This is a genomic window from Sorangium sp. So ce204 (assembly GCF_051526795.1).
Lineage (GTDB): Bacteria > Myxococcota_A > Polyangia > Polyangiales > Polyangiaceae > Sorangium > Sorangium cellulosum_B.
In genome coordinates this window covers 11,089,743-11,203,939 of record NZ_CP150317.1, presented here as the reverse complement: position 1 = coordinate 11,203,939, position 114,197 = coordinate 11,089,743, and the positions used below count along the sequence as shown (strand labels likewise).

The window sequence follows — 114,197 nt, the reverse complement described above, 5'->3', positions numbered from 1 at the left end:
GCGTAGCGGTCGAACCCGCGCTTCTCGACCAGGTCGGCGCTCAGCTGGCCGAACCGGTAGCCGTCGCGATGCGAGGCGAAGCGCGGCCCGATCACGCTGGGGAGCAGCGAGAAGGCCAGCGCCGAGCCGTCGGTGTTGCCGTGCTCGAGGCTGAGCAGGACGATGTGGAGGATGAGCAGCGCGTAGAGGTTCTTGTCGACGAAGTACGCCGGCGTCGCGAGCAGCGACAGCACGTCGATCGCGGCCCGGCGCCGCGGGTCGGTCATCCGCGGCAGGTCGAGCAGCGACTCGATCGAGCGCTCGCCCATCCGCGCGCGCATGTCCTGGTACTGCGCGCGCACCTCGTCGTCGGTCGGCGCGGCCGGCAGCGCGATGCCGACGCCGCGCAGGTAGTCGCGGCCGATCGGCACCACGCGATCGAACCGATCGGTGGTCGTGTACAGGTGGATCTGCACGCACACGATCGCCGCGAGGTCGACCGGGTCGGTCACGCGCGACGAGAGCCGCGACAGCCGCGCCTCGGCCGAGTCGCTCGCGCCGCTCAGCCACTCGCACTCGGCGACGGCCAGCTCGATCGGGAACGCCAGCGCCGGGCAGCGCTGCCAGCTGTCGGCAGGCAGCAGCGCGCGCGCCTGCGTCAGGTACCTGAGCGCCTGGGCGTACGCGCTCGCGGCCTTGGCCCGCCCGCCCGCGAGCAGGTTGAGCTCCGAGAGCAGCAGCCGCTCATCGTCCTCCACGACCAGCGACGAGCCGCCGTTGTACTGGTTGACGATGTCGAACACCGCCTCCTCGCGCCGCTCGCCCGGCGTGCTGGCCAGGAGCCTCCGCGCGATCCGCCGGTGGGCCGCCGGGCGCTCCGCCTCGCTGAGCAGCGCGTACGAGGCCTCGCGCACGCGGTCGTGGAGGAACGAGTAGGCGCCGTCGAGCTGGTACACAAGGCCCGCGCGGATCGCCTCCGCCAGCGCCGCGTGGATGTGCTCGCCGTGGACGTCCTCGAGCGTCCGCGCCGGGGCCGTGCGCCCGAGGCAGGCGAGGTCCTTCAGCGCCTCGCGCGTGGCCGGGGGCAGGCCGCCGAAGCGCGTCATCATCAGCTCGATGACGTTGTCGGTGAAGTTCTGGGCCTGGATCCGCGCGACGTCCCACGTCCAGCTGCCGCTCGCCGGGTCGACGCCGATCAGCGCGTCATCGTAGAGCGCGGAGGCGAACTGGATGGCGAAGAACGGATTGCCGCTGGTCTTCTCGTAGACGAGCCGCGCCAGCGGGCGCACGTGCTCGCGGCTGCAGCCGAGCGCCCCGCCGAGGATCTTCTCGACGTCCTGCACCTGGAGCGGCGGCACCGCGATCTCGCGCAGCGTCGCGCCGGCCGCGGTCATCCGCTCGAGCGCCCGCGAAAGCGGGTGCCCGGCGCCGACGTCCTTGTCGCGGTAGGCGCCGACGACCAGCAGATGCTTCACGTCGTCCTGGCGGATCACGTGCTCGAGCAGGGCGAGGGTCGCCTCGTCGGCCCACTGCAGGTCGTCGAGGAACAGCACGAGCGGGCGCTCGGCGGTCGCGAAGATCCCGAGGAAGCGGCGGAACACCGCGCAGAAGCGGTTGTTCGCCTCCTCCGGCGGCAGCTCGGCGACGGGGGCCTGTTCACCGATGACGAGGGCCAGCTCGGGCACCAGGTCGACGACCAGCTTGCCGTTCGGTCCCAGCGCGCGCTGCAGGGACTCGCGCCAGCGCGCGACCTCGTCCTCGCTCTGCGCCAGGATCGCGCGCACCGCCGTGCGGAGGCCCTGCGCGACCGACGCGTACGGGACATCGCGCGTCGACTCGTCGGCCTTCCCGCAGGCGAACAGCGCCCGCGCCGGCAACAGCGCGCGCCGGAGCTCGTTCACGAGCGACGACTTGCCGGCCCCGGGATATCCGGTGACGAGCACGAGCTCCTTTTCGCCGGCGGACACGACCCGGCCGAAGGTCGCCAGCAACTCGTGGATCTCGCGCTCGCGGCCGTAGAGCTTCTCGGGTACGCGAAGCCGCCGCGAGACGTCCTGCGCGCCGAGCCGGAATGGTTCGACGCGCCCGAACGACTCCCACTCGGCGAGGCAGCGCCGCAGGTCGGTGAGCACCCCGCGCGCCGACTGGTAGCGGTCCTCCGGGGCCTTCGCCAGCAGCTTCGTCACGATCGCCGAGATCGGCGGCGGGATCGCCGGCGCGAGCTCGTGCGGCGGCCTGGGCTCCCGCGCCAGGTGCCCGTGCAGCAGCTCCGCCGGCTCGGTGGTGCTGAACGGGAGCACGCCGGTGAGCAGCTGGTAGAGCGTGACGCCGAACGAATAGAGGTCGCTGCGCGCGTCGACCGGGCGGTTCATGCGCCCGGTCTGCTCCGGCGCCACGTACGCCAGCGTCCCCGCGGGCACCGGCGCGCCGGCGTTCTGCTGCTCGCGCAGCGACAGCGACGCGATGCCGAAGCCGGTGAGCCATACGGCGCCGGCCCGGACGTCGACGAGGATATTGGCCGGCTTGAGGTCCCTGTGGGTGATGCCGCGGTCGTGGACGCGGTCGAGGGCGATGCCGAGGCCGATCGCCACGCGCAAGAAGGCCGTCGTCTCCCACGGGCGACCCACGAGGCGCGCCAGGATCTCGCCGCCCGGATCGCTGAGGACGAGCGCGAGCCGTCCCACCGCGCGCGCGAGCCCCAGCGGCCGTGCGCCCCACGACGGCTCGATCGCGTGGCGGAGCGCGAGCTCGTGCTCGAGGCGGGCGATCAGGCCGATCGCGGTGAGGATCCGCGCGCCGTCGCTGCGACGGAGCCCTCGCGACAGGCCGACCTCGCCGTCCTCCCAGAGCGGCTCCAGATGAACCACGTCGACCGGCATCGGCTCGCCGGAGCCGTCTCCACCGGAATTTTCGGGCGTCATTGCTGCCATGGTCATCGAGCGTGAAAGGTCGAGCGTCCTGCTGCGGGACGGTCCGAGTCTACCCGACCACCACGGATGCCCGGCGCGGACCGACACCCGACCTTGGTCGGGTAGCGAGCGCCCGCGCGACGCTGTTTCCGGCGACGGCTCGTTATCGGCCGGCTTTTCTGGCAGGACCTCTGGCAGGACCTCGGGCCGTCGCTCCGCGGCGAGAGAATTGTCTTGTATAACGTCGTAGTTTCCGTTATAACGGACGTATGTTTCCTTGCCTCGTCGCCATGCGGGCGTTCGGTGCTCGCTCGGGGGCGTGCTGCCGGACGAGCACTTGTCGTTCTTGCTGTAGTTAGCCGCATGCGCCGCGGCGCGCGCTGCGGCGAGGAGAACAGCGACGCAGCGCCTCCGCGTCCCCGGTGACGTGCGGCGCCGTCGTTCGTCGTGACGGCCGAGCCACGCGGCTCATCACCGTCAGAGCCCGCCCTTTCTCGTGGCGCGCCCGGCCGAGCTTTTGCCGGTGCGCGAACCGAGGTGTCCCTCCTGGATGACGGCGGAACCTCGCTCACGACGACGTTCGACTCCGGCATGCGGCGCTTCCGGCACTTCCAAGGAGACAGGTATGAAGCGGTTCTTCGAACGCCATCGATGGATTGGCTCGGCGCTCGCGATCGGGCCCTGGTTGCTCGCCACGCTGCTCGGCCCGATCGGCTGCGGAGGCGATGACGACTCGGGCAGCGGCGGCAGCGCCGCTCAGACGGGCAGCGCGAGCGGCGGGTCGGGCGGTTCGGGCGGCGCCGGCAGCGCCACGGGCGGTGCCGGCGGCGGTGGCAACTCGGGTGAAGCTGGCGCGACGGGCTCGGGCGGCGGCGGTGCAGCGGGCTCGGGCGGCGGCGGCACGATCGTCGAGCTGCCCAACATCGTCACGATCGTGGCCGACGATCTCGGCTTCTCGGACCTCGGCGCGTTCGGCGGCGAGATCACCACACCGAACCTCGATACGCTCGCCGCCGAAGGCCGCATCCTCACCGGGCACCGCTCCGGATCGCTGTGCGCGCCGACCCGCGCGATGCTGGTCTCCGGCACCGACAGCCACGCCGTCTCGTCTCGGACGGCCATGAGCTCCTTCACCCCCAAGCGGTCACTACCGTGAACGGGGTCGTGAACGTGAACGTGGTCGTGGTCGTCGACGGCAAGATCGTAGACGTGAACGTTCCTCCGGTATCTTGGCCGATTGTCGCTACCTCCGTTTAGTTCCGCGGAACGTTCACGTTTACGACCGAGCCGTTGACGATCACGACCACGACCACGACCACGTTCACGACCGCGTTGGTGACTGTTGGGGGGCGGGCGCTGGCGCCGCGCTCGTGCCTGTGTTCGCATGGCATGTCCCCTGCAATCGAGCTTCGCCCTGAAAAGGAGCATTGCCCTGTCATGACGAAGCGACCTTCTCGGCGGACCTTCCTCCACGCTGCGGGCGCCAGCCTCGCGCTCGGCGCGTGTGCGGGGAGCGCGCAGCTGCGGCAAAACGCTACATCCCCGGGCGCGGGCGCTCCGGAGCCTCCCGAGGGGCCTTCCTCCGGGGCGCCAGAGGAAGAGGACGTCGCGCTGCCGGCGGGCGGCGTGATGCCGACGAGGGCTCTCGGGCGGACCGGCGTGAAGGTCAGCCTCCTCGGCCTCGGCGGCTACCACATGGCGGTCCCCGGCGACGAGCAGGAGAGCATCCGGCTCGTTCGCTTCGCGATCGATCACGGGGTCACCTTCCTCGACAACTGCTGGGATTACCACGACGGCAAGAGCGAGGAGCGCATGGGCAAGGCGCTCCAGGACGGATACCGCGGCAAGGTCTTCCTGATGACCAAGCTCGACGGCCGCACCCGGGCGACGGCCGAGGCGCAGCTCGAGCAGTCGCTCCGGCGGCTGCGCACCGACGTCATCGATCTCGTGCAGATGCACGAGATCATCCGGAGGAGCGATCCCGAGCAGATCTACGGGTCCGGCGGCGCGATGGAGGCGCTCGTGGCCGCGAAGAAGGCCGGCAAGATCCGGTTCATCGGCTTCACGGGGCACAAGGACCCGGACATCCACCTCGCCATGCTGAAGATGGCCGAGCGGCAGGGCGTCCCCCTCGACACCGTGCAGATGCCCCTCAACGTCCTGGATCCCCATTACCGGAGCTTCGAGAAGGCGGTGCTCCCGGTGCTGACACAGCAGGGCATCGGCGTGCTGGGGATGAAGCCGTTCGCCGGCGGGGAGATCGCGAAGGCGGGCGTTGTCTCGCCGAGTACCTGCCTGCACTACCCCATGAGCTTGCCGACGTCGGTGGTCATCACCGGCTGCGACAGCCTGGGTGTCCTCAAGCAGGCGCTCAAGGCGGCTTACACGTTCCAGCCGCTCGGCGGCGAGCACGTCGCGGCGATCCTGGCGCGCACAGCCGAGCTCGGGGCCAGAGGAGAACACGAGCAGTTCAAGACCACGGAGCGCTTCGACGGCACGACGAAGAACCCCCACTGGCTGACGACCGCGAACCTTTGAGCGGGAGCCCGGGGGCTCCCAACGCAAGGGGGGCAAGCCTCGCCACGGGTGAGCGTCGAGCCCGTCGCCGAGCGCGGCGAGGCCCGCCTGGCCCGGGTCAGCAGGACAGATCGGAGGGGTCGCGTCGACTCGTCGCTACGGTGTCCTCGCGCACCGGGTTCCGATGTTGTTGGCGCGGACCGACGGGTCATAGTCGTAGCGGCGGGAATAGTGCAAGTCTGACGCACTGCTGTTCCAGCTCCCGCCCCGGATCACCCGGCTCGAAGCAGGAGAAGCAGTAGACGTGATGGCGCAATCGTTGCAGCTGACTGGGTAGTCTGCGTACCAGTCCAAAACCCACTCCGACATATTCCCGGCCAGATCCGAGTGCCCCCACCGCCCGTCTCCGCGCGGCTTCGACCCGACCGGCAGGATGTCGCGTAGCTCGCAACGCCCCGCGACGCTCCCAGCCCCGGTGCAGTTGTAGACGGCGCGATCGCCGTCGATCCCGGAGCCCCACGGATATTCCCGCTGCTCGTCTCCGCCCGCTGCCGCGTAGTTCCACTCCGCCTCCGTCGCCAGCCTCCCCCCGTCCCACGCGCAGAACGCGAACGCGACGTACCAGTCCAGGCAGTGCATCGGAAGGTGCTCGTTCGCGCCGGCCTCGTCCGTCCATGTCTGGTAGGCCCCACTGCATTTCGCGGCCTGCCTCAAATCCGCCGCGTTTTCTGGGAGAGCCCACTCCGCATTCCAACCGCTCCCATCGATTAGCGGATGCGCCCCCGCTCCTTCCGCAGGCTTGCTCCCGGGATACGCCTCCACGAACTTCCGGAACCGCCCTACCGTCACCTCGAACCGATCCAGCGCGAACCTGCTCACCGTCGCCGGATACGCTGCGTCGTTGCTCCGGTTGAACGTGCCCCCGGGCACCGCTTCCGCCGTCGCGCAGCAGCTTTCGTTGCCACTCGGCCCGCACGCCTCAACCAGTCCGACACAGCTTGGTGGGACGCATTTTCCTGCGTCGCACACGGGCGCTGCCGCGCGACACGGCTCCGCATCTTTCAACGCTCCGCGCCCATCGCATCGCTGCGGCTGATTGTCCGCGCAGCGCACGTCGTCCGGACCGCACTCCCCGATGCACTCCCCCTCGACGCAGGTCTGCCTGACGCATGGGTCGCCGTACTCCCACCGCCCATCGACACATCGCCGCGGCGTGTTCTCCGAGCACTTCGCATCGCTGGCAAAGCACTCCGGGTCGCCCCCCAGCGCCCCCAGCGCCCCCAGCGCCCCCACGGCCTCCACCTCCGCCGGCGCCGCCGTTGCCGTGCGCCGAACCGCCGGTTCCCCCCGCCCCAGTCCCGGAACCATCGCTGCTGCCGGCGCTGCCGGCCGCTCCGCCCGACCCTCCGCCTGGTACGTAGCTGGACCAGTCCGCGCCGATGAGCCACCCGCAGCCGCCGGAAGCGCATGCCACAACCCCGACCACGGCGATCGTTGCCCACGCGCCCGCGAACCTGTTGCTCGCCATGCCGTAGAGAGCGCCGCCTCCGCCTCGTCCGCATAGGGCGCGCGCAGCACGTCGGCCGTGCTCGGACCGAACAGCCCGGAGGTGGCGAACGGAGGGCCGGCTGCTGGCGTGGTGGCGGGGCGGGCCTCCGAAGGGCTGGAGTTTCGAGGGGCTGAAGCGCCGCCCCCAACCATCACCGGGCGTGTCGAGCCCGGGGTAGCTCGCTCGTCGTGCAGCCCGGAGCGCGCCGGTTCAGAGGATCCGGCGCGCTCCCCGCGGGGCTTCCGTGGTGGAGGAGCCACCGGGCGAGCGGCGCCCAGGCCTGGTCGACGGCGTCCGTGGCGTGGGAGGTCGCCGTGCCCGAAGTCCTCGTCCTCGCGCGCGGGCGCGAGGTGCCTGACGACAGGAGCGGCGACGTCCGTGGAGGCGATGAGCGCGGTCCACCCGAGTCGGTCTCGCTCCGCCACGCGGCGATTCGACCCTGGCCAGGTCGTCGAATAGGATTGTGATTTCAATGAGAAGATCTGGAGAGGCAGGCGGTCATGGACGTCTATGAGGCAGTCAGGAGCCGGCGGGCGGTGCGCGGATTCACCGACCAGCCCGTCTCGAGGGAGGTGCTGGAGCGCGTGTTATCCGCAGCGGCTTGGTCGCCCTCCGGGTCGAACCTCCAGCCGTGGAACACGTACGTGGTGACCGGCGCGCCGCTGGCTGAGCTCAAGAGGCTCGCCGTTGAGCGCGTGGCTGCAGGCGACCCCTGGGACGAGCGGGAGTACGAAATGTACCCGCCGGGAATGAAGTCCCCGTACAGAGAGCGCCGATCCGCCTTCGGCAGGGAGCGCTACGCCTCGCTCGGCATTGCTCGCGAGGACTGGGAGGCGCGGCAGAGGGCCGCGATCGCCAACTGGGACTGTTTCGGCGCGCCCGCCGCCCTGTTCTGCTACATCGACCGTGACCTGGGCCCGGCCCAGTGGGCCGACACAGGGATGTATCTGCAGACCGTCATGCTGCTGCTGCGCGCCGAAGCGCTGCACAGTTGCCCGCAGATGGCGTGGTCGCAGGTTCGCAAGACCGTCGCGCAGGTCCTGTCACCCCCGGACGGGCTCATCCTCTTCTGCGGCATGTCGATCGGCTACGAGGACCCCACGGTCGGTTACACCCGTACGGGCCGGGCGCCGCTCGACGAGACGGTCAAGTTCATCGACGGTCTCAGTCCGCGCTCTTCAGCGACGGGATACTAGAAGCCGAAGGTCGGATCCTTCTCGGAAGCGCCCTTGCTGGAGGGCGCCCCCTGAGAGGGCCGCCTGGCCGGGGGAGGCGCCTGCGGGCGCGCAGGCCTTGGCGTGGCCTTTGCGGCGCCAGGTGGGGGGGCGGCCGACGGGGGGGGCGCCGAGGCGGAGGCCGCGCTGGTCGGGGCCGACGAAGCCGGCGTGGCGGGGACGGCGCTCGCGCTTGGGGGAGGCAGGGCAGGCGCCTCCTCCACCCGTGTCGGCGGTGCAGCGGACGCCGGAGCGTCCGGCGGAGACGTCGCCGCCGGGGCAGCGGTGACCTCGGGAGCAGGCGAGCGAAGCAGGACGACGGCGGCGATCCCCAGGCCGACCACGAGCACGCTGGCAGCCACGGCGAGCACCGCCCGCGACGGGGCGCGACGATCCACGGGCGGGGGCAGCGCGCCTCCCACGGCCTCGAGCGTGCCGCTGGCGGTGAGCGTGCCGCCAGCGGCCAGCGTGTCGCTCGCGCCCACCACGCCACCCGGGACACGCGTGCGGTCCTCGACGACCGTCCCGCCCGCCGCCAGCGTGCCGCCGGCGGTCACCGCGTCGTCCAGGGCCACGGTGCCACCCCCGGCCGGCGCGACGCCGTGAGCGTGCGCGACGCCGTGAGCCGGCGGGATGCCGAGAGCCAGGGCGATGCCGTGAGCTGGCGCGACGCCGTGAGCCGGCGCGACGCCGTGAGCTGGCGCGCTGCCGAGAGCCGGCGCGACGCCGTGAGCCAGCGCCTCGGTCGAGTCCAGCGAGTCGCGCGAGTCCGGGACCGCCGTGCGCTGCACCGCCGCGGCGAACGCGCGGGCGAGCTCGCTCGCGCTCTGGAACCGCTCCGCGGGCTCGCGCTTGAGCGCGCGCTCCAGGAAGCGGTCCAGCTCGGGCCAGAGATTCGGCGCGAGCTGCGAGGCGACCGGGATGTCGCCCGTGCAGATCTCCACGAGCACGTCGCCGAGCTCTTCGCCGGGGAAGGGCAGCTGGCCCGTGAGGCACTGGAAGATGATCACGCCGAGCGACCAGAGATCGCTGCGGAAGTCGATCGTCTTGCTCCGGCGCACCTGCTCGGGGCTCATGTAGTGCGGCGAGCCGATGAGCGTGCCGGTCTTCGTCGCGTCGGCGGCCAGCCCGGTGCCGATCGCCTTGGCGACCCCGAAGTCGAGGATCTTGACGATCTCCTCGCCCTGCCGCGCGAGGAAGATGTTCGCCGGCTTGAGGTCGCGGTGGATGAGCCCCACCTCGTGCGCGCGGCGGAGCGCCTTGGACACCTGGCTCACGATGCCGAGCAGCTCCTCCGGCTCGAGGCGCCCGTGGCGCGCGAGGTACGCCGCGAGGTCCTCTCCCTCGAGCAGCTCCATCGCGAGGTAGGGCGTGTCGCCCTCGAGGCCGTAGTCGTAGACGTGGACCACGTTGGGGGTCCGGAGCTGGGCCGAGGCCTTCGCCTCCCGCTCGAACCGCGCGCGCGCGACGGGGGAGTCGACGTGCTGCGGCATCATGAACTTGAGCGCGACCTCGACGTCCAGCTGGAGGTGCCGGGCCACCCAGAGAAAGCCCATGGCGCCGCCCGCCAGCGGCCGCTCCAGGCGATACTTCCCACCGACGACGCTCCCCGCTTCAAGCGACAGCATGCGATCGAGCCTTCCGCGTCCCAGCGTCCTTCCGTTCGGGCCCCCGCGGTCTAGCAGAGGCCGGGCCCCATGTCGCGCTCCTTACAGCGGCCGGCATCTCGCCTCATCATGCCACGGGCGCGGCGACGCGACGAAGGCCGAGCGCGCGCGGGCTGCTGTCGCATCTTCTCCTTCCCCGCACCGGCAGGCCGCTCCCAGGCCCTCCGGGCGCTCCGCGGCATCGAGGCCAGGGGCGATGTCGCTGAAGAGGGAGAAGCTGCTCCCGCCCAGGTGGCCCAGGGATCTGCTCCCGTGCATGCAATGTTGGTGAAATTTTCCGGCTATTCAGGCGTTCGGGGCCCGCCGAGCGCCGACGTCGATGCAGCCCAGAGGTAAAGGCGAGCTGCCGTGCTCGTCCGTGACACGGGCCAGCGCGCTGCGTGCGCGGGAGCCCGATCCCCAGCTTCAAGGCCCACGTCTTCGACCGCCGCGTCCTTCACGCTCTCCGGCGGTGCGCTCACGCACACCCCGAACCTCCGCGCGACGAACGACCACTCTCCTATCCATCGATTCGCGCCCCCCAACGCGGTGGCGGTACAGCGCTGAAGACACGATTTCTGAACGCATCGATGTGGCGCATGTAATGGCCATATTCTTCTCCTCCCCATGCGCGATGTCGCTCTCCATCATTTCGCAAAAACAGCACGCCTCGCGCGAAAATTGGCTTGCTGGCGCGTCCGATGAATCCCATTCTCGTCACCACATCGATGCGCAGCAAATTCGACGCCTTAGAGCGGCTTTCAGTCGAGTCTGCTACAGCCCGAGCTCGACCGCACCGGATCGTGGCACAGGACCTGCCCAAGGTCTGCCCCATGAGCCCGTACAGTCTCGATCTGCGCCGGCGAATCGTCGATGCCTACGTCAACGGCGAGGGGAGCATTCGGGAAATAGCGGAGCGTTTCTCGGTCGCGCCGAACACTGTGCAGAATTACCTCACCCAGGTGCGCGCGACAGGCAGCCTTGCGCCCTTGCCGCACGGTGGTGGAGTGGGGCCGAAGATCGACCGGGCGGGGCTGGATGAGGTGCGCAAGCTGGTCGAGGAAAAGAACGACCGGACGCTGGCCGAGTTGGCTGAGCAGTTCGAGCAGCGGCAGGAGGTGCGTGTCAGCATCCCGACGATGCATCGGGCGCTGCAGCGGCTGGGCATCACGAGAAAAAAAAACGCTTCGAGCGAGCGAGCAGTATCGGCCCGCCGTCCGCAAGCGCCGCGCTCAGTTCCGGCGGCGAGCACGAAGAGTAGGCGCACGCCACATCACCTTCTTCGACGAGTTCGGTCTGCATCGCGGGATGGCGCGGCGGTACGGTCGTGCGCGTCGCGGGCGTCGGGCGCACGGCAGGGTGCCGTGTAACACCGACCCGAAGATCACGCTCATCGTCGGGCTGAATCTCGGCGGCGCTGTAGAACCGATGGCCTTCGAGGGGTCCATGAACGGCGCCATCTTCGAGGCGTACATCCGCGACCGGATCGCTCCTCGAGTGCAGCCCGGCGATGTGATCGTTGTCGACGGGCTGGGTGCACACCGTGCTCCCGGTGCTCGCGCTGCCGTCGAGGAGCGCGGGGCAAAGTTCTGGATTTTGCCGCCTTATTCGCCTGACCTGTCGCCGGTGGAAGGCTGCGGCAGCAAAGTCAAGGAGCTCACCCGCGCCGCCGCCCCGCGCTCGGTTCCGCAGGTATACCGAGCCATGGGCCGAGCCATCGGTCTGGTAACTGATCGCGACGCCAAAGGTTGGTTTCAGCACGCCGGCTACATCCGTCCACCGCGTCGCCCACCTCCCTCGCGTGCCGGCGCAACCCGGAGGATGGCGCCGCCCGGCGAGCGCTCTCGCGCTCCGCCAGCGGGGATGCCCTGCAGCATAGGGAATCAGTGAGCCCGAGCAGCAGCTTTTGTACCAGACCCAGCTGAAAACCGCTCTAGGCAAGAGCGTCCTGCGCGAGACCCTCGGTCTCGTCGGCGGCGCCGACACTCAGGTCGAGGTCATCGCAACATCCCAGACCATGGACATATGGTACGTGCCCGATCCCGCCCGCGCCCCGTTGCGCGCAGAGCTCGGCCTGCTCGGCGAGCTCGCGGCAGAGCCCTGCCAGTTCGAGCCCTTCCACGACACCCCCGGTCCGGCCGAGCTGCGCGGCTGCGTCCGCAAGCAGCTCCACTGGCACCATGAGCTCGAGCGCCGCGCCGGCGGCGCCGTGCCCTTCCCGCGGCTGTGCGTCCTCAGCAGCGGCCGGCCCACCACCGTGCTCGACGCGTTCGGCTTCGACCCGGTGCCCGGGCGCCCCGGCCTCTACCGGGCCGCGCCGGGATGGCGGATCGACCTCGTTGTCATCGCCGAGCTGCCGCGCACCCGAGACACCCTGCTGCTGCGCCTGCTCGGCGCCCGCACCGTGCTCCGGGATGCCATCCGTGAGCTCGTCGCCCTGCCCGACGACGCCTGGGAGAGGGGCATCGCCCTGCCCTGGCTGTTACGATTGCGCTTCGAGACCCCGGCAGAGCCCTCGGCGCGCACCGCAGAAGACGCGGAAGAGGAGGAGATCGTGACGGAAGTTCAGCAATGGTTCGAGCAGCTCAAGCAGTCGCTACGCGACGAGGCGCGCAAGGAGGGCCTTCAGGAGGGGCGCAAGGAGGGCCTCCAGGAGGGGCGCAAGGAGGGCCTTCAGGAGGGGCGCAAGGAGGGGCAGCTCCGGGTGCTGGCGAGCCAGTTCGAGAAGAAGCTGGGCCGACCGCTGACCGAGATGGAGCACTCCCTGTTGGCTGAACGGTTCGAGCGCTTCGGCGCCGATCGCCTCGACGATGCCAGGCTGGCGCTCCCGCCCGAGGCGCTCGCCGCCTGGCTCGCGGACCCGACGGCGCGCTAGGACCACCGCCCTCGGCGCGTCGCGCAGGGGCGTAACCGCGGCGTCCGGTACTAAGCTGCGTGCGCCATGGTCGACGCTTCCCCCATCACCGCCGTCCTGGGCCCGACCAACACCGGCAAGACCCACCGCGCCATCGAGCGCATGCTCTCGCACGACTCGGGCATGATCGGCCTGCCGCTGCGGCTGCTCGCGCGCGAGGTCTACGACCGGGTGAGCACCCAGGTCGGCGAGGCCCGCGTCGCGCTCGTGACCGGCGAGGAGAAGCGCGTCCCCAGGCGGCCGGACTACTGGGTGTGCACCGTCGAGGCGATGCCCGTCGATCTGGAGGTCGACTTCCTGGCCATCGACGAGATCCAGCTCGCCGCGCACGACCAGCGCGGCCACGTGTTCACCGAGCGCCTGCTCCTCTCGCGCGGCCGGCGCGAGACATGGTTCCTCGGCGCCGACACGATGCGGCCGCTCGTTGCCGAGCTCGTGCCGACCGCAAGCATCGTCCAGCACCCGCGCCTCTCGCGGCTCGCGAGCGCCGGCGCCGGCAAGCTCTCGCGCCTGCCGCCGCGCAGCGCCGTCGTCGCGTTCTCGACCCCGCAGGTCTACGAGATCGCCGAGCGGCTGCGCGCGCAGCGGGGCGGCGCGGCCGTGGTGCTCGGCGCGCTCTCGCCGCGCACGCGCAACGCGCAGGTCGCCCTCTTCCAGTCGGGCGAGGTCGACTACCTCGTCGCCACCGACGCGATCGGCATGGGGCTCAACCTCGACGTGCGCCACGTCGCGTTCGCGGCGCTCCGCAAGTTCGACGGGCGCGCCGTGCGCGACCTCGACCCCGCCGAGCTCGCGCAGATCGCCGGCCGCGCGGGCCGGCACCTCGCGGACGGGACCTTCGGCACCGTCGCGCCGCTCTCGCTCCCCGACGGCGTGGCCGCCGCGATCGAGGCGCACCGGTTCCCCCCGGTGCGGCGGCTGCTCTGGCGGAGCAGCGCGCTCGACATGAGCTCGATCGACGCGCTCCTCGCGTCGCTCAGGGCGCGGCCGCGCGCCCGCTCGCTCCGGCTCGTCGACGACGCGGAGGACACGGCCGCGCTGGCGAGGCTCGCCGAGGACCCGGAGGTGCGAGCGCGCGCGCGGGGTGAAGAGGCGGTGGGGCTCCTCTGGGAGGTCTGCCGCATCCCCGACTTCCGCAAGCTCCTGTTCGAGTCGCACGTCGCGCTCCTCGCCGAGATCTACGGGCAGCTCTCGGGCCCGAGCGAGGCGCTCGACGCCGGCTGGATGGCCGCCCGGGTGGCCGAGATCGACGAGGTGGGCGGCGACATCGACACGCTGATCACGCGGATCGCGTCGATCAGGACGTGGACGTACATCTCGAACCACGCGCGCTGGGTCCGCGACGCGGCGGCGTGGCAGGAGCGCACGCGGGCGATCGAGGATCGCCTGAGCGACGCGCTCCATGAGCGGCTTGTGCAGCGCTTCGTCGAGCGGGGCGGCGGGGCGGGGCGCCGCTTGCGGGCGGCGTCGGGCGCGCGGGCGGCGTCGAGCGCGCGGTCGTCGCCGGGCGCGCGCCGGGACGAGGCCGAGCCGCCGGTGGTGCCGGAGGGGCACCCGTTCGCGCGGATCGCGGCGCTCCGGGCCCGGCTCGCGCCGGGGCCCGCGGCGCCCGCGCCCGAGGACGACCGGGCGCGCTGGGTCGAGGAGCTCGTGGGGGCGCCGCACGAGCGGTTCTCGGTCGACGTGGGCGGGCGGATCTTCGACGGCGAGCGGCTGCTCGGCCAGCTCGCGCGCGGCCCGACGCTGCTCCTGCCCGACGTGCGGCTCGCCGCGCTCGAGGATCTCGGCGCGGGGGCGCGGTCGCGCGTGCTCCGGCGGCTCGTGGCGTTCGCGCGCGATCTCGTCGAGGCGCTGCTCGCGCCGCTGCGCTCGCCCGAGGTCCGCGCGCTCCCGGCCGCGGCGCGCGGGATCGTCTACCAGCTGGAGCAGGGGCTCGGGACGGCGGCGGCGCGCGACGCGGAGGAGCAGGTCGCGGAGCTCGCGCCGGAGGGCAGGGCGCTGCTCGCGGCGCACGGCATCGAGGTGGGCGAGCGCGTGCTCTACGTGCAGCCGCTGCTCCGGCGCGGCGCGCTCGAGCGCCGCCTCGCGCTGTGCGCCGCCTGGTTCGACAGCGGCCAGGTGCCCGCGTGCCCGGCGCCCGGCGCGGTGTCGATGGCGGTCGCGCGGGGCGTGGATCCGAAGGCGTACGCGGCGATCGGCTACCCGGTGTTCGGGACGCGGGCGCTCCGCGCGGACGTGGCGGAGCGGGTGCTCCGGGCGCTCGCGAGCGGCGAGCCGGCGGAGCGGCTCTCGGGCTGGATGGGGTGCTCCGCGCGGGAGGCGCCGAGGGTGGCGGCGTCGCTGCTGGGGTAGGGGAGAGGAGAGCGGGCCGGCAACGTCCGACGTCGAGGTCGAGCGCAGAGGGCCGCGGATCCTCGGCGACGTGCCGCCCAGCGCGCCGAGGACGCCAAGAAAAACACGAAGATCCTGGCGTCTCGTGGCGGCTTGGCGGTTTCATCATTCCGGCGACGTGGGGGAGCTCCCCCACCACCAGAGGGTCGCCTGCCTCTCGTCGGCCGCACGAGGCACCCGGAGGTCGAGCCGGGCCGTGTGCTCACCGAACGGCGACGATCCGGCGACAGCCTCGCGAAACGACGCGCGCGTTGCGACAAGCATTCATCCTTGAGTCCCTCCTCCCCTCACCAGCTGATTTCACAGGTAAGCTCGGGGGTGCCTCTCGACTCGCCGTGCGCAATAGCCCACTTGACGTCGTTCGACATGGCGCGTCGCACGATCTCCTCCATGACCCCAACAATCCACCAACGAAGCAGCACCGAAGGGGGGCCGAGAGCGCCGATGGTCAGCACCACCTTCCTGGTAAATCCGGTGTCGACACGCCAAGATCCGGACGTGAAGAGGCACGACAGGATGCGGGTCGTACGGTGCAGGACGGGCACGACGTCCACCGTCGGCACCGCGTAAACCGAGCGCACGAGCTGGTGCAGGTCGCCGCTGACCGCCAGTCGACCGAAGTCACGCCAGCGCTCGGGATCCCGCAGGACCAGCGACGTGGCGAGATCCATGTAGGTCGTGAGGGTCTCGAGATCGTATCTCGCGAGCAGATCGATCGACTCATGGCGGAGGTCGTCGCGGCAGTGTTCGGGCATCTGCGCCACGACCTGGTCGCGTGCGCTCCTGCCGCGCTCGTCGATGAGCGTCCGATCGATGCTGCGCAGGACAACACCGCTGACTCGAACCTGTCCTGCGGCGCTCGCCCGGCGCGGCTGTCCCGGGGTGACGCTCGGCCGCGTGAGGCGCGTCACGACGACGGCTTGCTCGATGCGCGCCGCGACGTCGGCCCAGGCGATCTCGGGGTCAGGGGAGCTTGCCAGCGGCTCGCCGCCCGCGGGGAGGGGCGTCAGGAACGCGAGCGCCGCAGCGCTCCAGTCGCACGGGCGCAAGATGATCGGAATCACCCGCGCGCCGCCGCCGGTCAGCAGCCGCCGACGCGCCTGCTCGACGTCGGCGCCGCATTCGTCGTCCGCCAGGAAATCGGCGCTTACCAGCAGCAAGATGATACGGGCCTGCGCGAGCCGGGTGGCGGCCGTCGCGCTCCGTTCCTCGTTGGCCCCGAGCAGCCCTCTGTGCCAGGGACGGATGAGCCCCTGCCGGACGAGCGGGCCCAGATGGCTATCGAGGCGACACCTCAGCGCCTCGTCCTCATGCGCATAGGAGATGAAGATGTCGATCGCCAGATCGGCCACGCTCGCGAGCATACCAGGATCGACGACGAACGCGCAGGAGTTCGTGGCGTCCGCAAGGTCGATCCTGCTGGCCCCCGCGCCTGCCGACCGTGGCCGCGCGAGCACGGAAACGGGTGCGCCACGCAGCGAGCCTCGCCGGGGTCGTCGTTGATTCTTTGTCCTCGCCGCCGGCGGCCATCTAGGCTCGCGGCGCCGTGCGATCGATCCACCCGGGCTCAAGACTGCGGCGGCCCCCGAACCTGCCTTGAAACGAGGCGATTCTCATGTCCGAATTGTCGTCCAGGAGCGCGAGCCAAGATCTGACGAGCGCCATCAGGCCGGCGGCCATCATCGTCATCTCGTTCTATATCGCGGCGCAGCTCATCAGTCAGATCGCAAGCCTCAAGATCGGCGTCGTCTTCTCGCTGGCCGTGGATATGGGGACCTTCATCTATCCCCTCACCTTCACCTTGCGGGACATGGTCCACAAGACCATCGGCAAGCGCGGCGCCCAGACGCTGATCTTTTGCGCCGGCGGGGCCAATCTCCTGATGGCCCTCTATCTCCTCTGGGCCGCGCAAGTGCCGTCCGACCCGTCCTGGGGGCTCGGCGAACAGTTCTCGGCGATCCTGAGCCCGGTGTGGCGAATCGTGTTCGCGAGCATCGTCGCGGAGGTCGTGAGCGAGCTGCTGGACACCGAGGTCTTCCATCGGGTCCGCGAGGCCTATCTGAGAAAAGCGGGCCCCAGGCGCCAGTGGCTCGCGGTCCTCGCGAGCAACGCGGTCAGCGTCCCGGTCGACAACCTGCTGTTTTGCTTCGGTGCCTTTGCCTTTGTGCTGCCGTTCGACGTGATCCGGCAGATCTTCGCCATCAACCTGGCGACCAAATTCGCCATGACCCTGATAAGCCTGCCGGGCATCTATCTCGTGCCCGACAAGACAGGCAAGGACGCCCCCGGGCCGCAGGCATAGCCCGCTGCTCAGGGCTTGCAGTAATCTTTGGCCGTCTGGACGGCGGCGACGGTGAGCTTCACCGCCTTCGCGCCGCCGGAGATGACGTACTCGGACGCCCCGTAGATGTCCGCGCCCGGCGCCCAGTTGTACGAATATCCGAGCCTGGTCCACGGAAAGCCCGTGGGCGTCTGGCCCTTCGCCGGCACTTGCCACGACGACATCGCATGGTTCGTGAACCACCTGTAGTAATCGGCCGGCGCCAGTGAAGGCTGCTTTTCAGGCAGCTTCGTCCCGTCGCAGGAGTCGGTGTCGACGCGGGCGTCCGTGCAGGGGCGGAAGATGCTCGCGGCAGGCACCCCCGAGAAGGTGACGAACTGCCGCTCCGTCGTGTCCGCGGGGAGCGGCGGCTGCGGGGCTGACAGGCCGAGGACCTGGTGGATCTGGAGCACCACATCGCCTGTCCACGTCTTGCACTTGTTCTGGAGCTCGCCGTTGCTCGTGACCCACACGTCCCACTTCACGTTCACGGGCTGCTGCGCCACGTAGGCGCCGCACTTGTTCGGTCCGCCGTCGCCCCGGCAGCCGGCCCAGGTGGTCACGGTGTAGGTGCCGTTCGCGTCGGGCTTGAGCGGCACGAGCTTGCGCGCGGCAGCGGGCGTGACGACGGCGGACTTGAAGATCGCCTCGCTGTAGAGCGCATCGAGATCCACCGCCGCGGGGGCCGCCGGGCCGGGCGTGGCTGTCGCCGGCGCGGTGGCGGCCGCCGCCGGCGCGGTCGCGGCCGGAGCGGGGCTCGTCGCAGGGGCCGCGGGCTCCGGGCTGGGTGACGGGGCGGTGGCCGCGGCGGGAGGCTGGGCCCCCGACGCCGCGACGCACGCTCCGAGCGGGAGCAGGAACAGGCTTGTCATGGCCGCCGTCGCGGCGCGTGAGGATCGGATCATCTTCGCGGCTTCTCCTTGGTTGCCGGACAACACTATCCGACCCGCGGCGCCGGCTACAGCTTCACGCTCATCAGGACCGATGGTCGAGGGCGGGCGGGGGTCGGAGGCTCTCGACGCGTGCAAAGCCGGCACGGCCGTGCCACGTTAGGCGCCCGCCACGCAGAGATCGATGCTGAGGCCCCCGCGCACAACAGGCTACGTCCTCACCCTGGCGCTCCTCCTCGTTGTCGCGCCGGCCGAGGTCGAGGCGGGTGATGGCGCGCCAATCTCCCCGGCCACCGCCGCGCCAGGCGGGGGGCCAGCGACCGCGGCGCCGCCGACGAAGGATGTCTCCGCCGGGCGCCGCGCCGTCGCCGCGGCCGGCGCGGTGTTCCCAGGGGTCATCGCGCACGGCACCGGGCACCTGATCCTGGGTGAGCCGGGCACGGGCTGGACCCTCCTGGCCCTCGAGGGCGCGGGCGCCGGCCTCGCCGTGGGCGGGCTCGCGGGCGCGGCGGCCTCAGGGGCCTCGCGGCGCGTCATCGCGCCGATCGTGCTCACCACCGTGACGGGTGTGGGCCTGTTCGGGATCTCCCTTCTGGCGGACCTCTATGGCGTGCTCGCCCCGGAGGGCGGCACCGGCAGCCCTCCTTCGTCGCTGCCCTGGGTCGAGACGCAGCTCGGGTTCGCCTACGTCCACGACCCCACGTTCGCGTACCGCACGTTCCTCGTGCCAGGCATGGATCTGCGCCTGAGCTCCCTCCGCCTCTCGGGCTCCGGCTGGTTTGCCTTGAACGACGACAATGCGCGCCTCCGCGTCGAGGCCGCGCATCGCTTCATCGGCCCCGGCACGCCGGACGGCCCGCGCGCGGCGGACGGCTCGTTCCTCGAGATCGAGGGCGCGCTCACCCATCACCGCTACACCTCCGACGACTTCTCGATCACCACCGGCGAGGTCAGCCTCGAGGGCCGGCTCGATCTCGCCCACCTCGGGCGCACGCTGCGGGGCTCGTTCGCGGAGATGGGCTGGGGGATCGCGGTCGAGGGCTACCGCCACGGCCGCCGCCCGCTCGAGGGGAACGAGCTCTTGATTCCCCGCTTCGCCTTCGGCGCGTACCTCGGGCACGCGGGGTATCCGCGCGGCGAGGCCAAGGTGGTTTACGACCACCGGCACGACGGGTATGTCGGCGGCGCGAAGCTCCCCGGCCTTGGCAGCGGCGTCCCGGGCCATTTCGGCCTGGAGGGCCGGATCCATGCCTCGCCCCGCTGGGGCCTGCTCGCCGACGTGAAGGCGGGCTCCGCGTACGTCGGGCGCCTCGCGCTGCTCTTCCGCCCTGGAGACTCGCCATGATCCTGAGAGACGCCCTCCTCGCGCTCATCGCCCTCACCGCGCCGCTCGCCCTCTCCTGCCTGGACGTGGCCGAGGGCCGCGCGCGCCGCGACCTGGAGGTGGGAATGGCCTCACGGGGAGAGGCGCGCGTCACCGTGGACGAGGGGCTCGCGGCGGTCCGCCGCCTCGACTCGGGCGAGCTCGCGCTCTGGGCGAGCGCGCCCGCGCTCTCGATCCGCCTCACCGACGAGGCGGGCGGGCCGTGGAAGATCACGATCGAGAACATGCTCGCGGACGCCGAGCTCTCGGCGCGCGTCGGGGACAAGCGGGTGCCCGTGGAGCTCGTCGAGGCGCCGTTTCCGACCCAGCGCACCTTCCGCCTCTCCCTGCCGCCCGGCGCCGAGGCGGCCCTCTCGCTGCGCCCGCCGGACGAGGCGCGGCGCGAGCCGTGGAGGTTCGCCGTCTTCGCCGACGTCCAGGAGGACATCGACCGCGTTCAGGACATCTACGCGAAGATGAACGAGGCGGAGGGCGTCCGCTTCGCGCTCATCAGCGGCGATCTCACGTCGCGGGGCTCGCCCGAGCAGCTCGAGCGATTCCAGCGCGAGATGAAGACGCTCCGTTTTCCCTGCTACGCGACGCTCGGCAACCACGAGCTCGGCACGCGGGACGACCTCTACCACGAGTGGTTTGGCCGCGGGAATTACCGCTTCGCGTTCCGAGGTGTGCAGTTCACGATGCTCGACTCGGCGAGCGCGACGATCGATCCGCTCGCCTACGGGTGGCTCGACGGCTGGCTCACCGAGGGGCAGGATCTCCTGCACGTGGTCACGATGCACCTCGCGCCCCTCGACCCGGTGGGCTCCCGCAACGGCGCCTTCGCGAGCCGCGCCGAGGCCAACAAGCTCCTCACGATGCTCGCGGGCGGGCGCGTGGATCTCACGTTCTACGGCCACATCCACTCGTTCTATGCGTTCGAGAACGCGGGGATCCCCGCGTACATCTCGGGCGGCGGCGGCGCGATCCCCGAGCGGCTCGACGGCATCGGGCGCCATTTCGTCACGGTCGACGTCGAGCCCCCCGGCAAGATCGCGCAGGTCGCCGTGGTTCGCGTGGATTGAACTGGATCGCTTCGCTGTCCGAGCCGAGCGTCATCGCAGGCGATCTTCGCGCTGGCTCTCCGGGCCGTCCGCCCTCGCCGCGCCGCGGTCGTAGCCCTCGTCCGTCAGCCCCTTGCGGTAGCCGAGATCGATGAGCCATCGCATGAGCCTCGGGAACGCGCCGGCGCCGCTGCCGAGGAGGCGAATCATCGCCGCCTTCGCGCCGCCGTCCTCGTTGAGCGCGAGGTGCTGAGTCGCCAGCGCCATCAGATCGGGGACGGCGCCCGCGTCGACGTCGGCGGAGCGTTGCCAGATCTTCGATCGCTGCAGGGCCTCGTTCGCCAGGAGCTCCGCGCGCGCCACGCGGATGACGAGCGCTGCCTGCGGTGGCTTTCCCGCGAGCGCCATGGTCGACAGGAGCGCCGGCTCGTCGGTGACGTACGCCGTGCCGCCGACGTGGAGGACGTCGTCGCGCCCTGGAACCACGGCTGCGAGGGAGACCTTGTCGCACGTCACGACGTTGTGGAACGTATCGGTCCGCCGGTTTCCCCGGCGATCGGGGATGACGAGCGTCTCGTCGTCGAGGATCCGCAAGAAGCCCGGGAAATCGCCTCGCGGGCTCGTATCGCCCGAGCCCGCGGCGTCCCACGACGAGAGGACGGCGAAGGGGCTCGACGCGAGGAAGCGAGCGACGCTCGGATCGCCGAGGGGTCCGCCTTCCCTCTCGTGGCGCGCGCCATCAGGCGGCGACGGCGGCTCGACGGTGCCGGCGGCGCGAGCGCGCGGCCCCTCCCAGAGGCGGGATCGGAGGATGCTCCTCGCGCAGTGAACGAAGGCCTCCTCGACGGTGACGACGATCCGGCCGCCGCGTCGCTCGGCGACAGAGCCGTTGAGCCGAAGGGTCTCGCCGATCCCCGGCACGAGGAAGACGAACGAGGCGCCGCTGCCGGACTCCGGCGTCGGGTGCCTCGCCGGTAGCTCGAAACGAACGCGCTTCGGCGATTCCACGTGCGCGAAGCCGCGGGCGCCTCCGACGAAGGTGCTGCGCCAGCCTCCCTGTTCGTCACGAAAACCGAAGCCGGCGACAGGAGCACTGGCGAGGACGCGCCGACATCCCTCGTCCAGGGCGCCGATCTGCTTCATGCGCACGGCCGGGATCGGGGCGCCGACGATCGCCTCGATCTGCTGCGCGGTCATCCACTTCCGCATCGAAGAGCCTCCGCGTTCGTGTCCGCCGAAGAGCGGTCTCGCGGGCTCCGGCACGGCCGCCGGAGCGCGCAGAGGAACCATCGCAGCCGGCGAGCTTGACCGCATTCCGAGATGAGGACATTTTGTTTTGCAATCCGGCCATGGGTTCGAAGCGAAGGAAGCGTCCCGCGTCGCCCGTGTCATCCGCGGCATCGCCGGCATCGGGATTGGCCTTGTCCTCCGCCGGCTCCACCACGAAAGGCTCGCCGGCCCCGCCCGCGTCGCCGTCGATCGGCTCCCCCGGGTGGACCTTTCATGGCGACGTCCAGGTCGCGAACGAGCCGCGCGCATCGGCGGCCGAGGCGATGGAGTCGCTCTCGCGTCGCTTCGCGCGCGAGGATCGTGGCGAGTGGCGAAGCACGCTCGCGCGGCCCGCCAGCGCCGTCGGCCTGAGCATGGTCACCGGCGGGCTGGAGAGCGAGTTCCACAGCCATCGCGAGTCACAGCTGTTCTTCCTCGAGCGCGGCGAGGTCACGTGCGAGGCGTCGAACGCGCTGTGGATCGTCCCGCCGCGCTCGGCGCTGTGGATCCCCGCCGGCGTGCTGCACAAGATACGAGGGCGCGCGCCGCTCGAGGGCTACGGCGTCTTCATGGAGCCGGACGTGGCTCCCAATCTGCCGGCCGAGTGCTGCGCCGTCTCGGTCACGCCGCTCTTTCGCGAGCTGCTCGTCCGCCTCGCGGCGCGCCCCGCGCTGTACGACCTCGACGGGCCGGATGCGCGGCTCGTGGCCGTCCTGTTCGACGAGCTGGCGGCGGCGACGATCGAGAAACATCGCCTGCCGATGCCGGCCGACCCGCGCCTCCGAAAGCTGGTCGATGCGATGGCGGAGAACCCCGCCGACGGCGCGACGATGGGCACGTGGGCCCGCCGGATCGGCGTCGGCGAGCGGACCCTCAACCGGCTGCTCGTCCGGGAGACCGGCCTCAGCTTCGGTCGCTGGCGCCAGCAGCTCCACATCGTCCTGGCCCTCCAGCGGCTCTCGCGCGGAGCGAGCGTGCAGAGCGTCGCGAGCGACCTCGGCTACGAGAGCGCGAGCAGCTTCGTCACCATGTTCCGCAAGGCGCTCGGCGCGTCGCCGGCGCGGTACATGGCCCGTCGTCTCGGTCCGTCAACGCTGCACCAGAGAGCTCAGCCATGACTCGATGTCCCGCGTCGGCGGGTAGCTGTCCTGCTCCCGCTCGCGATCGCCGTCGATCGACAACCTGAACATCGGGCAGTCTTCATCCGGCGGAAAGACCTTCTTCTGCACGACGGCCCCGGTCCGCCGATCGAGCACGGTGGCCTCGGTCTCCTTGAACCGGATCGTCAGGTCGGCGAGCGGCTCGCCCGCGCGGTCCTTGTACCCGGTGCACGTCTTTCGGCCCTTGATCTCCGGGAGCCGGCGCGTCATGGCAACGAGATCGACGTCTTGCAGCAGGACCGCCTGGCCGAAGAGCTTCATGGAAGCCGTCTCGAGGAGGAGCACGCTGCTCCGATCGTTCTCCTGCTTCGGCTCGCCTTCGAAGAGGACCGGACCATTCTTGACGCGATCGAGCACCGACAGGACGGACATGGCGGCGTCGGCCTGGCGCAGCTCGATGGAAGCTGTCTGTCCGGAGGGGAGCTCGATCTCGAGCTTCGCCTTGGGCCCTAGCAGGGTTTCGCGGTACCTGGCGATTGGAACTCTCCCGAGCTGGCCCTCGACATTGTCGAGCTTGATGATGTCATAGATGTCGCTCTCGATACGCCCGCTCTTCTCCGCGACCTTCCATCTGGTGCCTGCTGGGAAGCCGTGGAAGGTGATCTGGTAAGTGCCCTCGAAGATGGCGACGTCGCCGTGGAGCGCTTCGTCGGACTTGACGACGAATTTCCGCTCGTTCGCCCACTCCAGCTCGAGCGGGCCGCGGAACGCTCGGGGGACCCGCGCGCCCCGCGGGGCGAGCACGGCGATGCTCACGAGCATGGCGATCGCGATGGCGATCCCGAGGAGGATCGCCGCGGACGTGCGTTTCGGCGCCGCAGCGGGGCGAGGCGCGGCGACGGGCGGGCCGGGCGGGCCGGGCGGGACTGCGCGCTGCAGCTCTGGGCGCTGCAGCTCGTTGTGTGTTCCGCAGTAACGGCACACGATCGTGCGGCTGCCCGGCGGGACCTCCAGCGGCGCGATGCATCGCTGGCAGTGGTAAACGTTGACGGGGCTCATCGGCTGCAAGCTCCCCCAGGAACGCGAGGGCACGTGGACACTCCACGCGCGGGTTCCACGCTGGAGCTGAAAAGTGAACGCGTGAACAAGTGAAAAACTACGAGGACGAGCTCGTCGACGATCCCTAACATCATCGCCTCTTCCTCGCCCAGGCTCCCCGTCGTTCTGCCTTGACAAATGAACAGTATCGCGCAAAAGTTCGACCTGGCGTGTGTCCACCTTGACAGGTGAGCAGTACTGCGCAAAAGTTCGACCGGGTACGCCTGCGCCCGCACGGAAAAGAGGAGATGACGATGCCCATGATCGGACGACAGTGCACGCGCGACGGCAGGACGGTCTGCCTTCGGATGAGTCAGACCGGGCTACCGGTGAATCAAGAGGAGCGCGGGCTCACGCTCGTGTACGGGTGGGCGAGCGAAGAGCGCCGCGCGCAGGGGATCCCCGCGTCGATCCAGGGAATCGAGCTCCGCACCGACGCGGGCAAGGTCCTCGCGTTCGATTTCTGCCCGTTTTGCGGCGAGAAGCTCGCGGGGAGCACGAACAGCGTCCGAGCGCCCGTCGCGCGGCGCACCGCTCCGGAAGGCGCCCGCGCCGAGTCCCAGCCGGCGGCGGTCGAGCGCACCCAGCGGGCCGGGCGCGCGGTCGAGGCCGTGCCGCCGACCCCTCCGAGCGCACAGGCGCGCGCGCAAGCGGCGGCGGGCTCGACGACGCTGAAGGTGCTTCGCGAGAAGCTCGGGCTCTCGCAGGCCGAGCTCGGCGAAAAGCTCGGCCTCGCGCGCAGCTCGGTCGCCAACTACGAAAACGGACGCTCACCTCTGTCGCAGCGGCTCCGCAAGTGGGTCGCAAAGCACGAAGCGAAGCTCAACGAAGGGGGAAGCGGCGCCGGCCGCCGGAGCGCGGCCGCCTAGAGCGACGGTCACCCGCTTCGGATACGGGCCCACCTCGACGTTTTCGGTGCTCAGCGCACCGGAGTGCGCTTGCGCGCCGAAAACGCCGATCTGGGCCCGTCTCCTGTGCGGGTGACCGTCGCTCTGCTCTGCACGTCGCAGCGGAGACCGCTGTAGATCGACGAGGCACGGCCCGCCGGGTGGTCGCCGGCGTGTCGGTGATCACGCTGGGCGTGAAGACGGCGGTGGAGTGGCGGTTCAAGGGCGAGCTGAAGAAGACGGACCGCGGCCAGCGGTCCCGGCGCCGGCGAGGCCCGTCCACCAGCCGTTCGAGAGGGCGAGCGCGATCCAGCCCTGCAGATTGACCTGCAGCTGCGCTGCTTCCGCCGCCGTGCAGCCCTGCTCGACGGCGGCAAGGGCCTGCCCGAACGGCAGCGCCCGGCAGCGCTCGAGCAAGCGGGCGAACAGCGGATCCACCGAGGTCGTCGTCGTGCCGGCGGCGCTCCGGGCGAAGACCCACGCGCGGGTGGACGCGTGGCGACGCCTCGCGTTTAGGGGGCGCTCTTCCAGATCGCCCAGGTCGCCCCCCGCGCGCCGCGAGAAGCGCGCGAGGTCCCAGTCCTCGTGGGTCAGCGTCAAGGACACCGCGAAGCGCAGCCGCGCCTCGGCGAGCCCGGCGAGCTCCTCCGGCTTCGGCCGCCAGAGGCCCTCGAACGGCGACTCGCAGGCGAGCCGCTCCGCCTCGTCCATGCGCAGCGCCTGGCGGACCATCGCGAGCGGCGCCCCGGAGAGCTCGATCCGCCGGCGCCACGCGTCCTCGTGCCCGCGCGCCGGGCGCACCGGATGGCGGCCGCGGCGCGCGCCGTCAGGGCCGCGCAGCGCGCCGCGGAGCCGCTCGGCGAACCCGCTGGACGCCGCGTCGAGGTCCGCGTGCCGGGGCGGGCACGCGGCGAGGTGCAGCGCGGCCAGGTGGTTGAAATGCCAATAGCTCATCGCCCGCGACACGCGGGGGAAGCTCGTTTGCAGCGCGGTGAACAGCCGCATCCAGTACTGGCGGTGATAGACCGCGAGCCGCTCCGCCGGCGCGAGGCCCGCGGGGCCGACCTTCACCTGCGCCACGAGACCCGCAGGGTATCGCTCCGAAAGCTCCCGGAACCGGCCTGCGCTCGCGTCGAGCGGCGCGCGGAGCACCGCGGTGAAGTCGCGCTGGAGCTCCCGCAGCCAGGCCGGGGGATCTCCACCTCTCGAGCTCATGACGATCGCACCTGCCGCGCCTTGTCGAGCTCAGCGAGCGCGATGTGCAAGGGCGGGATCTCCGCGTCCCACTCGAGGAGCGTCGGGAACGGGCCGCCCCGGCGCCACGCCTCCTCGTAGAGCGACCATACCTCGTCGGACACCGGGCGATCGTGCGTGTCGTGCCGCAGGCCCGAGGGCAAGATCTGGTGGCCGGCCACGTGGACCTGCAAGACCCGGTGCCAGGGCACGCCGTCGAGGTACTCGCGCGGATCGAACCCGTGATTCTCGCTCGAGACGAAGACATTGTTGATGTCCAGCATGCACCAGCAGCCGGACTCCTCCACCACGCGGCGATAGAACTCCCACTCAGGCATCGTGTCGCGCTCCCACGCGACGTAGGAAGACAGGTTCTCGATCCCGAAGGGCACACCGAGGGCCTCCTGGACCTCGAACGCCCGGCCGGCGGCGTACGGGATCAGCTCCGGATGGTACGGTGCCGGCAGGAGGTCGTGGTGCGTCATGCCCTCGAACGCCGTCCAGCAGAGGTGATCCGTGAAATAGGGGATCCGGAGCTCCTGGATCAGATCCTTGAGCCGCGACAGGTGAGCCCGGTCGAGGGGGGCTTCGCCGAGCAGGTTCAGCGAGACGCCGTGGGCGACGATCGGGTAGCGCTCGGCGATGCGCCGGAGCCGCTCCCGGGGCAGCGGCGACGCGCCGAGGTAGTTCTCCGCGATGATCTCGAAGAACCCCAGCGGGGGCCGGAGCTGCTCGATCGCGTCGTAGTGCGGCGGGCGCAGCCCGAGGCCGAGCGCGCCTCGCGGGAGCGCCCGCGCCACGGGCGCCTGGCTGCCGGCCGGGCCTCGCGGCGCGCTCATCGGTCGCTCAGGGGCTCGGCTCGATGGGGTCGGCCGGCGCCAGCGGATCGAAGCTCTTGCCCTCGGGCGTCAGGGTGCGCAGGTAGGCGATCAGCCGATCGATCTCGGCGAGCGAGAGCAGGTGGTAGGAGCCGGGCATGTTCGAGTAGGCATAGCCTTCCGGGTGGACGCCGTCGATCCCGAACGCGATGATGGATTGCAGGTACCGATCCGAGCGGCGCTCCCAGAACTCGGCGACGTAAGTGGCCATGTCCTCGGTGGGCCGCACCTTCACGCCGAACGAGCCCGCCGAGCCGGAGTGGCAGTGGTCGCACGTCGCCGCCTTGAACGCCGCGGGGCCGTCTCGATCCTGATCCTCGGCGGTCTCCACGCAGCTCCAGCCCGAACACCCGTTCATGGCGCGGCAGGTATGCTCGTAAAGCTCGTTCCAGGACTGGTAGACCATGCCGCGGCAGCTGTTCGAGTGGCTGCAGGACGAGTTGATCTGGACCACGCCGGGGCGCGCGGGGCCCGTCAGCGACGCGGACTTGGCGCACGCCGCGGCGAACTCGGCGAGCGAGATCTGGCCGTCGCCGTCCTCGTCCATGAGGTCGATCGCGTCCACCAGGTCGGGCTCCGGGCCGCCGTTCCACACGAGCGTCTTGACCGGCGCGTCGGACTGATCGCAGTTGGAGTCGACGCCATCGAGATTCCGCTCCTCGGCGTCGGGGTGGACGGTGTTGTTGAAGTCGTCGCAGTCGCCTTCGCGCGGGGTGAAGCCGTCCCTGTCGTGGTCGCTGTCCTCGTCATCCACAAGCTCGCCGCCGCCGCCCGCGCCAGAGCCGGTCACGGCGGGCTCCTCGCCGCCGGAGCCGTCGGTCCCGGCGGGAGACTCGCCGCCGCCGCCGGTCCCAGCCGGCGTCACAGCTTCGTCGTCGCCGCAGCCTGGAGCAAAGGCGGCGAAGCTGGCGAGCGCCAGCGCAAGCAAGGTGGATCTCGGCGATTGGGTCATGGTGGTCGTCCTGCCTCCGAAGGAACGCGCAGGGCCCTCTTGCTGGCCGCCCGGCGCACGACCTGTGGCACGGCCGCCGTGCGCGGAATATGCGGCAAGTTGTCGCGGGCCCGCCGTCGACCGGACGGATCGTCGCTGTACAGGCTGGCGTCCCGCGTGGCTCCTGCGTCCGCGCCGCGGAGAAGGGGCATCGCGCCTACGGCCGGTCCGCGGGGCTCGCCGCCCGCGCCGGTGTCGCGCCGGCGGTGAGATAACCCATGAGCGCGTCGGTGATCGCCCGCCGGAGCGCGCCGTCCTCGACGCCCGCGGGCGGATCGAGGGCCGCTGCGTGGACGAGCTCCTCGAACATGCGCAGGACAACGTAGGTGGCGAGATTGAGATCCGGCTGGACGATCTCCGAGCCGTGGCGCGACAGCAGCCGCCGGGTGCGATCGAAGACAGCCCGGCTGGCCGCGCTCAGCGTGCGCTGTTGCTCCAGCGTCGGGAGATCGGCGTGGAGGAGCCGTTGCAGCCGCGGCTCCGACCGGTGGAGCTCGAGGCTCCTCTCGACGAGCGCCTCCGTCGCTCCGCGCAGCGAGACGCCGTCGGCCGCCGCGTCCACCTGCTCGACGAGCCGCAGCATGTGGCGCACGTGGCGCTCGTGCAGCGCGGTGACGAGGGCGTCCTTGTTCGGGAAGTACTGGTACACCGACCCGACGCTCACCCCCGCGACCTTGGCGACCTGGTTCGTGTTCGCCCCGTCGTAGCCGTGCGCGTCGAAAACGCGAGCCGCGGCCTCGACGATGGTCTCCACGAGGAAGCGCGAGCGCGCCTGGCGAGGCTCTTTGCGCGGCTTTTCTGGGCGCTTCATCGTCTCTCCCGAACGCGAGTCTCCGCGTCTTGCCCTGTCGCTAGACTGGTGGGGCATGATCACCTCGAACGCACCCTCGCGCAATCTGCTCCCGCCGGTCCTGCTCCTCCTCGTGGTGGCGGTCATGTGGCTGACTCACGCCGTCCTGCCGTTCCCGCCGGTGCTCCCGGCGTCGACTCGCTGGCTCGGCGCCTTGCCGCTGGCGATCGGCGTCGTCATGGCGGTCGCGGCGCGGGCGCAGTTCGCGCGGGCCGCGACGGAGATCAACACCTTCGCCGAGCCCACGCGGCTCGTGACCGGCGGGCTGTTCCGGTGGTCCAGGAATCCGATGTACCTCGGGATGGGCCTCGCCGCCGCGGGCATGGCGGCGTTGAGCGGCGCGGCGACGTCGTTCCTGCTCGCGGCGGTCTTCGTCACGATCGTCGACCGCTGGTACATCGCGTTCGAGGAGCAGCGGCTGCGCGCCCGGTTCGGCGCTGCCTACGAGACCTACGCCCGGTCGACGCGGCGCTGGGTCTGACGGCGCGCGCCGGCGGAGCCGCCATCCATCGCCGCTCGCAGGAATGCGGGGCCGGATTTGCACGCAGCGGCCGAGAGAAAGGAAGTAAAAGAGGCCCTGAGCGCAGGAAGAAGGAAGAGAGGATCGCAGGATGACAGGCATGCTTCGCGGCGGGCTGTGGATCGGCTGTGCAGCGGCCGTGGTGGCCACGGCGGCGCCGGCGAGCGCCATGCAGCCTGCGTCCGAGGCCTCCCCTGCGCCAGTTGCGCCGCCGAGCGCGTCGGCCGTCGCGCCGGCTCCGGGCGACGCGGCGGCAGCGCCGCTCCTGCCGCCGCCGGCTCCGGGCGACGGCGGCGCGCCGCCGGCCGGGGTCGCGCCGCCCGGAGCTCCCCAGGCGCCCGTGAGGTGGACGACGAGCCCGGGGTCCTGGCAGCCCGGGGGCTCTCCCTGGCGCGAGCGGCGCGAGACAGAGCGCGTCTGGTACGGCTGGCAGCACCTCCTCGTGCTCAGCGGGACCGTCGCGTTCGGACCCCTCGCTGTCGCCACGGAGAACGAGATGTTCGCCTGGATGACCGCCGGCCCATTCGTGCTCGGCGGCCCGATCACCCACTGGGCCAACGGCCACCTCGGCAAGGGCTTCCTCAGCCTCGGCCTCAACGTCGGCTGCACGTTCGGCGGCGGCCTGCTCGGCCAGGTCATCGGCGGTGCTTCCCCCAACAGAGACGGCGAGCTCACCGGCCTTGTCTTCGGCGCCATCCTCGGAGCGCTCACGGCGAACATCGTCGACGCCACGCTCCTCGAGTACGAAGAGCCCCCGGGGCCCGAGAGCTACGAGTATATCCGCCTCCGCCCGCTCCGGCTCCGGTTCGCGCCGCACGCCGCCCTCGCGCCCGGCCGCACCACCTTCGGTCTCGGCGGCGCCTTCTGAGGGGCCGCGGCGCCGGCCGCGCGCCTCGAGCGGCGCTTCGGCCTGGCCCGGCCGCGGCGGGGGTGTAGCATCCGCGCGTGTTCATTCCGAGATCAGGTGCACGACGGCCCGCGCTCGCCGCGGTCCTCGCGCTCGCCGCGCTCCCGGGTTGCGGCGGCGCGGAGCGGCAGGAACCCCAGTTCGCCGATTCCCCCGAGGTCCCGCTCCCCGGGCCCCCGGGCGCCGCGCCGCTCGACGCGGCCGGCGGCGCGCCGGAAGAGCTGCCCGGCGTGGACACGGCCGAGCTCGTCCGCCGCGAGCGCGATACCTGGTGGCAGCTCGTCTCGCAGCTCTACGCGCCGTGCCCCGAGCAGGCGGTGTCGCTCGCGCAGTGCGTCCGCGAGTCGCGCGCCTGCGCGGCCTGCGCGCCGGCCGCGCAGCTCCTCGCCGACAAGATCCGCGGCGGCGCGAGCGGCGCGGAGGCGCAGGCCGCGTACGGCGTGAGGTTCGGTCCGAACGTGAAGCAGATCGACCTCGCCGACTCGCCCTCTCGCGGGCCGGAGCGCGCGTCGATCCAGATCGTCGTGTGGTCGGACTTCGAGTGTCCCTCCTGCGGGCGCGCGGTCCCGCACCTCGACGAGGCTGTCGAGCGCCACGCGCCCCACGTCAGGCTGATCCACAAGGTGTATCCGCTGCGATCGCACCCGCACGCCGACGCCGCGGCGCGCGCGGCCATCGCGGCGCACCGCCAGGGCCGCTACTGGCCGATGGAGCGCCTCCTGTTCGAGAACCAGCAGCGGCTCGAGGAGAAGGATCTGCTCGGCTACGCGCAGAAGGTCGGCCTCGACATGGCCCGGTTCCGCGCCGACATGGCGGGCGAGCCCGCCGCCCGGGTGGTCGCGCGCGACAAGGCCGAGGCCGACCGCGCCGGGCTCTCGGGGACGCCGTTCATCGTCATCAACGGGCGGGAGTTCGATCTGGCGCTGTTCAGCCTGCAGGGCGAGCTCGACCGGTGGATCGAGACCGAGCTCGCGATCCTCGGAGGGCGCGACACGGCGGCGCCCGGAGGCGGCACGCCGCGCGACGCGAAGTAGGGCCGCCGCGCGGAGTGGCCGGCGCGCGCGCCGGCGGGTCGCGCTCGGTTGGCGATCGACCCCCTCCGCCAGGCGACACCGGGGCGACGGCGCACCGCCGCCCCGGTGGAACCCAGATCGAGATCGGCTAGCTGGGCCGGTTCTTCTCGGACGTCTGGCCGCCGCCAGCGCTCGTCCCCTGCGAGGGCCCGCCGCTCTTGATCTCGACCGAGCGGCCGCGCTGCTGCTGCTGCGGCAGCTTCAGACAGACCTCGAGGACGCCGTTCTCGAACCTCGCGTCCACGTCCTCGGCCTGCACGCCCTCGGGCAGCGGGATGGCGCGCGTGAACGACCCGTAGCTGCGCTCGGTGTAGCTCACCCCCTCGCGCTGCTCCTGCTGCTCCTGCCGGCGCTCGCCCTCGATGATCAGGGTGTCGTCGCGGAGCTCCACCCGGATGTCGTCCTTCGTCACGCCGGGGAGATCGGCCTTGACCACGAGCTGACCGCTGCGCTCGCCCAGCTCGATGCGCGGCGACCAGAGGCCGCCCCCGAGGGACGCGAGACCCCGGCCGCCACCAGGCTCACCCATCGTGCGGCCCTGCCTGAACGGCGAGAGCAGCCCTCCGAAGCCGAAGTCGTCGAACATGCGATCCATGTCCTCCATCATCCGGCTCATCATCGCGAACGGGTTGAAGACGCCGCCTGCCGCGCCGTACCGCCCCATCTGGCCGCCGCCCTGCTGACGCTGCAGCCCGGTGGACTGTCCGCCGGCCCCCTGGGAAGGGGTCTGACCTGTCGCCTGGCTGCCGGGCTTGCCTTGCTGCGACTTGCTCACGGACACGTCCTGGCCTGTCGGCTGACGCTGCTGTTCCGCCATGAGAACCTCCTTTCTTGCGAACGTTGCGAACGTCAGACTTGCAAGTGTGGTGCCGTGTCGCGAGCGTGAACCAACGTAGATGACGTGGCCTGTCGACGCCGCGCCCTCTGGCCGTGTCCGCCGTGGCGCGCCGCGCAGGCGGCGCCGCCCTCGGCGCCCGCTCACATCGCGTAGCGCAGGATGATCTCGGTGAGCCCCGCCGCGAGCAGCAGCAAGAGCCCGCCCACGAAGCAGAGCAGCGTGAACCGGTCGTCCCGCCACCGCTGCCGGAGCGGCACGATGTCCCGCTCCGGCAGCACGACGGCCCTCAGGGTCGCGTGGATCGGCAGCCCCCCCGGCCGCATCGCGACCGCCACGTTCGGCGGCTGCGCCAGCCCCATGTTGATGAACCGCGTCACCCCCGCGCGGAGCCGGTCCCCCATGCCGGGCATCGCGCTGCCGATCGCCACCGCGCGGAGCCACGGCGCCCGCTCGAACGCGTTCGCCATCGCGATCACCCCGAACAGCTGCCGCAGCCGCGGCATCAGCGCCCGCACCTCGGCCAGGTGCTGGAACGCCCGCGTCCGCGCCTCGGGCGCGTCCTCCGAGCTCACCCGCGCGAGGCAATACGACTCCAGCCGCGCGTTCAGCCCCTCGAGCTCCTGGAGGATCCGCGGCCCGGCGTTGTCCGGGCTCGTCTCGAGCGGGAGCGTGAAGCCCCAGGGCTCCTCGCGCCCGCGCTCGGCGGTCCACTGGAACACCTCGGCGAAGCCCCAGAGCGTGTCGTAGCGCGACAGCACCACGTACGTCGGCACGTCGGCGTGCAGCGCCCGGCCGACCTCGACGAGGTACGCGCGGATGCGGTTCGCGTACGCGTCGAGCCCCTGCTCGTCGAGCTCGACGAACTCCGCGATGCTCAGGACGAGCAGGATGCCGTCGATCGGCTCGCGCTCCCGCGAGCGGCGCAGCTCGTCGCAGAGCCGCGACAGCTCGGCCGGCTCCCGCCGCGGGCCGAGCACCGACGCCTCCGGCTCGATGAAGAGCGCCTCCTTCGCCAGCCAGTAAGAGCACCGCGCCCCGGGCACGCCGATCGGGAGCTGCCCGCCGCTCACGGGCCACGTCAGGTTCATCGAGCGGATCACCGTGGAGCGGCCCGACCCGGGCTCGCCGAGCACCAGGTAGCAGGGGACCGCGTAGATCCCCTGGCCGCTGTCCAGGTTCGCCTGCTCGACCAGCGTGTGGACGCTCGCCAGCTCGTAAACGAAGGAGCCGCTCATCGGACCCTTTGGGCGATCGTCCACGCGAGCGCGAGCGCGCCGGCGATCGCGACGAGCGACGCCAGCGCCCGCCCGACGAGCACGGACCGCCAGAACGACTGGGTGGGGAGGTGCTGCACCGCGACGCCCTCGACCTGCACCGGCTTGAGCACCCCGCCCTTCCAGTCCCGATCCGGATCCACGCCGAGCTTGAGCGACAGCTCGCGGCGGATCCGCAGCAGATCGTCGGTGTTCTGCCCCGGCAGCCCGTAGCGCCCGCGGAAGCCGAGCCCGAGCACGCACGCGTACGTCGCCATCACCGGGAGCGGGCCCTTCCGGACGCGCTCCAGCCGCTCGAAGAACTCGACGCCCGCGTTGTTGGTCGTCCACCGCGACGCCTGGAGCGGGCGCTGCGCCCAGACCGGCCGCAGGTCCGGCAGCGACATCGCGAACTCGTCCGCGCACGCGGCGATCGCGAACATCCCGTCGTCGACCGACGCGATCGGCATCCCCTGCGCGAGCCTGGACCCCTTCAGCTCCTCGAGCAGCAGGTTCGCCTGCCGCAGCACGTGATCGGCCGGCGGCCGCCGCGGGGACTGGCGGAGCATGCAGAGCCAGAGGAGCATCTCCTCACCGAAGACGCCGATGGACGTTTCCACGCGGGCGCGAGCTTACGCCAGGCGCGCACCGACCGTCGACCCGGGCGCGCGTCCACCTCGCGCGCGTCGACCCGGGCGCGCGTCCACCTCGCGCGCCGCGCGGGTCGACGGGCGGTCCGCGTCGGTCCGCGCCGGATCCCGCGCCGCGCGCCGCGGGTGCACCGGAGCGTCGACATCCGGGGGGGGCCGTGCCTATGCTCCGGCCGCTTCTCGAGCCCCCTTCGAGAGCAGCCGGGGTCGCGCGAAGGCGGTCCCCTTGAGGAGAGGTCATGTCGGAGATCCAGAGCGTCATCGCGCGCGAAGTCATCGATTCGCGCGGCAACCCCACCGTCGAGGCCGAGGTCACCACGCTGAGCGGCACGGGCCGCGCGGCCGTGCCGAGCGGCGCGTCGACCGGCGAGCACGAGGCCGTCGAACTCAGGGACGGCGACAAGAAGCGCTTCCTCGGCAAGGGCGTGCTCACCGCGGTGAAGAACATCGAGACCGTCCTCGGTCCGGCCGTCCTCGGGATGGATGCGCTCGACCAGGCCGAGCTCGACAAGGTGCTCATCCAGGCCGACGGCTCCCCCAACAAGTCGAAGCTCGGCGCCAACGCCATCCTCGCCGTCTCGATGGCCGCCGCCCGCGCCGCCGCGGACACGGTCGACCTGCCGCTCTGGCGCTACCTCGGCGGCGCCGCGGCGCGCGTCCTCCCGACGCCGCTCATGAACATCCTGAACGGCGGCGTGCACGCCGACAACGGCCTCGAGATCCAGGAGTTCATGATCGTCCCCTACGGCGCCGAGTCGTTCGCCGAGGCGCTGCGCACGGGCACCGAGATCTTCCACACCCTGAGGGGCCTGCTCAAGAAGGACGGCATGGTCACGGCCGTCGGCGACGAGGGCGGCTTCGCCCCGCGCCTGCCGTCGAACCGGGCGGCGCTCGAGTACGTCGTGCGCGCCATCGAGGCCGCCGGCCACCGCCCGGGCGAGGACGTCGGCGTCGCGCTCGACTCGGCGCTCAGCGAGTTCTACGACGCGAAGACCGAGCGGTACACCTTCGACAAGCAGCAGAAGACCCGCGAGGAGATCGTCGCCATCTACGACGAGCTCGCCAAGGCGTTCCCGATCGTGTCCATCGAGGATGGCGTCGCCGAGAACGACGAGAAGGGCTGGCGCCTGCTCACGGAGCGGCTCGGCAAGAAGGTCCAGCTCGTCGGCGACGACCTCTTCGTGACGAACCCCGCGCGCCTCGCGAAGGGCATCGAGGACGGCCTCGCCAACGCCATCCTCATCAAGCTGAACCAGATCGGCACCGTCACCGAGACGCTCGAGTGCATCCGCCAGGCGGCCGAGGGCGGCTACCGGTCGATCATCTCGCACCGCTCGGGCGAGACCGAGGACACGTTCATCGCCGACCTCGCGGTCGCGACGAACGCGGGCCAGATCAAGACAGGCTCCGCGTCCCGCTCGGATCGCGTCGCGAAGTACAACCAGCTGCTCCGGATCTCCTACGCGCTCGGCGACGGCCAGGTCTTCGCCGGCCGCGCGCCGTTCCGCCGCCCCGGGGCGAAGCGCTCCAGCTAGCGCTGCTCTACCCGGCCAGGAGTCCGGCCATCGCTGGCCGGGCTCCTGCGCGGGTCGCCGCGCCTTCGCGCTGGCGTTCCTTGCTTTATTTCCTGAGGGGTTCCCCTGCGCTCCGCGCCCCGGCGCCCGTGATCGAGCGGGCGAGGGGCCCCGCGCGGCGCTGACCGCGCCGTCGGGGTCGACCTTGCAGCGCTACCAGCGGTCGCGCCCGCCGCCGCCGCGGCCACCGCCGCGCCCGCCGCCGCCACCTCCACGGCCGCCGCCGCCGCCACCCCCGCGGAAGCCGCCGCCGCCGCCGCCGCCGCCGGGGCCACCGGTGCGCTCGCGCGCCTCGTTGACCGTCAGGGTACGGCCGTCGAGGTCCTTGCCGTGCAGCGCATTGATGGCCGCCTGCGCCTGGGCATCGCTCACCTCGACGAACCCGAACCCGCGCGACTGCCCGGTCATCCTGTCCGTCATCAACTGAATCGAGAGCACCTCGACGCCGGCCCCTTCGAACGCGGTGCGCAGGCTGTCTTCCGTCGAATGGAACGCCAGGTTCCCCACATAAAGCCGCTTGCTCATGTCTGCCGCCAATCCCGTTGCACGATCCCCGCTTCCCTCGCGGACGGCCCGGATCGTGCCGCGGGCCGCACGCGAAAACGCTCCCCGACGACCGGCCGTCACCCCACGTTCGGACGAGGCAACCACGTTGCAGCAGGCGGCCGGATCAGAGGTCGAGGACGAACGAGCCTTGAGGCGCTCCGGAAGCTACCGGCCGGCGGCGGGGTACGCAAGGTATTCCCCCAGGCTGGCCGCGTCTGCCTGTTCCTGACCGTCGCCGCGCGCGGCGCGTCGGACGGCGGCGGCGGCGTGCACCCCCGTTGGATACGGCGTGCGCCTCGTGCCGCGATGCTCGGTGCGATGTGGACGAACGGGCTCCGGGCCTCCTCGCGCCGTTCGCGCTCGAAGTCCCGGCGAGCCGGCCGTCAGAGCGGCGCGGTGCCCTGCCTGTCCGGACCTCGACCCGGAGGTCCGTCGCGCTCGCCCACGGCGAGCCCGCCGCCGTGCAGCTCGCGGCGATCGGCCGCTTCCAGGACGGCTCCGAGCGCGGCGCCACGGCGCAGGTCGGGCAGGTCAGCTCGAGCGCCAGCGACCTCGTCGCCGCGTGGACGCCGCCGAGCTCACGCGGCGGCGCGCGCGGCGGCCACCGCGGCGCGGGGCTGCACGACGCCGAAGCCCTGCCGCTCCGGCGCGATGCCGGGCAGCCCGCGCGCGGTCTTCATCAGGATGCGCCGGCATTGCTGCGGGGAGAGGCGCGGGTTCGCCTCGAGCATCTGCGCCACGACGCTGCTCACGATCGGCGCCGCGAAGCTCGTCCCGTCCACGTGTTTGTAATGGCCCGAGATCACCTTCTGGTCGCGCAGCTTGGCCGCCGCGAGCTGGCGCACGAGGTACGGCTCGCGGCCGGCGATGGCGTCGAGGTCCGGATCGACGCACGCGTGCTCGACGAGCAGCCCGGGCAGCTCCTCGTCCCGGGCGCGGTCGAGCAGCGACAGGAGCTGCGCCTGCGCCGCCGTCGGCGTCCCGGGCAGGATGGGCGCCGCCAGCCAGATCGCCGGCGCGATGATCTCCGGCTTCTGCAGCCCGTCGAGGGTGAGGCCGTACGAAGAGTGGTAGTTCCACGTCTGCTCTCCTGCGCCGCCGTCGTCGAGCCCCCCGACGGCGATGACGCTCGGCGCGCTGGCCGGCGGCAGGACGCGGTGCCCCGGGTCGTGCCCTGCGTTGCCCGCGGCCGCCACGACAACGATGCCGTGCCGGGTCGCGTCGTCGGCGGCGCGCGACAGGCTCCCGGTCAGGTACGACTCCTCGTAATCGCCTCCGCAGGAGATGTTGAGCACACGGATTCCGTGCTGCTCGCGGTGCGCGATCACCCACTCGATGCCCCGCCGGATGTCGTCGTGGACGATGCGGTGGGCGAAGCCGACCTTGACCAGCGCGAGGTTCGCCTCCGAGGCGAGCCCGCGGAAGCGCCCGTCGGAGAGCGCGCCGTTCCCGGCGGCGACGACCGAGGTCATCATGCCGTGCCATGACGAGGCGTCCCCGCGCTCGAGCGCCGAGGGGCCCGCCTCGGGCGCGAAGAGGTCGTGGTAGGCGAGGACGCGGTTCCTGGGCGTGGTGAGGTCCGGGTGGGCGTAAAAGCCGGAGTCGAGGAAGGCGATGGTGACGCCGCGGCCGGCGTAGCCGGGGTCGGCGTGGAGCCGGTCCGCGATGGGCAGGATGCGCCGCGGGTCGAGGTCGCTCGGAGGCATGGGCGGGACACTATTCCACCGTTTCGCCGCCCGGGCGCGCATGAACTCCGCGCGAGCCCGCTCGCTCGTCCGACTGGCACGCTGAGCGCTGGCCAGTCCAGCGTGTCAGCAACCCCGCCAGAGAAACCGGTCGATAGCGAGCGGTCGCTGGAACAGCAGCGATTTTCGGAGTTTCCGCCTGCTTCGCCGCCGAGGGCGGCTCCGGTGTGGCCCAACGCGGCGCCCTCTTCCGCCGCATCGCCCGCGGTGAAGGGCCCGCGGCCTCACCGATCGGGGTCGGCGCCTGGCCTGGCGGCGCAGCGCCGAGGGATTCTCCTTCGCTCGCCGCTCTGTTGCCGGGCCCTTCGATGCGCCGCTGCCTGTTTCGGGATCGTGCCTGCCGCGGCGCGCATCGCAGCGGATGACGATCAGGGGCGCGAGAGGCTCGTGCGGTACTGCTCCCGCCCGGCCTTCGCACTCGATCGAATCGAGCTCCTGCCCCATGGGCGTATAGCGTACTTGCTGAAGACACCTTGGCGGGGACGCACTCACTGCGTCATGAGTCCAATGGAGTTATTGGCCCGGCTCGCGGCTTTGATTCCTCCGCCGCGTCCTCGAGCATCTGAACTTGCCCTCGCAGCCCCGAACGGCAGCACCCGCGCGCGATCCAGCGTGGGAGTCGATGGCGTTCGGGTTCGACGCGGCGTAGGTGGGCACCCGGCCCGAGCCCGTCATGGGAACGCACGTCGCGGTCGTCGAGCCAGAGCTGCACCCAATGCACGGCGCGCGGGCCCTGCGACGGGGCGAGCGGGTGTTTGATGCGCGATAGACGGCTCGCCCGGCGCCGTTCCCGCGGGGCTCGACGCGGGCGAGAGCTCTATGGTTTCCCATCCGCCCAGGATTACTGGACTGCGGTGCGCAGGATGAAGCGCACGGCGATCATCGATGAGCATCACGCAAACCTACAACTCGAAAGAGGTCTGATCTGCGCTCTCTGGCGCCGAGGCGCATGGTGCGCGTGCCGCCTCCGTGCCAGCATGCAGGAGCCGATTCGCCACTCGTTTTCCCACCGCTCCCGATGGCGTCCGCAGTTCCGCCATGGCGTGGCCATGCAGCATCGCGGCGAGAGGGTCGTCGCCTGCGCACGCCGCCGCGCTTGCCTCCCGGCACAGGCCTGGTGCTTGCCGGCATCACTTTCCGGATGCCTCCGGGGCGCTTCGGCACGCAACCGCCGCGTGCGGGCGGCTCTCGGCGGCCCGCGAGCTGGCCCGCTGGATGACGACGGTCCGATCGGGACATTTTTCGCTCCGAAGGCAAGAATCCGTGGTGAGCAAGCGTCGACCCGGGTTCAGGTCAGCATCGGAGTCAAATCCGGGGCGCCTTTCCAGGGGCGCACCCGCGCGCCTGCTTCGCGACCCTTTCACGCGCGCTCCGGTGCGCGACCGGACCTGGCAGCAGGTCGATTTCGCGCGCGAGCGGCGTAGCTCTGCTCCATGCATCGGCGGCATCACGGGCGCGCGCCGACGCGCCGACGCGCCGACGCGCCAACGCGCCAACGAGGCGACGGATCAGCGTTGACAGGATCGAACCCGGGGTGTCTCATGACCAGATACGAGCGTCGAAACCGCCTGGCCGGCGATGCATTCGAGTTCGTCGCAGGGTGGGCAGACGATCATGTTCGGCAGACTCGGGAGATACATTTACAACCTCATCTACCTGCAGCCGCCGTCGAATGCGGCGTTCGGGTACCGCTGGCGCGCCCAGCAGGGGGTGCCGAACCAGCTCTCGACCTTCGATCTCACCGGCGGCGTCGCGCCCGGTCTGTACGTGGCGTTCGCGCCGCTCAACCTCGACACGACGATCGAGCCGTTCGGCGGCGGCGGCGGCCCCGGGCCGGTTTATGCCGTGCCGGGCGCCCCGTCCGCCGCGGTGACGGCGGTGATCAACCAGGGACGCGCGAACCCGCCGCCCGGTCAGGCCGGGCTGTTCAACAACGCCACCCCGCTTCGCCTCGCCGAGATCACCGGCTTCCTCGGCTACGCGGCGAGCTGCCTCGACAGCATCAACGCCACCGCCGCCGGGGCGCTGCTGTTGCAGCGGCTCAACGGCGGGCCCAAGTCGGTGTTCATCAGCCCGTCGATGTTCAGCAATCAGACGTTCGCTGCTGGACCCGCCTACGTCAACGGCCTGACCGCGGCGATCCAGGCCTACGCCGGCGGCCAGCCGTTCGACCGCGCGCAGCTGACCGCGCTCGTCAATCAGCGCTACGCGGCGATTCGCTCGCTCGGTGGGCGCTTCAACCAGCTCGCGGCCGACATGAACACCCTGCCGCTCGCGTCGCTGTTCACCCAGTACAATGCCGCCGGGCCGGGCTTCCTGTACAGCTACTTCCGCTTCCGGGGCCAGCGGATGACCGGCCAGAACCTGATGAACTGGCTCAGCGACGGCGGGTTCTCGGCCTTCGACAACAACGTCCGCACCTTCGCTCGCGTGTTCGAGAACATCACTGTCCGCGAGTACTTCCTGCTGGCGCTCAACATCATCCTCTATCCGGTGGCCCCGCCGGGCGCGGGCGTCGGTGCCGGGGTCAAGTTCCACGTGATCAACGAGAACGACAACGTCCTCGGCTCCGCCGGCTTTCGCCCGCCCGCGATCGGACTCGCGCACGAGCTCATGCACGCGATGCACTACGGCCGCGGGACCTCGCCCGGCTCCGATATCAACCACTTCACGACGACCGCCGCCGAGCTGCTGTTCGCCGGCATCGGACCGTTCGCCGCCGAGTCGATCACCGAGAACGCCATCCGCGCGCAGTGGAACACGATCCCGGTCGGCAGCCTCCACCCGTCGAACGTGTGGGCCGCGCCGGCGCCGCGGCTCATCTACGAGCCCCCGGTCGCGCCGATGACCCGGCAGGCGCTGCGCACCGCGATGCGCTGCATCTGACCGCGAGCCTGGAAGGACGGAATGCCGCTCGACACCCTGCAGTCCCAACTCGAGAAGCTCGCGGCGTCCGGGGACCTGACCGTCTCGTCCGTCGCCGGGCTCCTGCCGGCGATCGCCGCGATGATGGACAGCCTCCCGCCGATCTCCCTCGCGCCGCTCACGAGTGCGACCTTCGCGCTGTCCCCCGCCGGACCCGATCAGACCCTCACCCTGCGGGCGACCCTCGACTGGGGCCTGTTCAAGGGCATCCACGTCGTGATCACCGCGGCCGTCGACGCGACCAGCAGTAACCGGTTCCTCGCCACCCTCGACATCACGGCCCCGCCCGCGACGACGCTGAGCATCCCCGGCCTCGACTGGTTCGCGCTCGCGGCGCTGCACGTCCGCGGGGCCAGCCAGAGCTACGCCCTGTGGTCGACCGGCCTGGCCCTACCCGCGACGATCAGCGTCGGCGCCACGCTGACGATCAAGAACGTCCCGACGACGTTCCCGATCGTCATCGGCGAGGACTCGACCGGCCTGCTGCAGCTGACGCTCGACACCTCCGCGGTCGAGTTGCCGGGCATCAACAACGTGCTCGCCGCGTTCGGCGACGCCGCGTCCGCGATCCGTCTGCCGAGCACCCTCGACGAGCTCGCCCACTTCTCGCTGCTCGAGCTCGGCGTAGGCTTCGACCCCTCGACGGGTACGCTGGCGCAAATCTCGGCCAAGGTCGGCAATTCGACGCAGCAGGTAGGGGGCTGGCAGATCCTCCCCGGCGTGCTGGCGCTCGAGAGCTACGCCGTCGGCCTGACGATCGCCGACCCGCTGCACACGCGCCGGGTCGGCGGGCTGATCGCGGCGACCGCCCGGCTGGGCACGGTCGACATCGCCGTCGCCGCGCAGCACCCGGCTGCCGGTGGCTGGCAATTCTCGGGCGAGATCGGCGCGGAGAACCCGGTCCCAATCGGCGACATCCTGACCGGCCTCGCCGGGCAATTCGGCGTCGCCCTGCCCAACGTCCTGCACGAGTTCGTGCTCAAGGACTTCGTGTTCTCGTTCGACAGCGCGACCTACGACGCCCTCGGCCAGCTCACCGTCGACTTCACCGTCGGCGCCACCCCGGTCGAGATGACCGTCGGCGCCTCGCTGGTCCGCTCCGACAACGCCTACAAGCCGACCGTCCGCGGCCAGCTGCTGGTCGGGAGCGCCACGTTCGACATCGCGTTCGACGGCCAGTCCGCCGCGAAGACCTTCACCGCCAAGTGGAGCGACCCAGCCACTCCGCTGCAGTTCGGCGACATCGCCGCGCTGATCGGCTGGAGCGACTTCCCGCCGCTGCCTGAGGGCCTCGACCTCGCCCTGACCTCCGCCGAGTTCACCTATGACTTCAACGGCGGCAAGATCGCCTTCAGCGCCGCCTCGAAGAACTTCGGCCGGGTCCTGTTCGCCACCCTGAATGGCGCCGCGGGCGGTCCGTCGGCGGACGCGCGGATCTACTTCTTCGCCCTCGACGTCCCGCTGAACCTCGACTTCCGCGACCTGCCGTTCGCCGGCGAGCTTTTGCCCGCGGATGTCGAGATCGGCGTCAAGGAGCTGCAGATCGTCGCCGTCTCGGCCGCGCTCGGCGCCCCGGACCTCGTGGCCGTCGCCGCCCTGCTGCGCGACCGCCTCGACGGCGCCGCGCTGATCCCCACCGCGCTGACGGCCGGCCTGACGTTTGCCGCGCGGATGAACCTCGGCAGCCCGACGCCGCAGCCGGTGGTCGTGGCGCTGACGAACAAGCCCGCCGCCCCGCGCTCGCTCGCGGCAGCGCCCGCCGCCGCCCAGCCGGCCTACCAGGTCGGCGCGACGTGGTTCGCCGTCGACCGCACGCTCGGCCCGATCAAGCTCGACCGCATCGGCCTACAGTACCAGGGCGACACCCTGTTCTTCTTGTTCGACGCCTCGGCCAGCCTGTCCGCGCTGTCGTTCTCGCTGCAAGGCCTCGGGATCGGCTCGCCGCTCACCCGGTTCGCGCCAACGGGCCACCTCGACGGACTCGCCGTCGCGTTCAACAGCGGCCCATTGACGATCGACGGCGGCCTCCTGGTGGTCCCCGAGGCGCAGCTCCCGAGCGGCGTGCGCTCGGAGTACGTCGGCGAGCTGACCGTGGCGTTCGCGCCGTGGCTCATCGGCGCCGCGGCGGCCTACGCGACGCTGACCAGCGGCACCTCCTCGTTCTTCGTGTTCGCCCAGGTCATAGGAGCGTTCGGCGGGCCGCCAGCCTTCTTCGTCACCGGCTTCATGGGCGGATTCGGCTACAACTCGCAGCTGAGGCTGCCCGCCGTCGATCAGGTGTACCGGTTCCCGTTCGTCGCCGGCCTCGACGACCCGGCCGTGTTCGGCCCCGCGCCGACGCCGCTCGGCGTGCTGTCGACGCTTGCCGGCGGCTCGCAGGCGTGGGTCACCCCGAGCGCCGGGCGCAACTGGATCGCCGCCGGCATCCGCTTCCGCTCGTTCGAGCTGATCCTCGGGCGCGCGCTGCTCGTGGTCGACTTCGGCGACGATTTCGAGGTCGCCCTGCTCGGCCTCGCGAGCACCAGCTTCCCGCAGGGGGCGACCACCGACGCCTACGCGTTCGTCGAGCTCCAGCTCGCCGCCGTCTTCAAGCCCGACGACGGCTACTTCGGCGTCTCCGCCTCGCTGACGCCGGCGTGCTTCGTCATCAGCCGCGACTGCCACCTCACCGGCGGCTTCGCGTTCTGCCTTTGGTCCGGCGACAGCCCGCACGCCGGCGACTTCGTGTTCACCGTCGGCGGCTATCATCCCGCGTTCGTCCCCCCACCGTGGTACCCCGTGCCCGCGCGCGTCGGTTTCAACTGGCAGGTCGACGGCAGCACCACGATGAAGGGCGGCGCCTACTTCGCGCTCACCCCCTCCGCGATCATGGCCGGTGGCGACCTCGAGGCGCTGTACCAGTCGGGGCAGGTGCGCGCGTGGTTCAAGGCCTACGCCAACCTGATGATCACGTGGAAGCCGTTCCACTTCCTCGCCGACATCGGCGTCAGCGTCGGAGCTTCGGTGCGCGTCGACCTGCTGTTCACCACCGTCACCCTCTCGTTCGAGCTCGGCGCCAGCCTGACGGTGTGGGGCCCGCCGACCGGCGGCACCGTGCGCGTGTACCTGTCGATCCTGTCCTTCACCATCGACTTCGGCGCGAGCGAGGCCAGCGGGGAGCCGAAGCCGCTCGCGTGGCACGACTTCCAGACCCTGCTGCCGAGCGGCCCGGCGCCCACGGTCCTCGCAGCGGCCGCGGACTCGACCGAGCCCGCGAGCGTGCCCGCGGTGCTCGGCCTGCAGATCAACCGCGGTCTGTCGCACCAGGGTCCCGCCGGCACCTGGATCGTCCGCGCCGACGAGCTGATCTTCACCGCCCACACCGCCGTGCCCGCGACCGCGATCGACTTCGGCAGCAAGGGCGCTCCGCCGCTGGCGAGCGGCGCCAAGCCGGTGGTGCCACCGGCGACGATCTCCATCCGTCCGATGGCCGTCTCCGGCGCCACCTCCGGCCTGCGGGTCACCCTGACCCGGATCGACGACGGCGCCGAGCTCGGCTTCGCCGACTGGACCCAGATCCCAGAGGCCGCCGCACTCCCCGAGGCGATGTGGGGCGCGCCGCTGGCACGGGGCGCGACGCCGCCGGCCACCGCCGCGACGATCCCCAGGCTGCCCGTCGGCGTGCAGCTGATCGCGCCGCCGGCCGTCGTTGGCAAGTCGCCGGGCCCGATGAAGATCGACGAGCTGCTCGACCCGCTGGGCACCGGCGCGCAGCCGCTGACCCCCGCCACACAGGCCGATCCGCTGCCATCGCCGGTGGTCGACCCGACCACGATCCGCGCCGTGATCACCTCCGCGGCCTCAGCGGCCGCGGTCGCCACCCAGCAGTCGATGCTCGCCGCGCTCGCCGACCTCGGCGCCGCGCCGCCGACCTGCACGCCCCTCACCGAGCTCGCCAAGCAGGCTGGCAAGCTCTTCTCGCAACCGCCGCTGCGCGCCGCGTGAGTCCTCATGAGCGATCCCACCCCCATCCCCTCCGGCGAGATCCAGCTGTTCGACGGCTTCGAGCCGGGCCTGAAGGATGCCACCTACCGCGTCGACGTCGTCCAGACGGTCAGCGCCGCCGACGCGTACGTCCCTCCGGCGGCGCAGACGTTCCGCGTCGACGGCCCGCGTTTCACGATCGACCCCGCCGACATCCACACCGTGTTCCCGCCCGACGGCGCGACCGGCGCGTTCTCCGAGGTGCTGCCGCACATCGTCCTCAACAAGCGCCTGCTGCCGTGGGAGCGCGACGTCCCCGGGCTCGCCGGCGATGTCCCGTGGGTGGCGCTGCTCGCCTTCGAGGACGGCGAGCTGCTCGCCGCCCCGGCGGGCGGCCAGGGCGTGCAGACGTGCACCGTACAGCAGCTGCTCGCCGCCGATCCGACCACCCGCAAGCCCGCCCTGAAGGCCGTGACCGACGACGAGCTCGCGCGAAAGTGCCGCACGATCACCGTCGCGTCGGCGACGTTCGCCCGGCTCGTCGCCACCGCGCGCGAGCTCCCGTACCTCGCGCACGCGCGCCGGGTAAACACCGGTGACAAGCCGATGTTCGGCCACAAGGACGACGGCTGGTTCTCGGTCGTGGTCGCCAACCGCTTCCCGCGGCCCGGCACCACCACCGCCGCCGCGCGGACCACCGTACACCTCGTCTCGCTCGAGGGCTTCGGGGACCTGCTGACCGGCGACGCCCCCGTCGCCCCGGCCGAGGCGCAGGTCCAGCTGGTCTCGCTCGCCAGCTGGACGTTCTCGTGCCTCGCCGATCCAGCCCAGACCTTCGCCGGCCTCGCGCGCGCCCTCGCCTTCGACGCGAACGGCGCGCCGCGCCCCGGCGACTCGCTGCTGCTGCGGCTCCCCGTCGCGCCGACCGGCCCGGTCGACCCGATCGCCGCGCGCGTCCGCCAGCGATTGGCCGACGGCTACGTCGCCCTCGGCTACCACGCGCCGACCGGCGAGGACGGCTTCGCCTGGTACCGCGGCCCGTTCACCCCAGTCGTCCCGGCCGCGGTGCCGTCGGGCGGGGGCTTCGCCACCTCCGACGCCGCGATGATCTTCGACCCGAACACCGGCGTGTTCGACCACAGCCTCGCGACCGCCTGGCAGATCGGCCGCTGCCTCGCCCTCGCCAGCCAGCCGTTCGCCGAGGCGCTGATGCGCGTCCGCCGGCAGGCCGGCGCGGCGCTCGAACGGCTCGCCGCCCCCGCACGCGTCCCGGCGTCGGATCGGCTCGCCGCGGTGTTCGCCGCCGGCGCGCTGAGCTTGATCCACGAGGCCTCGACCTCCGGCCGGCTCGGCGTCCGTGCCCGCACCGCGACCGCCAGGCTCGCTCCGGTCACCGCGCTGCGCAGCGCGCTCGCCCGTCCTCACGTGCAGGCCGAGCTCGCCGCCCAGCTCGACGGCAGCACCGACGCCGACATCGTCACCGCCTGGCTCGGCCAGCTGCTGCTGCTGCGCGGCGTCCCGTTCGTCCACCTCGTCCCCGACGCGCGCATGCTGCCGCCCGGCTCGCTCCGCTTCTTCTATGTCGATCCCGGCTGGCAGGGCGCGCTCGTCGACGGCGCCCTCAGCGTCGGCATCGGCACCTCGCGCGACGCCGAGGTCCAGGCCCCGCTGACGCAGAAGCTCAAGCAGGGCGCGCAGGCGGCCGCGCTCGCCTGGCGCGCGGGACAGCTCGGACAGCCGACCCCGAGCCCCGCCCACGGGCCGACCGCCGGCTTCCTGCTGCGCTCCGGGCTCGCCTCCGGCTGGCCCGGCCTCGCCGTCGTCGGCGCCGCCCATGGCGCCCGGGTGCCCATCCTGCGCCTCGACCACCTCGGCGCCGGCGTCCTGTTGTGCTTGTTCGACGGCGTCCCCGACACCGTTACCCTGACCGAGCCGCAGGAAGGCCTCGAGTTCGGCGTCGACGACGACGGCCAGGTCGAGACCCGCACCCTCGCCCCGCCCGAGGTCCACACCGGCAAGCCGGTCACCGTCTACGACCCCAGACACCCCGACGCCCCCTCCGTTGCCGTGCGCCCCGGCAACGCGCGCGTGCTCAACGTCCGCAGCGGCCCCGCGACCACCTCGGGCCCGCCGACCGATCCGAAGGACCTCGTCGAGGCGCTCGCCCGGGCGCTCGGCCAGGACCCTGCGAGCCTCGGCCCGGCCGCGTTCGCCTTGCAGATGATCAAGGGCCCCGAACAGCTCGTGTTCGCCGTCGCCTCCACCCTCCGCGCCGCCTCCTGACCGCCCATGCACGCCACCTCCTCAAGCCCGCTCCTGGTCCCGGTCGAAGTCTCGGCGATGGTGCTGAACAACACCGCCGAGAACTTCATCCGGGCGCAGATGAACTACGCCAACCTGGCGAGCTGCCGGAGCCCGAGCCCCGCGCCATTCCAGCAGGACCAGTCCGGCTTCTCCGCCGACCTCGCCAACCACGGCGTCTACCTGCAATGGACGTTGCCGGCCGCGCTGCGCCACGCCGTCGAGAGCCCGGGCGGCGCGCTGCGCTTCCCGTTCGTCCCGAACCGCTGGCTCGTGGTGCGGCTGTATCGCCCGGCGAGCGATGCGACCGCCCCGACGGCGCCGCTCGTCGCGGCGTGGGTGGTCGTCAGTGACGCCGTCGGCACGACCGACGGCGCCAACTACCTCGACCCGACCCGCAGCGCGCCGACGCCGAGCACCCTCGGGCACCGGCTCCCGATCTCGCCCGCGAGCCCGTGGCAGGAGCCGGGCGGGCCGTCCGCCTACTTCCTGCGCGCCATCTCCGAGTCCAACCCCGCGTTTTCGGCCTACCAGCCGTTCAACACCAACGTCTTCTCGATCCACGACGACCTGCGGACCCAGGGCCTCGCCGCCGGCACGCTCAGCTACTTCGTGCTCGGCTGGTACGCCGACTCGACCGCCGATCCGCTCGCCGCCTGGCCCGCCGAGGACTTCGCCGGGCTGCTCTCCACCCTCGGCTGGAGCGCCGCGCCCGCGCCCGGCGCCGCGCAAAGCCTCTACCACGGCTCGGCGGTCGGCGTGCCATGGACCCCCGACGCCGGCCGCCCGCTGCCCTCGGCGAAGGACAGCGCCAACCCGCGGATCGCGATCGGCAACACCAGCGTCGACGCCGTGGTCGCCTTCATGGAGGCCGCGTTCTCCGAGCCCGGGGTCACGCTGCCCGCCGACCTCACCCCGCAGGAGGCGGCCGAGCTGCTCGAGGCGTTCCAGTACAATCTGCTGCCCGTGCTCGGCCAGCCCGGCGGCGCGGATCGAGTCCGGCAGACGATCCGCGCACAGTGGTTCGGCTCGACTGCCGGTGGCAACGCGTGGACGATCGGCGACGCCCCGGCCCGCCCCGGCGACCCGCCGCGCAAGCCGATCGCGGCCGACGAGCTCGCCCGCGAGACCGCCTGGCTCGCCGACCTCAACGCCGCCCAGGCGCAGTACGACCAGACCGCGCGTGACCTGATCGCCGTGCAGCGGCGCCTGTTCGAGCTGTGGTGGAAGCAGCAGGCCGCGCAGGCCTACCTCGCCGAGCAGGGCCGCTATCCGTGGAAGGTCACCGGCGACCAGCTCCGCGCCGCGCTCGACCCCGGCGACCCGAACGGCCTGATCGCCCGCGCTCGCTCGCTGCGGGCGAAGCTCGCCGACCTCGGCCGGCAGATCCCGCGCGCGACCGACACGGTCGATCTCGATCAGGCGATCGCCGCCTTCGCCGCGAGCAAGCGGCTGCCGGCCTCCCGCGCGCTGCGGGCGATCGCCGCTCCGCGCTTCTGGACCGCCCCCGATCCCGTGCTCGTGCTGTCCGGCACCGCGCACACCCTGAAGATCGACCCCGACACGAAGCTCGCGTGCCGCTGGCCGGCGCAGCTGGTCACCGCCCTCGCCGTCGGCACCGGCGCCGGCGGACCGAGCTTCACCATCCGCAGCGACCAGCTCACCAAGTACCTGCCCGCCGTCCCCTGGTCCGGCCTCCCGCAAGTCGCCCCCGCCCTGTTCGCCGAGTTCTTCCTGCTCGATCCGAGCAACGCCGCGCTCGTCGCCGCCGCCGCGGGCGTCGCCCTCACCCGCGACCAGCTCGCCGCCCTCGCCGCCAGCATCGCCGCGCCTGCGCCGCCCGGCGGCGGCGTCCTGCCCGCGATCGCCCCGCCGTTCCCGTGGACGCAGCCGTGGCAGCCGCTGTTCCTCGACTGGCAGCTGACCTGGTATCCGCTCCCCTTCGTCAACGCCGCCGGCGCCGCCAACTGGTCGTTCGACGGAGAGGACTTCGACCTCGCCGCCGATATCACGCCGCCCGTACCGCAGATCCTGCAGGGCCGCAGCGTCCTGACCCCGAAGCCGTCGTTCGAGTTCAAGGCCCGCATCGACCAGTTCATCCGCGACAACCCCGACAGCCTCGCCGCCAAGCAGCTGAAGGCGATCGAGGACCTCGTCGACACCGTCGGTCACTGGGACTTCCTCAGCCAGGCCCTCGGCGGCGTCGGAACCCAGCTAGAGTCGTGGGATCCCGCGCCGACCGCCTACCCGCCGGCAGCCGCGCTCCCCGGCGGGCCCGAGAGCATGGCCGACCTCGTCGGCAACCAGGGCTCCGTGCCCCCGAACCCGCAGCTGGCCGCCGCGCGGCGCGCCGTCCCGCCGTCGAGCTTCGAGGGGCTGCGCGGCGGACAGTTCTACGTCTCGCGGCTGGCCGTCGTCGACGCCTTCGGCCGGACGCTCGAGATCGTCACCGACCAGACGGCTGCCCAGACCCCCGTGCTCGTCGGCGCTGGCCTGCAGGTCACCCGGCCGATCGTCCCCGTCAATCCGCAGGGGCTCGTGCAGCTGCCCCCGCGCCTGCTGCAACCCTCGCGGCTCAATCTGCAGTTCGTGCCGACCGCCGCCGGCACCCCGATCGTCGGCTGGATCCTGCCCGACCACCTCGACCGCGGCCTCGCCGTCTACGGCCCCGACGGCACCCTGTACGGCGAGCTCTCGCCGGTCGTCGACGCCGACGGCGCCCCGTTCGTTGACTGGTGGCCCGCCCCCGACACCCCGTACCCAACTCTCGACCCGCTGGTCGGCACCGAGCCGCAGCTCGGCGGCTTCCTGGTCGCGCTCAAGGCTGCCGGCCCTATCGCGCTGGCCGAGTTCGTGCGCGCCGTCGACGAGACGCTGTGGTCCGTCGATCCGCTCGGCGACCGCCCCAACACCTACCTCTCGGTGCTGGTAGGCCGCTTGCTGGCGATCGTCACCGCCACGATCTCCCTCGAGCTGCAGACCGAGGCCCACCGCGACCCCGCGTGGCCGTACACCTTCGCCGACCCGCCGCCCGAGCCCCTGTTCCTCGGCCACCACTTCCCGGTCCAGCTCGGGCAGCTCGCCGCCCATCAGGATGGCCTGCTCGGCTACTTCTGCGACGGCGACTACGATCACTTCAACGCCGTCCACGTGCCCGGGGCGGGCCCGGACGACCCCGCGAGGAGCAGCGGCTACCTGAAGCCGATCGGCGACGGCAACTGGATCGAGCTCGGCTTCGCCGCCGCCGGCCCGGGGCCCTCGCGCAGCTTGACCCTCGTCATGGACCCGCGCGCCGCCGTCCACGCGCAGTGCGGGCTGCTTCCGGTCAAGGACATCAGCCTCGTGCCCGCCTGGGTCGACTCCGCGCTGTCCGCGATGAAGGCCGCCTTCCGCGTCGGCCCCGTGCTCGCCGAGCAGCGGCGGATCGCTCCCGCGCCCGACAGCCCCGCCGTGGACTCGCTGCTGCTGCCGCGCCCGGCCGAGCGCGACGGCGGCGGCAGCAACTGGCAGTGGCGGCAGCCCGCGACCGGCGGCGCCTTCACTGACCTCACCCTCGCGCCCGTCGACGGCGGCGCGTCCTTGCCCGACACCCCGCCGATCCTTCGTCACGGCGTCCTGCAACGCAGCGGCGGTCTCTCCCTCGCACACCCCAAGGAACGAGCCATCATGCTTGCTTCATCATCCGGCGGCCCCCTCCTCAGCTACTCTCTCGCCACCAGCCCGTCCCCGCTGCAGGTCAGCCCGCAGTCCGGACCGCCCTCGGTGGCCGCGCTGACAATCGTCGTTTCGACCCCGCTGACCGTCAATCAAGTCACCGTCACGCAGATCGTGATCACCCTGCCGATCGGCGACCCGACCGCGCCCGACACCGCCGATCTCGCCGACGACGCAACCGGCATCACCGCCTCGGTGTCGGACACGACGCACTGGCAGGTCGGACCCGGCGGCGCCTCGGGTTCGTTCGTCGTGCGCCCGGCGAACGGTCAGTCCGGCGTGCTCAGCGACCACGGGCTCGCCGTCTCGATCACCGGCGTCCGCGTCAGCCAGCTGGTCGGCAACGCAGTCGTCGAGATCGTCGAGTCCGCCACCGCGGACGGCGGTGCCGCCCAGCCGCGCGTCTTCGACATCACCGTCCCGAAGTTCCCCTACGGCTTCTATGTCTTCAACTTCAGCGCCGACGTCCCGCAGATCAAGGCTGGCAGCGTCGTCACCCTGACCTGGGTCGGCTCGGCCAACACCACGTACACCCTCAGCTACGCCGACCAGACCGGCATCGACGTCAGTAAGGTCCGCCGCTGGCGGTCGCCGCCACTGTACACCTCGACCGCATTCATCCTGACCGCCTCGGCCACGGTGCAGGGCCAGACCGTCACCACCAGCCTAAACACGGTCGTGATCGTGGCGTCGCCGGCGATCCTGTCGTTCTGCGCCACCCCCGACGAGATCGACTACAATCAGACCGTCACCCTGTCGTGGCGGGCGACCGACGCTGACGGCGTGTACCTGCTGATCGGCCAGAGCGGCCGGGAAACGCTGCCGCCGGTGTCCGACCCGGCCCACCCGAAGACGCTAAAGCCGCAGTACGGCGTCATCTACGCCATGCAGGCGTTCAAGCGCAGCAGCGGCCAGCTCGGCGACATCGTCTCGACGACCTACCCGCTGGCGTTGACCTTCAACACGCTCGAGATCGAGAGCTTCGCCGCCGATCCGACCACCGTCGACCTCGCGCACCAGACCACCACGCTGTCGTGGGCCGTCGCTCACGCCAAGTCGGTCGCGTACCAGGGCCAGCCGGTGGCCGCCCAGGGCTCGCACGTCGAGAGCCCGACGCAGGCCAGCACCTACGAGCTCGACGCCACCTGGGTCGACGGCACCGTGACGCGACGGACGGTGGACGTCGCGGTGGTGCGGGTCAAGGTGCTCGGCGTCACTCCGACCTTCGCCGTCAACGGCGGCAACATCACCGTCGTTCTCGACTTCCACGTCGAGGCCGCGACCGGCGGCACCGTCTCCGGCGCGCACATGATGTTCAACGACCGGATCCACTGGTACAGGTGGGGCCACCCGCAACAGACCGGCGACCAGAGCGCGAAGGGCGTCAGCACCGGCCCCGACCACTGGCAGTTCACGCTCAACTATAGCGTCGACCCGTCGTGGACCGGACTCCCGAACATCGGCATCATGATTGACTACCACTTCGACGGCTTCCAGCCGGTGACCGTCAGCTCGTTCCTGATGATGTATCGCGGCGAATTCAGCTTCTGGAACGGTTCATAGCGCCGCTCACACCCGGACCGCCAGCCGCCGCTCCTCCCGGCGGACCTGCGCGTCGAGGGTCGGCCACAGCTGCATGAGCTCGCCGAAGCGCGCGACCAGCCGCTGCGTGTGCGCGAGCGCCTCGGCCGGCGTTCGTCCGCGGCGCACCTCGACGGGCACCGCGTGCAGCGGGTCCTTCAGACTGTCCGTGAGCAGGCCGGCGCTGCGGGCGAGCGCCTGCACGTAACGCGGGTGGGCGGCGCCGGCGAGCCCGCGCAGGCGATCGAGGCGGTCGATTTTGATCTGCACCATCTCGTCGATGAGCTGCGTGACGATCCGTGTGAACTCTGCCAGCGGCAGCGCGCCGTACCCGACCAGCGTCCGGCCCTTTTCGCCGAGCGGGTCGGTGAACGAGTGGTAGGCGCTGGCCGAGCTGACGAACAACAGGCCGCGCACCACCTCGCCGATGCTGGCGTGCCACGGCTCCGAGTAGCCGCGCCCGTGGTAGCCACGGCCTGGCTCCGGCGCGTGCTCGACCAGCCACGGCACATCGGCGAACGCGTGCGTCGGAAACACCGCCGAGAGCGCGCTCGAGAACGTGCTGTCCGAGCTACGGTACACGGGCATGTACGGCGGCAGCAATGTCGATTGATCGCAGGCGTAGTTGGGTCCGATCAACAGACCGCCCATCCGCAGGGTCGGGTGGGTCGGCGCGCGGATGATTTCGCGCGAGCTCATCGCCCGATCGAGGTCGTCGGCCGAGCCGCTGAGGCGCGCCCGGGTGCCGTCCTTGCCGTGCAGCAGGTGACCGATGTTGCTGTACATGCAGCTGTCGCCGACCACGCCGTTCTGCGTCACCCTGACCACCGACTGCCGACGCATGTACCGCGCCCAGTACGCGTCGTCCGCTTCGGCTGACATGCCGGCCGCCTCCATGATCTCGCGGCAGGAGCGGCCGAGGTACGCCTCGTGCAGCGAGAGCAGGCACGCCGACCCCGGACGCGTCGCCGAAAGCGCCGCCGCGTGGTCGTCGAAGAACCAGTACTCCTGCGTCGTCCCCGGCCCCACGAGCACCAGCGAGTCGTCCCACACCGGCGGCCGCGACAGCGCCGCCAGCGAGTCGTCGTCGATGTACATCGCCTGCTCGCCGAGGGTCTCGAGCTGCAGCGCGTTGCGGTTGGCCCCGAGCGTGTAGCCGGCGCGCTCCGGGTCGAACAGCGCGTACTCGAGCACGTCCGCCGGCAGGCCGGCCGCCACGACGCGCGCCGCGAACCGGCGCTTCTCGTCGCAGCCGGCGTACCACACCGCAAAATCAGGGTATTCGCGGCCGATCTGCTCGGCGACCGCGCGCGCCGACGGCTGCTCGCCCGGGACATGATCGTCCATGATGATCACCCGCGGCCGGCGGCCGTACATCCGCGCGTTGTCCACGTAGCTCCGGACGCAGCGCGCGAGCAGCTCGGGCCGCCCCCGCGTGGTGAAGCCGAGCGCAGTGATCACGCCTCGCCCCCGCCCGGCCCGTCGAAGAACTTGTCGTACGGCATCCGCGTGTCCCCATAGCGCGCCCGGATCTCCGCCTCGAATTGCGGGTGCTCGGCGTAGAAGGCCGCCTCCACCAGGTGATGCTCGCGCTCGTAGGCGCGGACGTTGTCCGCCGTCACGACCGCGATCCGGCGCTCGCCGAGCGCGACATCTCGGGCCAGCGGCGTCTGCCAGCGGTGCACGTGGCGGGCGAAGAACCGCGTCGTCCAGCCGTCCGCCGCCGGCACGACGTGCAGCGCCTCGACCAGCACGCCCTCGCTGCGGTACGCTCGCTTGTGCGCGTGTCGCTTCGCCGCGAACGGCGCTCGCCCGCTCGCCCGCACGAACGCGTCGATACGGTCGATCTCCGGGCACACCACCAGCAAATCGATGTCCTCGTGCGGCCCGTAGCGCCAGCCGGCGAGCAGCTCCTTGGCCCACCCGCCGAACAGCACCGCGTCGAGCCCGAACGCGCGCAGATCGTCGAGCTCGCGCACCACTGCATCCCAGGTCGGGCGCACCAGCGGGACATATTCACCCGACACTCGCGCCTCCGCCGGTCGGCAGCTCGAGCATGTCGCCGAGCTCGCGATCGTGGCTCGCGGGCGCGAACGCCTCGAACCCGTTGCCGGGGAAGAAGGTCAGCTCGCCGAACAGCACGTGCCCGTCGATCTCGTACAGGTCCACGCGCACGAACGGGAAACCTAGCGCCAGTGCCTCGGCCAGCGCGAGCATCGAGGGCAGCGTCGCCGGCCGCGGGACGTCATAGCCCCCCGGGTACCGCAGCTCGCACGGGATCCGCCGCCAGCGCTCGTCGTACAGGTTGCGGCGGTGCGCCCCGTGGCGGTCGAGGTCGACCTGGATCACGCGGGCACGACCGTTGAAGCAGAACAGCTTGTAATCGACGAGGCCCGGCCCGGGCGCGTGGAGCAGCCGCTCGACGACGACCCTCGGCGGGATTGTGCGGTACACCCATTCACGGCGCAGGTCATAATAATTGATCGTCAGCCAGCGCTCGACCCGCTCGACCGCCGCCGCCCAGCTCGCCGGCGACCGATCCATGATCGCGACGTTCCACCCCGAGCCGTGCGTGCACTTGAGCATGAGCTCGTCCGGCAGCGACGCGCGATCGAGCTCGCGCGGCTCGTTCGCCGATGCGTACAGCGTGTTCAGGTGCTCGGCGCCGACCCGCCCGGCCACGAACTCGCGCACGGCCAGCTTGTCGACCAGCCCCGGCATGCGCCCGTCTCGATACCTCAGCTTGAGCCACTGCAGCTTCTCGCTGAAGGTCCGCGGCCGGTCGAGCTCGAGCCGCTCCCTGTATTTCAAGAGCCACTGCAGCCGCACGTACTGCTCGTCGTCGAGGCGGTGCGACGGGACGTGGACCTCGCAGCCGAGCTCACGCAAGACCACGAGTTGCTGGTCATTCAGCTCGCGCAGGTCGATCGTGAAGACGTAGCTCATGGAGGCGGCGGGCCCCATGTTAGCTCAGGCGGTCCGCGCCGGTCATCCTGGGCAGGCTCTTCGCGTCGAGCTCCCGGGCGAGACGATCGCAAATGTGCGGCGCAAGAGCTCGGCGCGGTTTGTCGACCGCTCGATAGCCGCCACGCTTGCGTTTCGGAGCGGCGTCATCGTCCGCCTTCGTAGGCTCTTCTGGCCTCGCAGGGCGCGGTCCGATGCGCTTGCGCGCCAACGTGGGCGACTTGCCGAGGCGAGCACGCCAGCGTACTTGACGGTGGGAAAGCGCGGCGGCGGGACGCATCCGCCCGACGGCGTGCTCTATGACCTGACCGACCTCGCGCATTCGCAGGTCACCGAGCTCGTTCCACACGAGCTCGGTGCCGTCTTCGTGATAAGCTCGGTCGAGGAAGACCACGTGCAGATGCGGATTGCGCCGCATGTCGCCGGACGTGCGTTGCACGACGGTCACCGCGCCGCTCTTGACCGCACCGCCCTCGGCCTGGCGACGCGCGGCGCCCGCTCTTCCGGGGCGTCACCTCTACACGCGAGGAGCGAGACGTCAGCGCCCGCGAGGTGCGAGACGTCAGCGCTGGGAGCGCCTCGTCTGGTATAGCCCGAGCGGGGCCCTTCATGAGGGCAGGCCACGGAGGGCTACATGAGAAGAATGAGAAGACTCGCTCATCGAGGGACAATTGCCGCGATCGCCCTGCTCGCCGCCGCTTGTGGCGGGTCGTCGGGCGACACGCCTGGCGACGCGGGAAGCGGGGCGACCACGTCAGGTGGCGAGGGCGGGTCGACCGCGTCCAGCGGTACGGGTGGCGGGACGACAGAGCCGGGCGGCACGGGCGGCGGTACGACCGCGTCAGGCAGCGCGGGCGGCGGGACGACCGAGCCGGGGAGCACGATTCTGGCGCTCGAGGTCGTCGAATGGAACCAGACCCCATCGGCGCTGCGGGTGTCGTTGGGCCTGCGGAATGACGATGCGCTGCCATTGCCCGTGACGCTGGCGAGCTTCTCCGTGGTGAGCTCGGATGGGCTCTCGCTCGGTACGGAGCCCTTCGTGTGGCTCGAACAGCCATGCCCGTCGGTGAACCTGCCGTCCTCGGCCTCCTTGCGCTGCGAGGTGGGCTTCCCCAAGAGCGCCGCCCAGGAGCCGATGCGGCTGGTGTTCGCCGCGCTCGACGGGCGGGTGACCGAGGCCGCGTTTCCGGCGGAGTCGCCCATCACGCCGGACAGCGTCTGCTCGCACGTCAGCTTCGAGGGGCTCTGCAATACTTGCATGAGCAATTGCGATCTGCTCGATTCCGGCTGCTCCTCGGACGACGATCGGGGGAAAATCTCCTTCATCATCGATACGGTGGGGCGTGCTTGCCCTGAAACAGCTCCCGCTTTGAGCGCGAGCTGTTACGACGCGCTGCTCGGCTGCCTGCGCTACGAGTGCGCCGACGAATGCGAATTTCACCCCTGATCCACGGGGCACTGCCGGTCGGGCTCGATCTTCTGGATCGCATCCATCGCGGCAGCTACCACCCGCAGCCGGTGCGGCGCGTGCACGTGTCGGGGCTGAGCGCCGGGCTCCACGCGCGAGCCGATCGCGCTTCACACGATCTCCACGATCGAGCCGTCGGCGCGCGCCTCCGCTTCCTGCTCGGGCTCGATCGCTCCGCGCGGCCACTCGTGCAACACGAAGCCGCCCCGAAGCGGCGGAGGAGCCTGGCATCCACGGCCGGACCTCTGGCGGGCGAAGCTGGACGGGCGCGCTGCGCTCCGGCAGGCTCGGGCGCATGAGGTCGTTCATCGCGACGATGGTGTATGAGCTCCACCCGGACACGCCCCCGGAAGCGAGGAAGCTCCTCCGCGCGCACCTCGTCGGCAGGCGCTGGCAGGACAGGCACGATGGCGCGGCGATGCCGTCGACCGCGGTCTGGATCCGCCGCTCCGCGGAGGATCACGAGACGACCGACGACCTGCACGCGGCGTGCGCGCGCGACCTCGGCGACGCGGTGGCCGCCGTGGCGCGGGCGGGGCGGCCGATCCAGGTGCTGCGCGCGTGGATCCAGGTGAGCGGCGCGGGGACGTACGGGCTCGTCACGGTGCCGAGGCGGGCGGACGGCTGAGCGCGCGCGGCGGAAAGCCGCGCCCTGTCGCGGCGCTTCGGGTAGGCTTGGATGGCTCGAAGGGAGGCTTGGATGGCTCGAAGGCTGGGTCTTGGCGCGGCGCTGCTCTCGCTGGTCGCGCTCGCGGGGGGCTGCGGGGGGCTCTCGACGGAGGAGGCGCAGCAGCGCTGTGCCCAGCTGCGCGACGCGGTGCCGTCCTGCTCCACCGACGAGAGCCACGAGGCGTGCGTGAGCTGCTACGAGGAGTGCGGCGACGCCTGCGAGCCGTCGGGGGCGTGCCCGCAGACGTTCACCTGCGCAGAATGAGAGGGAGCTGCAGGAGCAAGAACAGGGAGAGCTCGCTGTTCGTCGCCGCCCTCGTCGCGGCCGCGGGCGCCGTGTCCGGCTGCGGCGGCTACGACGCGGAGAAGGCGAGGGAGGTGTGCGCCGAGCACGTCGGCGACGTCACCTCGCCCGGGCTGGCCGCCTCGTACGCCGACTGCATGGACTGTTTCCAGGAGTGCGGTTCGCGCTGCGCCGTGATGGAGAGCGCTCCGCCGCAGTTCGCCTGCCCTTGACTGAATCGCCGCGCGCGCGCGTCGCAGGGAGGGGGCACCCCGACGAGGCGCTACGGGAGGGCCAGGCGGGCGGCCTCGCCCGTCGCCGGCGTCAGTTGACCTGGATGCCGCAGTCGAGGAACTCGATCGAGGTGTCGATCCGGAAGTGAGAGTCGGTCACGTGGCGCTCGGCGAAGAAGAAGTCGAGCTGATACGTCTGCCCGATCTCGAGCCCGAGGTCGTCGAGGTTGACGACCTCGAGCTGCTCGGCGTGGATGCCCCCGAGGTCGACCACCTTCTTCCCGTTGATGTACGTGAAGACGTCGTCGTCGCCGGCGAACGTGAACTGCTCGCCGCCCTTGTACTGGAAGCCCATGTGCATCTCGAAGGTGAAATGGTAGTTGTGCGGCCGCCCCTCGTTGCCGAACAGCGCCTCGTCGATCGGGAAGAACTCCCGGTTGTTGTACGTCCACACGCCGTCGCCTTCGGGGTCCTCGAACTGCAGCGTGATGTTCATCGGCATGTTCACGCCCTCGGTGTCGCGGAACCACACGTCGAAGTTCTCCTTGCCGGTCGTGGTCGTGGTGCCCTCGGCCCCGCCGGCATAGACGGGTTTCAGGTCCTCTCCGAGGGTGTCCGTGACGATCATGTGATCGTCGCAGTTGATGCACTTGCCCTCGTCCTGCGGCTCCATGTCGGGGTGCGCCTCCAGGAAGTCGCGCACCCGGCCGGTGAACTTGCCGTCGCACGACTTGCCGGTTTCCTGGTCCTCCCCGGGGTTCCCGCCGACACCGCCGCTGCCGACGCTGGGATTGACCGAGCCGAAGCTGTCATCGTAGCCGCCCGTCCCGCTGGGCCCAGCGGTGGTCCCGCCGGGCCCGCCTGCGCCCTGCCCCTGCGATGACGCGTCGCCTCCGCTGCTGCTGTTCCCCTGATTGTCCACTGCGCTGCACGCACCCAGCACGCCCATAAGCGCAAGCGCCGCCACGCACCCAGCCGTCTTTTTCATCGCCAACCTCGTGTTAAGATGCCGTCCCAAGACCCCGCCGGTAAATTAGCATGAGGGTGTCCTCCCGGCGTGCTGACGTGGCGCGTTATCTGGTGGAATTGCCTCCGGCAAATGTGCCTGTTGTTTTGATGGCGCTGGGATTTTCTTTTGATGGTGTTCGCCGGGCGAATCATGGCGCGCAAGCGCCCCGGGAGCGGGGAGCACGTCAATCCGGTGATATCGACGCTTCGGCCACCCGGCGGCCGCCGGCCGACTCCCGAGCTGACGCTCAACTCCCGACGCCCGACTACCGAGCTGACGGCCACAACCATGTTCCCCTCGGCTGCGCCGGCGGCCCTCGCCCCGCCGCGCGAGGCATCTTTCGTGGCGGTGCGATCTCCTGCCACGTCGTTTCGTCCACGGCGCGGGCCGCTCGTGGCTTGGCCCACGTCGCCGGGGCCGCTGCGCCGGCACGAGGGGCTCGACTTCCGGGCTCGCTCGGGTTACGCGAGGTCCGCTCGTCACGGACACGGAAGAGACGCAGGTACGCGGTGGACCACGAGACGCGGAGCGATACCGAGCCCGGCTCCAGCGCCGCTGAGGCGCGGGAGGCTCGCCACGCCGCCGAGGCGAGCCCGGTGCCCGTCCCGTGGGCGGAGCCGCCGCCCCGGCGATCGACCGGCGCCGGCGAGGCGACCTGTCCTGTCTGCCTCGAGCGCATCGCCGCCGGGGTCGCCCTCTGCCCCGAGTGCGGGGAGCCGGCCGACGCGCCCAGGCGGCCGGCGACGGCGCCTTCGATTCCCGATGCCCCCAAGGACGCGAGCTGGCTCGCCCTCCACTGGCGCCCGCTCGTCACGATCGGCGCGATCCTGGGGCTCATCAGCACCGGCGGCGCGCTCCGCTACCTGGCGCCCCACCGGTTCGCGCCGTCCCGGGCCGCGTCGCCGGTCGCTCCCCCGGCCCCGGTGTGCGGGGCGCCGTGCTGGAGCGGCGAGTCGTGCCAGCTCGGCCGCTGCGTCTGGCAGCGCCCGAACGACGTCGGCCACCTGGCCGACACGCCCTCGATCTCCGGGCCCTTCTCGCTCCCCAAGGACGCGCTCGACGCGCTCCCGCTCGACCGCGACCGCTTCGTCGTCGCGCTGTCCGCCGGCCTGGAGGTGCGCAGCTCCCGGTCCGGCCAGGCGCTGAGCCTCGTCTCCGAGGCGCCCCACGTCCGGCGCCTGCAGCGCGTGGGCGACGTGGTCTACGCGACCGCGCCCTCGCGCATCTACGTGATCGACGCCGCCACGACGCGGCTGCTCAAGACGATCGAGCTCGGCGAGGCCGTGGGGGACATCCAGGTCGGCGCCTCGGGCCGGCGCGCGCTCGCCTCGCTGCCGGCGGCGCACGCGGTGGCGATCCTCGCGACCGAGTACCACGCCGAGATCGAGCGCATCCAGTTCGGCGACGACGCCGTGGGCCCCGTGGCCGTGGACGACAGCGGCAGCCGGGCGATCACGACGACGGGCCGGCTCCCGCTGCCCGGCCAGCGCGAGCCGTCGGGCGGCGTCGCCTATCCGTTCGACCCGAGCCGGCTCGGCTCGGAGCAGGATCGCGTGCGCACCTCGATGGTGGGCAACCCGGCCAGCGCGCTCATGATCCCCGACGGCTCGGCGGGCTTCGTGGCCCTCCGGGCCGAGAACACGCTGGTGCCGCTCACCTGGCTCCCGTCGGGCGCGGTCCGGCAGGAGGCGCGCATCACGACGTGCCGGGAGCCGGAGCAGATCGCGCTCGTCCGGCGCGACCGGCGCGCGATCGTGCGGTGCAACGAGGGGCGGGCGATCCAGGTCTTCGATCTGTCGAAGCGCGAGCTGCTCCGCGCCGTCACGTTCCCCGGCCGCGCGCTCGACATGGCCGTCGCTCCGGACGGGGCGCAGGCGGTCGTCGCGCTGAGCGGCGACGGGGCGGGATCGGTGGCCCTCGTCGATCTGAAGAGCTACGCGGCGAAGGTCCACCCGCTCGGCGGCGAGCCGACGCGGGTGCGGCTCGCCCCGGACGGCGGCACGGCGCTCGCGCTCGGCGATCGCGCCAAGGTCGCATGGGTGCTGCAATGAGCGAGCGTCGCGTCCCGTGCCCGAGCTGCGGCGCGCGGATCGTCGAGGGGGCGCGCAAGTGCCGCGCCTGCAAGGGGTGGCTCGGCGAGCGCCACCGCGGCTCCGTGGGGTCGCTCTCCGGCCGCGAGCCGCGCCTGGCGCGGGCCGCGGTGACCGTGGCGAGCGGCGTCGCGGCCGTGATCATCGCCACCCTGACCAGCCTGAAGTCGCCCGTCGGCGAGGCGCCGCCGCTGACCGCGCTCGCGCCGGAGGGCGCCGCCTCGCGCGCCGCGCGCGACACGCGCGACACGCTGGACGACGCGCCGGACCCCGCGGCGTTCGGCCCCGACGCCGCCGAGCCCGCGCCGCCCCCGGCGGAGCCGAAGGGCCCCTGGCGCGCCCGCGAGTTCCGGATCGGGGACGTGCACCCGCTCGACGTGGTCTTCAACCCGAGCGGCGCGTCGATCTACGTCAGCGGCGACGACGCCTCGCTGCGCGAGTACAAGCTCCAGAGCGGCGAGCTCATCCACAAGGCGTCGATGCCGGCGCAGGGCGACCACATCCGGCTCCTGTTCGACCGCTACGTCGCGGTGCTGCGGCACCAGGACGCCGCGCGGATCCCGGTGATGGACACGACCGCGTGGGATCGCGATCCGGTCCTGCTCGACGTCGGCCGGACGCCGGGCGACATCGTGGCGCTGCCGGACGGCAGGACGGTGGTCGCGGCGACGACGGACACGAAGCGCGTGACGAAGTTCGAGCTGCCGACGGGGGTGCGGCTCGCGAACATCACGCTCCCGCACGCCACGGGGCAGCTGTTCCTCGTGCAGGCCGAGGGGCGCCCCTACATCGCGGCGCTCGGCGCGCTGACGCACGCGGGCCGGCCGGCGGGCGCGTGGATCGACCTGTTCGATCCGAGCGAGTCGCCGTTCGGCGCGACCCGGCGGAGCATCGCGGTCGGGCGCGAGCCGCGCGAGGGCGACATCACGCGGGACGGCGGCGCCGTGTTCTTCCCGGATCGGCTGTCCAACACGGCGATCCTGCTGAGCGTCGCCGGGGTGACCGAGACGAGGAAGACGCCCGTCGGCGTCGGGCCGACCGCGGGCTTCTTGCTCGATGAGGACCGGTACGGCATCACGCTCAACGCCGAGGCGCGGACCGCGAGCGTCATCGACCTGTCGACGATGCAGGTGAAGAGCACGCTCCCGCTCCGCGGGGTGCCGCTGACGGGCGTGACGTCGCCTGACCGGAAGACGCTCTTCGTGGCGCTCGGCGGGACCCAGTGGCCGCCGGTCGGCAGCGGCGTCGCGGTCATCGCGGGCGACCCGCCGAGGGTCGTCGCGTCGCTGCCCACGGGCAAGGGCGCGTGCGCCGTGGCGGTCTCGAAGGACGGCGCGCGGGCGGTTGTCGCGTCGTACTGGGACCGGTCGATCACGGTGCTCGAGCGGTGAGGCCCGGCCGCGGCGGCGGATCGGCGCTCCGCGCATCGCTCGCCCGCGGCTCGTCTTGATGGCCGGCAGGTTTCTCCGAGGTTCCGCGGCGCGCAGGTAACGACATCTCCGGCGAACAGAGGTGTCGAACAGGCGCCATCATTTCGTCCCTGTCATCTTTGCGAAACCTCTCTGCGCAGAGAGTGGGAGCAGGCTCAGCGGAGCCGACGGCAGTTCCGAAGGCCGTCTCGTTGCGTCGGCGACGAGGCCACAGCGGTTGTCCTGAAGCCCAACCCCCCTGCGCTGCCCATGACCAACAAGCATCCATGTCGTCCGTTGTTCCGTGTGTTCTTCGGCGCGAGCCTCCTCTGTCTGCCTGCGTCTCAGGCGTCGGCTCAGCCCGCGACGGAGCCTGCCGCCGCGGAGCCTGCCGCTGCGGAGCCTGCCGCTGCAGAGCCTGCCGCTGCAGAGCCTGCCGCGGCGGAGCCTGCCGCGGCGGAGCCGCCGGCGGCGCCTCCGCCGGCAGACAAGCCCAAGCCGCCTCCTTATTCATTGCCCTTTCAGCTCCGCCCGGTGGTCGCCGCGTCCGTCGTGCGCTCCGACACCGCGATCGCCTTCTACAGCGCTCCTTCCGCGAGCTCCTCCGGTTCGACCGTCGCGTCCACGCTGCTCGTCAGCTACAAGGTGACCGACGATCTGGCCCCGCTCGTGCGGATCGGCGTCGTCTCGAACTCCCCGCCTGCGGGCGACTCGGGCTTCGGGTTCCTGAACCCTGTCGTCGGCGCCACCTACGCCCTCAAGCTCACGCCCGAGCTGCGACTCGGCCTGTTCCTTGGTTTGACGGTGCCTGTGGGCTCCGGCGGCGGCGACACGCCGAGCCCGGAGATGGGCCCCGCGAGGACGGCCGGGATCCACGCCCGCTCGGCGATGGATAACGCGATGTTCGCCGTCAACGACCTCACGGTGTTCCCGGGCGTCGGGCTCGCCTATGTCGCGCACGGCTTCACCGCGCAGGTCGAGGCCACGGTGCTCCAGCTCCTGCGGGTCCGCGGGGAGGGCGCGCAGCCGGACTCGTCGAAGACGAACTTCACCGCCGGCGTGCACCTCGGCTACTTCGTCGTCCCGATGCTGTCGCTCGGCGCCGAGCTCCGGCACCAGCGCTGGCTCTCGACGCCCGTCTCCGTGCAGAACGACGCCTCCCGCGCGACGCGCGAGACGACGACGGTGGCCGTGGGGCCGCGCGGCCACTTCAAGCTGGGAGAGAAGATGTGGTTGCGCCCCGGCGTCGCGTTCGCGATGGGGCTCGATGATCCGATGAAGGCGTCAGAGCACAAGATCCTGCAGATCGACGTACCGTTCGCCTTCTAGATTCCCGATTCCGATCCGACGCCTCTCCATCGGAGCCGAGGCCATTCTGGACGAGAGCGGGGAGGTGACGATCCTCAGGAGCGAAAGGAAGGCCGTGCCGAGGAGGCAGCGCGTGCTGTGCTGATCGCGCTCCGGGGTCGAGGCATCGCCGGTCCGGACGTGGCGCGGGAGCGCATCCTGGCCGAGAAGAACCCGGAAACTCTGGAACGATGGCTTGAGTGGGCCGTCGTCGCCGCGTCGCTCGCCGAGGTGCTCGACGACCCCAGCTGAGCGGTGCCGGTCAAGCAAGGATCTCTCCGGAGACGCTGCCCGCTGCGGTGTCCCGGTGGTGCGAGTAGCGGCACATCTTCAGGCATTGCGCACATCTACTTGGAGCGACCGACGTCGCCAGATGTGGCGAGAAAACAGCCTTCGCCCTTCGCGTGGACTTCCCCTTCGTTCGATGGGCCGCGGGCATGATCAGGTGTCGAGGCGCCGAAGGACGCGAGAGAGGCGGAGATCTCTCCGTCTCTCTCGCGTCCTTGGCGCCTTGATGGTTCTTCATCGCCAGGTGCGCTGACGGTTCAGGCAGGTTGCATCGGATAGGCACAGCGGCTGCCGAGCGGAAAGCGGTGCTGTGTTCTCTGGGTCTCCCTCGCCGAGCCCTGGATCTCGACTCGGTGCGACGCGCTTGAACGTCACGGCATCCGGCGATGATTCCCGGGTTGACGCTACACGCCGTTCGCCCGATAGCTTCCGCATGCGTTCGGGGAACATCCAGGCCCTGCTCGGAGTCGGGCCGCGGTGGTGAGCTATCCCCCCCTGGGCGCGCGCGTGCTCGTGTTGGCGGCGCTCGCCGCCTGCCGTGACGGCTCGGGTACGCCGGGCGCCGGGCCGGCGCCCGACGCGGGTGCTGCCGCGCCGGCGCCCTCCGTTGCGTCCGCCACCCCCGCGTCCAGCGCCGCGAGCGCGCCGTCGCTGGACGCGGGGGTGGCGGACGCAGCGGCGCCGGACGCAGCGGCGGCAGGTGCGGCAGCGCCAGACGCGGCAGCGCCGGACGCCGCCGCGCCGGGCGCAGGCTGCAAGCTGCGCCGAGGGCCGCTCTCGCTCTCGCTCCGGGGGCCGGCGCTGCTCTGGTCTCCCGACGAGGCGGAGCGCGTCGACTTCCGGGTGATCTTCAACCGCGACGGCGTGGCGCAGCACGTCGCGCCGTCGTTCGGCGGGCTCACCGCGCCAGGCTCGCCGCCCGCGGAGGCCGCGCCCGACGCGCCCGACGCGCCCGACGCCGGGAACGGCAGCGGCGATCCTGCGCGCGCCTCGTGGCCGGCGTGCGCGGTGGCCTCCCGGTTCGTGTACTGCATGGATCACGGCGGCACGATCCGGAGGACCCCGCTCGGCGGCGGCGCGGGGCCGCCCATCGGCGCCGGGCGCCGCGGCACGGGGATCTCCGCCGTCGCGCTGCCCGGAGGGCACACGCTGCTCGCGTTCCTCTCGGATCGGAAGACGAGCGAGGGCGCCGTGACGCAGGCCTTCGCCGTGCTCGACGACGGGGCCGCCGTGCCGCTCTCCGAGGAGGGCAGCGGCGCCACCTTCGTCGCGCTGGCGCCCTGGAAGGGAGGCGCGCTGGCGATGTACATCGACGCGCGGGCGGCGCTGACGCCGGTGCACGCCCGCACGCTGGGGCTCACGGCGGAAGGCAAGCTCGAGCTCGGCCCTGACGCTGTCGTCTTCGTCGGCGACGCGGGGGAATCGCGGATGGGCGGCGCGCTCGCCATCGGCGCCTCGGGGCCTGCGTACGTGCTCCTGCCGGCGTCGAAGGACATCTCGGCGTTCGGCATGGCGGCGATCCGCGTCGACGAGGCGCCGCGCGACGACATGCCCGCGGTCTGGTCGCTCTACCCGAACGGGCTCAGCCCCGCGCCGATCGCGGCCACGCAGGGCGTCTCGCCGATCCACGTGGCCCGGGTCCGGCCTGTCTCGCGCGAGCCCGGGGCGCGCCACGCGCTCGAGCTCGGGCAGCTCGACGGCGAAGGGCGGTTCCACGCGCGCTGCGTCGCTGTGGAGGGCCAGTCGTTCAAGCACGTGGCGATCGAGGCGGATCGCGGCGGCTCGCTGTGGATCGCGTACACGACGGCGGCCGGCACCTTCATCGAGCAGCGCGCCGCGGGGCCGTGATAAGCCAACCGCGTGGATTCGCGAATCCATCCCTACCGTAAATCTTAAGGAGTCGAGATGAAGCTAGGTTCTATGCCCAGGGGCATTTCATGGCCGCTCGTGTCGCTGATCGCGCTCGGCGTCGCTGGCTGCAGCGACGGCGGCGGCGGTGACGCTGGCAGCGCGGAGAGCGCCTCGTCCGCCGCCGGCGGGCCGGGGGGCGCGGGCGCGGTCGGCGCCAGCGCCGGCACCGGCGCTGGGGCAGGGGAAGGAGGCGGGGACGGCGTCACGGCGGGCGCGGGCGCTGGTCCGGGCAGCTCCACGACGACCGGCTCCACCTCCTCGACGAGCGGCGGCGGCGGCGGCGGCGAGCCCAGCGCCACGAGCACCGGCGCGACCACCTCGACGGGAACGGGCAGCCAGCCGGTGAGCTGCGACTATCCCGCGGAGCACGCGAACGGATCCATCACCTTCTACACGCTCGACATGGGCTCGACCGAGGTGAACTGCAGTTACCCGATCGTCGGACGCAACCCGGACGTCGTCGGGCACGTCCCGTTCGGCGGAGGCCAGTACTTCGCCGCCATGAACACCGCCGACTACAACGCGGCGGCGATGTGCGGCGCGTGCGTCGAGGTCTCCCGGGACGACGGTCGCAAGGTGCAGGCCATGGTCGTGGACCAGTGCCCGATCGGCACGAACCCGAAGTGCAAGACGGGCCACATCGATCTCAGCAAGAACGCCTTTCTCAAGATCGGCGAAGAGCGCGAAGGGTATCTGGGGACCACGAACGGCGGCGCGGCGGGGAAGATCTCCTGGCGGTACATCCCGTGCCCGACGACGGGCGCCGTCTCCTTCCGGCTCAAGGAGCCGACCAACGTGGCCTGGAACCAGATCCTCGTCGAGGGGCACGCGCACCCGATCGAAAAGCTGGAGGTGGAGATCAACGGCACGTGGAAGACGGCCACGCGGGAGCCGTACAACTATTTCGTCGTCGGCGACGGGAACATGGGGAATGCGCCCTATCACGTCCGCGCGACCGACATCAACGGCTCCACCGTCGAAGCGATGCTCGACCTCAAGGCCGGAAACCAGCCCGCGAGCGGGCAGTTCGCCGCCTGCAACTGAGATCGAGGCCTGCGCCGCCGTGCTCGAGGGCGGCCGCCCGGAGGCCCGGTGGTGGACGCGCCCCTCGCCGGGCGCGGCCGAGCTCCCACGGGCGCCGCGGCCGCGCAGGGCTGCGGGGAAGCGCGCTCGCCAGCCGGCTGGTCGCGGGGCCAGCTGGTAGAATGGGCGCCCCCTGCGGTCGGGACGCGCCGCCGGGATCTCCAGGAGAACACCGTGCAAGACCCTCGCCCCGCCCCGTCGCTGCTCACCGTCGACGACTTCGAGCGCGCAGCGCGCGCCCGGCTGTCGAAGATGGCCTATGACTACTACCGATCAGGCGCCGACGAGGGCCGCACGCTCCGCGAGAACCGGCGCGCGTTCCGCCGCCTCGAGATCCATTACCGCGTCCTCGTCGACGTGGCCGAGCGGGACATGAGCACGACGGTGCTCGGCACGAGGGTGCCGTTCCCCATCCTCGTGGCGCCGACGGCCTATCAGCGCCTCGCGCACCCCGACGGCGAGATCGCCTCCTCGCGGGCGGCCTCCGAGCTCGGCACCCTCTTCACGCTCTCCACCCTCTCGACGACGAGCCTCGAGGCGGTGGCGGGCGCGTCTCCAGGGCCGAAGTGGTTCCAGCTCTACGTCCACAAGGATCGCGGCCTCACGCGCGCCCTCGTCGAGCGGGCCGAGTCCTCCGGCTACCGGGCGCTGATGCTGACCGTCGACACACCGGTCCTCGGCCGCCGGATAGCGGACGTGCGCAACGGCTTCGCGCTGCCCGAGGGGCTCGTGATGGCGAACCTCGCCGACGTCGCGACGGCCGCGCCGGCCGAGGAGCGGGGCTCTCTGCTCGCGTCCTACGTCGCCTCCCGACATGACGCCTCGCTGACGTGGCGCGACGTCGGGTGGCTCGCCTCGCTCACGAGGCTCCCTATTCTGCTCAAGGGCATCGTCAGGCCGGACGACGCGGTCCGCGCGCTCGAGGCGGGCGCGGCCGGCGTCGTCGTCTCCAACCACGGCGCGCGGCAGCTCGACGGCGCCCCCGCGACGATCGAGGCCCTTCCGGCGATCGCCGACGCGGTCGCCGGGAGGTGCCCGGTGCTGATGGACGGCGGTATCCGGTGGGGTACCGACGTGCTGAAGGCGATCGCGCTCGGCGCCCGCGCGGTGCTGGTCGGACGCCCAGTCCTGTGGGGGCTCGCCGCGCTCGGCGGCGAGGGCGTCGCGCGCGTGCTCGCGGGGTTGCGCGACGAGCTCTCGATCGCCATGGCGCTCGCCGGCTGTCCTACCCTGGCATCCATCGATCGCGACCTGATCCGACGAGCTCAGGCGCGATGATGGATGCCTGAGTCGCACGAGCGCGGAGTTTTCCAAGATCGGCGCTGTCCCGCGTGCGGCCAGGCGGCGGACGGCGGCGATCGCGACGCGCACGCCGCGCAAGTCGACGCATTGCTGCGCTCCGCTGAACCGACGTGAACCGAGGCGTCAAGGCGTCTTCGACGAAAGAAAAGGTGGCGGCCATTCAGCCTCACCCGTACACTCGGCCATCGTGAGCAGCGCAGTACCTGCGAGGGAGCGGTGGCGGAGGCTCTTCACGCGAGGCGCTGGCGCCTCCGGGGGGGTGGCGGCGCCCGAGGGAGCGGACCCGACCATGGGGATTCGGCTCCGGCGTTTCGCGGGGCCGGCGGCCTATCTGGATCAGATGTCGTCGCTCCGGATTGCCCACCTGACCGATCAGCATGTCGGTCGCGTGACGTCGGTGCGGGTGCAGCGCGCGGCCGTCGCGCTGACGAACCTGCAGCGGCCCGACCTCGTCGTGCTCACGGGCGATTTCGTGTGTCACAGCCAGCTCTACCTCGATCAGCTGGAAGAGGTGGTGCGCGGCTTCGAGGCGCCGGTGATCGCCGTGCTGGGGAATCACGATCACTGGTCGGGCGCCGACGCGGTGAAGCGCGCGCTCGAGCGGGGCGGCGCCGCGGTGCTCTGCAACGCGAGCACGGTCGTCACGCTGGGTCATGAGCGGCTCCAGGTGGTGGGGCTCGACGACGCGTATACGGGCCATGCGTCGCTCGAGAAGGCGGTGAAGGGGATGCGGCGCGACCTGCCGACGCTGGGCCTCTCGCACATCGCCGAGGAGGCGGACGGGCTCTGGCGCCATGGCATCCCGCTGGTGCTGTCGGGCCACACGCACGCGGGCCAGGTGACGGTCGCGCGCCTGAACGAGCTCTCGATCGGCAAGATCGCCGGGCACCGGTACATTCACGGGCTCTACGGCACGCGCAAGCGGGGGGAGCCTGGCCAGGGGGCGGTCTACGTCGGGGCGGGGATCGGCGCGGCGGTGATGCCGTTGCGCCTTGGCGAGCGGGGCCAGCGGGAGGTCGCGATCTTCGAGCTCGGCAGCGAGCCTGGGTCGTTCGACGAGCACCACGCGGAGCAGGTGCCGCACCTCGGGCGCAAGCCGACGCCGGAGCTCATGGCGAGCCGCGCGGCGAAGGTGGCGAGGAACCGGGAGCGGCGGGCGCGGGTGCACCGGCGCGGCGAGGGCAGCGTCGGCGGAGAGCCGTAGCGCCGCGGCGCCCAAGGCCGTCTCTGGTTGCGCAGGTCAGAGATCCGTCTTCGCGCCTTTGCGTCTTTGCGTTAGAAATCTCTCTCCGGATCCCTGGCCGGACTCCTGGTGGGTAGAATTAGAGCGGTTTTCAGCTGAGCCTGGTACGAGCGTCGCAGAGCGGCGGTCACCCGCACAGGAGACGGGTCCAGATCGGCGTTTTCGGCGCGGAAGCGCACTCCGGTGCGCTGAGCACCGAAAACGTCGAGATGGGCCCGTATCCGAAGCGGGTGACCGCCGCTCTAGTAGCGAAAGCCCAGGGCTCCAGAGGGCCCCCAGAGGATCGCCGAGGCGAGATCGACGTTCATCCGGGCCTCGAGGTAGATCGCGTGCTGATCGAGGGTGACGAGGTCGTAGCTCAGGTGCCCGCTGAACCCGAACGCCGTGGAGGTCATGGACGACGTTGACGTCGCCCGGGACACCGCGAGCAGGAGCAGGCCCGCGCCTCCGCCGAGCCGGAAATCGCCGAGGTGGGTCTCCACCGCGAAGCTCGGGCGGAACATGCGCGCGGGGAGGCCGAACTCGGTGACGCCGACGAAGCCCTCGAACCCTCCCCAGAGCGCGACGTGCTCGAGCGTGCCTCCGGCGGCGGCGCCGAAGCTCGCTCCATAGATGGAGAGGGAATAGAAGCTTTGCCACGAGCCCCCGGCGTGGAGCTTGACGCCGAAGCCGCGCTTCCACCCCTCCGGGCCCTCGGGCGCGGGCGCCCCAGGCGGCGCGGTCGACGGCGGCTCCTGCGCGCTGGCGAGGGCGGGGGCGAGGAGCCCGCAGAGCGCGGCCGCGCCGCCCCATCGCCGCCTCGACGAGCGGATACGTCGCCTCATCGACACACCACCGGGCGCGCGACGCCCGCGCTCCCCCCCTCGGCGAGCTTCATGCGCGCGGCCGCCTGCTCGCAGACGTTGCTCGCGACGAGGTCGCCGCACTCCCTCTCCTGGATGCACCGGCTCTCGTCGGCCGTGAGCCACAGCTCCTCGTTCCCGTTACAGCCGATGTTCTGCTGGCAGAGCGCGGGAGCCGCGGCGAACGACGGACAGCACTCCTCGAGATGCGCAGCCGCGTTTTCACACAGGAACTCCTGCTCGCTGACGCCCATCCCGAGGGCGAGCGGCGCGAGCAGGAGGACGCACAGGATCCGACGGGCAGAGATCCGGGATCTCATGTTCAACCTCGCTGCAAAGCGTGAAGGCGGCGCGGCGGAGCGCGGCGCCCCGGGTGCCATGGCATCCTACCGCGAGCGCAGGCCCACGTCCTCGGCCCCGCCCCCCGCGCGCTCGAGGAACCCCGCGGGTCGGTCGATTCGCGTTGACGCCCGTCATGTGAACGTTCACATTGTCGGCCGCACGTCCTCCTTTGGCTTCGTCCGGTAGTGCACCGGGCCGCTCACGAACCTGACATGGTCACGCGAACGGGCCGTGAATATCAAGGCAACGACGTTTCGCGTCCCCAGCCTCTACTGCCGGCGCCCTCGCCGGACTGGTGTAAAATGAGAATCTCTCTGATCGTGGTCCCTGCGATGATGGTCCTTCTCGCCTGCGGCTCCGATTCCGACCCGCCTGCGGACGACCAGTCCAGCTCCAGCACGACGAGCGCTGCGGGGTCGGGCGGGGGAGCCTCGACGGCCGCCAGCACGAGCGCCTCCAGCAGCGCGAGCTCCAGCAGCAGCGGCGGGGCCGGCGGCAGCGGCGGCAGCGGCGGCAGCGGCGGGGCCGGTGGCAGCGGCGGCCAGGAAGAAGACCTGCTCGCCGCGGCCGAGAGCATCGACGGCTTCCGCTGGGAGATGCCGTGCGACCAGGACCCGGGCAACAGCGACGAGTGTGCGTGTTCGGCGCTGGTCGACGAGACCAAGACGTTCGGCGGATCGCCCGACACGGTCTATCTGGTGACCGTCCGGCTCCGCGGCGTCGTCGAGCCGGAGACCTACAAGGGCGGCACGCCCGACGGCATGCACTTCCGCGTGGGCGGTACACCCGACAACGCGACGTACAACCGCTACAGCATCTCTGTCTCCGACCCGGCCGAGGTCTACTGGCTCAACGATAGCCCCACCGTGGGGCACGACACGTTCAAGATCGACCACACGAAGACCATTCCGATCCGGGGCGGATCCAAGGTGTCCTTCAAGGGCGAGGATCCGAATCAGATCAGCATCGCCAACTTCAAGCATCTGGTCGTGGACGGCGTCCCCCCGGCGCCCGAGCCGTACGTCGGTCAGTTCATCCAGCTCGACGTGCAGTCCGTCGAGAAGCAGCCGTGAACGCGCGCCGCGCCGCCCGCGCTCCTCTCGCTCGAGCAGCGGCGGCGCGGGGCGGCGATCTCGCTCACTCGATCGGCGCGTCCGCGCACGCGCCCCGCGCGTCGACGGAGGTGCCGCTCGCTGCCGCCGCGCACGCGTTGGCGTACGTCTGGCCGTCACAGCCGCACACGGGCGCGAGCTCCTTCGTGCACACCTCGGGCTTCTCCGCGCAGGTGCCGGACGCGTCCGCGCGCCCGCAGATCGCGGAGGGCGCGTACTTGCAGTAGAGCCCCTCGCCGCAGACGCGCGGCCCGCCGAGGGTGAAGCCGCCGCAGCTCTCGCCGACCCCCACGATCGTGGGGCCGCACTCCCCCGCGCTCCTCACCGAGACGCCGGCCGTGGCCGCGACGCAGCCGTTGCTGTACGTGCGGCCATCGCAGCCGCACACCGGATCGTAGTGCTGCGGGCACGCGTCGGGCATGAGCTCGCACGTGCCGCTCCGGTCGTACGCGCCGCAGCTCGCCTCGGGGGCGAAGTCGCAATATAGGCCCGCCGCGCAGCGTATGCCGGCGATGCCCCCGCACATGCCGCCGGGCCGCGCGCGGGTGAAGCCGCTCTCGTGATCGAGATACGCCGGTGCTGCCGCCACGTCGCTCACCGCGAGCGCGCCCTCGGCGGCCCCGGTCTCCTCCGCATCCGCGAACTCGGTATCATCGGATGTCGCCGTGCAGGCGGCGAGCGTCGCAGCGAACACTGCACCCAGAACATGTGTCATCTTCATGATCGTGAAAACTCCTCGTGAGGAAGCGGCCCGGCGCTCCGGGCGTCTCCTCGGCCATGCGCATCGCGCGCGAGCTGGGCAACGCATCGCTGCGCGGTGTCGCCGTGTCCTCCAACGCGTCGAGCCCTGGCTCGACCTGGGGTGACAGTGCGTCGGCATGTCAGGACTCCAGCGCTTTGACGAACGCTCTCCTTCACTTCACGCCCCACGGCGTCTGCGCTCATCGACCCGGTGTTTGCTCGCTTCCCGCGTTTGCCGTTTGTCGTTCATTGAGCGTCGATTGCCGATGAGCGCCTGCCGTCTGTCATCCACCGCTTCTCGTTCGTTGCCGTCTGCAATCGGTGTTCCCTTGAAAAAGAGATGAGCCCGCCCGCCGCGGAGCTTCGCGGCCTCGCGGGAGCGGGAGCGGGGCGATCGCCAGGTCCGGGCGGGTCGGACGCCGAGGAGACCGCGAGCGCTCCCTGTTTCTACCTCACATGCGGCGATGCGGCGTTCCGCCACACGGGGGTGCGGGCTGTAGGAGCCCACCCCCCGAAGCGGGGCAGTTTGCTACGTGGAAGGGGGAGGGTCGCTGCTCCGGTGGCCGTCCGGGCAGCGACGATTGTGATGCTGACATAAACAGCCGACGCACCGCGGGGTGGAGGAGCGTCGAGGCAGCGACGCGCGGGGTGGACGAGAGGAAGCGGGAAGACGTGCCGGGAGAGGGCGGAAGCGCGGGGAAGCGCGGGGAAGCGCGGGCAGGGAACCACGGGTGAGGCCGGGAGACCACGAGCGCTCGCCGCGCGCGCTTTCGTGACAGCTCGGTTGCGACCCCCCTTGCTTTTGCTGCGCGAGGACGGCTAAGTCTGGTTTTGCTCGAATGGTCCGTGCCAACGACAAGACGGCGAACAACCGCACCCCTCGGGAGCTCAACCGCTCCCTCGTCCTCGACCTCGTGCAAGAGCACGGCCCGATCTCCCGCACGAACCTCGCGCGGTTGAGCGGGCTTACCAAGCCGACGGTCTCGGCCATCATCGAGGAGCTCCTCGACAGCGGCAGCGTCCGCGATGTCGGGACCGAATCGCGCGGCGGGCGCCCAGCGCGGCTCCTCGAGTTCAACGACGACAGCGCGGCCTTCCTCGGGATCGAGATCGGTGTCGAGCAGACGGCCGTGGCCGTGGCCGACGCCCGCGGGCGGCTGCGGGCGCGGCTGGAGCAGCCCACCGTCCTGCGCGATCCGCACCGGACGGTCCGCGATATCGTTGAGCTCTTGCCGAAGGTGCTGCAGCTGAGTGGGGTGCCGCGGAAGCGGCTGCGCGGCGCCTGCGCGGTCTTGCCCGGGCTGATCGAGCGGCCGAGCGGCGTCTGTGTGCTTGCGCCCAACCTGGGCTGGGAGCGGTTCCCTGTGCGCGCGGAGCTCAGCCGCGCGCTTCGCATGCAGGTGCCTGTGTACAACCTGCCTCAGGCAGCGGCGGTGGCGGAAGGGGAGCTCGGCGCGGCGCGGGGGAACGCGTCGTATGTGTGGATCTACGTCGGGCTCGGCGTCGGCGCGGGCCTCGTCGCCGATGGACGCCTGTTCTTCGGGATGCAGGGGTACAGCGGGGAGATCGGCCACTGCCGCGTTGCGGACGACGGCCCTCCTTGCGGCTGCGGGCGCCGCGGATGCCTGGAGACGTTCGCCTCGGTCATGGCGCTCCGGCGCGCCGCCGAGGCGGCGTCGGCGCGCTCACCCCAGCTCGCGGCGCTCGCTCGCCCGCACGCGGTCAGCGCCGTCGCGAGCGCGGCGCTCGCCGGCGACGAGAGCGCCCGCGCGATCTTCCACGAGGCGGGCACGCAGCTCGCGCGCGGCATCGCGGTCCTGCTGAACCTGCTCAACCCCCAGCTCATCGTGCTGGGCGGCGAGCTGCTGGCCGCGCCCGACATCCTCCTTGCCGGCGTGCGCGAAGGGCTGCCGCGCCACGCCGTCCGCGGCGCGGACGTGCCGGTCGTCGCCTCTCCGCTGGGCGGCGAGGCCGGCGTGCTCGGCGCCCTCCTGCTCGCGCGCGAGGGCGCGGTCCGCTCGCTCCGCCTCGTGCCCGACGGCGTGCTCCAGGACAGCGCGCCGTAGGTGATCGGGGTCTAGGCGAGCGAGGCGCGCTCTCCGCGCGCCGGGTCGCCCTTCGGGGCGGGCGATCCGGACCGCCTTTCGGCGAGGAGCGGCGCGAACGCGTGGCGATCATGCCAGGTGAGGGCGCCGAGCAGTCCGAGGAGGACGACGGCGTTGATGCCGGCGCGGGGGTCCAGCAGCAGGTGGAACAGGGCGATGTTCACCACGACCGGCCATAACAGCGCGAGCGCGAGGGGGCGGCGGCGGTCGAGCAGGAGCAGGACCGCGGCGGCGATCTCGACGACCTTGACGGCGAGGATGTAGCCGCTGTCGACGAGCAGCTGGATGAACGGGTGGAGCGGCTCGGGGACCGGCACGACGCGCACGAATCCGTTGATGCCGCCGAGCAGGACGATGAGGCCGAGGGCGACGCGGGCTGCGCCGACAGCGCGGGGGGGCATGGATCCTCCTTGGGTTCAGGGGATCACCATGGCCCCGGCCGTGGCCTCGGCTTGTACGAAGCGGCTGCGAGCGATCGAGCCCGGCGTGCGGCCCAGCGTGGCGACGATCGCGCGGGCCAGGTGGGCCTGGTCGTGGAAGCCGCCGGCGAGCGCCGCCTGCGCCAGCGGGGCGCCGTCCATGAGCGCCCCGATGGCCGACCGCACGCGCAGGAAGGTCACGTAATCGCGCAGCGGGTGGCCGAAGGCGCCGTGAAACAGGTGGGAGAGCCGCGAGCGAGAGAGGCCCTCCGCGGCGGCGAGCGGGCCCAGCGCGGGGCGGCCCGGCGCCTGCTCCGCCAGGCGGCGCATGGCGCGGAGCACGCGGCGATCGACCGGCGGGCCGCCCGGCGCGAACGCACCGGCGCACGCCCTCATGAGCGCGTGCGTCGCCGCGTGATCGAGCCGGCCCCGGAGCACGTCGCGCGCCGCCGCGCGCGCCCGCTCGGCCTGCGCGCCTTCGAGGACGAGCACCCGCCCGCGGGCGGCCGCCTGCGCGCCGGCGCCGAGCCCCTCGGGCGCAAGAAAGGTCGTCACCGTCGCGCCGGGCGAGCCGATGGAATGGGCGACCCCGGCGCCGGTGAGCACGGGCGCGCGCACCTCGAACGGCCGCCCGACCTCGGCCTCGATCTCGAGAGGCCCCTCGACCGGCACCACCAGCTTGACCAGGTGGAGCGCATGGCGGCGCGTCCCCCCGGCGCCCTCGACGATGTGCACGCCGCCGTGGCCGACAAGCGCCGTGTGCTCGAGAGCCGTCACGCTGGAGAGCACATCACGCGGGCGCAACCGGCGCAACCGGCGCAACCGGCGCAACCGGCGCAACCGGCGCAACCGGCGCAACCGGCGCAACCGACGTGCCCTCGTTGACGCTGCTGCATCGAGCGGGCATAGGGGGGAGATGCGTAGAATCGCTATCGAAGGGATGACCTGCGGCCACTGCGTCCAGGCGGTCTCGAAGGCGCTCGCGAAGGTCCCTGGCGTGACGCGGGTGAGCGAGGTGAGCCTCGAGCGCGGAGAGGCGGTCGTCGAGGGGAGCGCGACGGCGGAGGCCCTCCTCGCGGCCGTGCGCGAGGCCGGCTACGAGGCGCGCGACGCTGGCTGACGCCGCGGTGCGCCGCGGCGCCGAAACGCGGCCGCCTTTGATATGGTGGCGGCCACCATGACGCGACAGCAGAGCGAGAAGGGCTTTCCGGAAGGGTTCCTGTGGGGCGCCGCCGCGGCGTCGTACCAGATCGAGGGCGCCGCGCACGAGGACGGCAAGGGGCCGTCCGTGTGGGACATGTTCTGCAGGAAGCCGGACGCCGTGTGGAACGGCCAGACGGGCGACGTCGCGTGCGACCACTACCACCGGTACCAGGAGGACGTCGCCCTCATGCGCGACATCGGCCTCCGCGCCTATCGACTCAGCACCTCGTGGCCGCGCGTCCTCCCGGAGGGCACGGGCGCCGTCAACGAGCGCGGGCTCGCGTTCTACGATCGCCTCGTGGACGCGCTGCTCGAGGCGGGCGTCGAGCCCCACATCACGCTGTTCCACTGGGACTTTCCTCTCGCGCTCTACCACAAGGGCGGGTGGCTGAACCGCGACAGCGCCGACTGGTTCGCCGAGTACACGAGCGTCGTGGTCAGGAAGCTCGGCGATCGGGTGAAGGACTGGATGACGCTCAACGAGCCTCAGGTGTTCGCCGGCGCCGGCCACTACGAGGGGCGCCACGCGCCCGGCGACCGGCTGCGCTTCGCCGAGGTCCTCCGCGTCTGCCACCACGTCTTGCTCGCGCACGGCAAGTCGGTGCAGGCCATCCGCGCGTCGAGCCCCGGGCGGAGCAACGTCTATTATGCGCCCGTCGCGCAGGTCAAATACCCCGCGACCTCGTCGCCGGAGGATCTGGAGGCGGCGCGCGCGGCCACGTGGTCGGTGAACGCGCGGACCACGTGGACCAACACGTGGTGGATGGATCCCGTGTTCTTCGGCAGGTACCCCGAGGACGGGCTCCGCCTGTTCGCGAACGAGCTGCCCGAGGTCCGGAGCGGCGACATGGAGATCATCGCGCAGCCGGTCGATTTCTGCGGCGTGAACGTCTACTGGGGAGTCCCGGTGCGCGCCGGGGCGAACGGCGCAGCCGAGGTGGTGCCCCACCCGGTGGGACACCCGATCACCGCGTTCGAGTGGTCGGTCACCCCCGAGTGCCTCTACTGGGGGCCCAGGTTCTTCTACGAGCGGTACAAGCGGCCCATCGTGATCACCGAGAACGGCCTGTCGACCCGGGACTGGATCTCGCTCGACGGGAAGGTGCACGATCCCCAGCGCATCGATTTCATGGCGCGCCACCTGATCGAGCTCCGCCGGGCGATGGCCGAGGGCGCGGTCGTGAACGGCTACTTCCACTGGTCCATCATGGATAACTTCGAGTGGGCTCACGGCTACAAGCACCGCTTCGGCCTCGTCTTCGTCGACTACCCGACGGGCAGGCGTGTGCTCAAGGACTCGGCGCACTGGTATCGCGGCGTCATCGCCTCGAACGGCGCGACGCTCGGCGCGTGAGGGGCGCGCGGCGCACGCTGCCCTGGTGCCCTGCGAGACGCGCCTGCGCTCCGCGAGAGCCTGCTCTTCCTGAACAGCGCGCTTTCCACGTGAGGGACCCGGGCACCTCCTCCTCGTGATCGGGCTCTGCCTCTGATCGAGCGCGTCCGCCGCGGCGCGGTCCGCGGCGGAGCTCTCCAGCCAGGCAGCGCTGAACGAGGTCGAGACGAAGCGGGCGGCGCCCCTCGCTCTTCCACGCTTCCAGCGGCAGCGTGACATGTCACCGTTGCAGCGTGACATGTCACCGTTGCAGTGTGACAACCTCAGCTCACTCATCGGAACGATGGGAGGAGCGCCCCTTCTTCTGCGTCCGACGAGCTTACCTCGGCAGGATTTGCCGCTGATTTGTGCTGCTGCCAGCCCTGACGAGGCCATCGAGGCGGCCAGTGCGACCCAGTTGCCCCGCTGGCATACGCGTTGCTTGGGGCAGGCGTCGAAAGAGGCTCTGGGCGGAGGGAGCACTCCCTGCGACCTTTGCGCCGACAGACGCGTTCACGCTCTTCGCTGCGTTGCCGGTGACCGTCCTGTTGCATGGGTGGTTGACTGTTCGTCGGTCCAGGTCCTCGATGGCAATGCGAATAAGGATGGAGTGGTATTATGAAGGTTATCGGTAAGCGTTTCGCTGCAATGTTCATTCTCTGCGCCGCGGCGGCTTCGACGATCGTCGCATGTGGCAGCGTCGATGGGAGCGACGGAAGCGACCCGGCATCTGCTGAGCTCGTAGGCGACGCTGCAGACGAGGTGTTCAGCTGCGGCTGGTCGACCATCACTGCCGACGCGACCAAGACGACGCTAGAGTGGACGGCTCAGTCGGCTGGCGATACGTACAGTGCGCCTATTTGTGCGAGGTTTGTGGTCGAATTCACTCAGCATGATGATCTTTACGTGAAGTGGAATGATGAGATAACGACGCAGTCGGCGTGTGAGCGGATGCGCCTCGTCTTCACGGGGTACACGTATTCCGGTGGGTCATGGACCAACGAGGGGACAGTTCATGCCCATGGATCTTGGGCCGGTGTTTCGTGTAACGCCGTGCTCGATACTGGTTCTTCTTCGATCAGTTTCGGCTCCGGAACGAAATACCGTATTGCGGCGGCTGCTTACGCGGAGAGCTGCACCGACACCTGCTACTATGATTATAAGCGTGTGTCTGTCGAGTCGCGCGAAGGCGTGAATTGACCCTTGTGGTGTTGGTTGTGGCGTGTGGACGGGGCGGTGATGAGCTCGAGCTTTGTCGTCTCGGATCTAAACGTCCATAGTGAAAATTGAGTCGCATCTCCGTATGGATGGTGTGCGCGTGAAGCGCGCCGGCGCTGGGCCCTCTGCGCCGGCGCGCTGCCGCCGATTCGTCGGGGGCGCTTTGTGCGCTCGATGGAACGCGGAGTGCGCCGAGCGATGGCGGTTCTTCGTCTGTGCGCAGGTTGCTGCCGTCTTCGTGTCGAATGGCAGCGGTTGTCGAGGAGACATGATGGTGCGGCGTGGTAAAGTCTACCTCTTTGCCCCTTTGGGGTTGATATGGGCGGTCGCCGCGTGCGGCGGCGATGGGCACAAGGACACGAGCGTGGGCGCCGGGGGAGAGGGGGCGGGCAGCGGCGCGGGCGCGGGCGCGGGGACGGGGCCCGAGAGCTACTCGGTCGCCTTCGGCCCGATCACGGTCCAGCCCGGGGTCGAAAGCACGCAATGTGTGATCAAAGCGCTCGATAACGCCGAGGCCAAGAAGATCGGCCGGATACGCAACGAGCTCCCGGCTGGAAGCCACCACCTCGTGGTGTACCGAGCGAACGACGTGGAGGAGCGGCCAGAGCCCTTCGATTGCTCGCCGTTCACCGACATCGGAGATCCCTCGAAGGGGGCGCCCCTCATGATCGCGCAGAAGCGGGAGGAGACGCTCGAATTCCCCGGCAGCGTCGGCATCACCATCCAGCCACGTCAGATGATCCGGCTCGAGATGCATTACCTCAACGCAACGCCCGAGCCGATCGATGTGTCTGCCACCACGACGCTGGTCGCCATGGACGACGACAGCTTCGAGCACGAAGCCGATTTTCTCTACTTCGGCAACCTGGACGTCTACATCGAGCCTCGCTCCACGGCGACGCTCGGGCCCGTGTTCATCAGCCCACCCGACGGGCTCGGGGACGTGAAGTTCTTCGGGGTCACGGGCCACACGCACCGGTTGGGCACGAACGTGCTCGTCACCGCCTCACCGGGGCCGGATGGTCCGGAGACGCCGGTCTATGACGTCGAGCGCTGGTCATGGAGCGAGCCGGCCACGGTCTATCACGACCCGCCGTTCCAGCTCGATCCGGGCGGCGGGTTCAACCTTACCTGTACGTGGAACAACCCCTCGGATCGTCTGGTCGCCTATGGCGGAAGCGCGAGCGATGAGATGTGCTTCTTCTGGACGTACTACTATCCTAGCCAGGGCGCGTACGTGTGTTTTCAGAGCGAGGCGTTCGGCGGCGTCCGCTACTGTTGCCCGGGCATGTCGGAATGCGACCTCCAGTGAATGCCGCGGTCCTGCGCCACGGGGCCTCCTCGACGGCGATGGTGAGCCAGCCGGTCGAGAGAGACCGCCGCGTGGCCACTCGCCCGCAAGCGCCGGGCGAGTGGCCTTGTCCGTGAGCGGCGCGGAGTGCGCCGAGGGGGATCCCCCGGGCGGCTCAGGAGGCGATCGGCTCGTCGCCGTCTTCGTCCTCGTCGTCTTCGTCGTCCTCTTCGAGCGACTCGTCGCCTCCGCTCGCCAGGTCGTACCCGTGCGGATCGAACTCATCGAACATAGCCTGCAGGCGCTCGCTCAGGGAATCCCACGTGTCCGGCGGCTCGCTCGCCTGGCGGTCGCGCTCGGCCAGGGCGAGCGCGGCGGCGACCACCGCCGTCAGCGGGCGCGCGTCCTGGAGCACCGCGACCTTCGAGGCGTCGCCGCTGCACGCGTACGCCAGCAGATACGCCCTGTAGATCTCCTCATTCGTCTTGTCGCTCATTCCTGATCCTTCGTCCTTGTCGTCCGCGCGCCGCCGGTCGCCCCGCCGCCGTGCTCTGGCGTGCTGGGCGCCGTGGAACCCGGGGGCGCGAGCCTAGCCCATCTCAGCGGCCCTCGGGGCCGCGTCGCGCCGGGAGCCCGCGCCACGCGGGCGCGGTCGGCTCAGTAGCGCAGCCGGTCCCGCAGGGCGCGCACCGCGCGCTCGAGCCCCTCGTGGTGGTGGAAGCAGCACTGCCCGATGCGCGGCTGGCACTGCGACGAGCGGAGCATCTCCAGGAACACGAGCGCGCGCGCGTCCCCCTCGAGCGCCGCGCGCTCGAAGAGCGCCTCCTTGCGCCGGCAGGGGGCCTCGCGCAGCGCCACGGCGATGCGCAGCGGGACGCTCGCGCGCTTCAGCACCTCGGGGCGGCGGAGCAGCGCCGCCGCGCGCTTTCCGCCCTGCGTGCCGCCGTAGCCGCTCCAGATCTCGTAGGCGATGTCGAGGCCCTCCGGGCCCAGGCGGCTCTCCAGCGCGTCGAAGATCGCGTCCGCGCGGCCGCCGGTCCGGTACGAGCTCTTCACGGCGACGGCAGCCGCGGCCGTCATCACGTCGCGTTGCTCGAAAGCGGCGCGATCCTTCTCGAGCAGCGTGAGCAGCGCGCTCTCCGCGTCGCCCCACCGCTTCGCCCGGACCGCCGCCACGAGGCGCTCGCGCTCGGCCGGGAGGCCCGCGCCCTCGATCGGCTCCGGGCCACCGAGCGCCGCGCCCGCGTCCGGCGCGCCCACGTCCGCCGCGCCCGCGTCCAGCGCCGCCGCGACGTCGGCCGACCCGGGGGCCGAGGCGCTCGCGACGGGCGCCGCGGAGGGGGCTTGCAGAGGGGCGCCGAGGGCACCCTGCGCCTGGGCGGCCGGCGCCCCGGCGGGGGCCGTCTGCGCCGCCGCGGGCGCCGGCTGGAGCTCCGGACCGGCGGCCGCCGGGGCGCCCGCGCGCAGCCAGCCTGCGCCCGCGGGCAGCCGGCCGAGGAGCAGCGCGCCCGCCGCGCCCATCGCGGCCACGGCGGCCACCCCGAGCATCCAGCCCCACGCGCGCCTCCTCGCTCGTGGCCGGCCTCCTGCCGCCCCGCGCGCTGCCTTCCCGGGCGCCTCGCCGTCAGCCCCGGCGGCCCCGAGCTGCAGGCCGGACGCGTCGGCCTCGGCGCTGCCGGCCGCGGCCCCGCCAGCCGCGCCGCCCCTGGCCGCGGCGCCGCCGGCCGCGCCCGCGCGGTCTTGCCCTGCCGGCAGCTCGGGCGGCATGGCGTGCGGGATCGCGCGCAGCGGGTCGCTGAGCCGCCACGCCCCGCTCGAGAGCGGCTCCTTCCAGGGGAGGAGGCCGAGCGCCTCGGACCTCGGCACGGCCGCGTCGAGCGCCGCGAGCAGCGCGCGGGCGTTCGCGGGGCGCTCCGCCGGGTCCTTGCGCAGGATGCGCATCACGAGCGCCTCGAGCTCGCGCGGCGCCGCCGTGCCCGGGGCGCGCAGACGGAGCGGCGGCGGCGCCGTGTGGAGCTGCTCGCGGAAGATCTCGACGGGCAGGATCGCGTCGAAGGGGTGCTTGCCGGCGAGCATCTCGTAGAGGATGAGCCCGAGCGCGTAGAGATCGGAGCGCTCATCGACGTGATCCATGCCCTGCGCCGCCTCGGGCGCCATGTACGCGAGCGTGCCGAAGACCATGCCGCTCAGCGTGATCCGGCCGGCGTCGGGCCGCGCCTCGCTGCTGTGCGCGTCCGTCGTGGAGAGGCGCTCGATCGGCACCTTCGCCAGGCCGAAATCGATGAGCTTCACGGCGTCGGTGCCGTCCTCGACCATGACGTTGCGCGGCTTCAGATCGCGGTGGATGACGCCGCGCTCGTGCGCCGCGGCGAGCGCCGCCGCGATCTGCCGCGCGATCTCCGCGGCGCGCGGGGCGGGCAACGGGCCCTTCTTGATGATGCGATCGAGCGTCGTGCCGCGGACGTGCTCCAAGACGAGGAACCGGGAGCCGTCGGGGAGGGTGCCGAAGTCGGTCGCCGAGGCGATGTTCGGGTGCTGGATGTGCGCGCCCGCGATCGCCTCGCGCTCGAAGCGCGCCGTGAGCTCCGGGGAGCCCTTCGCCGCGGGCAGGAGGAGCTTCACGGCCAGCCACTTGCGCAGGAGCAGGTGCTCGGCCTTGTAGACCGCGCCCATCCCGCCCGTCGCCACGAGCTCCACGATCCGGTATCGGTCCGAGAGGACCGTCCCGACCAGCTGGGCCGCCGCGCTCTCCGCGAGCGCGTTGCTCGCGGCGGGCGGCGGATCGCCGGGGGCAGGGGGCAGGGGAGCGCTCACGTGAGGCGTGAACTGTCCGGCCTACCCCGATTTTTGTCAAAGGTGCGCTGATGTGGCGGGGCCGCTCCGGCTTGCCTATTGAATTGGCCGGGCGCCCGGGCCAAAGGATGCGCCATGGCCGATCCCGTCCACGCCCTCGCCCGCGCACTCCAGGCGGCGATCACCGCCGCGTTCGGCGCCGAGCACGCCGCGGTTGATCCTTCCCTGCGCCGCTCCACCCACGCCGACTACCAGGCGAACGCCGCCATGGCGCTCGGCAAGCGCCTCGGCAGGCCGCCGCGCGAGGTCGCGGCGGCGATCGTGGCGGCCCTGGAGCTCGACGGGATCTGCCGGAAGGTCGAGATCGCGGGCCCCGGGTTCGTGAACCTGACGCTCGAGGACGCGTACCTCACGCGCGAGCTCGCCGAGACGGCGGGCGGCGGGCGGCTCGGGATCGCGCCCGCGGCCGAGCCCGAGACGGTGATCGTCGACTACTCGGGCCCCAACGCCGCGAAGGAGATGCACGTCGGCCACCTCCGCAGCACGATCATCGGCGACGCCATCGCGCGGGTCCTCGACGCGCTCGGCCACCGCGTGATCCGCCAGAACCACCTCGGCGACTGGGGCACGCCGTTCGGCATGCTGATCGAGCACATGCTCGATCTCGGCGAGGCCGCGGCCTCGCAGGAGCTCTCGGTCGGCGATCTCAACGCGTTCTACCGGCAGGCGCGCGCCAAGTTCGACGGTGACGCGGCGTTCGCCGAGCGCTCTCGCCGGCGGGTCGTGCGGCTCCAGGGCGGCGACGAGCAGACGCTCGCGCTGTGGCGGCAGCTCGTGCGCGAGTCGAAGCGCTACTTCGAGTCGGTCTACCGCCGCCTCGGCGTGACCTTGACCGACGCGGATTTCGCCGGCGAGAGCTTCTACAACCCGATGCTGCCCGACGTCGTCGAGGAGCTCGGCCAGAAGGGGCTGGCGCGCGAGAGCGAGGGCGCCCTCTGCGTCTTCCCGGCCGGCTTCACCGGCAAGGGCGGCGAGCCGCTGCCGCTCATCGTGCGCAAGCAGGACGGCGGCTACGGCTACGCCACGACGGATCTCGCGGCGATCCGCCACCGCCTCACGACGGTCGGCGCGCGCCGGATCGTCTACGTCGTCGGCGCGCCGCAGAGCCAGCACTTCGCGATGGTCTTCGCGACCGCGCGCGAGGCGGGCTGGCTCGCGCCGCCGGCCCGGGCCGAGCACGTCGCGTTCGGCTCGGTGCTCGGCGCCGACAAGAAGATGTTCAAGACGCGCAGCGGCGACACGGTCAAGCTCTCGGACCTGATCGACGAGGCGGTGGAGCGCGCGGCGAAGGTGGTGCGGGAGAAGAACCCGGAGCTCGACGCCGAGGCCGCCGGCGCGGTGGCGCGGGCGGTCGGGGTCGGCGCGGTGAAGTACGCCGATCTGTCGAGCGATCGCGTCATGGACTACGTGTTCGACTGGGATCGCATGCTGGCGCTCAAGGGGAACACCGCGCCGTACCTCATGTACGCGCACGCCCGCGTCCGCTCGATCTTCCGCAAGGCCGGGGTGAAGGCGCCGGCCGGCGACGGGATTCTCCTGGGCGAGCCGGCCGAGCGGGCGCTCGCGCTGGAGCTGCTCCGGTTCGGGGCGGTGGTCGAGGACGTGGCCCAGACGCTCCAGCCGCACCAGCTGTGCGGCTACCTCTACGGGCTCGCCGATACGTTCACCACGTTCTACGAGCGCTGCCCGGTGCTCAAGGCCGAGAGCGACGACGTGCGCCGCTCGCGCCTCGCGCTCTGCGATCTGACGGCGGAGGTGCTGGCGAAGGGCCTCGGCCTGCTCGGGATCGAGGCGCCGGAGCGGATGTAGCGCGTCCGGAAGCGGCGCCCGACCCTGCCCGCGTCCGGCGATCGCGCATCCGCCCGAGGATGCGCATCTGCCTGAGCTGCGCGCGCCTGCCCGCGCATTCGAACCGAGGTTGCGCTCGCCCGCTCGAGGTTGCGCGCGACGTCGGTCCGTTCTCTCTGGCAAAATGCAGCATGATCGAACAACGGTTGGCTCTCCCCTGCGCCGGCATGGCCGTGATGGCGGTGCTCGCCGTCGCATTCGGGTGCTCCGCGGTGGGCGGCGCGTCCGCGCCGGGGGGTGGGGGAGACGGGCGCGAGGAGCCCTCGGAAACCATCGGCGAGGACGGCCCCGGCGGGCGCGATGAGCCGGGCGAGCCAGGGCTCGGCCCCGGTGACGCAATCCCCATCACCGATCCCAACGTGGACGGCGACGGAGACGGGTTCACGCCCGCGGAGGGCGACTGCAACGATGTTGATGGAAATGTGAATCCAGGCGCGATCGAGGTCGAGGTCACCGAGCCTGACGCGAGCGGCCAGATCCCCGCGCCGGCGGACGAGGATTGCAACGGGGTGATCGACGATGTGCCGCCGCCGTGCGACGAGGGCCTCTCGCTGGAGGACTTCGATCCGGCGAACGGGGCCAAGGCGATCGACCTGTGCGCCGTGGCGTCCCGCGAGGACAGGCGGTGGGGCGTGCTCTCCGCGAGGTATGTCCGCGGGGACGGCTCGTCTGCAGAGCGGTCGCCCGCGGTGGGCCTCTTCGATGGGTTCGGCCCCAACGTGCACGTGCAGGGCGGCGCGCGCCTGCTCGCGCTCTCGACGGGGAGCGCGCGCCTGCCTGGCCACCCCGACGCCTGCTGGTCCGGGAGCTGCTCGAGTTATGGTCCCGGCACCGCGCCGCCCGGGTTCCCTCAGGACAACCCTTCCTGTCCTCCGTCCAGCTTCATCAACGACGACGTCGGCCTCGAGGTCGTCCTTCGCGCGCCGACGAACGCGACCGGCTACGAGTTCCTCTTCAAGTTCTATACGTTCGAATACCCGGAGTGGGTCTGCGAGGACTTCAACGATCAATTCGTCGCGCTGGCGACGCCCGCGCCTCCCGGGTCGTACAACGGCAATCTCTCGTTCGACGGGGAGGGGAGGCCGGTCAGCGTCAATATCGCGTTCTTCGATGTCTGCGACGGATGTCCGCTCGGCTCGGACGAGCTCGTGGGGACGGGGTTCAGCCCGCGCCGCGACGGCGGCACCCGGTGGCTCAAGACCCGCGCGCCGGTGCGTGGCGGCGAGGAGATCTCGCTCCGGTTCATCCTGTTCGACACCGGCGACGATCGCTTCGACTCGACCGCGCTCATCGATGGCTTCCGCTGGATCGCGACCGGCGGCACGGTCAGCGTGGAGACGGTGCCCGCGGTCAACTTCCTCTGAGGCGAGGGGCGCTCCTCCCCGCGCCGACGCCTCGTCGGCGTGCGGTCGCGAGGCCGGGTCGCCTCGCCGGGCGCTCCGGGTTACCGGCACGTCCGGCAGTCCCCCCCGCAATCCACGGCGAGCTCGCTTCCATTCAGGACCCCGTCGTCGCACGAGGGCGGCTGGCAGACACGCTCCCTGCACACGCCGGACCCGCAGTTCTCGCCGGTGAGGCACGCCTCGCCCGCGGGGCAGAGCGGGCACGAGCGCGTGCCGCAGTCGACGCCGGTCTCGAAGCCGTTCGCCACGCCGTCGACGCAGGTCGGAGCCTGGCAAACCCCCTGGCGACACACGCCCTCCTTGCAGTCGATGCCCGTCTCGCACGAGGCGCCGAAGCCGCAAGGCTTGCACGAGCCGCCGCAGTCGCGGTCGGTCTCTCCCTCGTCCTCATCCGTGACGTCATTGCTGCAGTGCGGGGGGATGCAGGCGTCCGCCGTGCAGGTCCAGCCCTTGAGGCACTCCTCGCAATTCCAGATCTGGATGACACCACCACTCCCCTCGCAGGAAAGGAAAAAAGGCGCCGTCAGCCCCAATGCAATGACGCGTCGAAGCATGGTGCTCGCTCTTCTCGTAGTTGATGGCCTGGTGACGATGACAGTACATCATGCACGGGCATCGAGGGCACCGATCTGGCTTTTTGCGCGCGGATTTATAGCATTCCGGACTGGTGGTCCGGATTGTCAAATAATCGACATGAAGAGGCCCTCGGCGCGCGAGCGCCCTGATCCGACGCCCGGAGATCGGACACGCAGAGATGGGACGTGCAGAGTAAGGCGGGTGAGCAGAGGGGGGAGGGGGCTCATCCACCACGCGCCACGCGAGAGGGGCCGCAGCGGCCGTTCTCTACGGATCGGCAGGAGCGCGCCGCTCGATGGATCTCGCGCCCGACAGGACCGCACCGAGCGCGCCGGCTGGACGGCGATGGGGAGAAGGGGCCGTGAAGGCGCCGGGCTCGTTGACGGGGCGGCGCGCTCGGTGCGCGAGGCGGCGCGCGCCGCGCTCAGGTGCGGGCGGCGGCGCGGCGCGCCGTGATGAAGGATCGCACGCAGAGGGCGACGTAGCCCGCCGAGAGGACGGCCATCACGGACTGGGCGATGACGGCCGGGGGGCGCGCCACGTCGCCGCCGGAGAGCAGCGTCGGCAGCTGGGTCAGGCCGCGGGCGGAGCCGAGGAAGCCGAGGACGCCGACCATGGCCGACGCGTGCATGGCGTGCATGCGGTACCTCTCGTGGCGCGCGAGCAGGCCGAGCCCGATCGCGACGACCCCGAAGCCGGCCGGGATGAGCGCCGTCCGCGCGCTCGTCGCCGCGAATCCGCCGACGCCGAGCGCTGTGAGCAGCGCTCCGTAGCCCATGGTCAACGTGGACATGCTCGACATGAAGAGCCTCCTTTTCTTTCGGAGGCCCGGGATACCGCGCCGGGCGCGCGTCCGCCACCGCATCCGCCCGCCCGCCGCCCGCCGCCCGCCGCCCGACCGCGACCGCGACCGCGGCCGCCCGGGGGCGTCGCGCTCGCGTCCCTCAGCCCTCGCGCCCTCGCGGGTCTTCGCGGGCGGAGCGCCGCGGCGTGGTTAGAATCCGCCGTCCATGCTCGGCCTCTCCCGCCTGCGGGACAGCTTTGCCTACACACCACGGACGCTCCGGCTCGTCTGGCGCTCGTCGAAGGCGGCGAGCGTCGGCCTCGGCGCGCTCACGCTCGCCGCGGCGGCGCTGCCGCTCGGGGTGGCCTACGTGGGAAAGGCGATCACGGACGCGGTGGTCGCCCGCGACGAGCGCGCGGCGCTCGTGTGGGTCTCGGTCGAGCTCGGCCTCGTGGCCGCGCTCGCGCTCGCGCAGCGCGGGCTCTCGCTGACGCGGCAGCTGCTCGGCGCGCGGCTCTCGATCGACATCCACGGGATGATCCTCGAGAAGGCGCTCTCGCTCTCGCTGGTCCATTTCGAAGACCCCGAGTTCTACGACCAGCTCACCCGCGCGCGCCGCGAGGCGTCGTCTCGCCCCGCCGCCGTCGTGACCGAGAGCTTCTCCCTCGTGCAGAACCTGATCACGCTCGCGGGGTACGCCGCGCTGCTCGTCGGGTTCAGCGCCCTCGCGGTGCTCGCGCTCGTGCTCGCGGCCGTCCCCGCCACGGTCGCCGAGGCGCGCTTCTCCGGCGCGGCGTTCCGCCTCCGGAACTGGCGCTCTCCCGAGGCCCGCCGGCTCAATTACCTGGAGTACGTGCTCGCCAACGACGGCCACGCCAAGGAGGTGAAGCTCTTCGGGCTCGGGCCGACGTTCCTCGAGCGGTACAAGGCGCTCGCGGCGTCGTTCTACCGGGAGGACAGCGCGCTCGCGGTCCGACGCGCCGGGTGGTCCTATGGCCTGTCGCTCCTCGGCACCGCCGCGTTCTACGGCTGCTATGGCGCCATGGCGGCCGGCGCCGCGGCGGGGCGCATCTCGCTCGGCGAGATGGTCCTTTACGTCGCCGCCTTCCGGCAAGGCCAGCAGGCGTTCCAGGCCGTGCTCGCCGGCGTCGGCGGCATGTACGAGCACAACCTCTACATGTCGAACCTCTTTCAGTACCTGTCCATCCCGACCGGCGAGCCGCCCGCGCTGCCGGCCGGCAACGGAGAGGCGCCTGCGCCCCTTTCGGCCGACGGCGCGCGCGATCGGGGCGTGCGGTTCGAGGGGGTCGGCTACCGGTATCCTGGCCAGTCGCGCTGGGCGCTCCGGGGGATCGATCTCCACATCCCGAGCGGTCAGAGCCTGGCGCTCGTCGGGCACAACGGCGCCGGAAAGACCACGTTCATCAAGCTGCTCGCGCGGCTGTACGAGCCCACCGAGGGGCGAATCCTGCTCGACGGCAAGGATCTCCGCGCCTGGGAGCCCGACGCGCTCCGCCGGAGGATCGGCGTCGTCTTTCAGGACTTCAACCAATACCAGCTCACGCTGCGCGAGAACGTCGGGCTGGGCAGCGTCGAGCACCTCGCGGACGAGCCGCGCGTCGCGCGCGCGGTCGCCGAGGGCGGCGCCGACGAGGTCGTGACGGTCGTGCCCGGGGGCCTCGACGCGCAGCTCGGGCGCTGGTTCAAGGGCGGCGTCGAGCTGAGCGGCGGGCAGTGGCAGAAGGTGGCGCTCGCGCGCGCCTTCATGCGCGAGCAGGCCGACATCCTCGTGCTCGACGAGCCGACCGCGGCGCTCGACGCCGAGGCCGAGCACGCGGTCTTCCAGCGGTTCCGGTCCCTGTCCAAGGGGCGGACGACCATCGTCATCTCTCACCGCTTCCCGACCGTGCGCATGGCCGACCGCATCGTCGTGCTCGACGGCGGGCGCATCGTCGAGGAGGGCACCCACGACGAGCTCGTCGCCCGTGGCCAGCGCTATGCCCGCATGTTCGCGCTGCAGGCCGAAGGGTACCTGTAGCGCCGCGCGGCGCGTCCGGCGCGTCCGGCGCGCCGGCGAGCGGGCGCGCTCCTCACGCGGGGCGGCCTGCCTTCTCGGGGGCTCGGGCGAGCTCTGCCTGCTAGGCTCGCGCTCATGCGCGACACGCTCCCCAAGGAGGTCGGCCAGGCGGTCCACATCCTCCGGTTGCTCCGTGGGCTCAGCATGCAGGAGTTCGCGGAGCGGGCGCAGCTCTCGGCCACGTACCTGCGGCAGGTCGAGCGCGGCGAGCGGGATCTCGGGCTCGGCGCCCTCGGCCTGATCGCCCAGGGGCTCCAGTGCGAGCCGCGCCTCCTGCTCCCCGGCGACGGGCGCAGCCCTGTCGCGTCCATCGTGGCAGAGCGCTTTGACCAGGCCGAGGAGACGCTCCAGAGCGCGATCCTCTTTCTGCTCATGGAGCCTGACGACTCACCGAGAAAGCAAGCAATGCTCGCCCTCGCCAGCGAAGATCCGGATCGCGCACGCCCGGCGGCGCCGCCCAGGTCGCCCCGCCCGGAGCGCGCTTTTTCAGGGCGTATTACGCCGCCGTCGAGCCGTCGTTCCGGAAAGTGATAGACCCGCCTCGCGCGCTCCGCGGCGCCGGTCCGCGCTGGCGACGGCTTCCGCGCGCCTGAGACCTCTGTTACTGTCTCCGCCAACCGATGTTCCCCGCGCCGTGTCCGGGGGTGTCATGGACTCGAACCTCGTGCCGGAGGTCCGACGCAGTGAGCAGAATCTTTTGGGCTGATCCAACACCGCAGCCAGCATTGAAGAACGCGCGCCGCGCTGTCCTCTCCTTCCAGCGCGCGAGGCCTGAATCCTCCGTGCCCGTCGCGCGGATCGAGGCGGAGGGGCCATGGTGATCCTCGGGCAGGAGTTCGCAGGGTACACCATCGTCGCGAGCCTCGACTCTCCCGCTCCGGCGGAGGCGTATCGCGCGCTCGACGCCGATGGCCGCGAGGTGACGCTCTATGTCCAGGAGGGCATGGGCATCGACGCCGATGCGTTCCGCGGCGCGCTGGACAGGCTCCTCTCGCTGTCTGCGCGGGTGCACGGCATCGTGCCTGTGATCGCGGGCGGGATGGAGGGAGACGCGGGGTGGATCGCCGCCCGGCAGAGCGACGATCCCTCGGTGGAAGATCTGCTGCCCCGGCTTCGCTCCGTCGCGTACGAGCTCGTCGTCGACGTCGCGCGGACGCTCGGCGCCGCGCACGCGCTGGGGCTCACGCACGGGGATCTCGGCCCGCACACGGTGGTGATCACCGGTCAGGGCGCCGCTGTCCTGAGGGCGTTCGGGCTGCACCTGCCGTTCGGGGCGCCCGACGACGCCATGGCGGATGCGGCGCGGTACCGGGCGCCGGAGCTCTTCGACGATCCGCACGCTCGCGCGATCGATGAACGAACCGACGTCTACGGGCTCGGGATGCTGCTGTATTGCCTCCTTGGGGGGCAGCGCCCGTTCGACGGCCGCGACGATCTGGATGTGTGCGCGCTCGACGAGGTGCCGCCGCCGCTCGAGGGGGTGTCGGCCCAGGTGAACGAGGCGCTGACCCGGGCGCTCGCGAAGGACCGTGACGCGCGGTTCCAGACGGTCCACGAGCTCATGGCCGCCGTGCGGCCGCTGCTCGTGGGCGCGGCGCCGCTCGCGGGGGGCGCTCCGCCGCCGAGGGGGCCGCGCCCGCAAGGAGCGGCCGCCCCGCCGCTGCAGGAGCCGGCGCCGGATACGGAGCGGAGCGTGCCCGCTCCGGCGTCCCGCAACACGCTGCCCACCGGGACCCTCCCGCCGGAGGCCATGCGGCACCCCGTCGTCGAGATCGCCGCGCCGCGCTCGCGCAGCAACGTCCTGCTGGCTGGTGGAGCGCTGCTGCTCGTCGCGCTGACGAGCGCCGCCGTCGCGGTGCCGTTGAGCTCGTACATCGCCCGACGTGGGATACCGCCCCCACCCGCCGGGCCGCCGGCTCACGTGAGTGACTCACATCACAATGAGCCGACAGCCTCCCCGGTACAGTGCGATCCCGGCGCCTCCGGGGCGGTGGCTCCTGCCGTCGAGGTGCCGGCGACGAAGGTCGGGGTGACGCGCCCTGCTGAGCCCGCCTCGCTCCCGCTGGTCGCGACTCCCGCCGTGGAAGCCAAGGGTAGCCCCGGGCAACGGTGGTACGGCGACCAGCTGTTCTAAGGCAATCCCGCAGGCCCGGTAGCAAACGACACCCCGGCGGATTGGGGCCGCCGGGGTGTCTACGCCGCAGACCTCGTGCCGGAGGCCTGGACGCATGGCTAGCCTACTCAATGCATTGCCTCGATCGATCGAATTTTCTCACATCGCAGACAAATTTTTGTTCGATTGCCAGCAGAGCCGGTTTTTCGGCCGGATTTGGGGCGGACGGCGGGCTGGGCGAGAGGCTGGGCGGGGGCGCCGACCGAGGTTGAGGGGCGAGGCGCCGACCGAGGTTGAGGGCGCGCCGACCCCGGGGGCGCCGACCGAGGTTGAGGGCGCGCCGACCCCGGGGGCGCCGACCGAGGTTGAGGGCGCGCCGACCGAGGTTGAGGTCGGGGACGCGGACCGGGGCGCTGACCGAGGTTGAGGATGCCGAGGACGCGGTCGGCCCTCAGGCTCCCCTCGGCTCACCGCGATCGCTCAGCGGAGCTCGTTCCCCGGGAGCGGCTGGAACACGTTGGCCCGGTACCACCGGAGCTCCTCGATCGACTCGCGGATGTCGTCGAGCGCGCGGTGGATCTCGCGCTTCTTGGGCGCGGCGCGCAGCGGATACCAGCGGCGCACGAGCTCCTTGAGCGTCGAGACGTCCACGATGCGGTAGTGCAGGAAGGAGAGGAGCTCCGGCATGTAGCGCTGCAGGAAGGCGCGGTCCTTCCACACGGAGTTGCCGCACAGCACGGCCGTCCCCTTGTCGCAGTGCGCCTCGAGGAACGCGCGCGTCTCGGACTCCGCGTCGCCGACCGAGAGCGTGGACGCGCGGATGCGCTCGAGGAGCCCCGAGCGCTCGTGGAGACCGCGGACGAAATCGCTCATCCCCGCGAGGACGCTCTCCGGCTGGTGGATGACGAGGCACGGCCCCTCGGCGACCACGGTCAGATCAGGCTCCGTGACGATGGTCGCGATCTCCACGATCGCACACGAGCTCTCGTCGAGCCCCGTCATCTCGAGATCGACCCACACCATGCGCTGCGACCGGTCCGTCATCGGCGGCGAGCATAGCCGATCCGCGCCGGCTCAGGTCCACCGAGACCCGGCGCGACCAGGCTGCCCCGGGAACGGGCGCTGTGCTAAGCACGGGCCGGACACCGGGCTCGGAGGCCTGTCATGCGAGACGTCTTCATCGTGGATGCCGTTCGCACGCCGCGCGGGCGCGGCAAGGCGGGCAAGGGAGCGCTCTCGGGCGTGCACCCGCAAGAGCTCCTCGCGCAAACGCTCAATCGCCTCGCCGAGAAGACCGGGATCCGCAAGCAGGACGTCGAGGATGTGGTCGTCGGGTGCGTGACCCAGGCGGGCGAGCAGGGCGCGTGCATCGCGCGCACCGCCATCCTCGCGGCCGGCTGGCCGGACGCCGTGACCGGCGTGACCGTCAACCGCTTCTGCGGCTCGGGCGCGCAGGCGGTGAACTTCGCGGCGATGGGGGTCATGTCCGGCCAGCAGGAGGTCGCCGTCGGCGGCGGCGTCGAGAGCATGTCGCGCGTGCCGATGGGCTCGGACGGCGCGCCCCTCGACGGGAACAACCTCGCCCTCCGCAAGAAGCTCGCGATGGTCCCGCAGGGCATCTCGGCGGACCTCATCGCCACGATCGAGGGCTTCTCGCGCGAGGACGTCGACCGCTTCGCGCTGGAGAGCCAGCGCAAGGCCGAGCGGGCCGCGGGCGAGGGGCGCTTCGCGAAGAGCCTCTTCACGGTCGTCGATCTCGACGGCAAGCCGCTGCTCGACAGGGACGAGCACCCGCGGGCCGGGGCGACGATGGAGGCCCTCGCGAAGCTCGAGCCCGCGTTCGCCAGCCTCGGGTCGACGCCGATGGGCCCCGCCGGCGAGACCGTGGATGCGCTGGCGCTGGCGCGCTATCCGCAGGTGGCGTCGATCCGGCACGTCCACACGGCGGGCAACTCGAGCGGCATCGTGGACGGGGCGGCCGTCGTGCTGCTCGCGTCCGGCGACTACGTGAAGGCGCACGGGCTCGCCCCGCGCGCGAGGATCCGCGCCACGGCGACGGCCGGCGCCGAGCCGGTGATCATGCTGACGGCCCCCGCGCCCGCGTCGGAGCGCGCCCTGAAGAAGGCGGGCATGCAGGCGCGCGACGTCGATCTCTGGGAGATCAACGAGGCGTTCGCGGCGGTGCCGCTGCAGACGGCGCGCAAGCTCGACATCGACCTCGACCGCGTCAACGTGAACGGCGGCGCGATCGCGCTCGGGCACCCGCTCGGCGCGACCGGGGCCTGCCTGATCGGGACGGCGCTCGACGAGCTCGAGCGCGCCGGCAAGGCGACCGCGCTGATCACGCTGTGCATCGGCGGAGGGATGGGCGTGGCGACCATCCTCGAGCGGGTGTGAGCCGCTCCGGCGCGGCGATGGGGGTGCGCGACGATCACGGGAGCGCCTCTGACGAGCACCGGCACGGGCGCGGCGCTCGACGCGGCGAGGGGCACGATCACGGGCATCACCATGCCCCGGGTCACGACCACGATCACGGCCATGACCACGACCACGGCGACCCGCGGCACCACGACCACGGCCACGATCTCCGGCGCGCGCCGCTCCGCCGGCTGATCGCGGCGTTCGCGCTCACGACGTCGTTCCTGGTCGTCGAGGCGGCGGTCGGGTGGTGGTCGAAGAGCCTCGCCCTGCTGGCCGACGCGGGCCACATGCTCGCGGACGCCGCGGCGCTCGGCCTGGCCATCATCGCCCAGCGCATCGCGGCGCAGGCGCGGACGCGCGAGCGGACGTACGGCTTCCGGCGCGCCGAGGTGCTCGCGGCCTTCGCCAACGGCGTCGCGCTGGCGCTGACGGCGATCTGGATCTTCATCGAGGCGGCTCACCGCTGGCGCGCGCCCCAGGCGGTGCACGCCGAGGCGCTGGCGATCACCGCGGCGCTGGGGTTGCTCGTGAACGTGGTCGCGGCGCTGCTGCTCTCGACCGGCGAGCACGGGCACAACATCAACACGCGGGCCGCGCTGGCGCACGTGCTGTCGGACGCGCTCGGCTCGGTCGGCGCCATCACGGCGGGCGTGCTCATCCTCGCCTTCGGCTGGACGCGGGCCGATCCGGTGATCAGCGCGGCCATCGGCGCCCTCGTGCTCTGGGGCGGCTGGCGGCTCGTGCGCGACACGTCCCGGGTGCTCATGGAGGGCAGCCCGATCGAGATCGATCTCGCCCACGTCGAGGACACCATCCGGAGCGTGCCCGGCGTCGTCGACCTCCACGATCTGCACGTCTGGTCGATCTCCGACGGCTTCAACGTGCTCACCGTGCACGTCGTCCTCGCCAAGGGGCACCACGGCACGAACGTGGCCGCCGCGGTGGCCCGGCAGCTGCGCGAGAAGCACGCGCTCACCCACTGCACGATCCAGCCGGAGCCGCTCCAGGAAGAGCTGCTGGTGACGCTCAGGCGGCCGGGCGCCGGGGCGCCGGGCGGGCCCGCGGGCGACCGGAGCGGCTGAGCGCCGCTCTGGATCTGGCTCTCCGCCCGCGTCAGACCCCGCACTCGACGTTGCCGCGCTGGAGCGCCGTGAGGCGCGAGTCGCCGAGCGCCTCGGCCTCGGCGAGGAGCCACCGGAACATCGCGTTCGCGATCACCCGCTCCTTGCGCGTGTTGAACAGCCAGACGGCCGCGTGGCACACGTCGGCGTGCAGCTTGGGGAACGCGAGGCGGCGGAACTCGGCGCCCACGAGCTCGGCCGCGGCCTCGTACTGCGCGCGGAGCGCCGTCCACTCGCGCCACTCCGAGAGCGCCGGGAGCTCGCGCCGCTCGTCGACGCGGCGGCGCAGGGCGTCGCACGCGATCTCCACCTCGGACAGGAGCTCGTCCCGGAGCCGGCGGCGCGTGCGGCCGATGGTCGCGCCGAGGTCGTCCCACTCGGCGAGCGGCACGCGCGCCGCGCGCAGCGTCGCCGCGAGGTCCTCCTCGACCGCGCGCGCCAGCGGACCGAGCGCCGCCTGCGCGCCCGAGGCGCCGAGCGACGCCGCCCGCTCGCGGAGCTCGGCCTGCGCGCGCTCGTCGTCGAGCGCCGCGTCCCACGCGCCGCCGAGCCGCCTGAGGTCGTCGCCCGAGACCTGGCCCCGGGGCCGGAGCAGCAGCGCGGCGTGGAGCAGCACCGCCCGGCTCCACAGGTCGCCCTCGGCGACCTTCGCGGCGCACGGCTCGGGCTGCTCCGGCTCCGGGCGCGGCGCGTCGTCGCCCGCGGCGAGGGCGCGGCGCACGAGCGGGAGCGTGGCGCGACGCCGGGGCGCGGCGAGCCAGCGCAGCCAGAGCTCGACAGCGCCCGGCGCGGCCGCGCCGCCGAGCAGCCGCGCGGCGGCCGCGCCGAGGAGATCCGTCGCGCGGTCGCCCCCGTCGGTCGCGCGCTCGATCACCTCCGCCCAGTCGCCGCGGGCGGCCGCCTCGGCGGCGAGCCAGGCCGCGGCGACGCGGCGGGCCTCGCGGGGGCAGGCGCGCTCGTCGAGGCTGGCGACGCTCGCGAAGAGCGCCCGCGCGCCCTCGACGTCGCCGCGGTACGCCGCGAGCATCGCGCCGGCCGCGACGCCCGCGCCGCGCAGCGGCTCCGTGCCCGCCGCGGCCGCCCCGCCGTCGCCGCCCCGTTTCGCGCCGTGGCGCTGGCCGGTCCCCTCCAGCAGGTCGCCGATCCACGCCTCCGCCGCCGGGTCCGGACGCCGCGCGCGGCAGAGCGCCCACGCCGCCGCGAGCGCCGCGCCGCCGCGCGGGTCGGCGGGCCACGCGAAGAGCGAGCGCCTCGCGGCGCCGTACGCCGCGCGCGGCAGGCCGAGCGGGATGAACACGTGCCGCGCGGCGAGCCAGGGCCCGAAGAGCGCAAGGGCCGGCGCGAGCACGAGCAGGCCGACGATCGACCCGCGCGGAACGGTGGACACGAAGAGCACCGCGAGCACGCCCAGGACGATGCGTGTGAAGGTGCTGGCGAGCACGTGGTCGTCGGTCGCCCTCTGGGCGGCCACCCGCCGCTTGACGAGCAGGGGCCCGACGATGACCGCGGTCACGACGACGAGGAAGGCCATGATCGCGAGGGCGATGTGGTGGTCCATCATCGCGCCCTCCAGCCGAGGGCCGACAGCGCCTCGGGCCACGGCGCGCGCGGGTCCTCCCCGGGCGGCTCCGGCGGCGGCAGCTCGCCGAGGTCGTCGTCGAGATCGTCCTTCGGCCGCGGCCTCGGGTCGAGCCGCGCCCAGACCTCGTGCGCCAGGCGGCGCTCCGGGTCCCGCAGCGCCGCCATCGCCTGCCGCACCTTGTCGGCCGTCCGCGCGCCGGGGCCGACCGGCGTCGGGTACGTCGCGGCGCTCGCCAGCTTGAGCTCGAGCATCCCGAGCAGCTTCTGCCCCTCGCGCTCGAGCTCCGCGCGGCTCGCGCTCGGGCGCAGCCCGAGCACGTAGAACGGGTTGTCGCGGATGCGGCCGAGCGCGTCGTCCATCACCGCACCCCTGACTCGTGGCCGAGCCTGCGCTTCTGCGCGTCGACCGGCAACAGGCGCCAGAGCTCCTCGGTGATCGTCCTGAGCGCCGCCGTGTCGCCGCGCTCCGCCGCGCCGCGCCCGTCGCGCACGAGCCGCTGCGCGCGGACCAGATCCGAGGCCTGGTGCGCCTCCGAGGCGGCGTCCTCGAACATCCACACCCACGCCTTCGGGTGGCGCTGGAACGCCGCGCTGCTCAGGTTGCGGACCAGCCGGAGCTGCCGCTGCAGCTCGACCTGGTTCTTCTCGGCGCGCGCCCGCGCCACGCCCTGCGCGGCCTCCTCGAGGAGCGCCTTCTCCGTGCTCGATCCGAGCTGCGAGATCCACGTCGACGCGCTCGCGACCGCCGCCTGGGCCTCGGCGTCGAGCTCCGGCCAGCGCTTGTCGGCCTCGGCCTGCTCGAGCAGGACGTCGAGATCGAGCAGCGCGCGCCGCGCCTTCTGCCCCGCGTCGGCGTCGCCGCCGCGCGCCGCGGCGGCGTCGCGCTCCACCTCGGCGAGCGCGCACTCCACGTAGGTGACCTTGCCGAGCGCGTGCGGCGCGTCCCTGCGCAGGGCGGCCTCGCGCACCGCGGCGAGCCGCTCGCGCATGGCGGCGAGCGAGGCGTCGAGCACCTCCGGCGCCGCCTCGGGGACGAGCAGGTGCGCGACGCGCTCGAACACGAGCCCCTGCGACGGGATCAGCGCGCGCGCCGAGAGGTGCCCGCCCCGATCGAGCTCGAGCGTCAGCTCGATCGCCGAGCCCGCGGGCAGGGTCTGGGTGAGCCCGCTCCCGTCGATCTCGAGCGTCCCGACCACGCGGCAGAGGTGGGCGACGTCGAGCTCGCCCTGCACGACGGGGATCTTCAGCACGCACGCGCCGGAGCCCTTCGGGACGCTCTCCACGCTGTGGTGCACGAACGTCCGCCGGGCCGGCAGCGGCGCGCCCCGCTCGAAGTAGACGCGCACCGAGTTGTCCGCGAGCGCGACCCCGATCGTGCGCGACAGCGGCGGATCGCCGATCGTGAGCCCCTGGACGATCGTGATCGCCTGCGGGTGCACCGGCACCCGCGCGCCGCCGGCCGCGCTCGCCTCGATGTTGAACACGTTCGGCCGGCGCGGCAGCAGGTCGACGGTCACCACGAACGCCCCCTCGGCGTCGAGCGGCGCCTCGGCGCTCGTCCACCCGTCGCCCTCGCGCGTGAGCCGGATCCGCTCGGGCGCGGCCCCTGGCCCCTCCATGACGCGGCCGACCACGTGGGGCGTCAGATCGCTCGACATGGCCGGGTACTGCAGCCACAGCCGGCGCCCCTCCTCCTTGGGCCGCGCTCCCGAGGAGGAGGCCCGCGCGTCGAGCCCCGCCGTCGCCGCGTAGATCGCGGCGCCCTGCGCGACGAGCGTCATCGGGTCGAGCCCCTCGCCGAAGGGCGCGCCGAGCGCGTCCCGGATGCGCTCGCGCAGCGCCGGCATCACCGTCGGCCCGCCCACGAGCACGACGCGCGCGAGCTGCGACGCGTCGAGCCCGTGCGCCGCGAGCAGCCGGCGGCAGACCTCGACCGAGCGGTCGATGATCGGCGCGCAGAGCGCGTCGAGCGTGGACCTCTGCAGGACCAGGTCGACGTCGACGGGCGCGCCGTCCACCTCGAACGCCGCGGGCACCGCGAGCGCCGCCTCGTCGGCGCGGGTGAGCTCGATCTTGATCTCCTCGACCGCGAGCTTGAGCTTGCGGAGCGCGGCGGCGTGCCGCGGGTCGGCGCGGCTCACGGTGACGCCCTGGGTGCGCGCGATCTCGGCGAGGGCCCAGTCGACGATCGCCCAGTCGAAATCGCGCCCGCCGAGGAAGTTGTCGCCGTCGTGCCCGACGACGCGCAGCAGCCCGTCGCGCGTCTCGAGCAGGGAGACGTCGAACGTCCCGCCGCCGAGGTCGTAGACGAGCCAGCTGCCCGTCGACTCCTCGACCGTCCAGCCGGCGGCCAGCGCCGAGGCCACCGGCTCCTGGATCAGCTCGACGCGCTCGAACCCCGCGCGCCGCGCCGCCTCCGACGTCGCCGCGCTCTGGGGCAGCTCGAAGAGCGCGGGCACGGAGATCACCGCCGAGGCTGGCAGGACCCCGAGGTGCTCCGCGACGTCGGCGCGCAGGGAGCGCAGCACCTCGGCGGCGAGCTCCTCGGGCTTCTTCGCGACCTTCGCCGCCGCGAACTCGATCGGCTGGGCCGTCCCCATCAGCCGCTTGAACTCCGCGCGGGTGTTCTGCGGATCGCCCTCGAGGAACCGGCGCGCGCGCGCGCCGACCGTGACCGTCCCGCGCGCGTCGATCCGCACCACGCTCGGGGTGAGCGTCGCGCCCTGGGAGTTCCTGACGAGGGTGACCTTCTCGCCGTCGAAGGCGGCCGCGGTCGAGTTCGTGGTGCCGAGGTCGATGCCGACGTAAAGCGGGCGTGCAGCCATCGCTCGCAAGGATACACGCGCGGCACGGCGGCCGCCCGGCGAGGCATGGAACACGCACGGCGAAGCCGCTGGCGCGCGGCTGACGCCCGCCCGCCCGCCGCAAGGCGCGTCCGCCCTCGGGGTACGGGAACAGCGTACGTCAGCGCAGCGCTGCGGCGCCCGCGGTCACCCTGCGAGCAGCTGCGTCACCCAGACCCGGCCGGTCGGATCGCGCACGACCGCCACGCCGGTCCTCCTGTAGCGCCGGTCGAGCAGGTTGCCCCGGTGCGACGGGCTCGCCCAGATCGCGCGGTGCGCTCCCTCGGTCGTGGCCGAGCTGGCCACGTTCTCCCCCGCGATCGTCGCCTCGTACCCGGCCGCCCTGAGGCGCGCCGCCGGATCGCCCGAGCCCACGTCGTGGCCCACCATCTTCGCCTTGATCATCTCCTCGGAGTGCGCCCGCGCCAGCGCGGCCAGCGCCGCGTCGCGCGCGAGCGCGGGCAGGCGCTCCGACGCCCGCGCGGCGTTCATCATCCGCAGCATCGCGTCCTCGTCGCCCTGCGCCCCCTTCGCGGCCTCCTCGCCCGGCGCCGCCGCGCGGACGAACCGGCCTGGCGGAGCGCTCCCCGCGAAGATCATCGCCTCCAGCACCGGCCTCGGCCCGGTCGACACCGTGGCCAGCACCTGCACGAGCCAGCTCCCCGGCTGGTCGACCGCGAAGCTCGAGCGGAGCCGCGCGCCCGAGAGGGAGCTCAGCACCGTCCTGGGCGCGCCCCGCGGCCCCAGCAGCACCACCTTCGCCGCGGTCGCCGGGACCCGCATCGTCCCTTCGAGGGTCACCCATTGCCCTACCCGCGCCGTCGTCGGCAGCGGCGACAGATCCGCGAGCGCGTCCACCCCGATCGCGGCCACGATCACCGTCCCGTCCGGCTTCTTCGCCTGGGCCACCCCACATCGCCGCACCCCGAGGGTGGTCCACCCCGAGAGCCACCCGTCGATCCGCGCCCCGATCTCCGCCGGCCCGAGCCCTCGGCCGGAGATCGACCATCCCCTCGGCCAGGCGTGCGGCGCGCCGGCGGCGCGCAGCGTGAACGAGAGCTCGTCGGGCGCCATGATCTCCCCGCCCTGGAGCTGCCGCTCGACGTTGCGCTGGGCGACGGCGGCGAGCGCCGTGTCCGCGCTGCCGCAGCGCGCCGCGAGCGCGGCGATCTCCGGCGAGACCGCCCTGGGGGGTCGTGGCGACCGCGTCGTCGCCTCCCACGTGAGCGCCGGCGGCTCCGCTGCCGCCGCGCCCGCGGAGGCGAGCGCCGCGCCGAGCACCCCGCTGGCCCACCATGACCGCATTCGACTCGGCTAGCAGGTTTCCCGCCCCGGCGCTCGTTCCCCCGCGCCGCCGCGAAAGCCGCGCGGTCCCGCGGGCGGCTCGTGCTACCGTGGCCGTCGCGCAGCATGGCTGAGGTCTCCAAGGCCGCGAAGGTCGGCGTGATGACGATCGTGCTCGCGGGCGCGGCCTACGGCGGGTACCGCTTCGTCTCGCGCGACATCGGCGGCGGCAGCGGCTACCGCGTCTGGGCCACGCTGCCCGACGCGATCGGCGTGTCGCCGCAGTCGCGGGTGATGATCTCGGGCATCCAGGTCGGCGTCGTCGACAAGATCTCGCTCTACAACGGCCAGGCGCGCATCGACATCAAGATGAGCCCCGACGTCCCGCTCTACGAGGACGCGGCCATCGGCAAGCGCGCGACGAGCCTCATCGGCGAGTCGTTCGTCGTGCTCTCGCCCGGCACCGAGGGCAAGCCGCGCATCCCCGACGAGGGGAGGGTCCTCTATTACATCGATGAGCCGACGATCCAGTCGATGCAGGGGCAGGTCTCCGAGATCCTGAAGGACGTCAAGGCCGTCACCGAGACGCTGAAGAACACCGTCGGCTCCGAGGGCGGGCAGGAGCGGCTCGCGCAGATCCTCGAGAACCTCGCCGAGGTCACCGAGCAGATGAACGCGACCGTGCGCGAGAACCGCGCGGGCGTCACGGAGACCATCAACAACATCAACCAGATCACCGGCGACTCGGGCCCGCGCCTGCGGGAGATCCTGCGCAACGTCGAGCAGGTGAGCCGCGACATCCGCATGATGACGGCCGCGGCCGAGGTGCCCGGCCGGAACGGGCAGCCCGGGGAGCTCCGGAGCGCCGCGGAGCGCGTGGGCCGCGCGACCGAGAGCCTCGAGTCGGCGCTGAAGCACGTCGACAGCGTCGCCGCGCGCGTCGACCGCGGGGAGGGGACGCTCGGCCGCATCACCCGGGACGAGACGCTGATCAACGAGGTCGAGACGGTCGTCGAGAACGTCGGCGAGCTCGTCGGCGGGCTCAGCCGGTTCCAGACGGTGGTCGGGCTGCGGACCGACTACAACTTCCTCGCGAACACCATCAAGAGCTACGTCGAGCTCAGGCTCCAGCCGACGGAGGACAAGTACTACGTCGTCGAGCTGGTGAACGACCCGCGCGGCAAGACGGACTTCCAGCAGATCGACGTCGACACGACCAACCCGAACGAGCCCGCGCACTACCGCGAGGTCCGCACGATCACGACGAACGCCTTCCGGTTCTCGTTCCAGTTCGCGAAGCGGCTCGGCCCCTTCACGGGCCGGTTCGGCATCAAGGAGTCGACGGGCGGCCTCGGCCTCGATCTCCACCTGCTCGACGATCGGTTCGAGCTCCGCCAGGACCTCTTCGGCTTCGGCGAGGAGCTGTCGCCGCGCTGGCGCGTCGCGCTCGCGTACGAGTTCATCCGGAAGCTGTGGCTGCTCGGCGGGATGGACGACATCCTGAACGCCGATCGCCGGGATTACTTCATCGGCCTGCAGCTCCGGTTCAACGACGCGGACGTGAAGACGGTCCTGCCCTTCGCGCCGTCGGGCTTCTGATCGCGCCCCCGCCCTCTCGGCGCGGCCCCGGAGGTGCGCCCGGGCCCCTGTGCTATAGCGCGAGCATGAAGCGCTCGCTTCTTCGCGGAGTGTGTCGCGGATACGCGCTCTTGATCCCCTTCGCCGCGATCTCCGCGGCGGCCTTCGCTTCGGCCTGTCAGGGGTGCAAGCTCCCCGCGACGGCCGCCGTGAGCGCGGACGCGGACGCGGACGCGAACGCGAGCAAGCCGACGGTGCGGCTCTACGTGCTCAGCACCGTCGCCGGCGCGCTGGAGCCGTGCGGCTGCACGAAGGATCAGCTGGGAGGCATCGACCACCTCGCCGCCTTGATCGAGGCCCAGCGCGGCGAGGCCCCGGATCGGCTCGTGGTCGGCGCGGGGCCGATGCTCTTCACGGACCCCGAGGTGAAGCCCGAGCGCTCCTCGCAGGACGCGTGGAAGGCCGAGGCGATGGCGCTGGCGGCGAAGGAGATCGGGCTGACGGCGTGGGCGCCTGGCGAGAACGACTGGGCGCTCGGCGCGGAGGCGCTCGGCAAGTACCAGGAGCAGTCCGGGGCGGCGCTGCTCGGCAAGAACCTCGAGGGCGCGAAGGGCGTCCAGGGCGTCGTCGTGCGCGACGTCTCCGGCGTGAAGGTGGGCCTCATCGGCGTGAGCGACCCGAAGGGCCGCGCCGGCGCCTACCCCGAGGGCGTCAAGGCCGGCCCGGCGATCGACGCGATGAAGGCGGGCGTCGAGGAGGCGAAGAAGCAGGGCGCGAGCGTCTTCGTGGGGCTCGCGGCGCTGCCCAGGGGCGAGGCGCTGCGGCTCGCGGACAGCGTGCCGGAGCTGCACGTGCTGGTGCTCGGCAAGCCGAGCGAGCGCGGCGACGGCAACGACGGCCCGAAGCCGCCGGAGATCATCGGGTCGACGCTGGTCGTGGAGACGCCGAACCACCTCCAGTCGGTGGCGGTCGTGGATCTCTTCGTTCGAGGCGGCGGCGGCGGCCCGCTCGTGTTCGCCGACGCGGGCGGCGTCGCGAAGGCCGGGGAGCTCATCAGCCTGTCGGAGCGCATCCGGGAGCTCGAGATCCGCCTCAACGGCTGGGAGGGCGACAAGCGGGTGGCGGCGAAGGACATCGAGGCGCGGAAGGCGGATCTCGAGAAGCTCCGGGCCGAGAAGGCGCAGCTCGAGGCGGCGGAGACGAAGGTGACCGGCAGCTTCTTCCGCTACAGCTCGGTCGAGGTGCGCGAGAAGCTCGGGGCCGACAAGGACGTCGCCGGGCAGCTCCTCGCCTATTACAAGCGGGTCAACGACCACAACAAGCAGGCCTTCGCGGATCGCGTCCCCGAGAAGCCGGCGAAGGGCGAGGCCAGCTACATCGGCATCGACGCCTGCACGAACTGCCACGACGAGGAGCGCAAGGTCTTCGACGGCACCGCGCACGCGCGGGCCTACGCCACGCTGCAGCAGGATTTCAAGGAGTTCAACCTGGACTGCGTGAGCTGTCACGTGACCGGGTACGGCAAGCCGGGCGGCTCCACGGTGACGCACAACGCGTCGCTGCAGAACGTGCAGTGCGAGGAGTGCCACGGCCCCGGCTCGCTGCACGCGAAGGATCCCGAGAAGAAGGGGCTCATCGTGCTGTCGCCCCCGCCCCAGAGCTGCGTCTCGCAGTGCCACCACCCGCCGCACGTGGAGGGCTTCGACCCCGTGGCGAAGATGCAGCTCATCCTCGGCCCCGGGCACGGCAGGGACTGAAGGAGGGGGCGCGGCGGCGGCCCTCTCCCGCTGGTTCTTCTGGTTCGGGGCTGCTTCTGGGCTGCGGCATTCCCGCGCCGTTTCGATCGCGCTACGGAATGCGCCTGTGACGAACGTCCACGCCGTCGTCTCCCGCCTGGGCCCGGTCGAGAGCGCGATCCTAGCGGAGCTCACCGCGGGCGCGCCGCCGTTCGCTGTGCACCGCCGCGCCGCGCTGAGCTCGACGCTCCGCTACCTGGAGGGCGGCGGCGGCTCGCCGGTGGTCCTCCTGCACGGCCGCGGGAACGCCGCGACGACGTGGTTCCCGCTGCTCCCCGAGCTCGCGCGGCGCCACCGCGTCGTCGCGGTGGATCTCCCCGGCTTCGGTCACGCGTCGTCTCCGCCCTTCGAGGGCGGGGGCTTCGAGGAAGGCCTCCGCTTCTTCGCCGATCCCGTGGAGGAGCTCCTCCTCGAGCTGGATCTCGGCGGCGCCGCCCTCGTCGGCCACTCCCTCGGCGCGCTTGTCGCGGTGGAGATCGCGCTCCGCAGGCGCGCGCGCCCGCGGAAGCTCGTGCTCATCGGCGCGATGGGGGTCGGTCCCGTCATGACCGCGTGGAGCCGCGCCTATTTCCGCGCCCCGCCGGAGCGCCTTGTGCGGGTGCTCGGCCCCGCGCTCTTCCGCCGCCTCCGTCCGCCGCGGCCCACCCCGCTCGGCGAGCGTCTGGCCGCCTTGCACGGCGAGCTTTACGCCGTGCCGGACGGCCGGGTCGCGCCCGTCGCCGCGTTCAACGCGCTGTTCCCCGCCCTCGGCGCCGTTCCCCATCGTCTCCCGCGGCTCGGCGAGATCGACGCGGAGACGCTGGTGCTCTGGGGCGAGCGCGACGACGTGTTCCCGGCGCCGATCGGCATCGCCGCGGCCGCGGCGATCCCCCGCGCCACGCTGCACATGGTGCCGCTCGGGCACGCGCCCCACCTGGAGGATCCGGCGCTCGTCCTCCCGGCGCTCACCGCGTTTCTTTCGGCCGGTGCAGCGCCCTCCCTGTAGCCCTCCTGCGTCTCATGACACGGCCGTGCCCTCCAGGAGGGGCCGGTGGGGCGTCCAGGAACCGGGAATCGCCGTCCAGGAACCAGGGAGCGCCGTCCAGGAACCGGGCAAGCGCCGTCCAGGAACGGGGAATCGCCGTCCAGGAACGCCAGCGCGCCCCTGTCGAGCCCAGGGCCGCTCAGTGCACGCCGCCGACGAGCCACGCCTGCGCCGGGACGAGCACCTCTTCGGGCGAGCCTCCGCCCTGCGACGCCGGGCCGGTCGCGCTGCCGTCTCCCATCGGCGTCATGCGGAACCCGTGGTCGCCGAACACGAGCAGCAGCGTCCGCGGCGGCAGGCTGGCCATGAACCGCGCGATCACGTCGGCGACCTCCTCCGCGATGGCCTCGATCCGCTCGGCGAACGGCGGCCCGGCGGCGCGCAGGCGCGCCTCCACGAGGTCGAGCTTCATCAGCTCGCGCGACCCGACCCGCTCGCGCCGCAGCGTCGCCACCGCGCGCCCGCGGGCGATGGCGGGCTCCGCCTCGCTCGGGGGCATCGTCTCGCGGAGCCCGTCCGGCCCTCGGGCGAGCAGCGAGATCTGCGCCGTCGTCGTCGGCGGCAGCGCCGCCCAGAGGAGCGATCGCTCCACCAGGATGGCCCGATCCACGAGGATCTCCTTCAGGTGCGCGGCGACCCGCTCGCCGAGGTCGAAGCGCATCGCGTCCACGAGCAGGAGCTTCACCCCGCGCGCCCCGTTGAGCCGGGCGATGCGGGCGGCGATGTCCGGGGCGTCGAACACCATGGGCGGCCGCTTGCCGGTCACGCGCAGCGCCGAGAACGCCTCCCGGTAGCTGTGCTCGAAGCTGTTCCTCCAGCTGTCGACAACGCCGCGCACGGCGGCGTCCGTCTCGCCGGCGAGCGTCGCGCCGAGCAGCGGCGTGTAGTGGGTCGCGAACAGCTGCTCGATGACCCGGACCGGCTTCGGGCCGCGGGCGTTGTCGAGCTCGACGGCGAGCGCGCGCCACTCCGCCGCGCTGAGGACCCGGTCGCGCGGCGCCTTCCGCTCCCGCCGCGCCTGCGGGGGCGCGTCGGCGTCCGCGTGGGCTCCGTCAGCGTTCGGCGCGTTCGGCGCGGCCGGCACGGCCTCGTGCGCCCCTCGCGGCGGCCTGAGCGTCATCGCTGCGCCGCGCTCCTCGTGCGGCGCCCCTGGCTCGGCGGCCGGCGCGCCCGGCTCGGCGCTGGCGGGCGCCGTCGCGGCCGTCTCGTCCGTGGCCGGCGGCGTGCTCGCGCCCGGCGCCCGCGCCGCGACGGCGCTTCTCCCGGCGACGGCCGCCGGCGCGTCCGTGCGGCGGATCCTCGAGGAGCGGGGGGGCAGCACGCCGCGCAGCCGCCCGTCCGCCCGCCCTTCGGCGGAGACGGGCGACGCCGGCGCTCCGTGCGCCTCGGGGGCCGTCGGCCTGGCCTCGCGCGCCTCGACCGGGGCCGTCGGCCTGGCCTCGCGCGCCTCGACCGGGGCTGTCGGTCCGGCCTGGAGCGCCTCGTCCACGGCTGTCGGCCCCGCCGGGAGCGCCTCGACCGGGGCTCTCGCTCCGGCGCTCGGCTGCGCCGGCCCGACGGGGCGCTCCTCCCCGCGCGCCGCGAGGCTCCGCGCCTGCCCGCGCGGGGACATGGAGGAGACGGCGCCGTACCCGTCGCGCGTGCTCCTCTCGACGAGGTCCGCGAGGGGCACCGGCGCGAGCACCTGCGCGGACCTGTCGTCTTCGTCGAAGACGAGGGCGACGGGCGCCTCGCGCGCCGCGCCGAGCCAGGCGAGGAGCGTCGCGCTGTCGTCCGGGTGGAGCGCGCGCGGCGAGGCCGAGCGCCCGCCCGCGAGGCGCGGAAGGGCGACGGCGAGGCCCGAGGCGCCGAGCGCCCTGGCCCGGAAGATCTGGTCGGCGATCGCCACCTCGACCGGCGCGCCTTCCTGGACCCGCGGCGGCAGCGCGCCGCGCAGGGCCAGCGCGAGCTCGACGGCCTCCTCGATCGTCGCGCGGAGCTGCCCGTCGGGCGCCGCCGGGGCGCTCGCCCAGAGGAAGCGCTGCGACCTGAGCTCGCGCTCGGAGTCGGCGCCCTGCTCGCTCGGGGCGAAGCGGGCCGTGCCGCACGGGGGCGCAGGGGGGGACGTCGGTCGGCCCTCCTCGGAGGCGGAGTCGAGGCGGGAGACAGGATCGAGGCGCATCGCGCGGGACCCTCGCAGAGCTCGCGGAAATGGGCCAAGTTTCGGCGAGCGAGCCAGTGCGCGCGACCGACGGCCGCGCCGGCCGCGGCATCCACGGGCCTCTCGCGAGGCCGCCGCGGGTCTCGGATGGGGGCCTAGCGGGACTCGCGCGCTGTCTCGGCCATGAGGGCGAGCAGCGAGCAGGCGATGGCGAACCGGGCGTCGATTCGCCCCTGGTTCATCGACAGGTCGAGCGTGAACTCCTTCACGAACCACCGGAACACCTGCTTCACCTTCGCGACCTCCTGCTGGTGGAGCTCGATGTGCCACTTCCCGATGAGGAGCGGGAACATGCGGCGGAGCAGCGCGGCGCCGTCCTCCTGCATCAGCCCGACCGGCTGATCCGCGGGGTCGAGGATGTCCCAGGTGTCGCGGACGATCGATTTGAGCCCGCGCGAGCGGATGGTGCCGACGCGCTCGCCGGTGCGCGCGTCGAGGACGTCGAGGCACCGGTTGAGGGCGATGACCTGCCGCGAGCGGATCGTGAGCAGCGGCTGCGACTCCGACTCGTCCGCGAAGAGGGTGAACTCCTCACGCAGCTTGAGCAGCGGGTGCTTGACGAAGCAGACGAGGGAGCCGTCGGGCGCATAGACGTGGAACTTGCGGCCGAGCAGCGACCAGAAAGGCCGCTTGATCGTGTACGTGGGGTGCGAGAACGGCTGAACCGCGAGGCCGCCGTACGCGGCTTGGGCTTGGACCATGGGGCTGGCAGGCTGCATTGGCGTCGAGTAGGCCGGAGCCGAGCGCGTCGGTCAAGCAGCGACGACCGCGCGTCTCGCGCGTCTACCGCGCGAGAGGGCCGCGCTCCTCCACGGCAATGCCCGCTGCGATGGTCTTCACCAGCTCTGGTTTGACGACCTTGCCCATCGCGTTGCGCGGCAGGGCCCGCACGACGATCGACTCGCGTGGGACCTTGTAGGGCGCGAGGCGCTCCTTCGCCCAGGCGCGGAGCGGCCCGGTGGCGCACTCCGCCTCTCGCCCGGGCGCGGCGACGACGACCGCGACGACGCGCTCTCCCCACGCCTCGTCAGGGACGCCGATCACCGCGACCTCGGCGATCGCGCCGTGCTCCCGCAGCGCCTCTTCGATCTCGAGGGCGGACAGCTTGTATCCGCCGCTCTTGAGGATATCGACCGAGGTCCGCCCGAGGAGCCGGAAGCGCCCGTCGCTGGAGCGCTCGGCGACGTCGCCGGTGCGGAACCAGCCGTCCTGGAAGGCCGCGGCGGTGGCGTCCTCGCGCCCGAGGTACCCCTTGAAGACGCTGGGCCCGCGGATCCAGAGCTCGCCTCGCGCGACCGCGGCGTCGCCCGGCGCTGGCGGGTCGCCCGGCGGCCGTTCACCCGCCGCCCACGCGTTGCCCGCGTCGTCCGTGATGCGGGCCTCGACGGTCGGCAGCGGGAAGCCGACCCAGCCTGCCCGCCGCGCGCCTGGATCGAGCGGGTTGCTCATGCCGACGCCGATCTCGGTCATCCCGAAGCGCTCGAGCGGGATCGTGCCGGTGAGATCGCGCCAGCGCTCGGCGAGCGTCACCGGCAGCGCCGCGGAGCCGCTCGTCGCGAGCCGCAGGGCCTGCGCCCCCGCGGCGAAGCCGGGCGCGCCGCCCCGGTCGACGTGCTCGAACAGCCGCTGGTACATGGTCGGCACCGCCATGAACGACGTCACCGAGCGGCGCGCGATCTCGGCGGCGACGCGCTGGGCGTCGAAGCGCGGCAGCATCCTCGTCGCGCCGCCCGCGAGCAGCGACGTCATGAGCGCGATGACGACGCCGTGGAGGTGGTGCAGCGGCAGCGCGTGCAGCAAGAGGTCGTGATCCGAGAAGCCCCAGGCCGCGCGCAGGAGCTCCGCCTGCACCGCCAGGTTGCGGTGCGTGAGCAGCGCCCCCTTCGGCTTGCCGGTCGTGCCGCTCGTGTAGAGCAGGAGCGCCGGATCGTCCGCGGCGATGTCGGAGATCGCCGCGTCTCGCCCGGGCGCGGCGCGCTCGAGGTCCTCCACGAGGAGCACGGCGCGGCCCTGCGCGATCGGGGCGGCCACGGCGGCGAGCTCGCCGTCGGTGATGATCCGCCGCACGCCGGCGTCGCTCGCGAGCCACTCGAGCTCTGCCGGCGGATAGAGCGCCGACAGCGGCAGCGCGATCCCCCCGGCGAGGAGGGCGCCGAGGAAGGCCGAGACCCACGCCGCGCCGGGCGACACGAGCAGCAGGATGCGCTCCCCCTCGAGGGAGCTCGGGCTCTCGGCCTCACCCGCGCCGCGCCGCGAGCCGCCGGCGAGCAGCGCGCCGCGGACGCGCAGGGCTCGCTCCAGGAGCGTCGCGAAGGTGATCTGCCCGCGCTCGTCCTCGACGGCGGTTCGGGCGGACGAGCCGAGCTGCGCGAGCCGTTCGACGAGCGGAGAAGCCATCGCGCGAACTCTCGCACAGCGGAGGTGCGCGGAGCCAGGCCGGTTGGTTACACTGCCGCGTCATGAGAGCTTCCTGCCTCCTTGTCAGCGCCTCGCCGCGCCTCGCGCTCGCCGCCGGCCTGCTCCTGGCCGCGGCGGCGTGCGAGAGCGCGCCGAAGCCCGCCGAGCCTGGCGCGGCCGCCACGGCAGCCCCGAGCGCCGAGGCGCCCGTCGCGCCGCCGAAGCCGAAGGGCATGCCCGAGCTGCTCGTCGACTCCATGGGCCCCTACATCGGCGGCCAGCGCGTGGATCTGGCGCACAAGGATGGGCCCGAGAAGCTGACGAAGGTGATCCGCGAGCTGCCGATCGAGGGCAAGCCCGTGACGCTGCTGGCCGACAAGAGGGCGAAGCCGAGCGCCGTCGCCGCCGTCGTGACCGAGCTCGGCGCGGCCGGCGCGCCGAAGGTCGTCATCAAGACCGACGGGCGAGACGACCTCCCGAAGGAGATCACGGTGGTCCCCGAGGGGCGCGCGTCGAAGCCGCCCTCCTGCGCCGTCAGCACGATGGTGCTGAAGGATCTCGCGACGGCGATCTGGCCGTTCGGCGGCGGCATGGGCAAGAAGCAGCGCAAGGGGCTCGCCGGCCCGGATCTGTCGAACACCGGCGAGCAGCTCACGAAGGACATCGCCGCGTGCAGCGCGACGGTGGCCTTCTTCTCGGCGGACGACGAGGTGCCCTGGGAGATGGCGCACAACCTGGCGGGCACGGTCATGGCTTCCGACGCGAAGAAGAAGCTCGACACGCTCGTCCTGCTCCGCGCGGCCCCGGTCGCGGGGCGGCCGGTGCAGCTCGGTGGAGGCTGACGTGCGCGGCGCCGGGGGGCTCCCTCACCTGGATGGGCGTGCCTTCGGGGCGCACCGGCCGCAGGGGGCAGCGGGTGCGCTCGGTGCGCATTTTTGCGGAGGGGCTGTCGAACGCGGTGGGGTGAGATCGCGTGTGTGCTCGTTCGAGCGCGGGTAGGGTTGGCTGGGGTGACCGCGGCACGATCCGGCACACGCGATGGCGCCGCGAAGGCACGGAAATGCACGGGCGAGCGCTCGCCGTTGGGGTCGGCCTGGATCATGAATAGGGCGAGTCGCCGGTCCCCTGCGCCATCGGGGGCGTGACAATCACGGGAGGATGGTTCGGACATGTCGAAGCGACTTCTTGGATCGGCCCGCGCGAACAGGGGCCGAAGTCTCCGTCCCCGGGCCTCCCAGCCGCGGGTGTCGGCGGCGCCTGAGGGGCCGGCCGTCGCGACAAGGGACTCCGCGAGGCCGGTCGCGAGCGGCTCGGACGTCGTCGCCGAGGTAGCTGGGTGTTCCGCCGCTCCCGCGCTGGCAGCCAGCGCCGTGGACGACGCTCCCGCTGTGTCGCCGGCTCTCGAGGCGCCCGCCGCGCCGATCGTCGCGGAGGCGGCTACGGCTGCGCCGGTCGTTGCGGCTGCGCCGGTCGTTGCGGCTGCGCCGGTCGTTGCGGCTGCGCCGGTCGTTGCGGCTGCGCCGGTCGTTGCGGCTGCGCCGGTCGTTGCGGCTGCGCCGGTCGTTGCGGCTGCACCGGTCGTTGCGGCTGCGCCCGTGGCCACGCTCGCGCCGGCGTCCGAGGCGTTCGCCGCGCAGCGCGCCGTTCCAGGCGACACGGACGGCGCGGACCCTGACAAGGCGCTGGAGCACGACCCGTTGATCATGGCTCCACAAGCCGGCGCCCTGAGCCAGCCGGGTGCCCTTGCGTCGCCGCCCGGTGAGCTGGCGTCCGACGAGGATGCGCTCGATCTCATCGACCCTTCGTCGCCCACGGCGGCGTTCTTTCGGCGCGAGGAGGAAGAGTCGTTCCCGCCGCTCGCCGAGGTGGCCAGCGGCCCCGACGATCACGCTGATGAGCGCCTCGTCGTGGTTCATCAGCTGTCGCCCGAGACCCTCGCCCGGCGGGCGCGCCTTCGTCGGATCGTCGCGGCGGTCGCGGGGCTCGCCGGGGTGATCTCCGTGGCGGTCGTCACCAAGGCGGTGTTCTCGAGCAAGCCGTCCTCACCTGCGCCGGTCGCGATGGCCGCGCCGCCTCCGAAGCCAGCGCCCGCCGAGACGAAGCTCTTGGCCGCGGCGGGCGCTCCCTCTCCGGCACGGGCGAAGACGCCTGCGCAAACCGAATCGGCGCTGACGGAGTCCTCTGCAAAAGGGGCCGGCGCCGTTCCCGATCCGGTGAAGGCGGCGGCCGACGCGGAGAAGGCCGAGGCAGAGAAGGCCGCGGCGGAGAAGGCTGAGGCGGAGAAGGCTGAGGCGGAGAAGGCCGCGGCGGAGAAGGCCGAGGCAGAGAAGGCCGCGGCGGAGAAGGCTGAGGCAGAGAAGGCCGCGGCGCCGGCGGCCAGCGCCGAGGACGCGGGCAAGCTGAAGAAGGAGGCGCTGAGCTTCCTCAACCGCGGCAGGTACAAGGACGCGATCGAGGCATCCCGCGCGGCCATCGCGGCCGATCCGAGCGACGCGCTCCCCTATCTCTACCTGGGCTCGGCGCTCCAGGACACGGGCAAGTGGAAGGACGGCCTCGCCGCGTACAGCGATTGCGTTCGCAATGCCACGAAGGGCCCTGTCCACGAGTGCAGGGCCATGGGCGGCCGCAAGTAGCACCTAGAGCGGGCGGCGTGCGATCTTTGCGAGGAACGCCGCGGCCGCGGCATAACCGAAGGCCACGCCCGTGGCGAGGCGGCTCGCATGCCAGACGGGGCGCAGCCCGAGGTCCTGGGTCGCCACGTCGACCGCCATCAGCGCGGCGAGGGCGATGAGGATCGGGCGCCACGCCGCCATCGCCAGCCGAGGGCGCGCGATCGCGGCGCCCGCCGCGATCCCGGCGAAGATGCCAGCGCAGCGACTGCAGAGCGGCATGACGACGCCGTCGAGCGCGAGGGATCGCTCGGGCATCCGGTGGCACATCGGCGCGAAGACACGATCGAGCGCTGCGCCGAGCTCTCCGAGCGGCGCGCGGCTCCGCGCGAGGGGGAGGCACCAGGGCAGGGCGCCGAGGAGGACCAGCGCGCAGCGCACGATCGACAGCAGCGAGGGCCGCTCGGCCGGGCTCGGTTCGCCGGGCGCGTGCGGCTCGGCGCCTGCGCCGACAGCGGCGAGCGCGTGCGGCTCGGCGCCTGCGCGGACGGCGGGTACCTGAGCCGCTGGCTGCCCGCGCCCGGAAGCGCACGCGGCCACCTCAGCCTCTGTCGGGCGCGCTCTTGCCGAGGTGGCGCATCACCTCTTTCAGGTCGCTCCAGACCTCTCGCTTCGCGCTCGGCTGGCGGAGCAGGTAGGCCGGGTGGAACGTGGGCATGATCGGGATCGAGCCCTTGTAGAGCTTCCACGTGCCGCGGAGCTTCGTGATCCCCTCGCTCGTGCCGATGAGCCCCTGCACCGCGGTGGCGCCGAGCGCCACGATCACCTTCGGCTTGATCAGCGCGAGCTGAGCCGTGAGGTACGGGCTGCATGCCGCCATCTCGGCCGGCTCTGGCTTCCGGTTCTTCGGCGGCCGGCACTTCACGATGTTGCAGATGTAGACCTCGTCGCGGTGGTACCCCATCGCCGCGATCATCTTGTCGAGCAGCTGCCCCGCCGCGCCGACGAACGGCTGCCCCTGCAGGTCCTCTTCCGCCCCTGGCCCCTCGCCGACGAACACGACCTCGGAGCTCGGATCGCCGCGCGAGAACACGGT

The 114,197-nt window shown here is 72.1% G+C and carries 91 protein-coding genes (2 of these 91 cut by a window edge); 51 read left to right on the top strand and 40 right to left on the bottom strand.

The genetic code is table 11. From position 1 onward, the window contains the following. On the bottom strand, positions 1-2,900 hold the start of the coding sequence (locus WMF22_RS42245; protein ID WP_438033408.1) for an AAA family ATPase. It extends 3,112 nt beyond the left edge of the window; only the first 2,900 of its 6,012 coding nucleotides appear in the window; it begins with the start codon at positions 2,898-2,900; the stop codon falls past the left edge of the window. 613 nt (positions 2,901-3,513) lie between these two features. Between WMF22_RS42245 and WMF22_RS42240 the strand changes: the two genes are divergently transcribed. After that, complete coding sequence (locus WMF22_RS42240) at positions 3,514-4,044, top strand: sulfatase-like hydrolase/transferase (RefSeq protein ID WP_437295588.1); 531 nt, start codon at positions 3,514-3,516, stop codon at positions 4,042-4,044. 281 nt (positions 4,045-4,325) lie between these two features. Continuing rightward, positions 4,326-5,426, top strand: a complete 1,101-nt coding sequence (locus WMF22_RS42235; protein WP_438033407.1) for an aldo/keto reductase — start codon at positions 4,326-4,328, stop codon at positions 5,424-5,426. A gap of 135 nt (positions 5,427-5,561) precedes the next feature. Here WMF22_RS42235 and WMF22_RS42230 read toward each other — a convergent pair whose 3' ends face one another. Next, positions 5,562-6,773 (bottom strand): formylglycine-generating enzyme family protein, encoded by a 1,212-nt coding sequence (locus WMF22_RS42230; RefSeq protein ID WP_438033406.1) that lies wholly within the window; start codon positions 6,771-6,773, stop codon positions 5,562-5,564. A gap of 681 nt (positions 6,774-7,454) precedes the next feature. Here WMF22_RS42230 and WMF22_RS42225 point away from each other — a divergent pair. After that, positions 7,455-8,150, top strand: a complete 696-nt coding sequence (locus WMF22_RS42225; protein ID WP_437295585.1) for a nitroreductase family protein — start codon at positions 7,455-7,457, stop codon at positions 8,148-8,150. On the opposite strand, the gene WMF22_RS42220 is transcribed toward WMF22_RS42225, so the two are convergent. Beyond that, complete coding sequence (locus WMF22_RS42220) at positions 8,147-9,796, bottom strand: serine/threonine-protein kinase (protein ID WP_437295584.1); 1,650 nt, start codon at positions 9,794-9,796, stop codon at positions 8,147-8,149. The two genes, WMF22_RS42225 and WMF22_RS42220, sit on opposite strands and share 4 nt — an antisense overlap. A gap of 719 nt (positions 9,797-10,515) precedes the next feature. Between WMF22_RS42220 and WMF22_RS42215 the strand changes: the two genes are divergently transcribed. The 4 genes from WMF22_RS42215 to WMF22_RS42200 all read left to right on the top strand — a co-directional run bounded on the left by WMF22_RS42215 (position 10,516) and on the right by WMF22_RS42200 (position 15,080). Then, the gene (locus WMF22_RS42215) at positions 10,516-11,184 is read left to right on the top strand and encodes an IS630 transposase-related protein (protein WP_438033405.1); all 669 of its coding nucleotides are present in this window, start codon (positions 10,516-10,518) and stop codon (positions 11,182-11,184) included. After that, positions 11,123-11,704 (top strand): transposase, encoded by a 582-nt coding sequence (locus WMF22_RS42210; RefSeq protein ID WP_437294640.1) that lies wholly within the window; start codon positions 11,123-11,125, stop codon positions 11,702-11,704. Before WMF22_RS42215 ends, WMF22_RS42210 begins: the two co-directional genes overlap by 62 nt. Positions 11,705-11,831: 127 nt before the next feature. Then, positions 11,832-12,689, top strand: a complete 858-nt coding sequence (locus tag WMF22_RS42205) for a hypothetical protein (protein WP_438033404.1) — start codon at positions 11,832-11,834, stop codon at positions 12,687-12,689. A 66-nt stretch (positions 12,690-12,755) separates the two neighbouring features. Beyond that, a complete protein-coding gene (locus tag WMF22_RS42200; RefSeq protein WP_438033403.1) occupies positions 12,756-15,080 on the top strand; it encodes a helicase-related protein in 2,325 nt (774 codons plus the stop codon). Positions 15,081-15,406: 326 nt separating this feature from the next. Here the strand turns inward: WMF22_RS42200 and WMF22_RS42195 are convergent, their stop codons facing one another. Beyond that, complete coding sequence (locus WMF22_RS42195; protein ID WP_438033402.1) at positions 15,407-16,483, bottom strand: toll/interleukin-1 receptor domain-containing protein; 1,077 nt, start codon at positions 16,481-16,483, stop codon at positions 15,407-15,409. A 251-nt stretch (positions 16,484-16,734) separates the two neighbouring features. Between WMF22_RS42195 and WMF22_RS42190 the strand changes: the two genes are divergently transcribed. Continuing rightward, the gene (locus WMF22_RS42190; RefSeq protein ID WP_438033401.1) at positions 16,735-17,421 is read left to right on the top strand and encodes a queuosine precursor transporter; all 687 of its coding nucleotides are present in this window, start codon (positions 16,735-16,737) and stop codon (positions 17,419-17,421) included. 8 nt (positions 17,422-17,429) lie between these two features. Here WMF22_RS42190 and WMF22_RS42185 read toward each other — a convergent pair whose 3' ends face one another. Beyond that, positions 17,430-18,344: a hypothetical protein gene (locus WMF22_RS42185; RefSeq protein WP_438033400.1), complete on the bottom strand. Its 915-nt coding sequence runs from the start codon at positions 18,342-18,344 to the stop codon at positions 17,430-17,432. A 169-nt stretch (positions 18,345-18,513) separates the two neighbouring features. On the opposite strand from WMF22_RS42185, the gene WMF22_RS42180 reads away from it, so the two are divergent. Together WMF22_RS42180 and WMF22_RS42175 are read left to right on the top strand one after the other, a co-directional pair. Next, positions 18,514-19,674, top strand: coding sequence for a hypothetical protein (locus WMF22_RS42180; RefSeq protein WP_437295577.1), 1,161 nt, complete (start codon positions 18,514-18,516; stop codon positions 19,672-19,674). Continuing rightward, entirely contained in the window at positions 19,671-20,774 is a 1,104-nt protein-coding gene (locus WMF22_RS42175) for a metallophosphoesterase family protein (protein ID WP_438033399.1), read from the top strand. The genes WMF22_RS42180 and WMF22_RS42175 overlap by 4 nt, the downstream gene beginning before the upstream one ends. A 30-nt stretch (positions 20,775-20,804) precedes the next feature. Here the strand turns inward: WMF22_RS42175 and WMF22_RS42170 are convergent, their stop codons facing one another. Continuing rightward, positions 20,805-21,962, bottom strand: coding sequence for a pyridoxamine 5'-phosphate oxidase family protein (locus WMF22_RS42170; protein ID WP_438033398.1), 1,158 nt, complete (start codon positions 21,960-21,962; stop codon positions 20,805-20,807). Positions 21,963-22,306: 344 nt separating this feature from the next. Here WMF22_RS42170 and WMF22_RS42165 point away from each other — a divergent pair, with 344 nt between their 5' ends. Next, the gene (locus tag WMF22_RS42165; protein WP_438037322.1) at positions 22,307-23,140 is read left to right on the top strand and encodes an AraC family transcriptional regulator; all 834 of its coding nucleotides are present in this window, start codon (positions 22,307-22,309) and stop codon (positions 23,138-23,140) included. Here the strand turns inward: WMF22_RS42165 and WMF22_RS42160 are convergent. Beyond that, a complete protein-coding gene (locus tag WMF22_RS42160; RefSeq protein ID WP_438033397.1) occupies positions 23,111-24,181 on the bottom strand; it encodes a hypothetical protein in 1,071 nt (356 codons plus the stop codon). The genes WMF22_RS42165 and WMF22_RS42160 overlap by 30 nt on opposite strands. 299 nt (positions 24,182-24,480) lie before the next feature. Between WMF22_RS42160 and WMF22_RS42155 the strand changes: the two genes are divergently transcribed. After that, complete coding sequence (locus WMF22_RS42155; protein WP_438033396.1) at positions 24,481-25,089, top strand: helix-turn-helix domain-containing protein; 609 nt, start codon at positions 24,481-24,483, stop codon at positions 25,087-25,089. Between the two features lie 237 nt (positions 25,090-25,326). On the opposite strand, the gene WMF22_RS42150 is transcribed toward WMF22_RS42155, so the two are convergent. From WMF22_RS42150 to WMF22_RS42135, 4 genes are all read right to left on the bottom strand, one after another. Beyond that, positions 25,327-26,322 (bottom strand): HvfC/BufC N-terminal domain-containing protein, encoded by a 996-nt coding sequence (locus WMF22_RS42150; RefSeq protein ID WP_438033395.1) that lies wholly within the window; start codon positions 26,320-26,322, stop codon positions 25,327-25,329. Then, complete coding sequence (locus WMF22_RS42145; protein WP_438033394.1) at positions 26,319-27,179, bottom strand: DUF692 domain-containing protein; 861 nt, start codon at positions 27,177-27,179, stop codon at positions 26,319-26,321. Before WMF22_RS42145 ends, WMF22_RS42150 begins: the two co-directional genes overlap by 4 nt. Before the next feature lie 7 nt (positions 27,180-27,186). After that, complete coding sequence (locus tag WMF22_RS42140; protein WP_438033393.1) at positions 27,187-28,170, bottom strand: MopE-related protein; 984 nt, start codon at positions 28,168-28,170, stop codon at positions 27,187-27,189. Positions 28,171-28,366: 196 nt separating this feature from the next. After that, a complete protein-coding gene (locus WMF22_RS42135; protein WP_437295569.1) occupies positions 28,367-29,020 on the bottom strand; it encodes a TetR/AcrR family transcriptional regulator in 654 nt (217 codons plus the stop codon). Between the two features lie 55 nt (positions 29,021-29,075). On the opposite strand from WMF22_RS42135, the gene WMF22_RS42130 reads away from it, so the two are divergent. The 3 genes from WMF22_RS42130 (at position 29,076) to WMF22_RS42120 (ending at position 31,520) form a co-directional block, all read left to right on the top strand. Then, on the top strand, positions 29,076-29,540 hold the full coding sequence (locus tag WMF22_RS42130; protein ID WP_437295568.1) for a methyltransferase family protein: 465 nt from the start codon (positions 29,076-29,078) through the stop codon (positions 29,538-29,540). A 130-nt stretch (positions 29,541-29,670) separates the two neighbouring features. Next, positions 29,671-30,447: a hypothetical protein gene (locus tag WMF22_RS42125; RefSeq protein ID WP_437295567.1), complete on the top strand. Its 777-nt coding sequence runs from the start codon at positions 29,671-29,673 to the stop codon at positions 30,445-30,447. A gap of 77 nt (positions 30,448-30,524) precedes the next feature. Then, positions 30,525-31,520, top strand: a complete 996-nt coding sequence (locus tag WMF22_RS42120) for a DsbA family protein (RefSeq protein WP_438033392.1) — start codon at positions 30,525-30,527, stop codon at positions 31,518-31,520. Positions 31,521-31,647: 127 nt separating this feature from the next. Here WMF22_RS42120 and WMF22_RS42115 read toward each other — a convergent pair whose 3' ends face one another. The 3 genes from WMF22_RS42115 to WMF22_RS42105 form a co-directional block, all read right to left on the bottom strand. Then, the gene (locus WMF22_RS42115; RefSeq protein WP_438033391.1) at positions 31,648-32,376 is read right to left on the bottom strand and encodes an Hsp20/alpha crystallin family protein; all 729 of its coding nucleotides are present in this window, start codon (positions 32,374-32,376) and stop codon (positions 31,648-31,650) included. 161 nt (positions 32,377-32,537) lie between these two features. Further along, a complete protein-coding gene (locus WMF22_RS42110) occupies positions 32,538-33,632 on the bottom strand; it encodes a type VI secretion system protein (RefSeq protein ID WP_438033390.1) in 1,095 nt (364 codons plus the stop codon). Further along, positions 33,629-34,270: a DotU family type IV/VI secretion system protein gene (locus WMF22_RS42105; RefSeq protein WP_437295561.1), complete on the bottom strand. Its 642-nt coding sequence runs from the start codon at positions 34,268-34,270 to the stop codon at positions 33,629-33,631. The genes WMF22_RS42110 and WMF22_RS42105 overlap by 4 nt, the downstream gene beginning before the upstream one ends. A gap of 269 nt (positions 34,271-34,539) precedes the next feature. On the opposite strand from WMF22_RS42105, the gene eno reads away from it, so the two are divergent. Continuing rightward, positions 34,540-35,835 carry a phosphopyruvate hydratase gene (gene eno / locus WMF22_RS42100; protein ID WP_437295560.1) on the top strand — a complete coding sequence of 432 codons (1,296 nt, stop codon included), beginning with the start codon at positions 34,540-34,542 and terminating at the stop codon, positions 35,833-35,835. Positions 35,836-36,027: 192 nt separating this feature from the next. Here eno and WMF22_RS42095 read toward each other — a convergent pair whose 3' ends face one another. Together WMF22_RS42095 and WMF22_RS42090 are read right to left on the bottom strand one after the other, a co-directional pair. Continuing rightward, on the bottom strand, positions 36,028-36,399 hold the full coding sequence (locus WMF22_RS42095) for an RNA recognition motif domain-containing protein (RefSeq protein WP_012240305.1): 372 nt from the start codon (positions 36,397-36,399) through the stop codon (positions 36,028-36,030). Positions 36,400-36,998: 599 nt separating this feature from the next. Then, positions 36,999-38,126 (bottom strand): S8 family serine peptidase, encoded by a 1,128-nt coding sequence (locus tag WMF22_RS42090; RefSeq protein ID WP_438033389.1) that lies wholly within the window; start codon positions 38,124-38,126, stop codon positions 36,999-37,001. Here WMF22_RS42090 and WMF22_RS42085 point away from each other — a divergent pair. From WMF22_RS42085 to WMF22_RS42065, 5 genes are all read left to right on the top strand, one after another. Then, complete coding sequence (locus WMF22_RS42085; RefSeq protein WP_437295558.1) at positions 38,070-38,924, top strand: transposase; 855 nt, start codon at positions 38,070-38,072, stop codon at positions 38,922-38,924. The two genes, WMF22_RS42090 and WMF22_RS42085, sit on opposite strands and share 57 nt — an antisense overlap. Before the next feature lie 855 nt (positions 38,925-39,779). Continuing rightward, positions 39,780-41,051 (top strand): hypothetical protein, encoded by a 1,272-nt coding sequence (locus WMF22_RS42080; protein ID WP_438033388.1) that lies wholly within the window; start codon positions 39,780-39,782, stop codon positions 41,049-41,051. Positions 41,052-41,072: 21 nt separating this feature from the next. Beyond that, positions 41,073-45,074 carry a DUF6603 domain-containing protein gene (locus tag WMF22_RS42075; protein WP_438033387.1) on the top strand — a complete coding sequence of 1,334 codons (4,002 nt, stop codon included), beginning with the start codon at positions 41,073-41,075 and terminating at the stop codon, positions 45,072-45,074. Between the two features lie 6 nt (positions 45,075-45,080). Continuing rightward, positions 45,081-47,336 (top strand): hypothetical protein, encoded by a 2,256-nt coding sequence (locus tag WMF22_RS42070; protein WP_438033386.1) that lies wholly within the window; start codon positions 45,081-45,083, stop codon positions 47,334-47,336. Positions 47,337-47,393: 57 nt separating this feature from the next. Further along, complete coding sequence (locus WMF22_RS42065; protein WP_438033385.1) at positions 47,394-52,631, top strand: hypothetical protein; 5,238 nt, start codon at positions 47,394-47,396, stop codon at positions 52,629-52,631. Positions 52,632-52,637: 6 nt separating this feature from the next. Here the strand turns inward: WMF22_RS42065 and WMF22_RS42060 are convergent, their stop codons facing one another. Genes WMF22_RS42060 through WMF22_RS42045 form a run of 4 tightly spaced genes read right to left on the bottom strand, consistent with a single transcriptional unit; the run spans position 52,638 to position 56,061 of the window. Then, positions 52,638-54,110, bottom strand: coding sequence for a hypothetical protein (locus tag WMF22_RS42060; protein ID WP_438033384.1), 1,473 nt, complete (start codon positions 54,108-54,110; stop codon positions 52,638-52,640). After that, a complete protein-coding gene (locus WMF22_RS42055; RefSeq protein ID WP_438033383.1) occupies positions 54,107-54,676 on the bottom strand; it encodes a nucleotidyltransferase domain-containing protein in 570 nt (189 codons plus the stop codon). Before WMF22_RS42055 ends, WMF22_RS42060 begins: the two co-directional genes overlap by 4 nt. Next, entirely contained in the window at positions 54,666-55,595 is a 930-nt protein-coding gene (locus tag WMF22_RS42050; RefSeq protein WP_438033382.1) for an ATP-grasp fold amidoligase family protein, read from the bottom strand. Before WMF22_RS42050 ends, WMF22_RS42055 begins: the two co-directional genes overlap by 11 nt. 19 nt (positions 55,596-55,614) lie before the next feature. After that, positions 55,615-56,061: a hypothetical protein gene (locus WMF22_RS42045; protein WP_437295550.1), complete on the bottom strand. Its 447-nt coding sequence runs from the start codon at positions 56,059-56,061 to the stop codon at positions 55,615-55,617. 195 nt (positions 56,062-56,256) lie between these two features. Here WMF22_RS42045 and WMF22_RS42040 point away from each other — a divergent pair, with 195 nt between their 5' ends. From WMF22_RS42040 to WMF22_RS42025, 4 genes are all read left to right on the top strand, one after another. After that, a complete protein-coding gene (locus WMF22_RS42040; RefSeq protein WP_438033381.1) occupies positions 56,257-57,060 on the top strand; it encodes a hypothetical protein in 804 nt (267 codons plus the stop codon). Between the two features lie 316 nt (positions 57,061-57,376). Next, positions 57,377-57,709: a hypothetical protein gene (locus WMF22_RS42035; RefSeq protein WP_437295548.1), complete on the top strand. Its 333-nt coding sequence runs from the start codon at positions 57,377-57,379 to the stop codon at positions 57,707-57,709. Between the two features lie 72 nt (positions 57,710-57,781). Next, positions 57,782-58,015, top strand: a complete 234-nt coding sequence (locus tag WMF22_RS42030) for a hypothetical protein (protein ID WP_437295547.1) — start codon at positions 57,782-57,784, stop codon at positions 58,013-58,015. After that, positions 58,012-58,266, top strand: coding sequence for a hypothetical protein (locus tag WMF22_RS42025; protein ID WP_438033380.1), 255 nt, complete (start codon positions 58,012-58,014; stop codon positions 58,264-58,266). Before WMF22_RS42030 ends, WMF22_RS42025 begins: the two co-directional genes overlap by 4 nt. A 91-nt stretch (positions 58,267-58,357) precedes the next feature. Here WMF22_RS42025 and WMF22_RS42020 read toward each other — a convergent pair whose 3' ends face one another. Then, positions 58,358-59,254, bottom strand: coding sequence for a fibro-slime domain-containing protein (locus WMF22_RS42020; protein WP_437295545.1), 897 nt, complete (start codon positions 59,252-59,254; stop codon positions 58,358-58,360). A gap of 530 nt (positions 59,255-59,784) precedes the next feature. Between WMF22_RS42020 and WMF22_RS42015 the strand changes: the two genes are divergently transcribed. The 8 genes from WMF22_RS42015 (at position 59,785) to WMF22_RS41980 (ending at position 69,909) form a co-directional block, all read left to right on the top strand. Then, the gene (locus WMF22_RS42015; protein ID WP_437295544.1) at positions 59,785-61,326 is read left to right on the top strand and encodes a YncE family protein; all 1,542 of its coding nucleotides are present in this window, start codon (positions 59,785-59,787) and stop codon (positions 61,324-61,326) included. Then, positions 61,323-62,756, top strand: coding sequence for a YncE family protein (locus WMF22_RS42010; protein WP_437295543.1), 1,434 nt, complete (start codon positions 61,323-61,325; stop codon positions 62,754-62,756). The genes WMF22_RS42015 and WMF22_RS42010 overlap by 4 nt, the downstream gene beginning before the upstream one ends. Positions 62,757-63,071: 315 nt before the next feature. After that, the gene (locus WMF22_RS42005; RefSeq protein WP_438033379.1) at positions 63,072-64,103 is read left to right on the top strand and encodes a hypothetical protein; all 1,032 of its coding nucleotides are present in this window, start codon (positions 63,072-63,074) and stop codon (positions 64,101-64,103) included. 117 nt (positions 64,104-64,220) lie between these two features. Continuing rightward, entirely contained in the window at positions 64,221-64,373 is a 153-nt protein-coding gene (locus tag WMF22_RS42000; protein ID WP_437295541.1) for a hypothetical protein, read from the top strand. Positions 64,374-64,889: 516 nt separating this feature from the next. Next, positions 64,890-66,257: a hypothetical protein gene (locus WMF22_RS41995; protein ID WP_438033378.1), complete on the top strand. Its 1,368-nt coding sequence runs from the start codon at positions 64,890-64,892 to the stop codon at positions 66,255-66,257. A 57-nt stretch (positions 66,258-66,314) separates the two neighbouring features. After that, a complete protein-coding gene (locus WMF22_RS41990) occupies positions 66,315-67,364 on the top strand; it encodes an expansin EXLX1 family cellulose-binding protein (RefSeq protein ID WP_438033377.1) in 1,050 nt (349 codons plus the stop codon). 213 nt (positions 67,365-67,577) lie between these two features. Next, positions 67,578-68,681, top strand: a complete 1,104-nt coding sequence (locus tag WMF22_RS41985) for an alpha-hydroxy acid oxidase (protein ID WP_437295538.1) — start codon at positions 67,578-67,580, stop codon at positions 68,679-68,681. Positions 68,682-68,994: 313 nt separating this feature from the next. Next, on the top strand, positions 68,995-69,909 hold the full coding sequence (locus tag WMF22_RS41980; RefSeq protein ID WP_438033376.1) for a metallophosphoesterase: 915 nt from the start codon (positions 68,995-68,997) through the stop codon (positions 69,907-69,909). A gap of 281 nt (positions 69,910-70,190) precedes the next feature. On the opposite strand, the gene WMF22_RS41975 is transcribed toward WMF22_RS41980, so the two are convergent. Further along, positions 70,191-70,772, bottom strand: coding sequence for a hypothetical protein (locus tag WMF22_RS41975; protein ID WP_437295536.1), 582 nt, complete (start codon positions 70,770-70,772; stop codon positions 70,191-70,193). Next, the gene (locus WMF22_RS41970) at positions 70,769-71,110 is read right to left on the bottom strand and encodes a hypothetical protein (RefSeq protein ID WP_437295535.1); all 342 of its coding nucleotides are present in this window, start codon (positions 71,108-71,110) and stop codon (positions 70,769-70,771) included. Before WMF22_RS41970 ends, WMF22_RS41975 begins: the two co-directional genes overlap by 4 nt. Before the next feature lie 324 nt (positions 71,111-71,434). On the opposite strand from WMF22_RS41970, the gene WMF22_RS41965 reads away from it, so the two are divergent. Continuing rightward, on the top strand, positions 71,435-72,205 hold the full coding sequence (locus WMF22_RS41965) for a hypothetical protein (RefSeq protein WP_437295534.1): 771 nt from the start codon (positions 71,435-71,437) through the stop codon (positions 72,203-72,205). Between the two features lie 64 nt (positions 72,206-72,269). On the opposite strand, the gene WMF22_RS41960 is transcribed toward WMF22_RS41965, so the two are convergent. Further along, positions 72,270-72,965, bottom strand: coding sequence for a Kazal-type serine protease inhibitor domain-containing protein (locus WMF22_RS41960; RefSeq protein ID WP_437295533.1), 696 nt, complete (start codon positions 72,963-72,965; stop codon positions 72,270-72,272). A gap of 859 nt (positions 72,966-73,824) precedes the next feature. Here WMF22_RS41960 and WMF22_RS41955 point away from each other — a divergent pair. Next, positions 73,825-75,051, top strand: a complete 1,227-nt coding sequence (locus tag WMF22_RS41955; RefSeq protein WP_437295532.1) for an ROK family protein — start codon at positions 73,825-73,827, stop codon at positions 75,049-75,051. A gap of 11 nt (positions 75,052-75,062) precedes the next feature. Here WMF22_RS41955 and WMF22_RS41950 read toward each other — a convergent pair whose 3' ends face one another. Both WMF22_RS41950 and WMF22_RS41945 read right to left on the bottom strand, forming a co-directional pair. Beyond that, positions 75,063-75,491 (bottom strand): membrane spanning transport protein, encoded by a 429-nt coding sequence (locus WMF22_RS41950; protein WP_438033375.1) that lies wholly within the window; start codon positions 75,489-75,491, stop codon positions 75,063-75,065. Between the two features lie 15 nt (positions 75,492-75,506). After that, complete coding sequence (locus tag WMF22_RS41945) at positions 75,507-76,286, bottom strand: helix-turn-helix domain-containing protein (RefSeq protein WP_437295530.1); 780 nt, start codon at positions 76,284-76,286, stop codon at positions 75,507-75,509. 139 nt (positions 76,287-76,425) lie between these two features. Between WMF22_RS41945 and WMF22_RS41940 the strand changes: the two genes are divergently transcribed. The 4 genes from WMF22_RS41940 to WMF22_RS41925 all read left to right on the top strand — a co-directional run bounded on the left by WMF22_RS41940 (position 76,426) and on the right by WMF22_RS41925 (position 80,614). After that, on the top strand, positions 76,426-76,629 hold the full coding sequence (locus WMF22_RS41940; protein WP_437295529.1) for a CopZ family metallochaperone: 204 nt from the start codon (positions 76,426-76,428) through the stop codon (positions 76,627-76,629). A gap of 57 nt (positions 76,630-76,686) precedes the next feature. After that, a complete protein-coding gene (locus tag WMF22_RS41935; RefSeq protein ID WP_437295528.1) occupies positions 76,687-78,066 on the top strand; it encodes a GH1 family beta-glucosidase in 1,380 nt (459 codons plus the stop codon). Positions 78,067-78,702: 636 nt separating this feature from the next. Continuing rightward, entirely contained in the window at positions 78,703-79,284 is a 582-nt protein-coding gene (locus WMF22_RS41930; protein WP_437295527.1) for a hypothetical protein, read from the top strand. Positions 79,285-79,570: 286 nt separating this feature from the next. Further along, positions 79,571-80,614: a hypothetical protein gene (locus WMF22_RS41925; RefSeq protein WP_437295526.1), complete on the top strand. Its 1,044-nt coding sequence runs from the start codon at positions 79,571-79,573 to the stop codon at positions 80,612-80,614. A gap of 154 nt (positions 80,615-80,768) precedes the next feature. Here WMF22_RS41925 and WMF22_RS41920 read toward each other — a convergent pair whose 3' ends face one another. Continuing rightward, on the bottom strand, positions 80,769-81,089 hold the full coding sequence (locus tag WMF22_RS41920; protein ID WP_437295525.1) for a hypothetical protein: 321 nt from the start codon (positions 81,087-81,089) through the stop codon (positions 80,769-80,771). 161 nt (positions 81,090-81,250) lie between these two features. Next, positions 81,251-83,407, bottom strand: coding sequence for a protein kinase domain-containing protein (locus tag WMF22_RS41915; protein WP_438033374.1), 2,157 nt, complete (start codon positions 83,405-83,407; stop codon positions 81,251-81,253). Between the two features lie 114 nt (positions 83,408-83,521). Here WMF22_RS41915 and argS point away from each other — a divergent pair, with 114 nt between their 5' ends. Next, positions 83,522-85,255: an arginine--tRNA ligase gene (argS, locus tag WMF22_RS41910; RefSeq protein WP_438033373.1), complete on the top strand. Its 1,734-nt coding sequence runs from the start codon at positions 83,522-83,524 to the stop codon at positions 85,253-85,255. A gap of 170 nt (positions 85,256-85,425) precedes the next feature. After that, a complete protein-coding gene (locus WMF22_RS41905) occupies positions 85,426-86,658 on the top strand; it encodes a choice-of-anchor L domain-containing protein (protein ID WP_438033372.1) in 1,233 nt (410 codons plus the stop codon). Between the two features lie 80 nt (positions 86,659-86,738). On the opposite strand, the gene WMF22_RS41900 is transcribed toward WMF22_RS41905, so the two are convergent. Both WMF22_RS41900 and WMF22_RS41895 read right to left on the bottom strand, forming a co-directional pair. Beyond that, positions 86,739-87,251 carry a hypothetical protein gene (locus WMF22_RS41900; RefSeq protein ID WP_438033371.1) on the bottom strand — a complete coding sequence of 171 codons (513 nt, stop codon included), beginning with the start codon at positions 87,249-87,251 and terminating at the stop codon, positions 86,739-86,741. A 446-nt stretch (positions 87,252-87,697) separates the two neighbouring features. Next, on the bottom strand, positions 87,698-88,075 hold the full coding sequence (locus tag WMF22_RS41895) for a hypothetical protein (protein WP_438033370.1): 378 nt from the start codon (positions 88,073-88,075) through the stop codon (positions 87,698-87,700). Between the two features lie 208 nt (positions 88,076-88,283). Between WMF22_RS41895 and WMF22_RS41890 the strand changes: the two genes are divergently transcribed. The 3 genes from WMF22_RS41890 to WMF22_RS41880 all read left to right on the top strand — a co-directional run bounded on the left by WMF22_RS41890 (position 88,284) and on the right by WMF22_RS41880 (position 92,268). Then, positions 88,284-90,095 (top strand): ABC transporter ATP-binding protein, encoded by a 1,812-nt coding sequence (locus tag WMF22_RS41890; RefSeq protein WP_438033369.1) that lies wholly within the window; start codon positions 88,284-88,286, stop codon positions 90,093-90,095. A 114-nt stretch (positions 90,096-90,209) separates the two neighbouring features. Next, on the top strand, positions 90,210-90,665 hold the full coding sequence (locus WMF22_RS41885; RefSeq protein ID WP_437295520.1) for a helix-turn-helix domain-containing protein: 456 nt from the start codon (positions 90,210-90,212) through the stop codon (positions 90,663-90,665). Between the two features lie 283 nt (positions 90,666-90,948). Then, positions 90,949-92,268 (top strand): serine/threonine protein kinase, encoded by a 1,320-nt coding sequence (locus tag WMF22_RS41880; RefSeq protein ID WP_438033368.1) that lies wholly within the window; start codon positions 90,949-90,951, stop codon positions 92,266-92,268. A 459-nt stretch (positions 92,269-92,727) separates the two neighbouring features. Here the strand turns inward: WMF22_RS41880 and orn are convergent, their stop codons facing one another. Then, positions 92,728-93,291 (bottom strand): oligoribonuclease, encoded by a 564-nt coding sequence (orn, locus tag WMF22_RS41875; RefSeq protein ID WP_437295518.1) that lies wholly within the window; start codon positions 93,289-93,291, stop codon positions 92,728-92,730. A gap of 120 nt (positions 93,292-93,411) precedes the next feature. Between orn and WMF22_RS41870 the strand changes: the two genes are divergently transcribed. Together WMF22_RS41870 and WMF22_RS41865 are read left to right on the top strand one after the other, a co-directional pair. Beyond that, a complete protein-coding gene (locus WMF22_RS41870) occupies positions 93,412-94,644 on the top strand; it encodes an acetyl-CoA C-acetyltransferase (protein ID WP_438033367.1) in 1,233 nt (410 codons plus the stop codon). Next, positions 94,641-95,750 carry a cation diffusion facilitator family transporter gene (locus WMF22_RS41865; protein ID WP_438033366.1) on the top strand — a complete coding sequence of 370 codons (1,110 nt, stop codon included), beginning with the start codon at positions 94,641-94,643 and terminating at the stop codon, positions 95,748-95,750. The genes WMF22_RS41870 and WMF22_RS41865 overlap by 4 nt, the downstream gene beginning before the upstream one ends. Before the next feature lie 31 nt (positions 95,751-95,781). On the opposite strand, the gene WMF22_RS41860 is transcribed toward WMF22_RS41865, so the two are convergent. The 4 genes from WMF22_RS41860 to WMF22_RS41845 all read right to left on the bottom strand — a co-directional run bounded on the left by WMF22_RS41860 (position 95,782) and on the right by WMF22_RS41845 (position 101,518). Further along, a complete protein-coding gene (locus tag WMF22_RS41860; protein ID WP_438033365.1) occupies positions 95,782-97,350 on the bottom strand; it encodes a hypothetical protein in 1,569 nt (522 codons plus the stop codon). Continuing rightward, a complete protein-coding gene (locus WMF22_RS41855; RefSeq protein ID WP_438033364.1) occupies positions 97,347-97,730 on the bottom strand; it encodes a hypothetical protein in 384 nt (127 codons plus the stop codon). Before WMF22_RS41855 ends, WMF22_RS41860 begins: the two co-directional genes overlap by 4 nt. Next, complete coding sequence (locus tag WMF22_RS41850; RefSeq protein ID WP_438033363.1) at positions 97,730-100,195, bottom strand: Hsp70 family protein; 2,466 nt, start codon at positions 100,193-100,195, stop codon at positions 97,730-97,732. Before WMF22_RS41850 ends, WMF22_RS41855 begins: the two co-directional genes overlap by 1 nt. Positions 100,196-100,360: 165 nt before the next feature. After that, on the bottom strand, positions 100,361-101,518 hold the full coding sequence (locus WMF22_RS41845) for a CAP domain-containing protein (protein ID WP_437295512.1): 1,158 nt from the start codon (positions 101,516-101,518) through the stop codon (positions 100,361-100,363). A 105-nt stretch (positions 101,519-101,623) separates the two neighbouring features. Here WMF22_RS41845 and WMF22_RS41840 point away from each other — a divergent pair, with 105 nt between their 5' ends. From WMF22_RS41840 to WMF22_RS41830, 3 genes are all read left to right on the top strand, one after another. Further along, positions 101,624-103,096 (top strand): MlaD family protein, encoded by a 1,473-nt coding sequence (locus WMF22_RS41840; protein WP_437295511.1) that lies wholly within the window; start codon positions 101,624-101,626, stop codon positions 103,094-103,096. A gap of 110 nt (positions 103,097-103,206) precedes the next feature. Then, entirely contained in the window at positions 103,207-104,832 is a 1,626-nt protein-coding gene (locus tag WMF22_RS41835; RefSeq protein WP_438033362.1) for a multiheme c-type cytochrome, read from the top strand. Positions 104,833-104,938: 106 nt separating this feature from the next. Further along, positions 104,939-105,856 (top strand): alpha/beta fold hydrolase, encoded by a 918-nt coding sequence (locus WMF22_RS41830; RefSeq protein ID WP_438033361.1) that lies wholly within the window; start codon positions 104,939-104,941, stop codon positions 105,854-105,856. A 178-nt stretch (positions 105,857-106,034) separates the two neighbouring features. Here the strand turns inward: WMF22_RS41830 and WMF22_RS41825 are convergent, their stop codons facing one another. The 3 genes from WMF22_RS41825 to WMF22_RS41815 form a co-directional block, all read right to left on the bottom strand. After that, entirely contained in the window at positions 106,035-108,056 is a 2,022-nt protein-coding gene (locus WMF22_RS41825) for a hypothetical protein (RefSeq protein WP_438033360.1), read from the bottom strand. Positions 108,057-108,190: 134 nt separating this feature from the next. Further along, the gene (locus WMF22_RS41820; protein ID WP_437295507.1) at positions 108,191-108,796 is read right to left on the bottom strand and encodes a hypothetical protein; all 606 of its coding nucleotides are present in this window, start codon (positions 108,794-108,796) and stop codon (positions 108,191-108,193) included. Positions 108,797-108,878: 82 nt separating this feature from the next. Beyond that, positions 108,879-110,492 carry an AMP-binding protein gene (locus WMF22_RS41815; RefSeq protein WP_437295506.1) on the bottom strand — a complete coding sequence of 538 codons (1,614 nt, stop codon included), beginning with the start codon at positions 110,490-110,492 and terminating at the stop codon, positions 108,879-108,881. A 62-nt stretch (positions 110,493-110,554) separates the two neighbouring features. On the opposite strand from WMF22_RS41815, the gene WMF22_RS41810 reads away from it, so the two are divergent. Both WMF22_RS41810 and WMF22_RS41805 read left to right on the top strand, forming a co-directional pair. Further along, complete coding sequence (locus tag WMF22_RS41810; RefSeq protein ID WP_437295505.1) at positions 110,555-111,334, top strand: ExbD/TolR family protein; 780 nt, start codon at positions 110,555-110,557, stop codon at positions 111,332-111,334. Between the two features lie 753 nt (positions 111,335-112,087). Continuing rightward, on the top strand, positions 112,088-113,125 hold the full coding sequence (locus WMF22_RS41805; RefSeq protein WP_438033359.1) for a hypothetical protein: 1,038 nt from the start codon (positions 112,088-112,090) through the stop codon (positions 113,123-113,125). Between the two features lie 3 nt (positions 113,126-113,128). Here the strand turns inward: WMF22_RS41805 and WMF22_RS41800 are convergent, their stop codons facing one another. Both WMF22_RS41800 and WMF22_RS41795 read right to left on the bottom strand, forming a co-directional pair. Beyond that, entirely contained in the window at positions 113,129-113,701 is a 573-nt protein-coding gene (locus tag WMF22_RS41800; RefSeq protein WP_437295503.1) for a DUF2085 domain-containing protein, read from the bottom strand. Between the two features lies 1 nt (position 113,702). Next, positions 113,703-114,197, bottom strand: partial view of a uracil-DNA glycosylase family protein gene (locus tag WMF22_RS41795; protein ID WP_437295502.1) — the final stretch only. It continues 567 nt past the right edge of the window; 495 of the gene's 1,062 nt are visible here — the last part of the coding sequence; its start codon lies beyond the right edge, outside the window — the gene reads right to left on this strand; it ends in the stop codon at positions 113,703-113,705.

Excerpts from the sequence above, each read along its gene's own strand:
- WMF22_RS42240 (WP_437295588.1), top strand. The coding sequence starts at position 3,514 with ATGAAGCGGTTCTTCGAACGCCATCGATGGATTGGCTCGGCGCTCGCG.
- WMF22_RS42235 (WP_438033407.1), top strand. The coding sequence starts at position 4,326 with ATGACGAAGCGACCTTCTCGGCGGACCTTCCTCCACGCTGCGGGCGCC.
- WMF22_RS42230 (WP_438033406.1), bottom strand. The coding sequence starts at position 6,773 with ATGGTTCCGGGACTGGGGCGGGGGGAACCGGCGGTTCGGCGCACGGCA.
- WMF22_RS42225 (WP_437295585.1), top strand. The coding sequence starts at position 7,455 with ATGGACGTCTATGAGGCAGTCAGGAGCCGGCGGGCGGTGCGCGGATTC.
- WMF22_RS42220 (WP_437295584.1), bottom strand. The coding sequence starts at position 9,796 with ATGCTGTCGCTTGAAGCGGGGAGCGTCGTCGGTGGGAAGTATCGCCTG.
- WMF22_RS42215 (WP_438033405.1), top strand. The coding sequence starts at position 10,516 with ATGAATCCCATTCTCGTCACCACATCGATGCGCAGCAAATTCGACGCC.
- WMF22_RS42210 (WP_437294640.1), top strand. The coding sequence starts at position 11,123 with ATGGCGCGGCGGTACGGTCGTGCGCGTCGCGGGCGTCGGGCGCACGGC.
- WMF22_RS42205 (WP_438033404.1), top strand. The coding sequence starts at position 11,832 with ATGGACATATGGTACGTGCCCGATCCCGCCCGCGCCCCGTTGCGCGCA.
- WMF22_RS42200 (WP_438033403.1), top strand. The coding sequence starts at position 12,756 with ATGGTCGACGCTTCCCCCATCACCGCCGTCCTGGGCCCGACCAACACC.
- WMF22_RS42195 (WP_438033402.1), bottom strand. The coding sequence starts at position 16,483 with ATGCTCGCGAGCGTGGCCGATCTGGCGATCGACATCTTCATCTCCTAT.
- WMF22_RS42190 (WP_438033401.1), top strand. The coding sequence starts at position 16,735 with ATGTCCGAATTGTCGTCCAGGAGCGCGAGCCAAGATCTGACGAGCGCC.
- WMF22_RS42185 (WP_438033400.1), bottom strand. The coding sequence starts at position 18,344 with ATGATCCGATCCTCACGCGCCGCGACGGCGGCCATGACAAGCCTGTTC.
- WMF22_RS42180 (WP_437295577.1), top strand. The coding sequence starts at position 18,514 with ATGCTGAGGCCCCCGCGCACAACAGGCTACGTCCTCACCCTGGCGCTC.
- WMF22_RS42175 (WP_438033399.1), top strand. The coding sequence starts at position 19,671 with ATGATCCTGAGAGACGCCCTCCTCGCGCTCATCGCCCTCACCGCGCCG.
- WMF22_RS42170 (WP_438033398.1), bottom strand. The coding sequence starts at position 21,962 with ATGCGGAAGTGGATGACCGCGCAGCAGATCGAGGCGATCGTCGGCGCC.
- WMF22_RS42165 (WP_438037322.1), top strand. The coding sequence starts at position 22,307 with ATGGAGTCGCTCTCGCGTCGCTTCGCGCGCGAGGATCGTGGCGAGTGG.
- WMF22_RS42160 (WP_438033397.1), bottom strand. The coding sequence starts at position 24,181 with ATGAGCCCCGTCAACGTTTACCACTGCCAGCGATGCATCGCGCCGCTG.
- WMF22_RS42155 (WP_438033396.1), top strand. The coding sequence starts at position 24,481 with ATGATCGGACGACAGTGCACGCGCGACGGCAGGACGGTCTGCCTTCGG.
- WMF22_RS42150 (WP_438033395.1), bottom strand. The coding sequence starts at position 26,322 with ATGAGCTCGAGAGGTGGAGATCCCCCGGCCTGGCTGCGGGAGCTCCAG.
- WMF22_RS42145 (WP_438033394.1), bottom strand. The coding sequence starts at position 27,179 with ATGAGCGCGCCGCGAGGCCCGGCCGGCAGCCAGGCGCCCGTGGCGCGG.
- WMF22_RS42140 (WP_438033393.1), bottom strand. The coding sequence starts at position 28,170 with ATGACCCAATCGCCGAGATCCACCTTGCTTGCGCTGGCGCTCGCCAGC.
- WMF22_RS42135 (WP_437295569.1), bottom strand. The coding sequence starts at position 29,020 with ATGAAGCGCCCAGAAAAGCCGCGCAAAGAGCCTCGCCAGGCGCGCTCG.
- WMF22_RS42130 (WP_437295568.1), top strand. The coding sequence starts at position 29,076 with ATGATCACCTCGAACGCACCCTCGCGCAATCTGCTCCCGCCGGTCCTG.
- WMF22_RS42125 (WP_437295567.1), top strand. The coding sequence starts at position 29,671 with ATGACAGGCATGCTTCGCGGCGGGCTGTGGATCGGCTGTGCAGCGGCC.
- WMF22_RS42115 (WP_438033391.1), bottom strand. The coding sequence starts at position 32,376 with ATGGCGGAACAGCAGCGTCAGCCGACAGGCCAGGACGTGTCCGTGAGC.
- WMF22_RS42110 (WP_438033390.1), bottom strand. The coding sequence starts at position 33,632 with ATGAGCGGCTCCTTCGTTTACGAGCTGGCGAGCGTCCACACGCTGGTC.
- eno (WP_437295560.1), top strand. The coding sequence starts at position 34,540 with ATGTCGGAGATCCAGAGCGTCATCGCGCGCGAAGTCATCGATTCGCGC.
- WMF22_RS42095 (WP_012240305.1), bottom strand. The coding sequence starts at position 36,399 with ATGAGCAAGCGGCTTTATGTGGGGAACCTGGCGTTCCATTCGACGGAA.
- WMF22_RS42090 (WP_438033389.1), bottom strand. The coding sequence starts at position 38,126 with ATGCCTCCGAGCGACCTCGACCCGCGGCGCATCCTGCCCATCGCGGAC.
- WMF22_RS42080 (WP_438033388.1), top strand. The coding sequence starts at position 39,780 with ATGTTCGGCAGACTCGGGAGATACATTTACAACCTCATCTACCTGCAG.
- WMF22_RS42075 (WP_438033387.1), top strand. The coding sequence starts at position 41,073 with ATGCCGCTCGACACCCTGCAGTCCCAACTCGAGAAGCTCGCGGCGTCC.
- WMF22_RS42070 (WP_438033386.1), top strand. The coding sequence starts at position 45,081 with ATGAGCGATCCCACCCCCATCCCCTCCGGCGAGATCCAGCTGTTCGAC.
- WMF22_RS42065 (WP_438033385.1), top strand. The coding sequence starts at position 47,394 with ATGGTGCTGAACAACACCGCCGAGAACTTCATCCGGGCGCAGATGAAC.
- WMF22_RS42050 (WP_438033382.1), bottom strand. The coding sequence starts at position 55,595 with ATGAGCTACGTCTTCACGATCGACCTGCGCGAGCTGAATGACCAGCAA.
- WMF22_RS42040 (WP_438033381.1), top strand. The coding sequence starts at position 56,257 with ATGAGAAGACTCGCTCATCGAGGGACAATTGCCGCGATCGCCCTGCTC.
- WMF22_RS42035 (WP_437295548.1), top strand. The coding sequence starts at position 57,377 with ATGAGGTCGTTCATCGCGACGATGGTGTATGAGCTCCACCCGGACACG.
- WMF22_RS42030 (WP_437295547.1), top strand. The coding sequence starts at position 57,782 with ATGGCTCGAAGGCTGGGTCTTGGCGCGGCGCTGCTCTCGCTGGTCGCG.
- WMF22_RS42025 (WP_438033380.1), top strand. The coding sequence starts at position 58,012 with ATGAGAGGGAGCTGCAGGAGCAAGAACAGGGAGAGCTCGCTGTTCGTC.
- WMF22_RS42020 (WP_437295545.1), bottom strand. The coding sequence starts at position 59,254 with ATGAAAAAGACGGCTGGGTGCGTGGCGGCGCTTGCGCTTATGGGCGTG.
- WMF22_RS42010 (WP_437295543.1), top strand. The coding sequence starts at position 61,323 with ATGAGCGAGCGTCGCGTCCCGTGCCCGAGCTGCGGCGCGCGGATCGTC.
- WMF22_RS41990 (WP_438033377.1), top strand. The coding sequence starts at position 66,315 with ATGAAGCTAGGTTCTATGCCCAGGGGCATTTCATGGCCGCTCGTGTCG.
- WMF22_RS41980 (WP_438033376.1), top strand. The coding sequence starts at position 68,995 with ATGGGGATTCGGCTCCGGCGTTTCGCGGGGCCGGCGGCCTATCTGGAT.
- WMF22_RS41975 (WP_437295536.1), bottom strand. The coding sequence starts at position 70,772 with ATGAGGCGACGTATCCGCTCGTCGAGGCGGCGATGGGGCGGCGCGGCC.
- WMF22_RS41970 (WP_437295535.1), bottom strand. The coding sequence starts at position 71,110 with ATGAGATCCCGGATCTCTGCCCGTCGGATCCTGTGCGTCCTCCTGCTC.
- WMF22_RS41965 (WP_437295534.1), top strand. The coding sequence starts at position 71,435 with ATGAGAATCTCTCTGATCGTGGTCCCTGCGATGATGGTCCTTCTCGCC.
- WMF22_RS41960 (WP_437295533.1), bottom strand. The coding sequence starts at position 72,965 with ATGAAGATGACACATGTTCTGGGTGCAGTGTTCGCTGCGACGCTCGCC.
- WMF22_RS41955 (WP_437295532.1), top strand. The coding sequence starts at position 73,825 with ATGGTCCGTGCCAACGACAAGACGGCGAACAACCGCACCCCTCGGGAG.
- WMF22_RS41950 (WP_438033375.1), bottom strand. The coding sequence starts at position 75,491 with ATGCCCCCCCGCGCTGTCGGCGCAGCCCGCGTCGCCCTCGGCCTCATC.
- WMF22_RS41940 (WP_437295529.1), top strand. The coding sequence starts at position 76,426 with ATGCGTAGAATCGCTATCGAAGGGATGACCTGCGGCCACTGCGTCCAG.
- WMF22_RS41935 (WP_437295528.1), top strand. The coding sequence starts at position 76,687 with ATGACGCGACAGCAGAGCGAGAAGGGCTTTCCGGAAGGGTTCCTGTGG.
- WMF22_RS41930 (WP_437295527.1), top strand. The coding sequence starts at position 78,703 with ATGAAGGTTATCGGTAAGCGTTTCGCTGCAATGTTCATTCTCTGCGCC.
- WMF22_RS41925 (WP_437295526.1), top strand. The coding sequence starts at position 79,571 with ATGATGGTGCGGCGTGGTAAAGTCTACCTCTTTGCCCCTTTGGGGTTG.
- WMF22_RS41920 (WP_437295525.1), bottom strand. The coding sequence starts at position 81,089 with ATGAGCGACAAGACGAATGAGGAGATCTACAGGGCGTATCTGCTGGCG.
- argS (WP_438033373.1), top strand. The coding sequence starts at position 83,522 with ATGGCCGATCCCGTCCACGCCCTCGCCCGCGCACTCCAGGCGGCGATC.
- WMF22_RS41905 (WP_438033372.1), top strand. The coding sequence starts at position 85,426 with ATGATCGAACAACGGTTGGCTCTCCCCTGCGCCGGCATGGCCGTGATG.
- WMF22_RS41900 (WP_438033371.1), bottom strand. The coding sequence starts at position 87,251 with ATGCTTCGACGCGTCATTGCATTGGGGCTGACGGCGCCTTTTTTCCTT.
- WMF22_RS41895 (WP_438033370.1), bottom strand. The coding sequence starts at position 88,075 with ATGTCGAGCATGTCCACGTTGACCATGGGCTACGGAGCGCTGCTCACA.
- WMF22_RS41890 (WP_438033369.1), top strand. The coding sequence starts at position 88,284 with ATGCTCGGCCTCTCCCGCCTGCGGGACAGCTTTGCCTACACACCACGG.
- WMF22_RS41885 (WP_437295520.1), top strand. The coding sequence starts at position 90,210 with ATGCGCGACACGCTCCCCAAGGAGGTCGGCCAGGCGGTCCACATCCTC.
- WMF22_RS41880 (WP_438033368.1), top strand. The coding sequence starts at position 90,949 with ATGGTGATCCTCGGGCAGGAGTTCGCAGGGTACACCATCGTCGCGAGC.
- orn (WP_437295518.1), bottom strand. The coding sequence starts at position 93,291 with ATGACGGACCGGTCGCAGCGCATGGTGTGGGTCGATCTCGAGATGACG.
- WMF22_RS41870 (WP_438033367.1), top strand. The coding sequence starts at position 93,412 with ATGCGAGACGTCTTCATCGTGGATGCCGTTCGCACGCCGCGCGGGCGC.
- WMF22_RS41860 (WP_438033365.1), bottom strand. The coding sequence starts at position 97,350 with ATGATGGACCACCACATCGCCCTCGCGATCATGGCCTTCCTCGTCGTC.
- WMF22_RS41855 (WP_438033364.1), bottom strand. The coding sequence starts at position 97,730 with ATGGACGACGCGCTCGGCCGCATCCGCGACAACCCGTTCTACGTGCTC.
- WMF22_RS41850 (WP_438033363.1), bottom strand. The coding sequence starts at position 100,195 with ATGGCTGCACGCCCGCTTTACGTCGGCATCGACCTCGGCACCACGAAC.
- WMF22_RS41845 (WP_437295512.1), bottom strand. The coding sequence starts at position 101,518 with ATGCGGTCATGGTGGGCCAGCGGGGTGCTCGGCGCGGCGCTCGCCTCC.
- WMF22_RS41840 (WP_437295511.1), top strand. The coding sequence starts at position 101,624 with ATGGCTGAGGTCTCCAAGGCCGCGAAGGTCGGCGTGATGACGATCGTG.
- WMF22_RS41825 (WP_438033360.1), bottom strand. The coding sequence starts at position 108,056 with ATGCGCCTCGATCCTGTCTCCCGCCTCGACTCCGCCTCCGAGGAGGGC.
- WMF22_RS41820 (WP_437295507.1), bottom strand. The coding sequence starts at position 108,796 with ATGGTCCAAGCCCAAGCCGCGTACGGCGGCCTCGCGGTTCAGCCGTTC.
- WMF22_RS41815 (WP_437295506.1), bottom strand. The coding sequence starts at position 110,492 with ATGGCTTCTCCGCTCGTCGAACGGCTCGCGCAGCTCGGCTCGTCCGCC.
- WMF22_RS41810 (WP_437295505.1), top strand. The coding sequence starts at position 110,555 with ATGAGAGCTTCCTGCCTCCTTGTCAGCGCCTCGCCGCGCCTCGCGCTC.